At 42.9% G+C, this 115,343-nt stretch carries 128 protein-coding genes (2 of these 128 only partly in view); 58 read left to right on the top strand and 70 right to left on the bottom strand.

Going from position 1 to position 115,343, the window contains the following annotated elements; translation table 11 throughout:
* From A7D23_RS12545 to A7D23_RS12525, 5 genes are all read right to left on the bottom strand, one after another.
* Positions 1-695 carry the beginning of an NlpC/P60 family protein gene (locus A7D23_RS12545; RefSeq protein ID WP_021315933.1) on the bottom strand. It extends 1,237 nt beyond the left edge of the window, so the window shows 695 of its 1,932 coding nt (coding positions 1-695); it begins with the start codon at positions 693-695; the stop codon falls past the left edge of the window.
* A 46-nt stretch (positions 696-741) separates the two neighbouring features.
* Positions 742-1,149 carry a DUF6075 family protein gene (locus A7D23_RS12540; protein WP_021315956.1) on the bottom strand — a complete coding sequence of 136 codons (408 nt, stop codon included), beginning with the start codon at positions 1,147-1,149 and terminating at the stop codon, positions 742-744.
* 74 nt (positions 1,150-1,223) lie between these two features.
* A complete protein-coding gene (locus A7D23_RS12535; RefSeq protein ID WP_021315958.1) occupies positions 1,224-3,560 on the bottom strand; it encodes a VirB4-like conjugal transfer ATPase, CD1110 family in 2,337 nt (778 codons plus the stop codon).
* On the bottom strand, positions 3,553-3,918 hold the full coding sequence (locus tag A7D23_RS12530; RefSeq protein ID WP_021315932.1) for a PrgI family mobile element protein: 366 nt from the start codon (positions 3,916-3,918) through the stop codon (positions 3,553-3,555). Before A7D23_RS12530 ends, A7D23_RS12535 begins: the two co-directional genes overlap by 8 nt.
* A 55-nt stretch (positions 3,919-3,973) precedes the next feature.
* Entirely contained in the window at positions 3,974-4,171 is a 198-nt protein-coding gene (locus A7D23_RS12525) for a hypothetical protein (RefSeq protein WP_021315935.1), read from the bottom strand.
* A 91-nt stretch (positions 4,172-4,262) separates the two neighbouring features.
* Between A7D23_RS12525 and A7D23_RS12520 the strand changes: the two genes are divergently transcribed.
* On the top strand, positions 4,263-4,541 hold the full coding sequence (locus tag A7D23_RS12520; RefSeq protein WP_021315961.1) for a hypothetical protein: 279 nt from the start codon (positions 4,263-4,265) through the stop codon (positions 4,539-4,541).
* 5 nt (positions 4,542-4,546) lie between these two features.
* Here A7D23_RS12520 and A7D23_RS12515 read toward each other — a convergent pair whose 3' ends face one another.
* The 27 genes from A7D23_RS12515 to A7D23_RS12390 all read right to left on the bottom strand — a co-directional run bounded on the left by A7D23_RS12515 (position 4,547) and on the right by A7D23_RS12390 (position 33,609).
* On the bottom strand, positions 4,547-5,386 hold the full coding sequence (locus A7D23_RS12515) for a hypothetical protein (protein ID WP_021315944.1): 840 nt from the start codon (positions 5,384-5,386) through the stop codon (positions 4,547-4,549).
* Between the two features lie 74 nt (positions 5,387-5,460).
* Entirely contained in the window at positions 5,461-5,763 is a 303-nt protein-coding gene (locus tag A7D23_RS12510) for a hypothetical protein (RefSeq protein ID WP_052152885.1), read from the bottom strand.
* A 29-nt stretch (positions 5,764-5,792) separates the two neighbouring features.
* Entirely contained in the window at positions 5,793-7,556 is a 1,764-nt protein-coding gene (locus tag A7D23_RS12505; RefSeq protein ID WP_021315938.1) for a VirD4-like conjugal transfer protein, CD1115 family, read from the bottom strand.
* A complete protein-coding gene (locus A7D23_RS12500; RefSeq protein WP_021315959.1) occupies positions 7,543-7,734 on the bottom strand; it encodes a hypothetical protein in 192 nt (63 codons plus the stop codon). The genes A7D23_RS12505 and A7D23_RS12500 overlap by 14 nt, the downstream gene beginning before the upstream one ends.
* Positions 7,735-7,746: 12 nt before the next feature.
* Positions 7,747-8,646 carry a hypothetical protein gene (locus tag A7D23_RS12495; RefSeq protein WP_021315954.1) on the bottom strand — a complete coding sequence of 300 codons (900 nt, stop codon included), beginning with the start codon at positions 8,644-8,646 and terminating at the stop codon, positions 7,747-7,749.
* A gap of 6 nt (positions 8,647-8,652) precedes the next feature.
* Positions 8,653-9,453, bottom strand: a complete 801-nt coding sequence (locus A7D23_RS12490; RefSeq protein ID WP_068884085.1) for a PcfB family protein — start codon at positions 9,451-9,453, stop codon at positions 8,653-8,655.
* Positions 9,404-10,801, bottom strand: coding sequence for a relaxase/mobilization nuclease domain-containing protein (locus tag A7D23_RS12485; RefSeq protein WP_068884083.1), 1,398 nt, complete (start codon positions 10,799-10,801; stop codon positions 9,404-9,406). Before A7D23_RS12485 ends, A7D23_RS12490 begins: the two co-directional genes overlap by 50 nt.
* A 3-nt stretch (positions 10,802-10,804) precedes the next feature.
* Entirely contained in the window at positions 10,805-11,134 is a 330-nt protein-coding gene (gene mobC, locus A7D23_RS12480; RefSeq protein WP_068884080.1) for a plasmid mobilization relaxosome protein MobC, read from the bottom strand.
* Positions 11,131-11,538 (bottom strand): DUF3849 domain-containing protein, encoded by a 408-nt coding sequence (locus A7D23_RS12475; RefSeq protein WP_068884078.1) that lies wholly within the window; start codon positions 11,536-11,538, stop codon positions 11,131-11,133. The genes mobC (A7D23_RS12480) and A7D23_RS12475 overlap by 4 nt, the downstream gene beginning before the upstream one ends.
* Before the next feature lie 685 nt (positions 11,539-12,223).
* Positions 12,224-13,384, bottom strand: coding sequence for an XRE family transcriptional regulator (locus A7D23_RS12470; RefSeq protein ID WP_068884076.1), 1,161 nt, complete (start codon positions 13,382-13,384; stop codon positions 12,224-12,226).
* A gap of 34 nt (positions 13,385-13,418) precedes the next feature.
* Positions 13,419-14,174: a DUF5986 family protein gene (locus A7D23_RS12465; RefSeq protein ID WP_021315950.1), complete on the bottom strand. Its 756-nt coding sequence runs from the start codon at positions 14,172-14,174 to the stop codon at positions 13,419-13,421.
* Between the two features lie 160 nt (positions 14,175-14,334).
* Positions 14,335-14,601 (bottom strand): DUF6809 family protein, encoded by a 267-nt coding sequence (locus tag A7D23_RS12460; RefSeq protein ID WP_068884074.1) that lies wholly within the window; start codon positions 14,599-14,601, stop codon positions 14,335-14,337.
* Between the two features lie 150 nt (positions 14,602-14,751).
* A complete protein-coding gene (locus A7D23_RS12455) occupies positions 14,752-15,693 on the bottom strand; it encodes a nucleotidyl transferase AbiEii/AbiGii toxin family protein (RefSeq protein ID WP_068884072.1) in 942 nt (313 codons plus the stop codon).
* Entirely contained in the window at positions 15,686-16,417 is a 732-nt protein-coding gene (locus A7D23_RS12450; protein ID WP_141690676.1) for a transcriptional regulator, read from the bottom strand. Before A7D23_RS12450 ends, A7D23_RS12455 begins: the two co-directional genes overlap by 8 nt.
* 182 nt (positions 16,418-16,599) lie before the next feature.
* Positions 16,600-17,550 (bottom strand): DUF3991 and TOPRIM domain-containing protein, encoded by a 951-nt coding sequence (locus A7D23_RS12445; RefSeq protein WP_068884065.1) that lies wholly within the window; start codon positions 17,548-17,550, stop codon positions 16,600-16,602.
* 12 nt (positions 17,551-17,562) lie between these two features.
* A complete protein-coding gene (locus A7D23_RS12440) occupies positions 17,563-24,612 on the bottom strand; it encodes a DEAD/DEAH box helicase family protein (RefSeq protein WP_068884056.1) in 7,050 nt (2,349 codons plus the stop codon).
* Positions 24,613-24,641: 29 nt separating this feature from the next.
* A complete protein-coding gene (locus tag A7D23_RS12435) occupies positions 24,642-24,935 on the bottom strand; it encodes a hypothetical protein (RefSeq protein WP_068884054.1) in 294 nt (97 codons plus the stop codon).
* 12 nt (positions 24,936-24,947) lie between these two features.
* Positions 24,948-25,556, bottom strand: a complete 609-nt coding sequence (locus A7D23_RS12430; protein ID WP_068884052.1) for a hypothetical protein — start codon at positions 25,554-25,556, stop codon at positions 24,948-24,950.
* A gap of 221 nt (positions 25,557-25,777) precedes the next feature.
* Entirely contained in the window at positions 25,778-25,948 is a 171-nt protein-coding gene (locus A7D23_RS16150) for a hypothetical protein (RefSeq protein WP_176714424.1), read from the bottom strand.
* A 218-nt stretch (positions 25,949-26,166) separates the two neighbouring features.
* The gene (locus A7D23_RS12425; protein ID WP_068884120.1) at positions 26,167-27,081 is read right to left on the bottom strand and encodes a ParB/RepB/Spo0J family partition protein; all 915 of its coding nucleotides are present in this window, start codon (positions 27,079-27,081) and stop codon (positions 26,167-26,169) included.
* Positions 27,059-27,880, bottom strand: coding sequence for an AAA family ATPase (locus tag A7D23_RS12420; RefSeq protein WP_068884050.1), 822 nt, complete (start codon positions 27,878-27,880; stop codon positions 27,059-27,061). The genes A7D23_RS12425 and A7D23_RS12420 overlap by 23 nt, the downstream gene beginning before the upstream one ends.
* Positions 27,881-28,153: 273 nt before the next feature.
* Positions 28,154-28,876 carry a hypothetical protein gene (locus tag A7D23_RS12415; protein WP_068884048.1) on the bottom strand — a complete coding sequence of 241 codons (723 nt, stop codon included), beginning with the start codon at positions 28,874-28,876 and terminating at the stop codon, positions 28,154-28,156.
* 115 nt (positions 28,877-28,991) lie between these two features.
* Positions 28,992-29,591 (bottom strand): restriction endonuclease, encoded by a 600-nt coding sequence (locus A7D23_RS12410; RefSeq protein ID WP_068884046.1) that lies wholly within the window; start codon positions 29,589-29,591, stop codon positions 28,992-28,994.
* A gap of 153 nt (positions 29,592-29,744) precedes the next feature.
* Positions 29,745-30,185: a hypothetical protein gene (locus A7D23_RS12405; protein WP_068884044.1), complete on the bottom strand. Its 441-nt coding sequence runs from the start codon at positions 30,183-30,185 to the stop codon at positions 29,745-29,747.
* 4 nt (positions 30,186-30,189) lie between these two features.
* Positions 30,190-31,248 (bottom strand): hypothetical protein, encoded by a 1,059-nt coding sequence (locus tag A7D23_RS12400; RefSeq protein ID WP_068884040.1) that lies wholly within the window; start codon positions 31,246-31,248, stop codon positions 30,190-30,192.
* Between the two features lie 2 nt (positions 31,249-31,250).
* Positions 31,251-32,159, bottom strand: coding sequence for an MvdC/MvdD family ATP grasp protein (locus A7D23_RS12395; protein ID WP_068884039.1), 909 nt, complete (start codon positions 32,157-32,159; stop codon positions 31,251-31,253).
* A gap of 1,066 nt (positions 32,160-33,225) precedes the next feature.
* A complete protein-coding gene (locus A7D23_RS12390; protein WP_068884037.1) occupies positions 33,226-33,609 on the bottom strand; it encodes a hypothetical protein in 384 nt (127 codons plus the stop codon).
* Positions 33,610-34,188: 579 nt separating this feature from the next.
* Between A7D23_RS12390 and A7D23_RS12385 the strand changes: the two genes are divergently transcribed.
* The 27 genes from A7D23_RS12385 to A7D23_RS12265 all read left to right on the top strand — a co-directional run bounded on the left by A7D23_RS12385 (position 34,189) and on the right by A7D23_RS12265 (position 60,624).
* On the top strand, positions 34,189-34,767 hold the full coding sequence (locus tag A7D23_RS12385) for a hypothetical protein (RefSeq protein WP_141690675.1): 579 nt from the start codon (positions 34,189-34,191) through the stop codon (positions 34,765-34,767).
* Positions 34,760-35,344 carry a hypothetical protein gene (locus tag A7D23_RS12380; protein ID WP_068884034.1) on the top strand — a complete coding sequence of 195 codons (585 nt, stop codon included), beginning with the start codon at positions 34,760-34,762 and terminating at the stop codon, positions 35,342-35,344. Before A7D23_RS12385 ends, A7D23_RS12380 begins: the two co-directional genes overlap by 8 nt.
* A gap of 292 nt (positions 35,345-35,636) precedes the next feature.
* Positions 35,637-35,888: a helix-turn-helix transcriptional regulator gene (locus A7D23_RS12375; RefSeq protein WP_068884032.1), complete on the top strand. Its 252-nt coding sequence runs from the start codon at positions 35,637-35,639 to the stop codon at positions 35,886-35,888.
* Positions 35,888-36,940, top strand: a complete 1,053-nt coding sequence (dcm, locus tag A7D23_RS12370) for a DNA (cytosine-5-)-methyltransferase (RefSeq protein ID WP_068884030.1) — start codon at positions 35,888-35,890, stop codon at positions 36,938-36,940. The genes A7D23_RS12375 and dcm overlap by 1 nt, the downstream gene beginning before the upstream one ends.
* Positions 36,933-37,982, top strand: coding sequence for a DUF262 domain-containing protein (locus A7D23_RS12365; protein ID WP_068884029.1), 1,050 nt, complete (start codon positions 36,933-36,935; stop codon positions 37,980-37,982). The genes dcm and A7D23_RS12365 overlap by 8 nt, the downstream gene beginning before the upstream one ends.
* Before the next feature lie 4 nt (positions 37,983-37,986).
* Positions 37,987-38,661 (top strand): MAE_28990/MAE_18760 family HEPN-like nuclease, encoded by a 675-nt coding sequence (locus A7D23_RS12360; protein ID WP_068884025.1) that lies wholly within the window; start codon positions 37,987-37,989, stop codon positions 38,659-38,661.
* 41 nt (positions 38,662-38,702) lie between these two features.
* Positions 38,703-38,900 (top strand): hypothetical protein, encoded by a 198-nt coding sequence (locus A7D23_RS12355; protein ID WP_068884023.1) that lies wholly within the window; start codon positions 38,703-38,705, stop codon positions 38,898-38,900.
* A 207-nt stretch (positions 38,901-39,107) separates the two neighbouring features.
* Positions 39,108-39,932 (top strand): AAA family ATPase, encoded by an 825-nt coding sequence (locus A7D23_RS12350; RefSeq protein WP_068884021.1) that lies wholly within the window; start codon positions 39,108-39,110, stop codon positions 39,930-39,932.
* Positions 39,883-40,830, top strand: a complete 948-nt coding sequence (locus A7D23_RS12345) for a ParB/RepB/Spo0J family partition protein (protein ID WP_068884019.1) — start codon at positions 39,883-39,885, stop codon at positions 40,828-40,830. Before A7D23_RS12350 ends, A7D23_RS12345 begins: the two co-directional genes overlap by 50 nt.
* 92 nt (positions 40,831-40,922) lie before the next feature.
* Positions 40,923-41,102, top strand: coding sequence for a hypothetical protein (locus A7D23_RS12340; protein WP_068884017.1), 180 nt, complete (start codon positions 40,923-40,925; stop codon positions 41,100-41,102).
* Between the two features lie 175 nt (positions 41,103-41,277).
* Positions 41,278-41,427, top strand: a complete 150-nt coding sequence (locus tag A7D23_RS16145; RefSeq protein ID WP_176714423.1) for a hypothetical protein — start codon at positions 41,278-41,280, stop codon at positions 41,425-41,427.
* Positions 41,428-41,524: 97 nt separating this feature from the next.
* Positions 41,525-42,133 carry a hypothetical protein gene (locus A7D23_RS12335; RefSeq protein WP_068884015.1) on the top strand — a complete coding sequence of 203 codons (609 nt, stop codon included), beginning with the start codon at positions 41,525-41,527 and terminating at the stop codon, positions 42,131-42,133.
* A 12-nt stretch (positions 42,134-42,145) separates the two neighbouring features.
* The gene (locus A7D23_RS12330; RefSeq protein WP_068884014.1) at positions 42,146-42,445 is read left to right on the top strand and encodes a hypothetical protein; all 300 of its coding nucleotides are present in this window, start codon (positions 42,146-42,148) and stop codon (positions 42,443-42,445) included.
* A gap of 1,039 nt (positions 42,446-43,484) precedes the next feature.
* The gene (locus A7D23_RS16445; RefSeq protein ID WP_083221921.1) at positions 43,485-43,832 is read left to right on the top strand and encodes a TnpV protein; all 348 of its coding nucleotides are present in this window, start codon (positions 43,485-43,487) and stop codon (positions 43,830-43,832) included.
* 2,156 nt (positions 43,833-45,988) lie between these two features.
* On the top strand, positions 45,989-50,524 hold the full coding sequence (locus A7D23_RS16635; RefSeq protein WP_348981001.1) for a DEAD/DEAH box helicase family protein: 4,536 nt from the start codon (positions 45,989-45,991) through the stop codon (positions 50,522-50,524).
* A gap of 12 nt (positions 50,525-50,536) precedes the next feature.
* Positions 50,537-51,484 carry a DUF3991 and TOPRIM domain-containing protein gene (locus A7D23_RS12320; protein WP_068884010.1) on the top strand — a complete coding sequence of 316 codons (948 nt, stop codon included), beginning with the start codon at positions 50,537-50,539 and terminating at the stop codon, positions 51,482-51,484.
* Positions 51,485-51,634: 150 nt separating this feature from the next.
* Positions 51,635-52,855, top strand: a complete 1,221-nt coding sequence (locus A7D23_RS12315; RefSeq protein ID WP_068884008.1) for an ATP-binding protein — start codon at positions 51,635-51,637, stop codon at positions 52,853-52,855.
* A 520-nt stretch (positions 52,856-53,375) separates the two neighbouring features.
* Positions 53,376-53,786: a DUF3849 domain-containing protein gene (locus A7D23_RS12310; protein ID WP_068884006.1), complete on the top strand. Its 411-nt coding sequence runs from the start codon at positions 53,376-53,378 to the stop codon at positions 53,784-53,786.
* Entirely contained in the window at positions 53,783-54,154 is a 372-nt protein-coding gene (gene mobC / locus A7D23_RS12305) for a plasmid mobilization relaxosome protein MobC (protein WP_015042132.1), read from the top strand. The genes A7D23_RS12310 and mobC (A7D23_RS12305) overlap by 4 nt, the downstream gene beginning before the upstream one ends.
* Entirely contained in the window at positions 54,114-55,511 is a 1,398-nt protein-coding gene (locus tag A7D23_RS12300) for a relaxase/mobilization nuclease domain-containing protein (protein ID WP_068884004.1), read from the top strand. The genes mobC (A7D23_RS12305) and A7D23_RS12300 overlap by 41 nt, the downstream gene beginning before the upstream one ends.
* Positions 55,462-56,292 carry a PcfB family protein gene (locus A7D23_RS12295; protein ID WP_068884002.1) on the top strand — a complete coding sequence of 277 codons (831 nt, stop codon included), beginning with the start codon at positions 55,462-55,464 and terminating at the stop codon, positions 56,290-56,292. Before A7D23_RS12300 ends, A7D23_RS12295 begins: the two co-directional genes overlap by 50 nt.
* A gap of 6 nt (positions 56,293-56,298) precedes the next feature.
* On the top strand, positions 56,299-57,198 hold the full coding sequence (locus A7D23_RS12290) for an ArdC-like ssDNA-binding domain-containing protein (RefSeq protein ID WP_068884000.1): 900 nt from the start codon (positions 56,299-56,301) through the stop codon (positions 57,196-57,198).
* A 12-nt stretch (positions 57,199-57,210) separates the two neighbouring features.
* The gene (locus A7D23_RS12285; protein ID WP_025204915.1) at positions 57,211-57,402 is read left to right on the top strand and encodes a hypothetical protein; all 192 of its coding nucleotides are present in this window, start codon (positions 57,211-57,213) and stop codon (positions 57,400-57,402) included.
* On the top strand, positions 57,389-59,152 hold the full coding sequence (locus A7D23_RS12280) for a VirD4-like conjugal transfer protein, CD1115 family (RefSeq protein ID WP_068883998.1): 1,764 nt from the start codon (positions 57,389-57,391) through the stop codon (positions 59,150-59,152). The genes A7D23_RS12285 and A7D23_RS12280 overlap by 14 nt, the downstream gene beginning before the upstream one ends.
* 27 nt (positions 59,153-59,179) lie before the next feature.
* Positions 59,180-59,488, top strand: a complete 309-nt coding sequence (locus tag A7D23_RS12275; RefSeq protein WP_025204913.1) for a TrbC/VirB2 family protein — start codon at positions 59,180-59,182, stop codon at positions 59,486-59,488.
* Between the two features lie 5 nt (positions 59,489-59,493).
* Complete coding sequence (locus tag A7D23_RS12270) at positions 59,494-59,721, top strand: hypothetical protein (protein WP_068883996.1); 228 nt, start codon at positions 59,494-59,496, stop codon at positions 59,719-59,721.
* A 63-nt stretch (positions 59,722-59,784) separates the two neighbouring features.
* On the top strand, positions 59,785-60,624 hold the full coding sequence (locus A7D23_RS12265) for a hypothetical protein (RefSeq protein ID WP_068883994.1): 840 nt from the start codon (positions 59,785-59,787) through the stop codon (positions 60,622-60,624).
* An 11-nt stretch (positions 60,625-60,635) separates the two neighbouring features.
* Here A7D23_RS12265 and A7D23_RS12260 read toward each other — a convergent pair whose 3' ends face one another.
* The gene (locus tag A7D23_RS12260; RefSeq protein WP_015042123.1) at positions 60,636-60,914 is read right to left on the bottom strand and encodes a hypothetical protein; all 279 of its coding nucleotides are present in this window, start codon (positions 60,912-60,914) and stop codon (positions 60,636-60,638) included.
* 90 nt (positions 60,915-61,004) lie between these two features.
* The gene (locus tag A7D23_RS12255) at positions 61,005-61,259 is read right to left on the bottom strand and encodes a helix-turn-helix transcriptional regulator (protein ID WP_068884117.1); all 255 of its coding nucleotides are present in this window, start codon (positions 61,257-61,259) and stop codon (positions 61,005-61,007) included.
* 239 nt (positions 61,260-61,498) lie between these two features.
* Here A7D23_RS12255 and A7D23_RS12250 point away from each other — a divergent pair, with 239 nt between their 5' ends.
* From A7D23_RS12250 to A7D23_RS12150, 22 genes are all read left to right on the top strand, one after another.
* Positions 61,499-61,696, top strand: a complete 198-nt coding sequence (locus A7D23_RS12250) for a hypothetical protein (RefSeq protein ID WP_068883993.1) — start codon at positions 61,499-61,501, stop codon at positions 61,694-61,696.
* A 58-nt stretch (positions 61,697-61,754) separates the two neighbouring features.
* Positions 61,755-62,120 (top strand): PrgI family protein, encoded by a 366-nt coding sequence (locus A7D23_RS12245; protein ID WP_068883991.1) that lies wholly within the window; start codon positions 61,755-61,757, stop codon positions 62,118-62,120.
* Positions 62,113-64,449, top strand: a complete 2,337-nt coding sequence (locus tag A7D23_RS12240; RefSeq protein ID WP_068883989.1) for a VirB4-like conjugal transfer ATPase, CD1110 family — start codon at positions 62,113-62,115, stop codon at positions 64,447-64,449. Before A7D23_RS12245 ends, A7D23_RS12240 begins: the two co-directional genes overlap by 8 nt.
* A 70-nt stretch (positions 64,450-64,519) precedes the next feature.
* On the top strand, positions 64,520-64,927 hold the full coding sequence (locus A7D23_RS12235; RefSeq protein ID WP_068883987.1) for a DUF6075 family protein: 408 nt from the start codon (positions 64,520-64,522) through the stop codon (positions 64,925-64,927).
* A gap of 45 nt (positions 64,928-64,972) precedes the next feature.
* Positions 64,973-66,862 carry an NlpC/P60 family protein gene (locus A7D23_RS12230; RefSeq protein ID WP_068883985.1) on the top strand — a complete coding sequence of 630 codons (1,890 nt, stop codon included), beginning with the start codon at positions 64,973-64,975 and terminating at the stop codon, positions 66,860-66,862.
* 110 nt (positions 66,863-66,972) lie between these two features.
* Entirely contained in the window at positions 66,973-67,737 is a 765-nt protein-coding gene (locus tag A7D23_RS12225) for an SAF domain-containing protein (RefSeq protein WP_068883983.1), read from the top strand.
* An 11-nt stretch (positions 67,738-67,748) separates the two neighbouring features.
* Positions 67,749-68,603, top strand: a complete 855-nt coding sequence (locus A7D23_RS12220; RefSeq protein WP_068883981.1) for a hypothetical protein — start codon at positions 67,749-67,751, stop codon at positions 68,601-68,603.
* Positions 68,600-70,021, top strand: coding sequence for an ATPase, T2SS/T4P/T4SS family (locus A7D23_RS12215; RefSeq protein WP_068883979.1), 1,422 nt, complete (start codon positions 68,600-68,602; stop codon positions 70,019-70,021). Before A7D23_RS12220 ends, A7D23_RS12215 begins: the two co-directional genes overlap by 4 nt.
* 272 nt (positions 70,022-70,293) lie before the next feature.
* Positions 70,294-70,971: a type II secretion system F family protein gene (locus tag A7D23_RS12210; RefSeq protein ID WP_242871527.1), complete on the top strand. Its 678-nt coding sequence runs from the start codon at positions 70,294-70,296 to the stop codon at positions 70,969-70,971.
* Positions 70,972-70,983: 12 nt separating this feature from the next.
* Positions 70,984-71,877 (top strand): hypothetical protein, encoded by an 894-nt coding sequence (locus A7D23_RS12205; protein ID WP_242871526.1) that lies wholly within the window; start codon positions 70,984-70,986, stop codon positions 71,875-71,877.
* 15 nt (positions 71,878-71,892) lie between these two features.
* Positions 71,893-72,063, top strand: a complete 171-nt coding sequence (locus A7D23_RS16140; protein WP_176714422.1) for a hypothetical protein — start codon at positions 71,893-71,895, stop codon at positions 72,061-72,063.
* A gap of 16 nt (positions 72,064-72,079) precedes the next feature.
* Positions 72,080-72,256, top strand: coding sequence for a hypothetical protein (locus A7D23_RS16135; protein ID WP_176714421.1), 177 nt, complete (start codon positions 72,080-72,082; stop codon positions 72,254-72,256).
* Positions 72,257-72,272: 16 nt separating this feature from the next.
* Positions 72,273-72,761: a hypothetical protein gene (locus A7D23_RS16435; protein WP_242871525.1), complete on the top strand. Its 489-nt coding sequence runs from the start codon at positions 72,273-72,275 to the stop codon at positions 72,759-72,761.
* Between the two features lie 10 nt (positions 72,762-72,771).
* On the top strand, positions 72,772-73,296 hold the full coding sequence (locus A7D23_RS12195) for a hypothetical protein (RefSeq protein WP_068883973.1): 525 nt from the start codon (positions 72,772-72,774) through the stop codon (positions 73,294-73,296).
* 23 nt (positions 73,297-73,319) lie between these two features.
* A complete protein-coding gene (locus A7D23_RS15690; protein WP_141690674.1) occupies positions 73,320-73,847 on the top strand; it encodes an A24 family peptidase in 528 nt (175 codons plus the stop codon).
* A gap of 161 nt (positions 73,848-74,008) precedes the next feature.
* Positions 74,009-74,257, top strand: coding sequence for a hypothetical protein (locus A7D23_RS12185; RefSeq protein WP_068883971.1), 249 nt, complete (start codon positions 74,009-74,011; stop codon positions 74,255-74,257).
* Positions 74,257-75,084 carry a hypothetical protein gene (locus A7D23_RS12180; RefSeq protein WP_068883970.1) on the top strand — a complete coding sequence of 276 codons (828 nt, stop codon included), beginning with the start codon at positions 74,257-74,259 and terminating at the stop codon, positions 75,082-75,084. Before A7D23_RS12185 ends, A7D23_RS12180 begins: the two co-directional genes overlap by 1 nt.
* Before the next feature lie 14 nt (positions 75,085-75,098).
* Positions 75,099-76,553, top strand: a complete 1,455-nt coding sequence (locus A7D23_RS12175; protein WP_068883968.1) for a radical SAM protein — start codon at positions 75,099-75,101, stop codon at positions 76,551-76,553.
* A 28-nt stretch (positions 76,554-76,581) separates the two neighbouring features.
* Positions 76,582-77,775, top strand: coding sequence for a U32 family peptidase (locus A7D23_RS12170; protein WP_068883966.1), 1,194 nt, complete (start codon positions 76,582-76,584; stop codon positions 77,773-77,775).
* A complete protein-coding gene (locus tag A7D23_RS15685; RefSeq protein WP_083221920.1) occupies positions 77,772-78,536 on the top strand; it encodes a hypothetical protein in 765 nt (254 codons plus the stop codon). The genes A7D23_RS12170 and A7D23_RS15685 overlap by 4 nt, the downstream gene beginning before the upstream one ends.
* Before the next feature lie 82 nt (positions 78,537-78,618).
* Entirely contained in the window at positions 78,619-79,584 is a 966-nt protein-coding gene (locus A7D23_RS12155; protein ID WP_068883960.1) for a radical SAM protein, read from the top strand.
* A 171-nt stretch (positions 79,585-79,755) separates the two neighbouring features.
* Positions 79,756-80,283, top strand: a complete 528-nt coding sequence (locus A7D23_RS12150; RefSeq protein WP_068883958.1) for an HD domain-containing phosphohydrolase — start codon at positions 79,756-79,758, stop codon at positions 80,281-80,283.
* Positions 80,284-80,329: 46 nt separating this feature from the next.
* On the opposite strand, the gene A7D23_RS12145 is transcribed toward A7D23_RS12150, so the two are convergent.
* The 7 genes from A7D23_RS12145 to A7D23_RS12115 form a co-directional block, all read right to left on the bottom strand.
* Positions 80,330-80,866, bottom strand: coding sequence for a permease (locus A7D23_RS12145; RefSeq protein ID WP_068883956.1), 537 nt, complete (start codon positions 80,864-80,866; stop codon positions 80,330-80,332).
* On the bottom strand, positions 80,863-81,342 hold the full coding sequence (locus A7D23_RS12140) for a permease (RefSeq protein WP_068883954.1): 480 nt from the start codon (positions 81,340-81,342) through the stop codon (positions 80,863-80,865). Before A7D23_RS12140 ends, A7D23_RS12145 begins: the two co-directional genes overlap by 4 nt.
* A 2-nt stretch (positions 81,343-81,344) precedes the next feature.
* Positions 81,345-81,581: a thioredoxin family protein gene (locus A7D23_RS12135; protein WP_068883952.1), complete on the bottom strand. Its 237-nt coding sequence runs from the start codon at positions 81,579-81,581 to the stop codon at positions 81,345-81,347.
* A 64-nt stretch (positions 81,582-81,645) separates the two neighbouring features.
* Positions 81,646-82,665, bottom strand: a complete 1,020-nt coding sequence (locus A7D23_RS12130; RefSeq protein ID WP_083221918.1) for a permease — start codon at positions 82,663-82,665, stop codon at positions 81,646-81,648.
* Positions 82,666-82,719: 54 nt separating this feature from the next.
* Positions 82,720-83,886 (bottom strand): MFS transporter, encoded by a 1,167-nt coding sequence (locus A7D23_RS12125; protein ID WP_068883950.1) that lies wholly within the window; start codon positions 83,884-83,886, stop codon positions 82,720-82,722.
* Between the two features lie 51 nt (positions 83,887-83,937).
* The gene (locus tag A7D23_RS12120; protein WP_068883948.1) at positions 83,938-84,252 is read right to left on the bottom strand and encodes a metalloregulator ArsR/SmtB family transcription factor; all 315 of its coding nucleotides are present in this window, start codon (positions 84,250-84,252) and stop codon (positions 83,938-83,940) included.
* A gap of 169 nt (positions 84,253-84,421) precedes the next feature.
* Positions 84,422-84,829 carry an arsenate reductase ArsC gene (locus A7D23_RS12115; RefSeq protein ID WP_068883946.1) on the bottom strand — a complete coding sequence of 136 codons (408 nt, stop codon included), beginning with the start codon at positions 84,827-84,829 and terminating at the stop codon, positions 84,422-84,424.
* Between the two features lie 176 nt (positions 84,830-85,005).
* Between A7D23_RS12115 and A7D23_RS12110 the strand changes: the two genes are divergently transcribed.
* Positions 85,006-85,455 (top strand): hypothetical protein, encoded by a 450-nt coding sequence (locus A7D23_RS12110; RefSeq protein ID WP_068883944.1) that lies wholly within the window; start codon positions 85,006-85,008, stop codon positions 85,453-85,455.
* Between the two features lie 2 nt (positions 85,456-85,457).
* On the opposite strand, the gene A7D23_RS12105 is transcribed toward A7D23_RS12110, so the two are convergent.
* The 3 genes from A7D23_RS12105 to A7D23_RS12100 all read right to left on the bottom strand — a co-directional run bounded on the left by A7D23_RS12105 (position 85,458) and on the right by A7D23_RS12100 (position 86,692).
* Positions 85,458-85,898, bottom strand: coding sequence for an MOSC domain-containing protein (locus A7D23_RS12105; protein ID WP_242871524.1), 441 nt, complete (start codon positions 85,896-85,898; stop codon positions 85,458-85,460).
* Complete coding sequence (locus A7D23_RS15680) at positions 85,853-86,038, bottom strand: 4Fe-4S binding protein (RefSeq protein ID WP_083221917.1); 186 nt, start codon at positions 86,036-86,038, stop codon at positions 85,853-85,855. Before A7D23_RS15680 ends, A7D23_RS12105 begins: the two co-directional genes overlap by 46 nt.
* Before the next feature lie 261 nt (positions 86,039-86,299).
* On the bottom strand, positions 86,300-86,692 hold the full coding sequence (locus tag A7D23_RS12100; RefSeq protein WP_068883942.1) for a hypothetical protein: 393 nt from the start codon (positions 86,690-86,692) through the stop codon (positions 86,300-86,302).
* A gap of 174 nt (positions 86,693-86,866) precedes the next feature.
* Between A7D23_RS12100 and A7D23_RS12095 the strand changes: the two genes are divergently transcribed.
* The 3 genes from A7D23_RS12095 (at position 86,867) to A7D23_RS16130 (ending at position 89,170) form a co-directional block, all read left to right on the top strand.
* Positions 86,867-87,820, top strand: a complete 954-nt coding sequence (locus A7D23_RS12095; protein ID WP_068883940.1) for a DUF3231 family protein — start codon at positions 86,867-86,869, stop codon at positions 87,818-87,820.
* Between the two features lie 451 nt (positions 87,821-88,271).
* A complete protein-coding gene (locus A7D23_RS12085; protein ID WP_068883936.1) occupies positions 88,272-89,012 on the top strand; it encodes a hypothetical protein in 741 nt (246 codons plus the stop codon).
* Entirely contained in the window at positions 89,009-89,170 is a 162-nt protein-coding gene (locus tag A7D23_RS16130) for a hypothetical protein (RefSeq protein WP_176714420.1), read from the top strand. The genes A7D23_RS12085 and A7D23_RS16130 overlap by 4 nt, the downstream gene beginning before the upstream one ends.
* Before the next feature lie 9 nt (positions 89,171-89,179).
* On the opposite strand, the gene A7D23_RS12080 is transcribed toward A7D23_RS16130, so the two are convergent.
* Complete coding sequence (locus A7D23_RS12080; RefSeq protein ID WP_068883934.1) at positions 89,180-89,584, bottom strand: DUF134 domain-containing protein; 405 nt, start codon at positions 89,582-89,584, stop codon at positions 89,180-89,182.
* A gap of 250 nt (positions 89,585-89,834) precedes the next feature.
* Between A7D23_RS12080 and A7D23_RS12075 the strand changes: the two genes are divergently transcribed.
* On the top strand, positions 89,835-90,197 hold the full coding sequence (locus A7D23_RS12075) for a NifB/NifX family molybdenum-iron cluster-binding protein (RefSeq protein WP_068883932.1): 363 nt from the start codon (positions 89,835-89,837) through the stop codon (positions 90,195-90,197).
* Positions 90,198-90,314: 117 nt separating this feature from the next.
* Here A7D23_RS12075 and A7D23_RS12070 read toward each other — a convergent pair whose 3' ends face one another.
* The 3 genes from A7D23_RS12070 to A7D23_RS12055 all read right to left on the bottom strand — a co-directional run bounded on the left by A7D23_RS12070 (position 90,315) and on the right by A7D23_RS12055 (position 93,507).
* Positions 90,315-91,292, bottom strand: coding sequence for an SLAC1 anion channel family protein (locus A7D23_RS12070; RefSeq protein ID WP_068883930.1), 978 nt, complete (start codon positions 91,290-91,292; stop codon positions 90,315-90,317).
* A 77-nt stretch (positions 91,293-91,369) separates the two neighbouring features.
* Positions 91,370-92,134, bottom strand: a complete 765-nt coding sequence (locus tag A7D23_RS12065) for a DUF364 domain-containing protein (protein WP_068883928.1) — start codon at positions 92,132-92,134, stop codon at positions 91,370-91,372.
* 557 nt (positions 92,135-92,691) lie between these two features.
* Complete coding sequence (locus tag A7D23_RS12055) at positions 92,692-93,507, bottom strand: sulfite exporter TauE/SafE family protein (RefSeq protein ID WP_068884108.1); 816 nt, start codon at positions 93,505-93,507, stop codon at positions 92,692-92,694.
* A gap of 466 nt (positions 93,508-93,973) precedes the next feature.
* Between A7D23_RS12055 and lgt the strand changes: the two genes are divergently transcribed.
* Positions 93,974-94,771, top strand: coding sequence for a prolipoprotein diacylglyceryl transferase (lgt, locus tag A7D23_RS12050; protein ID WP_068883924.1), 798 nt, complete (start codon positions 93,974-93,976; stop codon positions 94,769-94,771).
* A gap of 100 nt (positions 94,772-94,871) precedes the next feature.
* Here the strand turns inward: lgt and A7D23_RS12045 are convergent, their stop codons facing one another.
* The 5 genes from A7D23_RS12045 to A7D23_RS12025 form a co-directional block, all read right to left on the bottom strand.
* The gene (locus A7D23_RS12045) at positions 94,872-96,236 is read right to left on the bottom strand and encodes an amino acid permease (RefSeq protein ID WP_068883922.1); all 1,365 of its coding nucleotides are present in this window, start codon (positions 96,234-96,236) and stop codon (positions 94,872-94,874) included.
* Positions 96,237-96,426: 190 nt separating this feature from the next.
* Positions 96,427-97,002: a hypothetical protein gene (locus A7D23_RS12040; protein ID WP_068883920.1), complete on the bottom strand. Its 576-nt coding sequence runs from the start codon at positions 97,000-97,002 to the stop codon at positions 96,427-96,429.
* A 13-nt stretch (positions 97,003-97,015) separates the two neighbouring features.
* A complete protein-coding gene (locus tag A7D23_RS12035; protein WP_068883918.1) occupies positions 97,016-97,366 on the bottom strand; it encodes a hypothetical protein in 351 nt (116 codons plus the stop codon).
* 130 nt (positions 97,367-97,496) lie between these two features.
* A complete protein-coding gene (locus A7D23_RS12030; protein ID WP_068883916.1) occupies positions 97,497-98,906 on the bottom strand; it encodes an ATP-binding protein in 1,410 nt (469 codons plus the stop codon).
* Entirely contained in the window at positions 98,899-99,594 is a 696-nt protein-coding gene (locus A7D23_RS12025) for a response regulator transcription factor (RefSeq protein WP_068883913.1), read from the bottom strand. The genes A7D23_RS12030 and A7D23_RS12025 overlap by 8 nt, the downstream gene beginning before the upstream one ends.
* 513 nt (positions 99,595-100,107) lie before the next feature.
* On the opposite strand from A7D23_RS12025, the gene A7D23_RS12020 reads away from it, so the two are divergent.
* A complete protein-coding gene (locus tag A7D23_RS12020; protein ID WP_068883911.1) occupies positions 100,108-101,286 on the top strand; it encodes a glycosyltransferase in 1,179 nt (392 codons plus the stop codon).
* A 19-nt stretch (positions 101,287-101,305) separates the two neighbouring features.
* Here the strand turns inward: A7D23_RS12020 and A7D23_RS12015 are convergent, their stop codons facing one another.
* From A7D23_RS12015 to A7D23_RS11945, 16 genes are all read right to left on the bottom strand, one after another.
* Positions 101,306-101,503 carry an aspartyl-phosphate phosphatase Spo0E family protein gene (locus A7D23_RS12015; RefSeq protein ID WP_068883909.1) on the bottom strand — a complete coding sequence of 66 codons (198 nt, stop codon included), beginning with the start codon at positions 101,501-101,503 and terminating at the stop codon, positions 101,306-101,308.
* 276 nt (positions 101,504-101,779) lie between these two features.
* Positions 101,780-102,238, bottom strand: a complete 459-nt coding sequence (locus A7D23_RS12010) for a PepSY domain-containing protein (protein WP_068883907.1) — start codon at positions 102,236-102,238, stop codon at positions 101,780-101,782.
* A 167-nt stretch (positions 102,239-102,405) separates the two neighbouring features.
* Positions 102,406-103,773 carry an ATP-binding protein gene (locus A7D23_RS12005; RefSeq protein ID WP_068883905.1) on the bottom strand — a complete coding sequence of 456 codons (1,368 nt, stop codon included), beginning with the start codon at positions 103,771-103,773 and terminating at the stop codon, positions 102,406-102,408.
* Entirely contained in the window at positions 103,770-104,456 is a 687-nt protein-coding gene (locus A7D23_RS12000; RefSeq protein WP_068883903.1) for a response regulator transcription factor, read from the bottom strand. The genes A7D23_RS12005 and A7D23_RS12000 overlap by 4 nt, the downstream gene beginning before the upstream one ends.
* A gap of 99 nt (positions 104,457-104,555) precedes the next feature.
* Positions 104,556-105,293, bottom strand: a complete 738-nt coding sequence (locus tag A7D23_RS11995) for a thrombospondin type 3 repeat-containing protein (RefSeq protein WP_068883901.1) — start codon at positions 105,291-105,293, stop codon at positions 104,556-104,558.
* A 47-nt stretch (positions 105,294-105,340) separates the two neighbouring features.
* Positions 105,341-106,315, bottom strand: a complete 975-nt coding sequence (locus A7D23_RS11990) for an ABC transporter permease subunit (protein WP_176714418.1) — start codon at positions 106,313-106,315, stop codon at positions 105,341-105,343.
* Position 106,316: 1 nt separating this feature from the next.
* On the bottom strand, positions 106,317-107,135 hold the full coding sequence (locus tag A7D23_RS11985; RefSeq protein ID WP_068883897.1) for a hypothetical protein: 819 nt from the start codon (positions 107,133-107,135) through the stop codon (positions 106,317-106,319).
* Positions 107,132-108,061 (bottom strand): ABC transporter permease subunit, encoded by a 930-nt coding sequence (locus A7D23_RS11980; RefSeq protein ID WP_068883895.1) that lies wholly within the window; start codon positions 108,059-108,061, stop codon positions 107,132-107,134. The genes A7D23_RS11985 and A7D23_RS11980 overlap by 4 nt, the downstream gene beginning before the upstream one ends.
* Positions 108,058-108,777, bottom strand: coding sequence for an ABC transporter ATP-binding protein (locus tag A7D23_RS11975; protein ID WP_068883893.1), 720 nt, complete (start codon positions 108,775-108,777; stop codon positions 108,058-108,060). The genes A7D23_RS11980 and A7D23_RS11975 overlap by 4 nt, the downstream gene beginning before the upstream one ends.
* A gap of 236 nt (positions 108,778-109,013) precedes the next feature.
* Entirely contained in the window at positions 109,014-109,814 is an 801-nt protein-coding gene (locus A7D23_RS11970) for a hypothetical protein (protein WP_068883892.1), read from the bottom strand.
* Positions 109,815-109,963: 149 nt separating this feature from the next.
* Positions 109,964-110,557, bottom strand: a complete 594-nt coding sequence (locus A7D23_RS11965; RefSeq protein ID WP_068883890.1) for a zinc dependent phospholipase C family protein — start codon at positions 110,555-110,557, stop codon at positions 109,964-109,966.
* 269 nt (positions 110,558-110,826) lie between these two features.
* A complete protein-coding gene (locus A7D23_RS11960) occupies positions 110,827-111,030 on the bottom strand; it encodes an SHOCT domain-containing protein (RefSeq protein ID WP_068883889.1) in 204 nt (67 codons plus the stop codon).
* Positions 111,027-111,203, bottom strand: coding sequence for a hypothetical protein (locus A7D23_RS16120; protein ID WP_176714417.1), 177 nt, complete (start codon positions 111,201-111,203; stop codon positions 111,027-111,029). The genes A7D23_RS11960 and A7D23_RS16120 overlap by 4 nt, the downstream gene beginning before the upstream one ends.
* A 97-nt stretch (positions 111,204-111,300) precedes the next feature.
* On the bottom strand, positions 111,301-112,674 hold the full coding sequence (locus A7D23_RS11955; RefSeq protein WP_068883887.1) for an ATP-binding protein: 1,374 nt from the start codon (positions 112,672-112,674) through the stop codon (positions 111,301-111,303).
* Entirely contained in the window at positions 112,664-113,350 is a 687-nt protein-coding gene (locus A7D23_RS11950) for a response regulator transcription factor (RefSeq protein WP_068883885.1), read from the bottom strand. Before A7D23_RS11950 ends, A7D23_RS11955 begins: the two co-directional genes overlap by 11 nt.
* A 1-nt stretch (position 113,351) precedes the next feature.
* Complete coding sequence (locus tag A7D23_RS11945) at positions 113,352-114,389, bottom strand: metallophosphoesterase (RefSeq protein ID WP_068883883.1); 1,038 nt, start codon at positions 114,387-114,389, stop codon at positions 113,352-113,354.
* A 144-nt stretch (positions 114,390-114,533) separates the two neighbouring features.
* Between A7D23_RS11945 and A7D23_RS11940 the strand changes: the two genes are divergently transcribed.
* Positions 114,534-115,160, top strand: coding sequence for a VTT domain-containing protein (locus tag A7D23_RS11940; RefSeq protein WP_068883881.1), 627 nt, complete (start codon positions 114,534-114,536; stop codon positions 115,158-115,160).
* Between the two features lie 19 nt (positions 115,161-115,179).
* On the opposite strand, the gene A7D23_RS11935 is transcribed toward A7D23_RS11940, so the two are convergent.
* Positions 115,180-115,343, bottom strand: the 3' portion of a protein-coding gene (locus A7D23_RS11935; protein ID WP_068883878.1) for an undecaprenyl-diphosphate phosphatase. 619 nt of this gene lie beyond the right edge of the window; only the last 164 of its 783 coding nucleotides appear in the window; the start codon falls outside the window, past its right edge; it ends in the stop codon at positions 115,180-115,182.

The following is a 115,343-nucleotide window of genomic DNA, read 5'->3' as shown; positions in this document are numbered from 1 at the left end:
CTTTTGGTGGCTTGTGCGGTTTTGGAGGCGCTTTTTGCCGCCGACTGTGAGGTCTTAATGGCAGTCTTAGCACTGTGCTCAGCGGTTTTGACCGTTCTTTGCACCGCTTTAATCGTACCTTTAGCTGCTTCCTTTACAGTTTTTTCACCGGCTTCGGCAGATCGCTTAATCGTACGCCCTGTTTGGCCGGAGGTATTGCCGATCTGCGCAGCTGCTTTTTCTACCCGTTGGAAAACAGGGTTTTGGACAGTCTGCGCAATTTTTCTTTCAGCCGCTTGTTTTGCCTGAGCTTGAGCGGCTTTTTGATTTGACGTCTGCATTGTTTTCCTCTGAACAAATTTCTGCTCTATCCTTGGACTGCTGGTTTCACTTTTAGAGATATGCCGCGCCTGATTCCCACTTAAAGCACCAGAATATGAAGCATCTGTATTCCCCATTTGGCGTTTTCTGATTTTTCGAACCGCATTTTTGCCGTAGTTTCCCGTAGCATATCCCGCTTTACGGGTAATGGTTTTCGTGCCATTTTGTACTCTATTCCCTGCATTGTCCACATAATTGCAATCATCGTTTTGCCCGTTCTGTTTCGCCTGATCTTTGGTGCGGATATAGGCATTTTTCATTCTGTGGGATACATCCGTGACTTTATCCAGCGCTTTAATGTCCTTGATAGTCGATTTGATTTTGATTTCTTTCAAAGCGCGTACCTCCTTCCGCAAGTGAACTCAAGTTTTTCCTGCAAAATTACCGTTCCTTTGTGGAAAAATGCGGCATTGGATGCTCTAGACTCCTGCAATATTCGGGATAACGCAGCCGGATTGCTTCAAAAAAGTACGGCGCAAAGCGACAGTCAAACAGTTCATAAGGTGTTGAGTATTTCTCTTTTTCGTCCTCCGTCCACCCGTTCCAAAGGTTAAAGGCCAGACGGCACAATCGGGTAGTGCCGCCTGTCTGCCAAGCCGCCACAAGGTTTTGTGGCCGGATACAATTCTCCTCAAAGTTAAACAAGGAACGGATATGGTTCCTTGTTTCCGCACTGATTCCCATCGTGTAAAAAAACGCCCTGTGGTACACGTCGGTATTGCCTGCCGCTGCGAGCATATTGAAATAAAAAGCCTCATGCTCTTTGTTGGCAAACCGAATATTTTCCATTGTCTTTTCCTCCTCAATAATGATGGAAAAAGCCGTCCGTTTATTTGCCCAGCCTTTCGCCTTAGCTTATAGGGTTAGACTTCCGCCTGTTCCCCCGGTTTTGTGGTCATCAAGCGGTAGAGCTTGGTGTTGCGCGGGAATTGATCGGCGAAGGGTACAAGGGAGCTTCCCACCTTAATCAGACCGTTCCCCGCATCCACGTTGGTGATGTAGCTTAACTGAAGGTCGGAAATATTTAAAAGCCTGGCAAGCTCCATTCTGTCTGTAGAAGCCTGATTGAGCATGACAATAAACTCAGAATTCGCAAGCATTGTTCTTGCCGTGTGGCTCTGCAAAAGATCGTCCACATTCTGCGTGATGCCAGTGCAAAACGCCCCGTATTTCCGGACGCGCTTCCACAGGGTAAAAAGAAAATTGGCGGAATACTCATGCTGGAACAGCAGATAGATTTCATCAATGATGATGAAGGTGTTTTTGCCTTTTGCCCGGTTCTGCGTAATACGGTTCAGGATACTGTCCAGCACCACCAGCATTCCTATGGGGAGCAGCTGCTTGCCGAGGTCAAGGATGTCGTAACAAATCAGGCGGTTGTTCACGTCCACATTGGTCGGTTTGGCGAAGGTATTCAGACTGCCGCTGGTGAACAACTCAATCGCCAGAGCAATTTCCTGTGCTTCCGATTCGTCCTGCTTTAAGAGTTCCGCGTGAAAATCTTGCAAGGTGGGCGCAATTCCCTGGAAATTGCTTTGCAGATACTTCCGGTACACGCTCGCGGTGCAACGGTCTATCAGGGATTTCTGCTTGGCACCCAGGTTTTGGCCGCCGATTAACTGCTCACACAGGGACAAGACAAATTCGGATTTCAGGATGACGGGGTTTGCTCCGTCACCGTAATCCCGGTTCATGTCCATAGCATTAATGTGGTTCGGGGAGGTCGCGGAAATATGGATGATCTCGCCGCCCATTGCTTTGACAAGGGAGGAATATTCGCGCTCCGGATCAATCAGGATAATGTCGTCGTCGCTGGACAGAATCTGATTGACAATCTCCCGCTTGGCAGTGAAGCTCTTGCCGGAGCCGGATACCCCCAGAATGAAGCTGTTGCCGTTTAAAAGCAGTTTGCGGTTGGCGATAATCATGTTTTTGCTAATAACGTTCTGCCCGTAGTAAATGCCCCCGTTATGGGAAATTTCCTGTGCCCGGAAAGGAATAAACACCGCCGTGCTTTCGGTGGTCAGCGTCCGGATGGCCTCGATTCTCCGTAGGCCGTAGGGCAGGGCCGTGTTCAACCCGTCCATCTGCTGGAAAGTCAGGGTGGAAAACTGGCAGAGGTGCTTCCGTACGGTGGTAAGCAGAGTTTCGGTGTCGCTGTCCAGTTGTTCCTTGCTGTCCGCAATGTGCACCATCGTCAGGACAGCAAACATCATCCTTTGATCACGGGTGGTGAGGTCGTCGAGGAATTCCTTGCTTTCTTTGCGCTGTTGCTCCATATCGTAGGGAACAACAGCGGAATAATTGTTGCTCTGATTCTGCCGCCTTTGCCAGTTGGTGATATTGGTTTCCACGCCGAGCAGCCTGTTTTCCACTTCTCGCACGGCTTCGTCCGTGGGAATGGGGATGATATCCAAAGACAGCATCATACTTCGGTTTAAGTCGCATAGCTCGGACACCATGCTATCCTTGATGTAGCTGGCATATTCCCGCAGGAAGATGACGCGCCCGTATTTATTTCCCATGCGGAAGTGGTCTTTTTCAAATTCAAAGGTGTCTGGGCAGATATAGTCCTTAAAGTCGTGCCCTTTTCTCATCATTTTGGAAAAGTCGAAATGAAAATCCGTTTCCTCACCGGAACGGAAAAAATCGTGCAGGATGCGCAGTCGGTCGATCGCATCCAATTCCACGCACTTAGAACCCAGATGGGAAAAATGGGTGATCAGGTCGATGCCGATGCGGGAAAAATAGTTCCGTGCTTCCTCAACGTTCTTTTTCAGCACCGATACAGTTACATATTTATCCTGCACAATACTGTTAGAACCTGTGGTTTTATCCAAAAGCATCTGGTTGTATTCCCTGCGGTATTCGTCCAGCCCATCCTCCATTAGCGGGATCAGGATGGAGCTTTCAAAGTCCGCTTTGTTTAAGCGGCGGTTGTTGATGGTAATTTTGGTGGTCGCTCCGCTGTCAAAGGAATTGAGAAGCTCCGAATAGGAGAGAAACATCGCTTCCTTGTCTTCTTTAGACGCCACCGCGTAGTTAATGTCCTCAAAGCGAAAGGATTTGGAAAACTTGTTGCCCACCCGAAATATCCCATCCGGCCAGATGGCACGGACAGGGATAGCCTGCTGGACGCCTTTGGGTACGACAAACCTTTCTTTATCCTGCTTCATGATTTTTTGCAAAGTCTTAATCATGGCGTTTCCATTCCTCCTTTTCGCGGTTTTGAATGTTCTGTTTCAATGATTCGTAATAAACATTCGTCGGATAAAAGGTCAGCTTTTTGGGTATGAGAAACTCCGATTTGATATACGCCCATAAAAACTGCTCCGCCGTCATGCCGTGGTATTTGATAAACCCCAATGCCGCAAAGGGAAACGCCCCCAAAATGCACACCCAGCTCACAGTTTCCGTGCCCAAGAAATTCCGCAGGCCGAAGTATATGCCAACGGCAACCGTGACAGCCAATACCGAAAAAACGAACTGCCGCATAGACAGTCCAAAAAACAAGCTTTCCGTGTAATCCCGGATTTCCCGGTTGATTTTGACTTCCAAAATTCAATCGCCTCCAAATAAAAAATAGCACCTAAATAAAGCGCTATCGGAATTTTTATCGTTCCTGCCGGTTTTCTTTGTGCTTTTCTTTCTCTTTTTGGATTTTAAATACCAATTCGTCAACCTTGCGGTTCTGAGACATAAAAGCCTCGTCCTCCCTGAGGGGGATACACTTTTTCATGGCTTCATCCCCAAGTTTATGGAGTTTTTCCTTTTCTTTTTCCAACTTTTCGTTTAAGCTTTCCTTTTTCATCCCGGTACCTCCTTTTGTCTTAATCAGCGCAACGCCCTTCCATTTTTTTCCTTACTGCGTCATAATGGAATCAGAAAAGGAGGGTTAATTGATGTTGTACGTATCGATCTGCATATTTTTGTTGATGTTCGTGTTAAATTTCCTGTTTAAAATTGCGTCGTTTTTCCGGTTGGGTATTCCCCTGCTTTATGCCTTTGTCGTGCCGCTTTTCTTCGCGGATTGGCTTCATAATAATGAAGCCCTCGCCATGGGCATCTGGTATGTGCTGATCGGTCTTGTCTTATTGAGCTGGATTGTAAGCATCCGCAAGAAAATCCGGCGCAGACGGGAGCTGAAGGAGAGCCGATATAATGAGGACATCAATACTTGACAGCCTTACAGTCCCATCATCTCCCGCACCACGCGGTCGGCCATTTTCACCGCGCCGACCAGCACCAGCATATTAAAAATCAGTTCCCCGACGTAGGACCATACCATAGTCACGGCGCTGGCGCTGGTATCCACCACCGGCGGGGAGGACGCAAAAACGGAAAAAATAATACAGGCTAGGACAATAATCGCCCCTTCCAGGCAGGTGGCGGCATAGCCTTTTAAAAAAGATACGCCAATGCTCTGGCTCGGCTCCCCTGCAAAAGAGGACAAAGGCACGGGGGCAATGGCGGTGTATAAATAGAGTTTAAAAAACCTGCCGTACACCGTCATGATCATAATGAAAGACAGCAACGTGATAAACAGGCCGCCGATCAGCGTCACGGCCCATAAGGGGATGCTCTCGAAAAATCCACAGTTTTGAATCGCTTGGACGATAGGTTCCGGCAGGACGGATTGGTCAGCCGTCCCGAAGCCGACACTGCTCATGATGGTAGAGATAATCCCCTGTACAATGTTGAAGAGCGCCATCATCAGATCCAGCCCGTAGGTTACGACGGCTTTGGCCAGGGCGAACCGGATGAAAAGCTTCAGGGCGTGTTCCGGCTTTTTGACTTCCGCAAAGCTACCGCAGGTCTTGGCCACGCCGATGACAAAAAACAGTACCAGCAGGGCAAGACCGATGGCCTGCAGCGCGCCGTGAATATTTACGATGACGTTCCAGATACCGCCGCCTTTAAATTCCGTGGGCGATTGGGAGATTATTTGGAAAATCTCCGCCAGCTTTTCGTTCCATGTTTGCAGGGCGATATTCAGATTGTCGATTACCCAGTTGCCGCTTGACACAGCGTAATCACCTCCTTAAGTACATTGGGGGAACAGGCTTTTTTTTCGTCTGTTCCCCTTAAACGTGTGACGCTTCATCCGCCTGTAATAAGAGCCAGAATCTCTTTGGCAAAGGTAATAATCACACCGCCCGCCAGGGTCAGAAAGCCGTTTGCCCTCTGGGACGGGTCATGAGATTTGAGGGAAAGGCCAATTTGCACAATGCCGAAGCCTAGCAGGATCATCCCGATGGCGCGGATCAATCCGAAGATAAAATCGGACAGGTTGTTGACGACGGTTAGCGGATCATTTGTCGCATAAACGGATAAGGGAAAGAGGGCAATTATCAGCACGAGTACGCTATAAACAGCAATCGTCCTTTTTGTTTTTTTAGACATTTTCAAAAGATAATACCTCCAGATATTTTTTAGGATTGCAACAGGGTTTCGAGTTCTTCCTCGGAGAGAAGCTCGTAATCGCCTTCTTCGTTTAAGGTTGCGGTTTTCCAGTCCAGAGCATTTTCCGTACCTCCATGCCGGTACGGCTCACCGCCGCCGTCAACCGTCAGCTTCAAATTGGGATGTTTGAGAATATTGTATTTGTCGTCCATAACTGCCTGTTCGCCCCGGATGAACAGCAGGGCATAGCGGTTGTCCAGCATCCGTACTTCGTCGGGAGTCAGAAGCTCGCGCCCCGACAACTGGTAATTGGTAGAGTAGCTGCCGTTCCTGCCCCGGCTCTGTCCGTAACTGTTTACGTCGATGGTTTCCTTTCCTAAAAGCTCGGACACATACTTGTGTGTAGATTGCTCGTTGCCACCTAAATATAAAAACTCGTCGCAGTTGCCGACAATGGACTCCCAGGTATCTTTGAACAGGGCTTTAAGCTGCGCCAGATTTTGCAGGATGATGGACACGCTAATCTCCCGAGAACGTACGGTGGAAAGCAGCTTGTCAAACTCGTCTGGCAGGGCGACATTGCTGAATTCATCCATCACAAAATGAACATGAACTGGAAGCCGCCCGTCGTACACGTGGTCGGCAAGGAAATAGAGCTGCTGGAATAGCTGCGTATAAAGCATTCCGACAATGAAATTAAAGGACGAATCGTTGTCGGGTATAACGGCAAAAAGCGCTGTTTTGCGCTCTCCGATGAACGGCAGCTCCAATTCGTCCGTGGCGGTAATCCCGGCTATGGAGGCAAGGTTAAACTTCTCTAAGCGGACACCTAGGCTGATCAGAATTGATTTTGCTGTTTTGCCTGCCGCCAGCTTGAAGATGTTGTACTGCTTGACCGCCAGGTGCTCCGGTTCGCGCATTTCCAGCCGTTCAAACAACTCGTCAAGCGGGCTTTGATATTCCTCGTCCTCCTCCCGGACTTCGGCAGCGGCGATCAATTCCATGACCATCGGGAAATTCTGTTCTTCCGGAGGCGCTTCGTACAGCAAGTACAGGATTAAAGCTTCCAGTAGCGCGGTTTCGGAGCGTTCCCAAAAGGGGTCGTTAGTATTGGAGCCTTTGGGCGTGGTATTGCGGATCAGGTTAGTCACCAGCTTGAGCACATCTTTGTCATCCTGCAAATAGGCAAAAGAATTGTAGCAATGCGAGAGGTGCAGGTTGATAAGATCAAGCACCTTGATTTCATAGCCCTTTGCTTTCAGTAAATTTCCCGAGTCCCGCAGGATTTCGCCCTTGGGGTCGAGCACGACAAAAGAGGTGTTGGCCTGCATAACGTTGGGCTTCGCGTAAAAGCGGGTCTTGCCTGAGCCTGAACCGCCTACCACCAGCACGTTTATATTTCTTTTGTGTTTTCTGCCGTCCAGACCGATGCGGACATTCTGTGTCAGGATTTTATTCCTGAGTCGGTCCTTATTCCTGTATTTTTTGTTGACAGCCGCCGCCCCTCCCCAACGGGCGCTACCGTGTTCCTCCCTTCGCCGGTAATTGCGTTTAGTGGAAAGGTAAATTCCGATGCCAAGACCATAGGCGGCGATAAATAGCAGGATGCATTTGGGCGTGTCCTTCACCCACTCAATGTCAAAAGGATTGTTCATTGCCGTAGTGAGCTTGGAAAGGATTTCAGGAAGCCCTCCCGACAAGGCTGGGGCAATCAGCAGGGCCGCCCACGCTACAGGAATTAAAAAAAACGCAAAGAGTATGAATTCACTCTTTACGGTCTCAGCGCGCCTCATCTTGTTTCCTTCTTTTAAGCTTTTTAGCCGGGGCGTCAATGGTTTTAAGCAGCAGCTCGTCCACAGCGTCGGTCGGACGTTCTTCTTTAATCAGGTCGTTCCTCAGTTCATTTAAGGCATTCACTACTATGCCGTGTTCATAAGTGTCAAGGGTGAGTGCCCGTTCCTCATCTTTCATGCCTCATTCCTCCTAACGTACCGGCTCCTGCCGGAAATGCTCTCTTTGCTGCGCCAGCATCCGGTTCATCCTGCCGGAAATTTCACCGGCAGCTTCCCTTATGACAGAAAGCTCGGCGCGGATCTCCTGTGCATTCATGCTCTCCAGCATTTCCGGAGCGCGGCCAAAGCGGTATTCGCCCGTATCCATGCCGTACTGCCTGCAGAGCATATAGGACACAGAGTAGGCGTGAAAGTCATGGTCAGTTCGGCTGTAATTTTCGTTTCCCGTATCCATTTCCGCATGGGCAAGCTCCTGGGATAAAGTTCGAAAAATATTGCCTGCATCCATTCCCCTCCTGATTTGAATTTCCCTTGCTTCAGGACGGTACAAGGCGTTAACGCCTTCCGGCAGGGCATCGCTGATTCGAATCGGCACGGGCGCGTGTTCCATCAGTGCCTTTAGGCGGGTGCGCTCATCTGGAACTAGCGCAGGGTCTAGCCTTTTGCGGTTCCCAGTCTGGGAAATGTCAAACATCTTTTTCGGATTGTAGCTGATGCCCACAGAACCGTCTTCGCGCTGATATTCATCGCCCGGCTCCAGGATATAAAAGCCGCTTTCCTTTTTGCGGATGAAAATGCCTTGCTCCTTCCATGTATCAAAATCCGCAATTCGAGTAGCATCCGGCTTCTGCGCAAGGATTAAAAGAACGTTGGCCACGCTGTAACGGTCAAAGCGGCTTTGCAAATCTAGATATTTTTGGTAAGCAACACCGTCCTGCGCTACGGTTCCCGCCGCATCGTCGATTATGGAATAAACCAATTCCCGCTGTTCCTGTTTCTGCTGCTTCCATGCCTCTTTGTCAAAAGGCAGGCCGTTTCCGGGGACAGGCTGTTCATTTTCCGGCCTGAACAGGTCGTCATAAGCACTCATCAAGACTTACCTCTCTTTCGGTTTTAATTTTGGAGATTTTGATTTTCGCCTCTTTGGCTTGGCATTCTGCTTCACGGCTAGGGGTTGTTCTTTGACCGGTTCGCGCTTAGGTCTTGCCGCCTGTTCCTTTTGAGCGTCCTTGATTTTCCGCAGTTCTCCGCGGACGGATTTTCTTGGCGGCTCAACACCCTCGGCGGCTTCCCCGCTGCGCTCGGAGATAGGCTCGGACGGACGGGATTTCTCCATCGTCGCCATCGTAGGGTTTGGGCTGGCAACCGGCTCTGCGGCTTTTTCCTGTTGAATGGGTTTTGACATCAGCTCATTTAAAAAATCTTCGGTACTTTTCTCGGCTGGGGTAACTTTGGCGTCAGGCTCAATACGCGACTCCCGAGCGGCTTTGGCTTTTTGGATTTCACTCTTGATGCTTGCCGTATCCACGGTTGCCAGCTTGAATCGTTCCACAATGCGGTTAATCTTGGACGCATCTTCCGCCCGCACCATGATATCGCACATCCCGTCTAGGTCTTTTTTGTCCCACAAGGCACAGTACAGAACGCCGTAGCGCTTAGCTTCCTGTGAAAACTTTTGCAGATCCTCGTTTTTGACCGCAAAGACTTTCAGCTCTTTGCCGCTCCGCAGAAGCCCTTCCAGCCTGGTTTTACCTTTGGTTTTTTTCTGGTCTTTCAAGACTGCATAAAGGTATGTCGCAAGGTTTTTTGCCCCCTCGCCTGATATTTTAGCCATTACCTCAATTCCTTTAAGGCTCATATTGACCATTTGGTCGGCTGCTTCGGCTCCGCTGTTCATAATCTTTTTCCTCCCTTCTTAGCTTATTTTCCTCATTTTTTATGTGGGATAGTTTTTCTTTCATCGCTTCAGAACGGGACAAAATACCCGTGCAAAGCTTCACCTCCTTCCGGAGCAGGGACAGGTTTTTGGTAAATCCAGCAATCTGCTGTTTATATTCGGCAATCCGCGCACCGTCTTGACAGCGGCGCAGACGGTGGTACAGAGATTTGCGGTCGGCTGATAAGGCAACTATTTCTTGCTGCAGCTTGGACTGGTAACTCAAAAGCTGCTCAATGTTTTCAATCCGATGCTTGCCGAGCAGCTTGGTTTGAGCAGTCAACTTTTCTAAATGCTGAATGTCCCCACGCAATAAAGAATGCGTCTGTTTCTTGGACGCGGTGTTATGGGGGAGAATACCCATCTTATAAAGGTAGTGAAAGTATAATGCCTGTAAGCCCTTAAGTTTTCTGGTCTTTTTCGGGTCAGGACTTCTTCCGGTGAAAGTGCGTTTTCGTTTAGGCTCCGCCAAAACTTCCTGCCTTTTTGGAATGCGGTTTTGAAGTATCCGCCCCTTGATGCCATCTTCGCTATAACTGTTTCCAAGGGTCTTTAATCGGACAAATCGTTCCTTGCACTGCGGTCGCACGGCGATATATTTCACGCCTGTTTTGACTTCATAACCCTGTTTTCGGAGAGTAGCAATAAATTGCGTGAAAGTCATGGATGCGGAAATTGCCTTGTCCACATCCTCTCGGATCAGTCCCCGCCAGGTGGGCTTGCCTTCTTGCCCGGCTTTCCATTCGGCATAATGTTCTGATTTGCCCTTTTGCGGGTCTTCAATGACAGAAAGGAAGTATTCCCTGCACAGCCGGTCGGAAGCCTGGCGCAGTTTAGCGTAAGTGGCTTTGTTGTCGTAATAGCGCTTTCCGTCCGCAAAAGATACGGAATTGATTACAAAATGGTTATGCAGGTGCTGTTTATCCAAATGGGTGGAAACAACAACCTCAAAACGCTCTCCCCAAAGTTCCTGCGCCAGCTTTACACCGATGGCATGGGCTGTTTCGGGAGTTGCTTCCCCCCGTGCAAAGGATTGGTACCCATGAAAGGCAAGGATACCGTCCTTTTTTTGAAACTGCAGCTTGGTCTGGGACATTTGCTTATAGGCGGCGGATGGATCGCAATTGATACCGGTTACATAATATTGCATTTCGGTTTTGTCCTCCCGCGCTGCATATTCCAGTACTTTCTGCAAACCCTGTAAATTCTGGCTTGAAAAGTCCTGATTTTCAGTCTTGCCGGGGTTGGCGGCATAGTTTATTACCCGGTCTAACCGGTCTTTGACATCCCATATCGCTGTGGTCGCCATCACTTACTCCAGCTTTTGCGGCGACGTGACCGCCGCCCGGATATCCAGCACGGACTTGCGAAGACGGTTAGCTTCATCCTGGAAAACAGACCGGTCGATATGTCCAGTGGCGTTGGCCTTGGCCGCAATTTGATTCAGGTTATTGCCGATGGCGTGAAGCTTCTTTATCAAGGCATGATAATCTGCCGGAGGAAGCTCTTTGGGTACAAAGCCGTTTATAAGGGTGCGCAGGTAGGTTTCTCTGGAAAACCCCGATTTTTTGGCACTGGCTTGTAGTTTTTCCCTTTCTTCCCGGTTCAGCCAAACTTGGACACGGATATTGCGTTTTCTCATCGTTCTTGCTCCTTTCCCTTAGGATGGGAAAGCTCTTTTTTTTGTATGGCAATCCGTGCCGCCTCGTTAATAATGTCAGGATGTTCATATAGGTTTAAAGCAAAAACTCGTATAGGCTCTTTTTGTTCGGCAGGTGCCGGCTGAATTTCCGGGTAGTGCTTCGCCCAGTCTTTGACCTCTTTGGCGTAGCGTCCGTCCCATGGAGCTTCCCTGATGGTGTTGGACAGCAAAAGAGACACACGTTCCAAACCATGCGTCCCGATAAGCTGTTCCATAAATCCGTTGAGATTGTGGCTGTTGTAAGCATGAGATAAGGCATCGTCTGCCATCATTGCTTTTTTGCAGTCCCGCAATTTTAAGTAATACTCATCTCGCCAACGCTCTACAGTGTCATAATTGTTCATTTGGATCATCATCCTTTCTGAATGGCGCATTGATTTGAAAAAGACACATAAAAATGACGGCAATTACACCGCCTGTCAATGTTCCCAATAGAAACATCATAATATTTTCTTCTCCTTTCAGTTGTATAATGTGCGTAATCAAAAAGCCGCGGTACGGGGAGTTCACTCAGCGTACTGCGGCCGATCCCCGCGAGCGCTTTGATGTGCCTTCATTCATGGTTCAGTGCACAGGCACTTGAAAGCGCTCGCTAGACGGAAAAGGAATACCCATGAGCAAGGTATTCTTTTTGGGGTTTTAGGGGGTATCCCCCTAACAAGCGAATTTGGGAGACCAAATTCAGTGCTTGCTGCAACACAAGACACCGGTCTTGTGTTGCCATCGCTGTTATGGTGGTTTCAGTTATTACCGGCCGAAAAGGAAATAGAATCCTGTCGTCCCTGACCGTAGTATCTTGTTTTCCTGCACTTGTTCTATTTCGATTTTACCTAAATTGGTTAATCAATAGAGATAGCCAGAAAACAGTGAAACCAATTTTTAATATAAAAAGCAAGGAAACTGACCGTTCATATGCCAGTCTCCTTGCTTTTTGTCTTTTTTAATACTATTCAAAAAAGATACCATTTAGGCTTATATTTTAGGTTTTTTTCTCATTATCTCTAGAAATTGAATAATGTCAATCCTATTCTAGCCATCTAAGACGCTTAAATCAGTTTTCAAAGAAACTATTTTACCCATGTCGGCTTGTCGTGGCTTTAATATATCTTCTGGTAGATCAAGTAACATCTCAACCTCACTACCGTTCATTGCTAAACCCTCTTTGGAAAGCTCCTTCATAAACTCAGACGGAGTAAATACATTGTTTACTAAAAGAACCTCTATAGCATCACTTAGTAAAGAGGGTTTCGCTGTTTTAAGAATATTGTCAAAAGGCTCATTCTTACGCCAGTTTTTCTTTTGCATAATTCTAATCATATACTGATACTGATTTTGTGTGATTAGCCCTAGATCACAACTCCTATATAACATGGCGGCAATAGATACTTTCCACTTCTTTTTCAGCTGAATATAGTATTCTAAGTTATTAGAATATACGGATACATCACGTCTAAAGGGAGTCTCTGGAAGTAAAAAAGCCGCAGCAAATTCATTTGCTTCCTTTTCTCTTTCCTTAAATTGCTCTCGTGTTAACGATTCTACATCCTCACTCCATTCGTGAAGCATAATATGTCCTAATTCATGTGCTACATCAAAGTGTGTTCTTACTGCCGTATCTTTATTCTTGGACAATGCAACAAGAAATATATCTCGCCCGTCAACTTCAATAAGCTGACTAAACGCATCAATATCATCTGTTGATGTTCGAAACATTGTTGCAATAATGCCGTTTTCTTCAAGAACTCGGATCATATCCGATATAGGTTCTTCTTCTAATCCCCAAAATTCACGTAGTATCTGTCCAGCTTCGGTAGGAGACGCATATTTTTCATTTTTTGGTAAGTTCAATTCCGGGAACTCAATATAGTCCTTTAAAAAGGAATAAATAACTGCCAAGTGTTCCATTTTAACAGATTGTTCTATTCTGTATTTTTTATTAGTTTTCAGCAATGACCTAAAATATGTCGATCCAGATTTTACTTTGAAAGAATCCGGTTGAATAAAATACTCATAAGGGAATTGTAGCTCCCCTGATAGAGATAGTATCTTTTCAAATGTTGGAGCAATTTTATCGTTTTCATATTGCGATACAGTTTGTTTGCTTACCTCAATCTTTTCGGCCAGTTCTTCAACAGTCAAACCTCTATATAATCGGGCATTTTTTAATCTGTTCCCATTAAACTGTTTCATAATGGTTCACTCTCTTTCTGAGGACAAAGTAAATCTATTCTTGTTTATCATTTTGCATAGATTTTAATGCCACTAATTCCTTTTGCTTTAACCGACGATTTGCTTTTTCTGTAAGTTTTGGCTGCTTATGTTTAACATCGCCCTTGGACACTTTATCAACTTCATTAGACATAATAGGTTTAGCCACATTTAACATATCTTTCTCAGAAACTATATCCAGATCTGAATCCAACATATATGCATTCAAAGACGTTAATTGATCATAGTTTGAGGAAAAAACAATTAGCGCATGATGTTTTATTTCACTAATAACAGGCTCCATAAAATTGGCACAAAGGGAATCCAATAGAGCATTTAGTTGATCATTATCACACTCCGGTTCAGTTATGTAGAACAATTTTTGCTGTTTAACTTTGGCCTGTAGGCTTTTATTAAGTAAAAGCAAAGCTTTAACATATTGCGGTTGACGTCCTCGCTTTGCTTTCCGAACATCTTTAAATCGTGTGTCTTTCATAAAGGATAATATCATTTTGCTTTCCTTATCATAAAGGAGTAAAACTTCCCACATGCCTCGCTTTTTAGTAGAGTATAATACGTTAGTCTGAAAAAAGCTTTTGATAAGATTTCGATTGATAAAATCCCAAATCATAAATGGCCTTGAAATATGAGTTTCTAATTCGAGATGACTTTCTGCTTCCTGATAATCTTCCCCAACAGCTTGAAAAAGACTTTGATAAATTTTTTGAATTACTTGTTCCGAAATTCTATCTAAATCATTTTGTTGTCCCATTATAGAACCCCCACAAAATTATTTCCTTTATAGTATTTTACTATATTTTTAAATTTTGTCAAGTGGAGTTTCTAAATAATTTAATATGTCAATTTGTGTTACTACCATTCAAGTTTATCATTGTTGTATCCCACACACAAAACACTCCAGTACTAATCAGCTATGACGATACAATTGATTCAATAATAAGCTTTATGGCATCCCTGAAACCCTTCTCATAGGAAATTTCAGAATGAATAGATCCTATGCAGCCGGTAGCACGTTCAATATTCTCGATTAAATCTTTTTGCTCTTGGCTAATACCCATTTTAACTAGCTCTTCCCAAGCTTTGCCAGCCTCATCCATATATTTATGGTATTCAACCTCGTTTTGAATCTTTTGATTTATATCTTCTTCATGATTTTTAATAAGATTTAAAATTGACATACATTTTTCCCCCGAAGAATTTATCAATTTACAATACATATATTACATGTTATAGAATCAGTCAATTCTACGATGTAACTCTCATTTGATAATGTTAATTGATAAAAATATGACTCGGGAAAACTTGTGAATTTTCTTATTTCTTTCTCACTATCTGATCTTCCACAGTGCCATTGGATGTGATTTAATACGATCTATAATATCAGCATCATCGAACAGCAGCTCAGGCTTATACTCTTTTACCTCAAACCGCTCTAAGAATTCCTGTTCTTGAGGTGTTACTGCCATTATTTCTGATATATACTCCTTTGCGGCTTTTTTAGCTGAATCCAAGTCGAATGGATCTTGTTTAGTCAACACCGGAACCAAATCCGTCCTGATTTTATATTTTGTAATGCGGTCAATTGCCTCTGTATCAAAGCTTTTATTTATTTCCCTAGCTGATATTGCAGCGTAGAACACCACACATTTTCTGAGAAGCTGTTCCTCACTTTCATCAAAAAGCCTAAATTTAATCATATTATAAACATCATATAAATCCCGAGCCGCAGCTCTGCTTATTAGTGCATTAATCTTGCTGCCGAAAATCTCAAGAGCATTTAGGCAATTCAAGTTATATTCACTTTCGAAGTGTTCTGTAACGATTCTCATTTCTTGAGCCGGGAAAACATGCGACCTTAAAGAATAGTTAATTTCTATCTTTATGTTATCTTTATTGCCGCCGCAATTAACATACTCATAAATCCAAGAATCGAGACTGTGAGGTGTTTTCGTTTTGGGACTGAGCTTGTAACCGCTAAACTCCATAAATTTGGCAAGAGCTGTATTTATTATCATCCTGTTTTGCAGCATTTCTTCTTTACTGTCATTGCTTAAATAATCAAAATCAATATCTACAGATAATCTAGGAAGATTAAACACGGTTAAATTTATTGCGGTTCCACCTTTTAAAGCTAATTTACCCTTCAATGTCGGATCACTGTTTATATGTTCTAAGATATCCGCCAAGCGATATACCTTCTCCAGTGTATCCCGGATAAATCCAAAGTTGGACGCTCTTTGAGCGATATAATTTTTATCATAGTTATACAAGGGGCATTCCTCCCTGCTCTACCATTTGAAACATACCGTCGGGAACAACCAATTTCCATTGATTATTGTACTTGGTACTATCTTTCGTTAAATATCTGGTGCTTTTTCCGATTTTGCTTTTACAGTAATCTATAAATTCACCGGAAAGATGCAGCTGATCTTTATAATGCTCCAGTATATATCCTGTTTTCTGATATAAAAACCGCATGTCATAGGCAGACAAGAAATTGATCAATTGATTCTCATCCAAATAAGGTATTGAAGCGATGCAATTCAAGAGTTCTTCCAGTCCTCCTATTTTTTCAAAATCCTTTATACTATCTACTACAGTACGTTCCTGCGAGGTAATCCGGATTCCCTTTGTGTTTTTGGGAAGGATTACTCCCTCATCAAATTGTGAAGGAACATACCTATAAGTTATGCCTTCGAATTCGAAATCCGTAAACCTTTTCGAAGATGATATATATATCTCGTAAAAAACCTGATTGGATATCCCCATATATTCGAAAGTGGAATGGTGCGATAGATACGCAGTCTCATTGATTGCACAAGCGATGTGATACTTGGAGGCTATTACTTGCCCATCAGCTACATTAACGCAAGTATATAAATTATTTCTTATTTTTTTCACAAACCTATTTTTTAAAAGTCTCTGCACAAGAGAAGAAGCCGTTTTTTTATTGCCTACAAGATTGCAGACATCATTTAAAGTAAAAGTATTCATTTTTGCAAGCTCCGCATAACCGACCATGTTAATCACCTTCTTTAAATCTGACGATATTTTCTTTATTTTTAAAGATTCTCAATCAAATATTAAATATATTATTTCTTTAAATATATCACGTTATTCTTTATATGCAAAGAAATTTTGTCAGATTTTAAAGTAACAACAGCAGATGACCTAGCCTATTCGCGTTCATGCATTTGCCGTGTCTTTAAGTTGATTTTTAAATAGTCGTTATAATCCTTCCCCCGTTCCGGCGGCTCATTGGAAACAGTGTAATTAGGCTGAAAAATGGTTTGAATAGTTTTTGCAGCCAGCCGTCCAGCTGCATCATTGTCCAAGTGCAAAGAAATATCATTGATCTGCGGAAAATCTTTTAAGTATTGCAACAACGCAGCTGGCGGGGTACTTTCACCGATGTCCTGTTTTGGCTTGTAAATACCGGCGAGGGACAGGCAGAAATCTTGCAGCCAGTCCCTTCCGGCAAGCAGTTCTAACGTGCAATAGGACATTAAATCAATGGCACTTTCAAACAGATGGAGCTTACTGCTTTTACTCCTTGCCGGGATGGAAAAGGAAAAGTGCTTATCGCTCCCGTTTGCCTCACCCATAAACCTTCTCCGAGATGTCCCTCGTAGCGATGCGTAGCGTAGAATGCCTTGACGGTCAAACCCGACAAAAACAGCGTTCTGGTAACGGCTGCTTTCATACAGCCGTTTGGTTTCGATGCAGTAGTCGATGATTTCTCTATTTATACCGCGCCCTGCCAGGTAGGCAATCACTCCGTCATTGTTTTCGTTTTTCTCCGGCAGAAGCAGCTTCTTTTGCTTGGATAATTCCTTATCTTTAGATTGGGGAGGCGGTGCTATCGTTATTTGTCCGTCGATCTGAATTACCGCATCAGGTAAAGATAATCCCCGTACTTTAACCAGATAATCCAGGGCGGAACGCCCGCCGATGCCCCGCGACCACCAGCACCATTTGCCGTTGCTAATCTTCAGGCTGTCATGGCTCCGGGTCGTATAGACAGTGCCTGAAAAGTGCACCAGCTCCTGCGGCTCGTAATGCTCCAGATATGTCAGTAGATCCATCTGCTTGGCGTGTTCAATTTGCTCCCGTGTTACATAAGGCATTATTTTTTCACCTCATCTTTCATAGCCCACGGCTTTCTTCTCCGGAAGCTCAGACTCTTCATCCGGCTCGTCGTCCAGCACCTCGTTTTCCCGTTTATCCATGTTGAGCAGGATATTCAGCTCAGCCAGCCGAGCAGACTTGGTTTGCAGTTCCTGTTCCTTCTCAAATGGAATATCAATCTGCTCCTTGGCTGTTTCCACCTGCTGGCGGAGTGTTTTCAATTGTTCCCGGCAGTATTCCAGCTTCTTCGGCATTTCAGCAAGCACGTTGTTAAGCCTCGCAATGTTGCCGTGGATGTCCGTTCCCAGCGTCACCGGATGACTCAGCGCACCCCGCAGGGTGATCTGATACTGTTTGCTGAATCCGTCAAAAGAAAACAGCATTGGAAAGCCCATGTAGCTGCCCAGTTCCTGCGGCTCCGGTGTGGTCATCAGTTTGCATACTTCGAGAATAGCTGAACCTGCTTTAGCCTTTTCTGTATAACGGATGCCTTTTATGGTCATGCCCGCAAATTTGGCTTCATCCTCACCTTCTCCGGCAGGCTCTAAAACGCTGTACTGCTCGAACTGAGCAAGATCCTTTTCATAGCCCGTAATGCGTTCTTCTGTAAATTTGATTTGTTGAGGGTAGTGCTTTAACAACCGATCTTCCAAAGCGTACCGCTGGCTTAAGTGGTTGGCTTTTATGAGTTTTAATTTAGACACTTGGATATCCAGGTCCATCTTTTCTCTAATATAGGGATTGCCCGTTGCCAGCGCCTTAACCTCAGCATAGGAAAGCGCCGTTTCGTCAATATCCTCGGCGGAGCGGACAGGAGATTTGCTGGTCATTATCTGGGAAATAAATCGCTGCTTGTTCTCCAATATCTGATACAGATAGGCGTCAAAAGTGTTTTCGGTGACATAACGGAAAATATGCACTTCACCGTTTTTATTACCCTGCCGTACGATACGTCCGGAACGCTGCTCCAAATCCCGCGGCCGCCATGGGCAATCCAGATCATGCAGGGCAATCAGCTTATCCTGCACGTTTGTTCCCGCTCCCATTTTAAAAGTGGAGCCTAGCAGGATTCGCACCTGTCCCTTGCGCACCTTGGTAAACAGCTCTTTTTTCTTGGTTTCCGTGTTGGCGTCATGAATAAATTGAACCTCCTCGCCGGTGACACCGCGTGCGGCAAGCTTTTGCCGCACATCCTCGTATACGTTGAAATTCCCGTCGCCCTTGGGCGTGGAAAGGTCGCAGAACACTAGCTGGGTTAGCTGCTTATCGCGGTTTTCCTGCCAGAAGCGGTATACATTTTCCACACAGGCGTTAACCTTGCTGTCCTCATTGTCAGGAAGCAGGGGATTAGCTAATCGCTGATCAAGGGCCAGCTTGCGCCCATCGTTGGTTATTTTCAGCATATTGTCCTCATTAGGCTCCACCATCCGGTTGCGCACCCTTTCGGCACGCTCGGCTAGTTCGCTCACCATGTCCTGCTGGAATTCACTCGGCTTAACCGCCACATTGCTGTAGTTGGCTTTTGGCACGGGCAGGTTAAGCATGTCCGCTGTCTTGATGTCCGCTACCTCCTTAAACATATTCATCAGTTCCGGCAGGTTGTAGAACCTGGCAAACCTCGTTTTGGCCCTGTAGCCCGTGCCTTCCGGCGCAAGCTCTATAGCCGTAACAGTTTCCCCGAAAGTGGAGGCCCAGCAGTCAAAATGCTGGAGTCCTTTTTGCCGCAGGACATTGTATTGCAAGTACCGCTGCATTGTGTACATCTCGGTGATGGAATTACTGATCGGTGTACCTGTAGCAAATATGACACCTCGCTCTTCTGTAAGCTCGTCCAGGTAGCGACACTTGGCAAACAGGTCGGAGGACTTCTGCGCCTCGGTCTGGGACAGGCCCGCCACATTGCGCATCTTGGTGTAAAGAAACAGGTTCTTGTAAAAGTCCGCCTCATCAATAAATAACCGGTCAACTCCGAGTTCCTCAAAGGTGACCACATCATCCTTGCGGCTTGTGTCGTTGAGCTTATCCAGTTTTAGCTTCAAGGTTTTCTTCGTCTTTTCCAGCTGTTTGATGGCATACCGCTCTCCCCGTTCCTCTTTGAGTTCCTGGATACCGCTAGTGATCTCTGATATCTGTTCCTCCAACTGCCGCTTTTGGCGTTCCTGGGAGATAGGAATCTTCTCAAACTGGCTGTGCCCGATAATCACCGCATCATAGTCGCCGGTGGCTATTCTAGCACAGAATTTTTTACGGTTTTGAGTTTCAAAGTCTTTTTTGGTAGCTACCAGAATGTTGGCTGATGGATAAAGCTGCAAAAACTCCCCGGCCCACTGCTCGGTCAGATGGTTGGGCACGACGAACAGGCTCTTATTGCAAAGCCCTAAATGTTTGCTTTCCATGGCAGCGGCTGTCATCTCGTAGGTTTTTCCTGCGCCCACACAGTGAGCTAGCAGAGTGTTGCCACCGTAGAGGATGTGCGCCACCGCATCCACCTGGTGTTTGCGCAGGCTTATTTCCGGGTTCATGCCGGTAAACCGGATATGGCTCCCGTCATATTCCCGGGGTCGGATAGAGTTGAAACGATCATTGTAAAGTCTGGTCAAAACTTCCCGGCGCTGGGGATCTTTCCAGATCCAGTTTTGGAATGCCTCCTTGATGGCTTCCTGTTTCTGCTGGGCAATGGCCGTTTCTTTTTTGTTCAGTACCCGTTTCTCAACCCCGTCCTCATAAACATTGTCAAAGATGCGCACATCCCGAAGGTTTAATGTTTCTTCGATAATTTTATAAGCATTGATGCGCTTGGTGCCGTAAGTGACGTTGGCCTTGATGTTATCACTGCGGTCGTCGTTTTTGCCTTTGACGTTCCAGTTGGCGGTATAGTTTGAGTACAGAACGTCAATATAGCGCCTGTACATGTAAGCGGTTTCTAAGAGCTCGAAGATGAAGTCCTTAACCACCTCAGATGGAAGCCAGGTTGCGCCGAGACGCACGTCGATTTCAGAGGCGCCCAAGTCTTTGGGCTGCACGGCTTCCAGTGCCGTGACGTTCACACTATAGAAGTTTGGATGCATTTCCGCAAACTGCCGGGCAGTTTTCAGCTTTTCCCGTACATTGCCGGAAAGATAAGCGTCCGCCGTTTCGTACCGAATCACGCCGTCAGCATCAGCATGAGTGGGATTGCTGAAAATAACGCCTTCCAGGTCTTTAACAAGCTTTTCCTCGGAAAGTCCTGTTAGGCTTTGCATGAAGCCCATGTCAACGCAGGCTTTTTCCGCAATGGAGATTGCCAAGGCTTCAGCGGCGGTATCGACATGGGTTACGATGCTGCGCTGCTTGATGGTGCGTTTGGTGAACATATCCGCCTTGTGCTCCAGCTCGCCGTTCTCATCAATAACTTCCAGAGAACAGAGCAGGCAGTAGGAACTGTCGTCGGAGAAGGCCAAGTCGTTGCCACGGCTGTTAAGAAGTCCGTATTTGGTGACAAAAGCTTCATACAGGCGGTTCAGTTTTCGCTGCTGTCCTTGGATGGTTTCATCGCTATAATCCTCGATCTGGTATTCTATTAAGTCCCGGACACAATCCCTGATGGCAATCATGCCTTTAATCCGGCCTTGTGCAGTGACAGAGGTTTCCACGCGGTTCATCCGGCTGTTTTCCCGGTAGTAGATCCCGCCGTCCACCATACAAAAACTGAAATTGCGCACATTGGGATCTGCCGGGATGGAGGTGTCTGCGTCATCGGATAGTTCGTCCATCTCGTATTCCGTGATTTCCGCATGGATGTTTTCCAATGCCTCGCGTAGAAGAAGCGCAAGATCGGCGTTCTCATAAGGGATGCAGGTTGTTTCGCTTTTGTTGCCGTACATTCGCTCGTCACAGGCCATCGTGCCCAACACCATGTCGGGGTTGTCGGTAAAGTAACGATTAACGGGGATTCCGTCCCCGGTTGCGGAAAGATGCACCCAATCCGGCTCAATGTCGATCACCCTGTCGCGCTTTTGCAGGAACAGGATGTCGGCGGTGACTTCGGTACCGGCGTTTGCAAGAAAGGCATTGTTAGGCAGCCGGACGGCCCCCAACAGCTCGGCCCGCTGCGCAATGTACTTGCGGACTTCGGAGTTCTGCTTGTCCATTGTTCCCTTGGAGGTTATAAAGGCGATGATACCACCGGGCCGCACCTTGTCCAATGTTTTGGCAAAAAAATAGTCATGGATGTAAAATTTGTACTTGTCGTACTTTTTGTCCGCCACGCCATAAGAACCAAAGGGCACATTGCCGACGGCCAAGTCAAAAAAGCTGTCGGGGAGGCTGGTTTCCTCATAACCCTGTACAGCGATGCTGGCGTTTTGATATAGCTGCTTGGCGATCCTGCCCGTGATACCGTCCAGCTCGATGCCGTATAGCTTGGAGTTTTTCATGCTGTCAGGGACAAGTCCAAAAAAGTTGCCGACACCGCAAGCCGGTTCCAAAATGTTGCCGGTCTTAAAGCCCATGTTTTCCAGACAGGAATAGATGGCTTTAATAACGGTGGGCGACGTATAATAGGCGTTTAAGGTAGACGCCCTTGCCGAAGTATATTCCTCATCAGTGAGCAGCTCCTTCAGTTCGGTGTATTCCTTGTCCCATTGGCTGTTTTTCTCGTCAAATACCTGTGGCAAGCCGCCCCAGCCCACATAGCGGGACAGGCTTTCCTGTTCCTCCGGCGTGGCCAATCTTTCTTGTTCTTCCAGTCGGTTTAAAAGCCTGATGGCGGCTGCGTTCCATCCATATTTGGCCTTTTGTCCGCCCGCTCCCAAATTGTCGTCGGTAATTCGAAAATTGACACGTGGCTGCACCGGTTTTTTCGGTTCATGGTCTGTAACGGCATTAACTGCTTCACCGATCTCTGTTTTTTGCCTTACAGCTTGATTGCTCTCTTCCAAAACGCTACGCACAAACGCAACGCTTTCCCTGCGAAAAATGGGAAAGCCCGTGCTACCCTGGAAGGTGATATCCCTTAGACTCACGGTTCCGGATTCTTGATTAATAGCATCGATTTCATAGTGCCGGTCCTCAATAGCAAGTTCCGTGCCCACTGCCATTTCTTTTTCGGCCGGTTGGTTTTCCGTTTTTTCGGCATTTTGTTCTGCCGTTTGTTCTGTTTCTTCCCCAATAACAAGAAGATGGTCATTCAACGGGTTTTCCCGCAGCATCTTCTCAAGTTCATCCCGATCCAGTTCTCTGCTAAACAGCGGAAAGTTAATGTCTCGCAGCATTACCTTTCCGCCTTCTATGGAAAAAATCTCATATTCGTCTGCACCCAGATACACCGTGTCATCTGGAGAAAAGGCATAATTGGTGGTATCCCTTGCCGGTGTCTCTTCTTTTTTTGAGGGAGCAGGTTCCCGGTTCAGGATTTCCTTAGCGTAAGCCTGCTCGGCAAGCTGTTGTCGGTGTACTTTCGCCATCTGCTCATAAATTGGGAGGTATTCTCTTTCCAGGTGTTCCCTTTCCCTGCCGTTCAAGTAGCGTCCGACGGCAATCAGGTCGCCAAGCCTCTTGGCGACCTGATTCCATGACAGTCGCAACTCCGGATCTGTTATAAAGCTGCCGCTTTTGCTTAAGGAGATCCCTTTACTGTCATGCCAATCGTTCCCCTGTGTCCCATCCAGAAAATAATACGTCCCGCCGCCGATTCCATACTCCTGTTTAAGAAAGGCAATGGTTTCCTTCGGGGTATGCTGTTCCTGGTAGTGCAGGTAAACACGGAACTTGCCGTTTTGAAAACCTGTACCCTTACATAGGACATGATCAATTTCTTCCTGAGAAATAGAAAATGCGGAGGATTTTTCGTCCTCCGCATTTTCTATAGCTTCAATTTGCTGTTCAACCGTCGGGAAAATACTTAGCTGTAAATGATCTCCACCAGTACCGTTTCCTCCGCCGAATGCCGCAGACTGTTCAGGTACCCCGTCCAGCCCAGCGGGTCGGTTGCTTTGTCCGGTGCCGGACTGCTCTGCAAGAGCTTGGCCGTGATCTGTTCGACGCGCTCCTTCGCTGTCCGGTCGGTCTCCTCCAAATGGCTGTTCAGCTTGCTCGACAGCATCAGGCTGGCGTACATCCCTTTCTTGTGTTTTTTCAGATATGTTAGGCGCAGCATCCCATACTTTCCGATCTGCGTCGCTTCCTCCGGCAGCGTCAGGTCGGGAATCAGGTAATCGCCCTCCAGCGTGTAGGTCATTTCCATCTTCACCATCCCTTTCATGACTTTGCTTTATGGTCTCATTGTCTCCCGCATCCTGAATTTTAGCAAATGTACGGCTTGGATTTTTCTCTTCATTTTGCAGCTCTTTGACCGTCTCTCTGATTTCCCGCAGAAGCATTTCGGAGATGTCGCTAGCGGCGGCTCCCAGACAGGAAACTGTATCTAGAGTATTAAAATTTAAAACACTCTGAAAATCCTCCAAGCTCAGATACTTGCCGGCATTGCAGCCGCACCGGATTAAAAGCATATAGGCTACCGAGTTTTTCAGCGCGTCTTTAAAGATTACCTCCACGTTCTGGACGTTCAGTTCCTCCAGAAAGCTGTTCTCCCTACAGTCCATCAGTTCGGAAAGATAGTCCGGGAAATTATCCTCAACGGCATTACGGGCGGCGGAGATTAAAGCATCTTCCAACTCCTGTTTTTCCTCTAGCCCTCCAAAGGCATTATCCAGTGTTTCGGTTACGTCCTTTGCGTACCCGTCCTTCATTTTCCAAAGTGCGACGGGGCGGTTATAGCGGCTATTGGTGTCCGTCACATCAAACACGTGACGCAAGTTTAACCGGCCTCCGCTGTCCTGTATGAGGGCAATGCCTTTTGCTCCCTTGTTTACCCACCGGCCCAATTTCTCATTCCATACCTCAATGGAAGCGCAGGCGGTCGCGTCGGGGCGCTGTGCGTAAATCAGCAGCTGGTCCTGAAAAGGGTATTTATAATTCCAGGCTGCCGTTTGCAAAAAGGAAGTCCAGTTAAGCGGGTTTTTCCGGACAGTAAGGGTAGTCCGTTCCGCTAGTTCCGTAATCAGTTGCAGCTTGGTCGCCAACGTTAATCCCTCCTTGCTCCTTTTGCCTCTTATCTCTCAGTCTCATGGCTTTTCTTTTCGGTCTGTCGTACCGGCTTTTCATCGACATCCTTTTGCAGGCTTCTCACATGATGGATTTCATCAAGCGAACGGTTGCACAGATCTTCAAGTGCCGTCAGCCGGTCATTGCTGTAGTGCCCCCAATGGTAATTCTTTTCACCCTTGTTGCATCTCCAGGTCACAAACTTGGCGGGCGCGTTTTCGCTCTGCCCGATGACAAATTCCATATTACCTACACTCAGCCGGTCAGTAATAACATACCCTGCGTTATTTTCTTTCTCCATTCAAGACACCTCCTACCGCACCTGTTCCTGTTTTTTCTGTTTGGTCTGTCTTTCTACCAAAATCTGTTGTAGCCGTTCTTTCGCCCAATCGGGCATGCATTCCGGTTTGATGACGCCTAAAATATCCTCGCGGTTCCAGCGGGATTCTTTGCCGCTATAGAGATAGAAAACATATACTGCCCTCCCTCTGGCCTTAGCCTGAGAACCAAAACCGCCAGTAACCAGCACAAGCTGCTTGGCGGCGGTGCGACATTCGGGGCGTAGCCGTTCCGCACGAATGACTGCGACCTTGTTTTCTATGCTCTCCCCGCGATCATCCGGAACACAGTGTTCCAAAGTAAAAGGCCCCAAGGGAACATCTATCCCTGCCCGCTCCGCTTTGACTGCTTCAATTTGTGCCGTCACACGGGCAGTAAATTCTGTCATCATTTCCAGATAGTCCGCGCTTACAACCGCCTCAAAATATTGCTCGATACTCAAAGGGTTATCCCAGTTGCAATTGCACACCATATACGGTCTGTCGGAATTTTCTTCGTCCTCCGTAAAGAGAATTTCCTTATCTCCCATACAGATGGCGTGTTTAACCTCATAGGTATCTACCGTTCGTTTTTCATTTTCCACTTTCCTCACGCTCCGATCCCAGGCCGATAAAAAAGGGCTACCGCCTTTTTTTGCCTGTTTCTATTTTCTTTTTCTCCGAATATGCAGAAAAGCTGCCCCGCCGATTATAACCAAGCAAAGCACAATCGCCAGCAACGTTTTCATTTTTTTTAAAATTTTCCTTTCCGTTATTTTTTTGCCGTAAACAAAAAAAGCTCCCTGCATTTTTACAAAGAGCCGCTTTACTGTCCGAAAAAAGAAGACGGTTGTTTTTTACGTTCTTTTCCGGCACTATCCACATTCTCCACTTTATTCACAGATTTATCTTCATCCGCCATCTTCTTGTTTCCGCTATGAGTTTGACGGATCAGGGTCCGAAATGTCTTTGGTTTCTTTTGCGCTGTCTGCTTCACAAAATGCTCCTTTCCGCAAGTAATCTTTGATATAACGTTTTTTAAGGTAAAGTTATTTTTTTTCGGCTGGTAAATTTAAGGGGGTGAGGTGTGGAGAGGGGGACAAAACACTAACGCTTCACGACACCTGCCGTTAAACGGATAGACTACCCCCTTGGTGTGGCATTCAGAAATTCATGCTCAAGATATATATGTGATTGTTTTTCCCACACCATATCTCACCGCTCCTGCTCTCTTTGCCGCTTTTTGTACCAGCTTTCCAGCAGCTGGATAATAAGGTCCTCCTTTTGTTTTTCGTTAAAGTTCTTCGGAAAATATTGATCAATACGGTCACGACGAATATTGAATTTTTCCTTTTGGTTCGGCTTTTCTTCGGTGAGAATGGAATAGATGACATCCGCACTCAGCCTGCCCTCCTGGCTGAACTTTTTCAGCCGCTGTGCTTGTGATAAAGACGGCGTATTTTCCTCCTGCTTCATCGTTGCCAGCAGTTCTGTCTGTTCATTTTCGGTCAGGTAGGAGATTTCCACAGCAGGATTAAAGGCAATCTGCTTCTCGTCCACCATTTCAAGGATGGGCGGTATGAGTTCGGTTAGACGAATGTAACGAAATATCTGCGGCCCACTTTCTCCAGATTGTTTTGCTAAATCTTCTCTTGATGTTGAACGTTCTGACTTCTGTTCAACTTGAACAGAAGTTAAATCCGTCCGTTGTCCTTGCCTGTTCATGGCTTCCAGCTTCATTTTATAGGCAAGCGCTTTTTCGCTTGGCAAAATGCTTTCCCTTTGCAGGTTACTGTCTACCATTGCCAAAATCGCTTCATCGTCATTTAACTCACGGACAATGCAGGGTATGGTTTCTTTGCCTGCCAGTTCGCTGGCTTTCTTGCGCCGGTGCCCGGCAAGCATTTCGTAGCCACCGTCCGCTCTAGTCCGAACAAGAGCGGGGACAAGGATACCGTACTGTTTTACGCTGTCCGCCATTTCCAGCATGGCTTCATCCGCCTTGACCTTAAAGGGATGGTTGGGAAAATCGCTTATTTCAGATAAGGCAATATCCAATACTTTTTCACGCTGTTTGTCCTCACGGCTCGCATCCGTTTCAAATAATTCATCTACCGAGGTCAGCTTCATGTCTTTGACGCTGCTTTTGGCCAATATCAAGCACCTCCTTTGTAAAGGCTTGATAGGCTTTCGCCGCTATCCCATGTGGGTCGTGTGCATAGATGCTTTTGCCCTCGGCACTTGTTTCGGCAGCCCGGATAGATAATGGAATTTCCGTCTGGAAAACGCACAGCTTATCGCCGTAGTCCCGCCGCAGAATAAAGGAAATGTCCTTAGCAAAGGTGGTGCGGTTATCTAGCATCGTAAGCAGAATACCGTCAACCTTTAGCTTTGGATTTATTTGCCTTCTTACCCTAGTGATGGTCTGCATTAACTGCGTCATCCCTTTAGCCGGCAGATAGTGGGCCTGAACGGGGATGATAACGCTGTCCGCGGCGGCTAGAGCGTTGATGGTCATCATACCGAGTGAAGGCATACAATCGATTAGGACATAATCGAACTTTTGCTTGACGGTATTAATATAACTGCGTAGAACCATTTCCCGGCTCATGGTGTTTACCAGTGACACCTCAATAGCCGACAGTTCAATGTTTCCCGGCATAAGGTCAACACCTTCCTCCTGGTGCAGGATGCCTTCTTCAGCTTCATACCGCTCCTCGGTCATGACTTTTGTAAGGAGCGTGGCCAGTGTGACAGGTAGGTTGTCCGGCTCATGGAAACCCAATGAATCTGTAAGGTTGCCCTGAGCGTCCGCGTCTACCAGTAGCACTTTTTTGCCTTGATTGGCAAGGCCGATACCAAGGTTCACCGTTGTTGTCGTTTTTCCGACGCCGCCCTTTTGGTTGGCGAGGGCGATTACTTTCGACATATTTTTTCCTCCTTTAATGCAAAAAAACCGCTTGCTCTATTGGACAACAAAGCAAACGGTTTTTTTCCTTATTTTATTTATAATAAAGAGAATGCCAGTTGGAAAACCAACATCTTCTTATGTTAAGCTAATAATTATATGGATAATCCTGCGTAGTACATAAATCCCACTCAGCTTCCTAGAATGCTTATAATGATGACTTCAAAATTGTATCGCAAACTGAATATCATATAGATAATGCTAACTTGCCATTCATGCACTGATTAGCAATAGCTATAATTTGATGTGCAAATTATGCCAAGTGTCAAGGGAAGTGAGTTCAATACACCCTGTATGTGTAAAGTCCTCGGAAAGTAAAACCATCTCATTATTTATCAATAAAGCATAATAAGTTTCATATCCAGGTGAAAGTTTTCTACGTGCTTTTGATACAATTAGTAAAGCTTCTTTAGCTCTATTACGAAGAACCTCTATTGGATTGTCATGAGAGTCTTGAATGACTAGTCTACTCGGATGAAAAAAAAGCAAATTCTTTTTAGTACAAACCATTTTGTTGAGGCTCTTTATAGTATCTTTCATATTTCTATCTGCTTTATCTGCTAATATGATCTCGTTATTTTTGTTTAGAGAAAAACTATGACTGACCAGAAATCCCCAAATATTTGGAAATGGCAAAGATGGTTCCCTGCGCATGGATGCTTTTGAAGGAGCACTCATCGTCACTCCTTTACATAGAGTTACCTTAGTGAGACTCGTTTCATTCACATTTTGTGCGCCTTCTTGGCTCAGTAAGAGCTTAAAATCTACGCTATAACAACCATTATTTCCAATTGCATCACATTGACCATTAGACTCAGATTTTGGCGCAGAAAAGCCCCCACCGCTCTTATTAATGAAAAAGGGAATGCGATTTAGACATTCCAACAATAAAGGCTCGTAATTTTTCTTATCGTAAAACTGTTTCTTTGGTATTTCTAATTTCGTACTTGATTCCATAAATACGCCTCAAATCATATTCGCATTATATAAATAATAAGAACTTCTTTTTGGTTCGCATTATTCGCCTAACCGGAATAATGGATATTGCGCTCTTAGTTTTAAAACATTTATATTATCTATAATCATTTATGTTATATTTTTCTAATATTATTTTCTTTAATGCTGCTACCATGGATTCTGACGGATAAATTTTTTTATCAGGAAAATCATTTAAGCTATAGTTCCATTGGTAAGCATAATATTTAGGCATTTGACTAATAAAATCTATGTAAAGGGGATTAAATTCAGATTGAATAGAATTTTGAATATGCATAATATATTTATCGAAGATTTGCACTAGCGCGATACCATGCTTATTTGCATATTCTGATGCGCCGCTCTGGAATCCAGAAGTTGAAATTAAAATACCTTTGTGTCCACCCAAACTTCGTATTTTATCTGCTAGGGCCACAACTTTTTCACGTTCAACTGGACGGGTATAACGTTTACATTCTACAATCACTTTGAAATGAACCGAAAGTGCAACAAATTCAGCATAAATATCAATTTGATAATCTCCATCATCGGTTTGAACTTTATGATTATGAATTATGGAAAAATCCACAAGAGATTCTTCTTCTGCATAAGCCTTTATAATTTCTAAACAATATTGCTCAAATTCTATTGAAGAAATACTTGCAACAAATTCACGATAAGGATTAAGTACCTCCATTATTTTCTTCATCCTCTATTTTTAAGAATTTGATACCAATTTAATCGATTTTTGATTTATCAGTAAAAGAAGATTTAACTAGTACCTTTTAATATGCCACACCTCTTTCTGTGTGTGGCTATGGCTGATTCTAATAGAATCTAAAATCACTTGCTACCTAAGATAAAATTCGTCCGGATCTGAACACTCATTTGAACGAGTCTCCCTAGAAGGACCGAGCAAATAGAACTCATCTGGATCAGACCCCTCATTAGAAAAGGTCTCTCTTGTCGGTCCAATAGCATAAAACTCGTCAGGATCAGCTGACTCATCCGTTGCTGTTTTTTGTGTAGGGCTGAGTGCAAAAAACTCATCGGGGTCTGAGTTCTCAATGGTTTCCGTCAGTCTTGTAGGTCCAATTGCTTGAAACTCGTCCGGGTCAGAACTCTCAGCAGCTTTTGTGATATATGTAGGCCCTACCAAACACCTATCAATTGCCCGAACTTTTTTTTCGGGGTCAACATAAGAAAGCTGAGTTCTACCATCATAGAAAAGTCGATTGTTGTGATCAAAGTCATGTTCTTCAACATAATTCGCTAAATACGGTTCTCTCACAGTTTTACCTCCCTATTATTATTATTGAAATCTGATTACTATCACTCTGATTTGTTTGCTCTACTTCTAGAATCTTAACATGCGAAATATTGTAAGTTTTTAATAACGACAATATCTTTTGGTATACGTCTATCTCTCTGCTTTTTAATGATGGGCTTTTAACAATGATAACTTGAGTAATCTTATCTGTTATTAACCCTTCTCTTACTCTATCAAATTGAGTTAAATTCTGAGGAGAAAAAATATCTCGCTCATCTAAAGAGAAATTTAAAATATAAGTACTTGCATTATTAGCTGGCACTGATGGGAGTTTATTTTCGTTATAGGCTAAAAAATTATAAATACATATAAATAAGACAAAATAAAAGAGAATAATCTTAATATATTTTTCAATATTTTTTACATAAGATACAAAAATTCTTGCTTCATCTTTTACGGCGTACCAGTCTAAATATAAGGAAGCAGCAAACTCATGTAAAGTATTTTGACTTTTCTTTAAATCTCCGAACGAAGATCTTAATATTGTATTAACCCTTAATATTTCTAAGATATGTGCTAGAATATTTGTGAAATTGTAGGCAAATATAAAAATAAAAAGTATGTAAAAAAATTGATGTTCTACGATCTTATATATATTAACTAAATATGGAATGGTTAACCCCACTGCCAATAGTGTTAATGTGTTATAGGCTACCATTTTATTAAAACTACCGTTTTTTATCGCTTCTTCTTTTTCGATTTTATATTGTAAATCCTTTATATGTATATTTATATCCGCATCTGTTTTAGATTCAATTGTTTTCCGATAATTATCTACTTTTTCTAATATTACTGATTCCTCTATTGCAAAATGCCTAAGATTAAGACACTCAAATAGTTTGAATCCATCACCCTTTTTATACGTAAATAGATAAAAACTCTGAACGCCAAAACATAAGTTTAGTAAGGATATTCTGAATAATTTAGTTTCTCTAGTAATATCGCCAAAATTATCATCATCTGTAACGCTTAAAATTGGAGATAGTGACAGCAAGTAGATAAACCAAAAATATTTCTTATTCATTTTTACCTCTCTAGGTATCTAATAACGGAATCTGAGATATTCAAGTTAAGTTCTTGTTCTAACCAAGCCCACTGACCATTAGCATTTAATTCTAGGAAAACATATCGTCCTTTGCTAACTATAAAATCAAATGCGGCATACTTAAGATTCAATAATCTCATCATTTGTAAACTAAGACTCTTAATATCATCAGGCAAGATATCTTTAGAGTACAATATATTACCATTCGTTGCTTTTCTCCAATCAACTTTTTCAGTTGTCTCTATCTTCACCGGAAAAAATTCATCATGAACTACCGTAACTCGTAGTTCGAAATCTTTATCTATGTATTCCTGAAAGTATGATGGAGCCAATTCTAACCCCTCGAAGCCAAAAGCGGGATCTACATAATTAGTTTGAATTATGCCAACTTTGTTTTCATACAGTAGTTTACCTACTGATATTGGCTTAACGATAGTTTTTTTATCAGAACAAAATATTTTTGCTGAATGATTTGAGTTAGTAATCAATGATAGTGGCATTTGTAAACCAATTTTTTCTGCTAATTGCAACTGAACAATTTTATTGTCAGCTCTTTTAAGTATTGAAGGTTTAGATAAACAATTTCCATCGAATTGCTCGATTATACCCTCTATTAAGGTTAAGATTTCCTTGTGCATGTAATTATGGTACTGGGGGTTGAATTGGTCTAGATGAGGTAATATAGGTTTTCTGTAATAAATAGATTTAATATCATTATTTGTTATAGACTTGAAACTGTCCGTAATTTCCCATTTTGACTTGTAAAAACTAATCTGATATTCATCGAGCCGGTCTGTATTAAGCCTAAAGAAATTAAGAGCTTGAAATTTATTGATTATATAATCAACAGTTAAATCGTAAGAACTTGTTATTACTAAAATTTGTTTCACAAATAATCTCCCATAAAATGACTTTACTTGAATTTCTAAATTCTATGCTTTTCCTGAAAATTCCTGTTTTTAATTAAATATATATAACTACCTCACATAATCAGAATTTTCTTTTGTATAAAGCTTCACATTATAGACCAGGCTGTTTGAAAACTGATTCTGAAAATATATTTTTTCCACTTGTAGGCGTTTTCCCTGTTTAAAGATTATGTAACGTGATAAATATGCACTATAAACAAAGGTATTGCTCCACTTTGACAACTTTTACTTTGCTGTTTTGTGGTTTTCACACAGCCTCAGACAATTCCTACATAAGAATAATTTTAAATACAATCTATCAGTTTCTTACAACGTATTTAACCAAGATTAAATATCTTTATTAAATTCCACAAGTTTCCTGTTATTCCTCCTTATACTTACCAATTATGAGATCTTCTGTATATAAAAGAACAATAAAATCTATAGTCTTCACAGAATATAATTATTAGGATGAAAACCGATAGAAATTAAAAAATCTAGATATCTGATCTAGACTGTTTTTGTGCAAGTATTTTAGCTGGATATTTATTTAATTTTTTATGTTTTTTTTGATAAATGCAATCATCCCCTATTTATCGAATGCTTGAGAATCTAGGTAAACACAGCCTTTTATCTATATTATCAGTTACATGCTTTTGTGAAACTGACACCAGTGACATGTTATTGATAAAAAAACTTAATCAAATTTTCTCTAAACATTTGTTAAAAACTCTAGACAGTTAAATCTAGAGTTTTTAATCTATTGACTACTTTAACTGGATTTTTACTTGATATTTAGAAATATTTATGGCTTTTTATAGATTTTTACTGAATATAGATTGAAATTGTCCAAGCACCCTATTTAATTAAAACCATACAAGGTCACTTATATCAACTTTTTTAGTTTATTACTCTAATAGCAACAAATTTGAAAATTGTTGAGTTTGAAGTGCCTCGAACCTCTAACCACCTAATTATCTCAGTAAACATCAGTCAAATCTTCGCTAAAAAAGCAGTTTTAAACTTCTCCCTTATTATTGATTATCGTCTATTCTCCTTTAACTTCGGAAATGAAGTCCTGCATACAGTCGTCCATATCCAGTAGAAAAGAGAACAAAAAGTATCGTTGGGCCTCTGGGTGGGTTGCCAGCAGATCCACATCCTCCGGAAATTCCATGCCTACAACATCATATAGGATTCTCAGGATGTCCAGCATTTCGCTTCCCCGGCTCGCGCTGTATAGCTGGGTAAGAATGTCCGAAATCCTGTTTATAGCTTCGATATTATTGCCGGAGAATGTCCAGATGGTTTCAATCAATGGGGCAGTCGTCGCTCCGGATATGAGGTTTATTTTGTCCTTGCTGATTAAGTTTTCAGAAATGAGGATACCCTTTTTAATAAGCGCATTGTAATTAGTGTTAATCTCACTCATTGTCTTTGCCTCCTTTGTATTCATATGTTTTTCTTTGTTTCTTCCCATAACCTTTTATAGCCGTCCGTACAGTTTGATAACATTTTTATAACAATTTTTGAAAATCGTTGTTTTTCGATTGGAAAATATATGTTAAATTTTGATAACATTTTTGATAACATTGATAACAATTTATTTATAAGTATATTTTCCCATCATGTGAAGGGTATAAAAAACCCGCCTAAACTCAGTGTTCATGCGGGTTTGTATAATCTTTATGGCGGAGAAGGTGGGATTCGAACCCACGTGCCCTTGCGGACAACCGCATTTCGAGTGCAACTATTAAAGTAGAAAATAGTGGAAGTTAGCGGTAAATGCATGTAGATAAGAACTCACGAAACCCTGATAGAATCATTGTTCCAAAGAATTTTTCCTTATTTACAAGGAAAGTAGAACATAGCAAAAAAATAACGAAAAAGTTGATCCAAAACCTGTTTTGGATAGAACTCGGATAGAACTAGAAAAAAACTATCATTTTTAACTCTTAGATTTGCTTTCACCACTTGCCGTTGACAAATTTGAGAAAAGTGAGTGAAGCAAATGAATTTTAATGAATATTGTTCTTCAGTAATTGATCGTTATCCTGAATATGTCACACAGAAAGAAATGTGTGTCATCTTGGGTGTTTGCACATCCACGGCCTACTCCATCCAGAAAAAAGGCATGATTTCATTTGAATATATAAACACATCAGAAGGAAGAAGACAACGGATAAAGATTACCGACATTCTGCGATACCAATACGAAACGATGTGCTTCACTGAATCAGAAAATGAGTTTATTGAAGGTTTGTACCGTTATTACAAAAAGCAATTGCGTAAATTCCCTAAACTGCTTTTAGTTTCTGATGTAATGCGTTTTACCGGATATTCAAAAACAACAGTAAACAATTGGATACTGCGCAATGAATTGAAGCCTCTGAGCTTTAAAAACAAGCGAATACAATCATTTCGTAGAGGTAAGGGGTCCGTTATAACAAAAGATACTTTCCTTGATTTTTTAACCGGCCCGTATTATAGGAACATAACAAGGAAATCAGACGTGCATAAAAAGCAAGCCAGACAATATGAGCAACTCTTTGACACTATCATGTCAAAGCGAGGTGCTGTGAGTGTCTGACTATAGCTTTCTAATAGATAGATATCCTGAGTTTATAACGAAAGATCAATTCTATAAGATATGCCATATTAGCAAAAATACCGCGCGTCATTATCTGGAAAATGGCTTTATTCCTTGCATTGATTCTGGTAAAAAGACACGCAGATATAAAATTGCGTTGAAAGATATTATTTTATTTTTAGAAGATAAAGACCAAAATCCTGAAAAATACTATCTGCCGAATCATTATAACAACCCGTTTTTGCCGAGCGGAATTAGACAGTATAAGCCCAAACCACGGCCTGATACTTATAAATATGCTTATAAGCTAAAAGGCTTAAAAGAGGTCAAAGATTATCAAAAATATCTTGAACAGCAGTTTACAGATTATCCGGATATGATGACCCGCGCCCAGGTACAACAAATAACCGGCCATTCGATAGATGCCATATTATTATGGTGTAAGTCCGGCAAGGTAAAGTACATTAGACATCATAATGCTTATCTTTTGCAAAAAAAGAGTGTTATCAGCTATCTGTTCAATCGTGAACTGCAACAACATAATTTGACCATTAAGGCCGTTTGCTTTATTCCATAGAAGGCAACGGCTCTCATGGCATGAACGGCTTACTATAACAAGCCATGTGGAGTGCGATACCCCCCCATATGGATATTTGATTAAGCGATCACTATACCGAATACTGTCAAAAGTTAAAAACGCGAATTTAAAACGGCTTGTTATTTATGATATTTCCGCTAAGTTGTCAGGAACACCCCCGTCCCAATTTTGGGAGGGGGTTCATTTATCAAGACTTTTTAATTTGTTACTTATTGTATGTTGACTTATTGTATTCGATTTTGCACAATAAGATATAATGAGGTGAAGTAGATTGAACACTTTGAAAGTATTTGCTTATAACTTGCGAAAATATAGAAATCACCTTGGACTTTCGCAAGAAAGCTTTGCTGAAAAGGCAGGCCTGCATAGAACATATATAAGCGCCATAGAGTGTGGCAAAAGAAGTATCTCACTAGATAATATTCAAAAAATTGCTGATGCATTAGAAATTGATGCATTTTTATTGTTTGTAGATGATGAATCTAAAGATTCAGAGTCCTTTGAGAAAGGAGGTATAAAATAATGCCTTGTGTTGTCGTGGATTTGTTTTGTGGCATAGGAGGGCTCACTAAAGGCCTAGAACTGTCTGGCATTAACGTTGCCGCTGGAATTGATATTAATGAAACATGTAAATATGCATATGAAAGAAATAATAATGCCCGATTTATTCACGCGGATATAACGAATTTGACTTCGGAAGAGGTATTAAACCTATATCCTGATGATTGCATTAGAGCATTAGTGGGATGTGCCCCTTGCCAACCCTTTTCAAAATATACAAAAAGATATCGTAAAGATGGACATACGGATGATAAATGGAGACTATTATATTCTTTTTCAAGGATTATAGAAGAAACAAATCCTCATATTGTTTCTATGGAGAATGTTCCCGAATTGTCTAAGGAAAAAGTTTTTCAGGACTTCATAGATATGTTAGTCAATTTAAATTATTATGTAAATTGGCAAATTGTATATTGTCCGGATTACGGAGTGCCACAAAGCCGAAATAGACTAGTTTTGCTAGCTTCTCAGATGGGAGAAATAAATCTCATCCCTCCCCTCTATACAATTGATAGGTATCGAACTGTTCGCCAATCCATTGGTGATCTGCCTCCAATAAAGGATGGGGAAACAAATGCGCAGGATTCACTACATTGCTCTTGCCGTTTATCTAAGATAAATAGATTAAGAATAAGGCAGTCAGTACAAGGGGGGACTTGGCGTGATTGGGATGAATCACTCCAATTAAAGTGCCATAAAAAGGATAGCGGTAAAACTTATCCTTCTGTATATGGGCGCATGCGTTGGGATGAGCCCGCTCCCACTATTACCACTCAATTTTATGGTTATGGAAATGGACGGTTTGGACACCCAGAGCAAAACCGAGCTTTATCTATAAGAGAAGGCGCGATACTTCAATCCTTTCCGAGGGACTACGCATTTCTTGAAGAGGGTTCTATCCTTAATAAAACAGCACTTGGAATACATATTGGAAATGCAGTTCCTGTTGAATTGGGCAGAGCGATTGGCATTAGCATAAATCAACATATTGAGGAGGTTGAAAACAATGGTTAGAAAATCAAAGAAGAACCGCGTAATAACAAGCGAAGAAAAGCAAGAAACCGATTTGCAAATTAAGGAAATGCAAAAACAAATTGATTATGATACCAAGGATTTTACAATAGAATTGTTGGTTGACAAATTTAACAAAGGCGACTTCTTTATTCCTCCATATCAAAGAGGCTTTGTTTGGTTGCCTAGAAATAAAACGTTATTTATTGAATCTATTTTTCTAGGCCTACCTATTCCCTTTATGTTCTTTGGCAATTGTGCGGATGGACGCATGGAAATAATTGATGGAGCACAGCGAATTCAGACAATTGTAGAATTTAAGAATAACAAGATGCAAATCTCTGGACTAAAAAAGTTAACAAAACTTAATGGACTTTACTTTAAAGACCTATCAGAGGCTCAACAGCGCAAATTTCTTAATAAATCGCTTAGAATTATTGTTCTAGAAGAAACCACTCCGATAAATGCAAGGCAAGACTTGTTCTATCGTATTAATACGTCTGGGTTAAAAGCAAACGATTCAGAAATTCGTAGAGGCTCCTATCCCGGGCGGTTAACTACATTTATTGAGAATTGTTCTGCAGATGAAGATTTTGTGAAATTATCACCTATGTCTGTAACAAGAGTGAAAAGACATGAACGCTTTGAATTTGTGTTAAGGTTTTTTGCTTATTTAAACGAGTATCAAGATTTTGATCACGAAGTAAATATTTTTTTGGACGATTATCTTATAAGAAATCTTGAGGATTTCAACGAAGAGCAGTTTAAGAAAGAATTTGAAACTATGGTAGCCTTTATAAAAAAACACTTCCCGTTTGGATTTGCAAAATCAGAGAATGCGAAAGCAACTCCACGTGTACGATTTGAAGCTATTTCGGTAGGAGTAGCGTTAGCCCTAAGAGAGAAACCCGATTTATCTCCTCAAAATATAAACTGGATTAATTCTGACGAATTTAAAGAGCACACAACGTCAGACGCTAGCAATAATGAAGGTAAGCTTAAAGCAAGAGTTGAATATGTTAGAGATCAGCTCCTTAAGGGGTGATGGCATGCAAAATACGCTTGGAATTTATGCAGACAGAAAAGAGGAGATAAATTTTTATTTCTCCATTATGGTCGACCTTGATAAAAATAGTCAAAATATAAAAACGATAAATAATAATAAGTTTTATAAAATCATCAAGTCTAATTTTCTACTTATGCTTTATAATTTGGTAGAAGCCTGTATTGTAAGTGGAATGATGGAAATCTATGAAAATCTAAAAAACGATGACTGCTCTTATAATTCGGTTATCAAAGAGATCCAGCTTTTATGGTCGAACTATAAGATAAACGAGATATATGGACCCGCCACCGGACGATCAGCATATGAAAATAGAGTTCAGCAGATTATAGACAGTATTATTAAAAATAGCCCACTTATTCTTACAAAAGATTCACTTGGCATCAATGGCAATTTAGATGCAAGAAAGATTAAATACATATGTGATAAGCATAAAATTCGTTATACGTTAAAAAATGATGGTGCTTCTCTTGAAATAGTTAAAAAACGCAGAAACGATTTAGCCCATGGTGACGTTTCATTTAGCGAATGCGCAAGAGATTTACCTATTGATGATTTAGAAAAAATCATGGATGAGGTATTAATATTTTCGGATGATATTCTTCAAGGAATGAAAAGGTATTATGACGGGAAAATGTATAGGATAAGTCAACCTAGCTAGTTCTATCCTGGTTAGTATAATAGCGTAATCAGGAGGACTTTATGACTGATATTTTCGATAAAGAAACACGTTCCAAAGTAATGAAAAAGGTTGGAACAAAAGGAATTAATTTAGACGATAAGCAGATGCATTATCTTGCTAGCGCACTTTATCATATTTCACAACATGCACAAAAATTCGATCAAACTGAGGAAACTATTTTTAATTTTATTAAGACTACAAAGCTATATAAAGGATAAATAATCTGTCCGACAAGTTGTTTTGTAACAACTTCTAGGCCAATATCACAGTGACATCTTTTTGGATTTTATTATTTATATTACAATTAAAAACTAATTGAATAAGGGAACATAAGTATCAAGCTTATGTTCTCTTTTCATATATATTGGGCCGTTTGCTTTATTCCATATAAGGCAGACGGCTTTTTGCATGAAAGGAGGATTTTAATGTCAAAAGTAATCGCCCTTGCGAATCAAAAAGGCGGCACAGGAAAAACCACGACAGCAGTCAATTTGGGCATCGGACTTGCTAGGCAAGGAAAAAAGGTATTACTTGTAGACGCGGACGCACAGGGGAACCTGACGGATTCTTTAGGCTATCAAGAGCCAGACAATCTTCCTGTTTCATTGGCCAGCGTCCTGACCAAAATCATGACGGAGGAACCGTATGAAGTCAACGAAGGAATTCTTCACCATGCGGAAGGCGTTGACCTGATGCCGGGAAACATTGAACTGTCTGCTATTGAGGTGTCGCTGGTCAACACCATGAGCCGGGAAACGATACTCCGCACATATATCAACACGGTCAAAGACAAGTATGATTATGTGCTAATAGATTGCATGCCCTCTCTTGGCATGCTGACCATCAACGCCCTTGCAGCCGCAGACACTGTGATCATTCCCGTCCAGGCACACTATTTGCCCGCTAAAGGAATGACTCAGCTTTTACAGACCATTGCCAGGGTGAGAAGACAAATCAATCCCAGGCTTACCATTGACGGTGTGCTGCTAACAATGGTGGATAACCGCACAAATTTCGCTAAGGATATTTCCTTTGTCCTGCGACGGGACTACGGCGACAAGCTTCGGGTTTTTCAAACGGAAATTCCCCTGTCTATACGTGCTGCTGAAACTAGCGCGCAGGGAAAAAGTATCTATGCATTCGATCCGCACGGAATAGCCGCTAAAGCCTATCAAGCCTTTACAAAGGAGGTGCAGGACATTGGCGAAAAACGACGTGCGAAACAGCATCAAGCTGACCTCAGTAGATGAATTATTTACCACGGAGGAAAACCGCGCAGATAGTCAGCGGGAAAAGGTTCTGGATATTCCCCTGTCGGAAATCAGTGATTTTCCAAATCATCCTTTTAAAGTAAAAGCGGATGAAGCTATGCTGGAAATGGCAGACAGTGTAACACAGTACGGCGTTTTAGTCCCCGGCCTTGTACGCCCTAAAGTAGACGGCGGCTATGAAATGGTGGCCGGACACCGCCGCAAAAAAGCAAGCGAGCTTGCGGGCAAGGAAACAATGCCCTGTATTGTCCGTGAATTGGACGACGATGCCGCTACAATTATCATGGTTGACAGCAACCTACAACGGGAAAGTATTCTGCCGAGTGAAAAAGCCCTTGCCTACAAAATGAAGCTAGAAGCTATGAACAGAAAGGCTGGAAGACCTACGAATGAAAATCGTTCCCAAGTTGGGAACAATTTTTCAAGTAAGAGAACTGGCGAGGTTTTAGCTGAACAAGTTGGTGAAAGCAAAAATCAGGTATTCCGTTACATTCGCCTTACCTCCCTGCTCCCCTCTATTCTTGAAATGGTAGACGAAAAACAGATTGCTTTTAATCCAGCGGTGGAAATCTCCTACCTGTCCGAAAATGAACAGCAGGACCTTTACAATACCATACAGTCGGAGGACTGCACCCCTTCCCTATCACAAGCACAGCGGATAAAGAAGTTCAGCCAGGAAGGCAGGCTGAACGCAGATGTCATCTATTCCATTCTCACGGAAGAAAAGCCCAATCAAAAAGAAAGATTCCATATTCAGCGTGACCGTATCGACTGCTATTTTCCTAAAAACTTTACCGAAAAACAAAAGGAGGAGTTAGTTGTCCAGCTTCTGGAAAGCTGGTACAAGAAGCGCCAGCGGGAGCAGCAGGAGCGATGAAACAGGTTACTACAGCTGCATAAAAATAATCATTTTGCTCTCAAACCAACAGGAGCATTTTTTATTGTCCTTTTTTAAAAGGAGGTGCCTCCATGTACTTTACAGAAGGACAGTTGCGCAAATACGAACGCATCATGCAGGAAAAACCGGAATTTGACCGCAAAAGTATTATTACTAAAACGGTAGAAGAACGGGATTGCATGCACTGTCTTTACTTTGTCAAGCATCACAGTAAATGCAGCAAGAAAAAGTGCGTTTTGTTTGAAGATTAACAACCTTATAGAAATTGTATGCCAAGGGGGTGGTATGTCCATTTGTTTGCAGTCATCGAATTGGGGACTTGCCGTTTCCCCCTCCCCACACCCCTCCCCTCAAAATTTACCAGCCGAAAAAAAAATACTCTTCGTCTGGTAAACCACTAAATTCATCCCAGAAAGGAATCTTTTTATGAAACAGACAGCAGAAAAGAAGCCGAAAGTCTTTCGTACCCTTATTCGCCATGTTCATACGGGTAATAAGGAGATACAGAAGGATAACAAAGTTCAGGCTGCTGAGAAGGAGCGAAAAAATCAACCGCCCTTCTTTTTCGGCCTGTAATGGTGCTCTCTATTTAAACGCAGGGAGCTTTTTTTATGAACGGGACGGCGATACCATCCCTATTCCGCCATCCCTTTGATTGGAGAGTGATAGCAAAATGGATGATTCTAAACGCATGGTTGATACCTATGAGGTAAAACACGTCATCCATGTCGGCGATAAAGAAATCCTCTTTCTGGTAGATGAAAAAATAACCTCCTGCCCGTATATTGTGTGCAACTGTTCCTGGGATAACCCTTTAGGCGTTGACCAATATAGTGATGCCATGGGAAGCGCGGACTATCTGGAAATAATGACGGAGTTTACCGAACGCGTAAGAAAACAGCTTGAAGCGGTTAATGCGGAACGGAACAAGATTACTGTGCCTTTACAGCCTTTTACTTTGAAGCATTGCATCCCAAGCGATTACAAAGAGAACATTGAAAACAAGGTGGTAATCATCCGCGCGGAATGCCTGCACCTCGAATACCGCATCACCGTTAAGCAACTTGTGCTGACCATAGGCGGTTTCGGCGCTCATGGCAATTCCAGGGGCCGGGCGGTCTATACCGTCAACCTCTATTCCGGCAAGGAATCACGCTGGAACCGGGAGGACATTTTGGGTACTCTCAAGCCGGAATATATGCCCAATTGGGCGAAAGAACGCCTGAAACAGATACAGGACGAGCGGCAGGCAAGGCATAAAAATCTGGAACAAGAGCGTTAGGGGGGTTGAGTTATGGAAAAAGAGATTAATGCCGGGTATACCATCACCGACCGGCTAAGCGTGGGCAATGCTGAATTTGTCATCGGGCAGAGCGAAAGTGCTCCCGCCAAATTTGTAACCTGGAAGGTCAAAAAGGATGAAAAGGATTATTATTGGGGCCATTACAGCAATGACCCCCTGACGCCTCTTGAAGATTTGTGCAACCGCGCACTGGATGAAGTCCATCATTTGAAAAGCCTCCGGCAGAAACAAAACGGCGGCGAGAACCCGGCGAGGCAGAACGGGAAGAAAAAGTCTGTCCCGGAGCGTTAGAGGGTTACAGCAGGGCGACTATAACTTCTATGCTTACTGCTATAAAAAGGCAAAAGAACGGCTCACGATAAAGGTAAGGGCAAACAAATACAGCCCGCTCTCAAAAAGGAAAAACGAAGTCCGAAACGATAAAGGGCCTTGTTATTCGGAGCAAACAGGAAAGCTATCCACAACCAATCCTCATTTAAGGAGGGATAAACGTTGGTAACGAAATCGCAGTTAATTACAGAGTTATCGCAGACAACAGCCTGCAGCATCACAAGAAACTATGTCAACTGGACCTCCTTTCTGAAAACGGCTGCTTGGAACTATAAATACCCGTTTCAGGACCAGCTTTTGATTTATGCTCAGCGACCCGAAGCTACAGCCTGCGCTCCCATCGAAATATGGAATCAAAAATTGGGCCGTTGGATCAACCGCGGGGCAAAGGGCATTGCCCTCATCAATGATAGCGGGGACCGGCTGAGCCTGCACCATGTGTTCGACGTGTCGGACACAAACAGCCACTACAACCGCCCTGTCATACTCTGGGAAATGAAGGAACGGTATGCCGAAACTGTAACGGAAACGCTGGAGAATTCCTTTGGCGACCTGGATGATAAAAGCAACTTGCCCCCTGCCTTGCTTTCAGCCGCTCATAATGCGGTGGAGGACAATTTTACGGATTATCTGCCCGACTTGCTTTCCTTTCGGGAGAACAGCTTTTTGGAGGAGCTGGACGACCTCAATGTCGAAATCTATTTCAGAAACGCTTTAAAAAGCTCCGCGGCCTACATGCTCTTAGTCCGCTGCGGCTACAATGCCGATCAATACCTGACTTTAGAGGATTTTCAGGACGTTGCCAATTTCAATACGCTGGATACCGTTTCCCGCCTGGGAACCGCCACCAGCGATATTTCTGAAATGCTCCTGCGGGAAATCGAGACGACGGTCAAGGAACTGCAAATCGAGGAGAAAAAACAAAACCGCACCTTTGCAAAAAATCAGGATGTTCCGCACAATGAAAGCGTAAAGCAAGCTCAAAAGTCTGAAAGGATTGATGAATATGGAACTGACTTACACGTTGCACGGCGATTATCTGATACCCGACCTGACACTGCCGGAGGAAGCAACGCCCATAGGCAAGTATGGGATGTTGCGCAAAACATATCTGAAGAACCACAGGAAAGGGATGTACGCCAGCCTGATGCTGTCTGGCAAGCTGAACAGCCACCTGGCGGAGATCGACCGGACGGCGAAGGAGCACATCGAACAAATCATGGCGAAGCTCTTGCAGAGCAGTCCCGTGCCGGACAAAGCAACCGACCCGCTGGGCTGGACGGGACACATGAACAGCCTGCGGCATTCGGCGGAGGAAACAGTCCTAGCGGAGCTGATTTACAATTAGCATGGTATGACAGGGAAACGGAGGATAAAAGTCTTCCGTTTTTCCATTCTATGCCGCTTATTAATCAAATACTTCGCTCCACACCTCACTTGAAAGCGACAAAACAGGAAATTGTGGCTTTTTATACTGTCCATGAGGACAATAGCGAGCGTACTCAATACATTAAAAGCATCTTTAATAACGACTATACAGAGTTGGTTATCGGTGAAGATCAGTGTGTCGGGTACAAGACCTATCAAAATGTTCTTCATCTTTGGGAAAACAGTTACGCCTCAAGAACATCCCAAGGGTATTATGACTGGGGCGTCATTGCCGGACACTTCGGCAGCATGATATTGCTAAACGAATTCCTTGATCAACCGGCATTGCCCTCGGTGCCGCAGCAAATGACTCTGATCGAACAGGCGGAGGAAGAAAAATCCTCCGCTTTTTCTATTCCCCAGGAAGTTATTGATACGGTCTTACAGCAAGGAAGCGGTATCCAGGACGGCAAATACCGGATTTGTCTGCACTTTCAGCAGAATGTTTCTGCGAAAGAAACAATTGACTTCTTGAAAAAAGAATACGGCATAGGCGGGCGCGCACCTGTTCTGATCGGTTCCGATATTGACGAATGGCACGACGCCAAGGGCATCACCTTTACCAAAGGGAAGCACACCGAACCTGACATAAAAATAATTCTACCCTGGGCAAAGGTGCAAAAACGCCTTGGCGAACTGATTGCCGCCGACCGCTACTTAAACAGCAAGGAAAAGGAATACCTGCCTGTTTATGAGCAGCAGATGGAGGAACGCCGGCAACAGCTTGCCGAGCAAGCCTACGCCCGTGAAATCCTGAACCGGGAACCAACCCCCTTCAAAAAACCGGAGCCTCCGTCAAGGGAAAATGCCCATTACTCCTTCTCTCTTGGCGACACTGTGTATCTTGGCGCGGATGAATATGAGATTTTTTCCTTTGACGGAGGCAAGGTCATTCTTCGGGACATAAGCTTTCCGCTGTTCAGCAAAGAGCTGGCACGGGATGACTTTGACCGGATGCTGCGGGAAAATCCCTTAAACGACCATCTTATTGCACACGAGAGGGCACCGGAGCAACCAGCCGAAGAAAAAACGGAATCCGCACCTCCCCGTGTGCTGTACCAGGCGTATCTGCCTCAAATCGTCAATAAGATACGAACTGACCAGATCTACCCATACCTCCGGGACAGGGATACCGACCCGGACAGCGCCGAACGGGAGTTAGGCGAGGCCATCGACCGCATTGTCCTTTCCATGCGGGAGGAACACCCGGCTTTTTATGAAGCCTATACCACCCTGCCCCAGTTTAAGGAATGGCTTGCCGAGGATGTATTCCAGCGAACTTATGAAGATTATCTAACAGAAAAAAGGGACAGCGTTACCCTTCATCATGCCGACGACCCCGACGCCCCTGCCTGGGTGCGGGCAACCGGCGATCCGGCCATTACCCACGAAGGCGGTACTGTCACCATTGACAGCGGCGGCGAGGGTGAAAAACTCAAGACGGGGTTGGATGAAGATCTTTCAGATGTTCAAGCCGGAGAAACGGAAAAGCAACCGCCCGAAAAAGAATTGACTGTGGGTACGGAATTTGCCATTGAGGACCGGCACTATGCCATAGACAGCATTAATGAGGGAGCCGGAACGGTCAGCCTGCGGGATATTACCTTCCAACAAAACACCGGCTTCCCCATTTTCCGCAGGGAGAGCATTGAGTTCGTCCGCGGCGTTTTGGAGCAGGCGAAAGAACCCGTGTGGCAAAAAACTCGGGATGGCCAAGTATCAAAAGTCGTCATTGACCTTAAGCAGAAAACGCCAAAACAACTACGCGTCGATTTCCGAATCATCGACGACAACCTGGGCGCTGGCGGCCAAAAAACCAAATATGGCTGGAATGTCGCCGCTATCCGGCTATTGAACGAACTGGAGGAACAAAACCGCCTTGCCACCCCGAAGGAACAGGAGATCCTTTCGAAATACGTCGGATGGGGCGGCATCCCGCAGGTGTTTGACGAGCAGAACAGCCAGTGGGCGAAGGAATACACCGAATTGAAGGAGCTGCTCACTGAGGAGGAATATACGTCCGCCCGGGCCTCCACCTTAAATGCCCATTATACCTCCCCCACCATCATCAAGGCCATGTATGCCTGTCTGGAAAACATGGGTTTTAAGACAGGCAATATTTTGGAGCCCGCCTGTGGTATCGGTAACTTTTTCGGCCTTGTACCGGAGAGCATGAAAAACTCCAAACTTTATGGCGTCGAACTGGACAGCATCACGGGGCGTATGGCCAAACAGCTTTACCAGCAAGCCAGTATCGCGGTGCAGGGCTTTGAGGAAACCAACCTGCCTGACAGCTTTTTCGACCTGGCTATAGGCAACGTGCCTTTCGGCAGCTACGGGGTGGCGGACAAAAAGTATGACAAGTACAAGTTTTACATCCACGATTATTTTTTTGCCAAAACTTTAGACAAGGTGCGGCCCGGAGGCATAATCGCCTTTATCTCTTCCAAAGGCACGATGGATAAGCAGAACCCCGAAGTGCGCAGGTACATCGCCCAGCGGGCCGAACTATTGGGAGCCGTCCGGCTTCCCAACAATGCTTTCCTTGCCAACGCCGGAACCGAGGTTACGACCGACATCCTTTTACTGCAAAAGCGCGACCGGGTTATCGACATTGAACCGGATTGGGTGCATCTTTCCATGACTGAGGATGGCGTGCCAATCAATCAGTATTTCGCCACCAACCTGGACATGGTGCTGGGCACGATGACCTTTAACGACCGGATGTACGGTAGCCAAAGCGAAACCACCTGTATCCCTTATGAGGGTGCCGACCTTACTGAGCTTTTGCGCGAGGGGCTGGAAAACATCCATGCGGAAATCACGGAATACGAACTTGATGATGTCACCGAACAAGCAGATACTTCCATCCCGGCAGATCCGAATGTGCGAAATTTCAGTTTTTGCCTGGTGGACGGCGAAATCTATTACCGCGAAAACAGCCGGATGAACAAAGTAGAAGTTTCCGTCACGGCGGCCAACCGAATGAAGGGCATGATCGTCATCCGGGACTGTGTCCGTGAACTCATCGAATACCAAACCGAGGATTACTCAGACGAAATTATCCGGGAACAGCAGCACAAGATGAACCGCCTGTATGACGACTTTGTCGTTAAGTATGGACTTTTGAACAGCCGCGGCAACAACATGGCCTTCTCCGACGACAGCTCCTACTGCCTGCTCTGCTCTCTGGAGATTCTGGACGAGAACGGCGAATTGGAGCGCAAGGCGGATATGTTCACCAGGCGCACCATCAAACAGCGCACCGTCGTCACTCATGTAGATACCGCCACCGAAGCCTTGGCCATTTCCATTGCGGAAAAAGCCTGCGTGGATATGGTTTTCATGCAAGGTCTCACAGGGCTTTCCGAGGAACAGCTTGTAAAAGACCTGAAAGGCGTCATCTTCCGCAGCCTTGGAGAACAAGACCCGGCGCATGTACCGAAAGATTTTTTTGATATATCCCGTTGCCCCTTTGTTACAGCCGACGAATATCTTTCCGGCAATGTCAGGAATAAGCTTCGCCTTACCAGAGGACTTGACCAGATACGGCCTGACCTTGCAGCGCAGATCGCCCCTAACATCACGGCGCTGGAAGCGGTACAGCCGAAAGATTTGGACGCCTCGGAAATTGATGTCCGGCTGGGCGCGACCTGGCTGCCTCCTGAGGTGGTCAAGGATTTCATTTTTGAACTTCTGGAAACCCCGCATATGTACAGACGCTATATCGACGTTTTTTATTCCTCCTATACCGCCAACTGGAATGTTAAGGGCAAAGGCGACGACCGCAGCGACAATATCAAAGCCAACGTCACCTACGGGACCAAACGCATCAATGCCTACAAAATTATTGAGGAAACCCTGAATCTCCGGGATGTGCGTATTTTCGACACGGTTTATGAGGACGGTGCTGAGAAGCGTGTACTGAACAAAAAAGAAACCGCCATCGCCCAGCAGAAACAGGAGGCTATCAAGGAAGCGTTCCAAAGCTGGATATGGAAAGACCCCCAGCGCCGAGAACAGCTGACAAGACTCTATAACGACCGTTTTAACTCCATCCGTCCCCGCGAGTATGACGGCAGCCATATCCGGTTTACCGGTATGAATCCGGAAATTGCTCTGCGTAAGCACCAGGTGGATGCGGTCGCTCACATCCTGTACGGCGGCAATACCTTGTTGGCACACTGTGTCGGCGCGGGCAAAACCTACGAGATGACGGCGGCTGCCATGGAAAGCAAGCATTTGGGGCTTTGCAACAAAAGCATGTTCGTCGTTCCCAACCACCTGACCGAGCAGTGGGCCGGGGAATTTTTACAGCTCTACCCGTCAGCCAACATCCTTGTAGCGACGAAAAAGGACTTTGAAACCAAAAACCGTAAGAAATTCTGCGCCAGAATCGCCACCGGCGACTACAACGCGGTAATTATCGGCCACAGCCAGTTTGAGAAAATTCCCATTTCCGCTGAGCGCCAAAAACGGCAGCTGCAGGAGCACATTGCGGAGATTACCAACGGGATCCAGGAACTTAAGGAGGAGCGGGGCGAGCGTTACGCCATCAAACAGCTTGAAAAGACAAAGAAAACCTTAAAGCTGAAGTTGGATAAACTCAATGACACCAGCCGCAAGGATGATGTCGTCACTTTTGAAGAATTAGGCGTTGACCGCTTATTTGTGGACGAGGCCGATTTTTACAAGAACCTGTTCTTATACACCAAAATGCGCAACGTGGCAGGCCTGTCCCAGACTGAGGCGCAGAAGTCCTCCGACATGTTTGCCAAGTGCCGTTACCTGGATGAGCTGACAGAGGGACGCGGCATCATCTTCGCCACAGGAACACCCATTTCCAACTCCATCGCCGAGATGTATACCATGCAGCGGTATCTCCAATACAAGGCTCTGCGCATAAACGGACTCCAGCATTTCGATTGTTGGGCATCTACCTTTGGGGAAACCGTTACCGCTATCGAACTTGCGCCGGAGGGAACGGCCTACCGGGCCAAAACTAGGTTCGCCCGCTTCTATAACCTGCCGGAACTGATGAACATGTTCAAGGAAATCGCTGACATCAAGACCGCGGATATGCTTAACCTTCCCACGCCGAAAGCCAACTACCATAATGTTGCGGTCAAGCCGAGCGAATTCCAGCAGGATATGGTAGCCGAGCTTGCGGAGCGCGCCGAACGGGTGCGCAATCGTATGGTAGAACCGAATGAGGACAACATGCTGAAAATAACCAACGATGGCCGCAAGCTGGCTCTTGACCAGCGGCTAGCCAACCCCATGCTTCCCGATCACGAGGACAGCAAGGTAAACGCCTGCGTTGAAAATGTGTTCCGTTTCTGGCGGGAAAACAGAGATAAGAAGCTCACTCAGCTTGTGTTCTGCGACCTTTCCACACCCAAAGGTGAAGGAAATTTCAACGTATACGATGATGTCAAGCAAAAGCTCGTTTCCCGCGGTGTTCCCGCCGATGAGCTTACTTTCATTCATAATGCCGACACGGAAACGAAGAAAAAAGAACTGTTTGCCAAGGTGCGCAAGGGACAGGTACGAATCCTGTTAGGCTCCACCTTTAAAATGGGGGCCGGGACCAATGTGCAGGATAAGCTCATTGCCCTTCATGACCTTGACTGCCCTTGGCGTCCCCGTGATCTGGAACAGCGAAGCGGCAGGATTGTCCGCCAGGGAAACAAAAACGATGAGGTGCATATCTTCCGCTATGTGACGGAAAACACTTTCGACGCCTATCTCTATCAGGTTTTGGAGAATAAACAGCGGTTTATTTCCCAGATTATGACCAGCAAATCCCCCGTGCGAAGCGCCGAGGATATTGATGAAACGGCCCTTTCCTATGCCGAAGTCAAGGCACTGGCGACAGGTAACCCATTTATAAAAGAGAAGATGGATTTAGACATTCAGGTTTCCAAGCTGAAATTACTGAAAGCCAACCACTTAAGCCAGCGTTATGCTTTGGAGGACAGGTTGTTAAAGCACTACCCTCAGCAAATCAAAACCACCGAGGAACGAATTGCGGGGTATGAAAAAGACCTTGCCCTGTACAAGCGGCATAACGCATTGGAACACACCGAAGACAACACAGAAGAAAGCAAATTTGCAGGTATGATTGTGAAAGGTGTTTCCTACACTGAAAAGGCTAAAGCGGGCGCGGCTATCCTGGAAGCCTGCAAGCTAATGACTTCTCCAGAACCGCAGGAGATGGGCAGCTACATGGGTTTTCCGATGCTGTTTTCCTTTGACAACTTCAATAAGCAATATCAAATCACCCTGCAGGGCGCTCTAAGTCATACAGTATCACTGGGTACGGACATTTACGGGAATATTACCCGACTTAACAATGCCCTTGCTGAAATGCCCAAAAAACTGGAGTATTGCCGGGAGCAATTAAACACTCTTCGCCAGCAGATGGAAACGGCTAAAGAACAGATTGACATCCCCTTTGAAAAGGAACAGGAGCTGCAAACCAAGTCTGCGCGACTGGCAGAGCTGAACATTTTGCTCAACATGGATAAACATGAAAACGAGGTGATCGACTGCGAGCCTGACGAGGATATAGATGTTCCGGAAAAGAAAGCTGTGGGCTATGAAAGGTGAGGTGATAAAGAAATGCCTTATGTAACACCAGAGCAGATTGAACGGGCCAAGCAAATGGATCTGCTGACTTATTTGCAATATTACGAGCCGCATGAGCTGGTGCACTTTTCCGGCAACGTCTATACCACCCGCACTCATGACAGCCTGAAAATCAGTAACGGAAAATGGTGCTGGTGGTCGCGCAGCATCGGCGGGCGCTCTGCATTGGACTATCTCATCAAGGTTCGAGGTATGATGCTCCCTGAAGCAGTCCTTCAGATAGACGGACGGGCGGCTATCATGCCGCCAGTCCCGTCAAAAGCACAAGAACCCACCAACCAGAGAAACTTGCTTTTGCCGGAAAAAAACAAAAACAATAACTGTGTGATGGCTTATCTCTCCGGGCGCGGCATCCACAGGACTTTAATTGAATACAGCATCCGGACCGGACGGCTATACGAAAGCCGCGAACATCATAATGCGGTATTTGTCGGTTTTGACCGCCAGGGTGTTCCCAAATATGCCACGTTTCGGGGAACAACAGACAAGCGGTTTTTAGGGGAAGCCGAAGGAAGCGACAAGCATTTTTCCTTTTCGATTCCGGCACGGCAGGAAAGCCGTAAGCTCCATCTTTTTGAAAGTGTCATTGACCTCCTTTCCTACGGTACGCTGAAGCTACTTTCCGGCAGGGACTGGAGGAACGAAAACTATCTGTCCCTTGCGGGAATTTACAAGCCGAAAAAGATTATCGAAGAAAGCACTCCACCCGCCGCGCTCATGCAATACTTAAAAGACTTTCCGCAGATCAAGAAAATTGCGTTACACCTGGATAACGACACGGCGGGACGGCTGGCGGCAAAGACCCTTCAATCCATCCTCCCCCCTGCTTACGCCATTTCCGACGAACCGCCGAAGCACGGGAAAGATATGAATGCTTATCTGAAAAATGTATTGGAAAAACGACATAGACAGGAGCGATAACTATTTTATTATTTGCCTGTTATCACTTATAAAACAACGATAACAAGCCAAAACAAATATATTTTTATAAATTCATATGGTTATAACCCTAAAAGATTCATGTATATTCGCCTTGTTTTGTGGTATAATACAAATAAGGCGGTGGTTATCATGATCCAACGAGATTTATATATGAAGCAAATCAGGCCGTTTATCGGCAAACCGTTTGTCAAGGTGCTTACAGGCATCAGGCGCTGCGGTAAATCCTCCATTCTGATGATGTTGCGGGATGAGATTCAGAGCAGCGGCGTTGCACCGGAAAACATCCTGTATATCAATTTTGAAAATCTTGATTTTTCCGACTTGAATACGGCGGAGAAACTGCACAATTATCTTAAAGAACGTATGACCGGTGAAGGCCGATATTATATCCTTTTAGATGAGATCCAAGAAGTCAAGCGCTGGGAGAAAGCGGTCAACTCTCTGCTGGCAGGCGCCAACTCCGACTTGTATATCACAGGCTCAAATTCGCGCCTACTGTCATCCGAACTTGCGACCTACATCGCAGGCCGTTATATCGAGATTAAAATCAACACTCTCTCTTTCAGGGAATATCTGCTGTTTAAAGAAGTACGTACGGGCGCGAAGCCGGTTAATATGCGGGTAGAAGTCAGGGACTATATCCGTCTTGGTGGGTTCCCTGCCGTCCACATCGGTGATTACGAAGAAGATACGGCTTACCGTATTGTAAACGACATCTATTCTTCGGCAATTCTCCGCGACACCGTACAGCGGCATAACATCCGCAATATCGAACTGTTGGAGCGGGTGGTCAAGTTTGTGTTTGACAACATCGGCAATACCTTTTCCGCAAAAAATGTAGCCGACTATTTTAAGAGCCAGCAACGCAAGATTGACTTAAATACCGTCTACAACTATTTAAGCGCCCTCGAAAGCGCCTATATAATCAGAAAGATTCCCCGTTATGACATCAAGGGCAAAGAGATTCTACAAACCAACGAAAAATATTATATCGGGGATCAGTCCTTGGCCTATGCAGTCATGGGCTACAAAGACAGGCTGATTGCCGGGATACTGGAAAACATTGTTATGCTGGAGCTTGAGCGAAGGGGCTACCGTGTTTTTGTAGGAAAGCTCGATACTAAAGAGGTTGATTTCATTGCCGAGAGAAAAAATGAAAAAGTTTACGTTCAAGTATCCTACACACCCGCTGTCGCCCAGGAAACCATTAACCGCGAGTTTGCGCCGCTGCTGGCCATCAAAGACCATTATCCGAAGTACGTCGTTACGATGGATGATTTTTGGAATGACAACGTGGAGGGCGTTAAGCACAAGCATCTTGCGGAATTCCTGTTGATGGACGTGTATTAAGTACACAAGCATAACCTTAAAAATAAGACAATTACGTTTACAAATACCTGATTGACAAATATGTTAACCAGGTTTTTATTTCCTTCTTATAATTAGTATTTGCAATAAATATTTTGGTTTTGCGAGTGCGAACGATGACTGGCAGACTTTTCTTTTCGGCAGGTATCTATTGAGACCAATCGTGACTTTTTTACAACACAAGACTGATGTCTTGTGTTGCAGCAAGCACTGAATTTGGCTAGCCAAATTCGCTTGTTAGGGGGATGCCCCCCTAAAACCCCAAAAAATACAGGTCTCATAGGTATTCCTATTCCGTCTTACTCCCGCTTTCATGTACCCATGCACTGAATCATGAATGATGTCACATCAAAGCGCTCGTGGGGACCGGTCCGCAGTACGCTGAGTGGTGACACTCCTCGTACCGCGGCCTTTTGATTATAAATGAATGCTTATTTTTAGGCGATGCCATTGGCTCCGCCTTTATGTATTTTTATAAGTAATAAGAAAGGGAGGAAAATGAATGGGAAATTATGACACTATAGACCAATGGCGTAATGAATACTACTACAAATTGCGGGACTGTAAAAAAGCCATGATGGAGGACTGCGCCTTATCGCAGGCGTACAACAGCAACACATTAAAGAAGTTTATGGAACAGCTTATTGGGACGCATGGCTTGGAGAATGTGTCCCTTTTGCTGTCCAACACTATCCGGGAAGCTCCTTGGGACAAACGTTACTCCAGTAAAGTCAAAGCTTGGGCGAACCGCTATCCGGAAATCCAACCGGCATCTGCGGAAGAAAAAGAGCCTCTGCGTATTTTCGCCCTAAACTTATATGAACATCCCGCCATCCTCAATCAGGCTGCGCGGATTGCCATGCAAAAGGAAAAGGAACTCTCCCAGTCTAAGCCTAAGGAGCAGGCGCGATGAGAAAACGCAATATTCCAATTCTTGTGCGACTGGACACCAAAGAACGGCAGAACCTTGCCAAGCAGGTAAAGAAATCGGGTCTGTCCCAGGAAACCTTTATCCGAACTCTCATTAACGGTTATGTACCCAAAGAACTTCCTCCACCCGATTACTACGCCATGATGCGCGAGCTTCGCGCCATTGGCGTCAACTTAAACCAAATCGCGGCCAAGGCCAATGCCACGGGGCACATTGACCGGACTCTATTCCAATATGAAGCCACCCGGCTGAGAAAGACCGTGCTGGACATCCAGGCGGCGGTCACGTCGCCGGAAAGGAGAAATGAAGATGGCGACCACAGCAATATGGGATGTAAAAGACCGCCTTGATCGGGTAATCAACTATGTCGTCAATCCCCAAAAAACAGAGAACCTCGATTTCTCAAATCCGGATTTCCAGGGGCTTCGCAACGTGCTGGAATATACCGTAAAGGACGATAAGACTGAAAAACAGTTTTACGTAACCGGCATCAATTGTGATCCGGTTATTGCCTGTGAGCAAATGACCCGGACAAAGCTGCAATTCCAGAAAACCGACAGCATCCTTGCCTTCCACGGCTATCAATCCTTTATGCCGGGAGAAGCCACTCCCGAAGCTGCCCATGACATCGGCTTAAAGCTGGCAAAAGAACTTTGGGGTGACCGCTTTGAGGTGGTGGTTTCCACCCATATTGACAAACATCACCTTCATAATCATTTTGTTCTCAACTCCGTATCCTTCGCGGACGGCAAGCGGTACTACGACAACAACGCTACCTATGCCCTCATGCGGGAGACTTCCGACCGGCTGTGTCGGGAATACGCCCTGTCCGTCATCGAAAACCCGCAGTGGGGCAAATCCAAGCACCACGCCGAGTGGCAGTCCGAACAGGAAGGAAAACCCACCTGGCGGGGCCTCATCCGCAAGGATGTGGACAAATCCGTTGCCGCATCCATTACCTTCACGCAATTTATTGTCACCCTGCGTCAACAGGGCTACGTGGTAAAAACGGGTGTAAAATATATTGCGGTGCGTCCCCCGGGAAAAGAACGTTTTGTTCGGTTGAAAACTTTGGGCGACGATTATGCCGAGGAAGCTATTAAGCAGCGGATTCTTCGAAACCGCGCTCCGAAACGGCCACATTCATTTCCGGAGCTAAAGCGAAAACGTTATGCCATCCGGGGTAGTAAGAACTTGAAAACCACAAAAAAGCTTACCGGTATGCAGGCACTTTACCTTCACTACCTCTATAAAATGGGCATTTTGCCAAAAAAATCCGCGTCCAGCAAAAGGACGCATTTTTTATTGCGCGAGGATCTCCGGCACATGAAGGAACTTACCGCCCAAACAAAGCTACTCTGCGCCCGCCATATTTCGAGCAAAGAGCAGCTTCTCACTTATAAGCAGGGATTACAGCAGGAAATGACTACTTTGTTTGACTCCCGCAAAGCTCTTTACAACCGGATACGCCGGTGCAAGAACGATAAGCAAGTTTCGGCATACAAGGGGCAGATTGCCGGGCTTTCCCAACAAATCAGCCTGCTCCGTAAGGAAGTAAAGCTCTGTGCGGACATCCTGTCCCGTTCTGGGGAGATGCAGAAAAAGCTTTCCCGGATTAAGCAGGAGGAAATCCAGCAAAGGAAGGAGGAAAAGACATATGAACAACGGAGCCGACGCAGCGGATCAGATCGTCAATATGACCTTTAAAGGAATTGAGGTACTAGCCAGAATCTCCGGCGAGGGCGCGAAAAACCTTGCCACCTACCTGTACGCTGTGTTGAAAGATCAGAAGAAAACCAGAGGTAAAACCCGTCTTGAAACGCTTTTGCGCAGCGGCAAGGAACTGAAAGTCTTTACAGTCAGAAACGAGGACTTGCAGAAATTTACCCAGGAAGCCAGACGCTACGGCATTTTATACTGCGCCCTGCGGGACAAAAAGAATCTGGACGAGATGTGCGACATCATGGTACGGGCCGAAGACGCCTCCAAAATCAACCGCATCGTGGAACGTTTCAAGCTGGCTACCGTGGACACCGCAAGCATCAAAAGCGAGATCGAAAAATCCAGGGCGGCCAAGCAAAAGGAAATTGCACCGGATAAAAAAGGCCCGGACGAAAAAGCGCCTCCCATAATGGGAACGCCCGCCGAAAAAAGCACGGATGCTTTCCTGGACGAACTCATGGCAAAACCCACACAGCCGGAGCCTGCCACCAAACAGCCTGACAACCAAAACCCTACGACGGCGACGGCGGAGAAACCCCTTCCGTCCGAGCCTACCTCAGAGCACAGCGGGAAAACCGCCGAGGGTACAGTTGAGCCGGAACGGAAATCCGTCCGTCAGGAATTGAAGGAAATCCGGGAGGCTCAAAGGGAGCAGGCGGAAGCCAAGCACGAGCCTGCTAAAGAAATGCAGAAAACTACAAAACAGACAGCTAAATCAAACAGTCAGAAATCAAAGTCCAAATCCAAAAAACCAAAAGAGAGGTAAAACGCTATGAGCAGTTTCGATGATCTTTTCCGGCAGGAAAAAGAAGCACCTGCCCCCCGAAACGACCGACCTTTTGACAAAGAGACATGGAAGCAGCAGAAGCAGGAGCAACGGGAAATGGTATACTCACTGATCGACGACACAGCGAAAGCAGTGGCGCGGGAAAGCAGCAAGTTTCAAAGCTATCTGGATGTACAAAGCCGCTTTGACCGTTACAGCGTTTCCAACGCCCTCTTAATCCTTGCCCAAAAACCGAATGCTACCCGTATTGCGGATTTCGATACTTGGAAAGAGCAAGGCATCTATATCCGCAAAAAGGAAAGCGGTTTTTACATCCTGGAACCGGGTGAGGAATACCAGCGTGACGACGGCACCAGCGGCATTAGCTATAACCCCAAAAAGATGTTCGACATTTCCCAGACCGGGAAAGCCCTAAAACACGAGACTTCGGCCTATCCCGACGACCGCACCCGTATCAAGGCGCTGATGGATCACGCCCCTGTTCCTATTCGTATCAGTGATACGCTGCCGGAAGGCACAAACGCGCTGTATCAGCCGGACACGCGGGAAATTCAAATCCGGCGCGGCATGGACGCGGAAAATATTTTCCGCGCCCTATCCCAGGAACTGGCCCATGCCGAAATGGACAAAAGCGATGGAGATTATAGCCGTTCCGAGAATGGCTTCCATGCCTACTGCGCGTCATATATGCTATGCAAGCAATACGGTGCGGATACAAGCGGCTACCGTTTCGACCACGCTCCGGAAATGCTGGAAAGCATGAATCCGCAGGAGATTCGCGCCGAGCTTTCAACCATTCGAGAAACTGCCGGTGAAATTTCCGGCAGGATGAACCGGATGCTTGCACAGCAGCGGCAGGAAAAGAGACCGGAACGGGAACGTTAGGAGGAATTGCCTATGAAGGAAGAAGAAAGGGTGCTTACCCTGGACGACTACGAATACGGCGTTATGGTAAACGCCTTGAACGAACTCAGAAACGGCCTGATTGAAGAACAACGCCCCACCGATGCCGTAGACGAGCTGCTTCTCAAAACCATCGACGCCCCGACCAAAAAGCAGAAGCGCAGGAGTCACGATGAAGCGCGCTGAAATCGCAAGGAGCAACCTGATACTCTTTGCGGTTTTTTTAATCCCTGTGGTATGGGCGGCCTTGCTGACCGCCCCTTCCCTTTCCGGGCGCCTTCCTGAAATCCTTGCCAATCTCACGGTAGCGATAAACAATCCTTTTGATATTCGGTGGGTAAACGATTCGCTCAAGTGCATCCTGCTCTTTGTTGCCGCCTACGGCATGGGCACAGGGATTTACCTCTCCACCAAGCGCAATTACCGTAGACGAGAGGAGCACGGCAGCGCGAGCTGGGGAGGCGCGGCGACTGTCTGCAAGAAATACCGGGACAAAGAGCCTCAAAAAAACAAAATCCTGACGCAAAACGTTCGTATCGGCCTGGACGGCCATAAGCACAAACGGAATCTGAATGTCATGGTGGTGGGCGGCTCCGGCTCCGGCAAGACGAGATTTTACGCCAAACCCAACATTATGCAGGCCAATACCTCCTTCGTCGTCCTCGATCCCAAGGGGGAAATTTTGCGGGACACAGGAAACCTGCTGAAAGCAAAAGGTTATGAAATCAAGGTTCTGGATTTAATCAACATGCACCTATCCCATTGCTACAATCCTTTCGCCTACCTCAAGGACGACAAAGACGTGTTAAAGCTCGTCACCAACCTGATCCGCAACACTACGCCCAAAGGTTCCAACACTAACGACCCCTTTTGGGAACGCGCTGAAACCGCTTTGCTGGAGGCGTTAATCCTCTATCTTCTTTATGAAGCGCCGAAGGAAGAGCAGAATTTTCCGATGGTCATGGAGATGATCGCCGCCGCCGAGGTGCATGAGGACGACGAAAGCTACCAAAGTCCACTGGACGAGTTGTTTGAACGGCTTGCCATGCGAGAGCCAGAACATCTGGCGGTGAAGCAATACAATATCTTCAAGCTGGCGGCGGGCAAAACCGCCAAATCTATTCTCATCGGTTTGGGTGTCCGGCTGGAAAAGTTCAACCTGTCCACCCTTGCGGGAATCACTACGGTGGATGAAATGGAGCTGTCCTCAGTCGGGGAGAAAAAGACAGCGCTCTTTGCCGTGATACCCGACAACGATTCATCCTTTAATTTTATAGTCGGGATGCTTTACACCCAGCTATTCCAAAGCCTCATGTACCTTGCCGACTATAAGTACGGAGGCAGGTTGCCCGTTCATGTCCATTTTGTCATGGATGAATTTGCCAATGTCGCTCTGCCTGATGAGTTTGACAAGCTACTGTCCACCATACGTTCCAGGGAAATATCCGTGTCCATCATCCTACAAAACCTGGCACAGCTCAAAGCCTTGTTTAAAGATACCTGGGAATCTATTGTCGGCAACTGCGACGAATTTTTGTATTTGGGCGGCAATGAGCAGTCAACCCATAAGTATGTATCCGAGCTTTTAGGCAAAGAAACCATTGACATGAACACCTACGGTCAGAGCAAGGGCCGTAATGGAAGCTACTCCGTCAATTATCAGTTGTCAGGGCGCGAGCTTCTGACCCCCGACGAGGTGCGGATGCTGGACAACCGCTATGCCTTGCTCTTTATCCGCGGTGAACGAGCCATTATGGACGACAAGTATGATATCTTTAAACACTCCAATCTGAAACTGACTGTTGACGGCAGCGGCCAACCTTTCCGGCACGGCGGTACGGAAACTGCCCTGGACTGGAAAGCTATGGTTCTAAACGAAAACAGCGATTATGAGCTTCTCTCCGAGGAAGAACTCGAAACCCAGATGCAATCCTGAAAAACAATACATTGGAGGCATGATTCTATGAAAATGTCCAGGAAAATCAAAAGGACTATTGCAGTTTACTGCACACTGGTACTAATGCTTTCCTTCTTGGCCGCCCCTGCTTACGCGGCAGGCGATCCCCTCCAGGTGGTCAACAATCTGTCCGACTTCATCTTTGGACTGATCCGCGCCATTGGGATGATTCTCTTAGGCTTCGGCATTGTGCAAATCGGCCTTTCCCTTAAATCCCACGACCCTTCCCAGCGGGCCAACGGCTTCCTGACGCTGGCGGGCGGAGTGATTATTACCTTTGCCAAAGAGATCCTTACTCTGATTACAGGAGGTTGATCGCCATGTTTAATACATTTCCGATCAATGAAGAAATGCACATTCATTCACTGAACGGCGAACTGCGGAAAGCTACCATCCTCAAGAGGCTGGGTGACAACGATTATCTTGCCGAATATAACGGAGTCAAGTGCCATGCAATCTATAACCCGTTTGTCAATAAATTCTACGTGGATGACAAATATGGCGTCATCAAGGACAAAATGCCCAGCAGGGATGAACCATGCCGGTAACGATTACAAAGATAAGCCCACGTTTCGTACGCGGGCTTTGTCTCGGAAATGAGGTGAGTTTATTTGTCAAACGGCAACTGGGTCATCGACAATCTCAATAACGCCCTGGCAACCTGGAATGCAAAACTGGCGGAGATTTTGCAAATTATTACCCAATCGCCAACTGAATTTAAAGGCGGCGGTATTTGGAATGTTATCGTTAATATTCATGGCGCATTGCAGGCCGTTGGCATGGCCCTGTTGGTGTTGTTTTTTGTCATTGGCGTAGTGAAAACCTGCGGCAGCTTCGCCGAAGTCAAAAAGCCGGAACACGCTTTAAAGCTGTTCATCCGTTTTGCCCTGGCCAAAGGCGTCGTGACTTATGGACTGGACTTAATGATGGCGCTGTTCAATATCGTGCAGGGGATTATCTCCAGCATCATGAGCGCTGCAGGCTTTGGGACGACCACCCCGACCGTATTGCCTGACACCATTGTGCAGGCCATTGAGAATTGCGGTTTCTGGGCGAGTATTCCACTGTGGGCGGTGACGCTCATCGGCGGTTTATTTATTACGGTTCTGTCTTTTATTATGATCCTTACGGTGTACGCCCGCTTTTTTAAAATATTTTTATACACCGCCATTGCCCCTGTGCCTCTGGCCTCCTTCGCCGGAGAGCCGAGCCAAAGCATCGGCAAAGCCTTTTTGAAAGGCTACGCCGCCGTGTGTCTGGAAGGAGCCATTATCGTCCTGGCCTGCGTAATTTTTTCCGTCTTTGCGTCTTCCCCACCGGTGGTGGACACCGGTGCCAGCGCCGTCACAATGGTATGGTCCTATATCGGGGAGTCGATTTTCAATATGCTGGTGCTGGTCGGGGCCGTAAAAATGGCTGACCGGGTGGTGCGGGAAATGATGGGGTTGTAAATTTTATACTCTCAGGTGTTTATGTCCTCATAATATTGGTTTTCCTTCTGCTCCCGTCTGTGCCGGATTTTTCGGCGGATGGCCGCAACCCAACTCAGTGCCACAAGGCCAAGCAGGGCTAAAAAGATTAGAGTTGTCAGCATTTCATGTTCCTGTACAAAGTTGGGGAACAAAGCACCCACCAAAAGAACATAAAGCAACGGCACACCCAAGCGAAAAACCGACGCAATCTTAAAGATGAAGTTTAGAGCCAGCATCAGTAAAAATAAGAAAATGGATGTATACAACATAAACAAACCCTCCTTTCCTATCCTTTATTATCACGTATCAAGGAAGGAAATGGAAGGCTGCGCACGGACTATTTTAGCAGCGTACCCTTATTAATCACTCCCTCTTATCCCCAACAAATCTTCAATAGAAATATCCAATGCTTTCGCAATCGCAACGATCTCATAATCCTGAACAAGACGGTATTGCCCTTCAAGACGTGAAAGACTTGTCGCACTGATATCCAAGCCCACGGTTTGCAGTTTCGCCAAAAAATCTCTCTGCTTTATTTTCTTTGCTTGCCGAAGGGCAACAACCTTGGCTCCAATCATGTTTTTATTGCCGGGCTGGTTCTGCCGTGGTTTCATACCTTTGCACCTCACTATTCTTCTCAATTTTATTTGAGCGGACAATGGTTTTGATGCGATAATCGCAGTAAAATAAAAAAATAAGTCGCTATTCGCATTAAAAACCGAAAGGAGCCCTTCTAAAAGATGAGACAAGAAATCTGTTGTTTCATGGTACGCAAACACATCAATCTGCAGTATGAGGATGATGAAGAACACCATTGTCATCCGGCTTAAAATCAGACAAAGGAGATTAGAGAATGAAAAAGGGGTCTCTCTATGACGAGTTTGAAAGAGAGAAGAAAAAACTCAACAGACTTGGTAATAAAGCCTTGAAAAACGGTATTCGCCTTATACAGGATGAGGAATTTATGGAACAGAACCGTAAGGTTGACGAATTGGTGGTCAAGATCCAAATCGAAAAAGAAAAGCATAAAAAAAACCGGCAGGAACGGTAAAAAATTCTTGATGGCGCTTCGTTGAGGGGCGCTGTTTTTTTACGGAGGTGGATGCACTTTGGAAGTTAAAATCAACCGGGAAATCCGGGATTACACAGAAAGCTTGTTCTTTGGACTGTCCATGCGGCAGTTTGTTTTTTCTCTCCTAGCTATTGGCGTTGCCGTCGGCATCTACTTCGGCCTGCGGAATGTCTTAGGCACGGAAACAGTGAGCTGGGTGTGCATTTTGGGTGCGTTCCCCTTAGCCGCCATGGGGTTTATCCGCTATCACGGCATGACAGCGGAACAGTTTTTCTGGGCGTATCTCAAATCGGAGTTTATCCTGCCCAAAAAACTGATGTTTTATCCGACAAACGTGTATTACGAAGCGTTGAAGCAGACCGTTCAAAACAAGGAAAGGGAGGAATCAAAACGCTATGATTAAGACCCTGCAAAAAATCATGAAGCAGGATAAGGAAAAGTTTATTATCCCCAAAGGCGTCCAGCAGGTTATCCCGATTAAGGCTATTTGGTCTGACGGGATTTTTAAGGTGGGCAACAAATTTTCCAAGTCCTTTCGTTTTACAGATATTAATTACGCGGTGGCCTCCAAAGAAGACAAGGAAGCAATGTTTTTATCCTATTCAGAACTGCTCAATTCTTTGGACAGCGGAGCGACCACCAAAATCACCATCAACAACCGCCGCTTGAACAAAACGGATTTTGAAAGCTCTATCCTCATTTCACTCAAGGGAGACGGGCTGGACGATTACCGCGGGGAATACAACCGGATGCTTTTGGACAAGGCCACCGGTGCTAACGGGATTGTCCAGGATAAATTTGTGACCGTAGCGGTGCTGAAAAGGAATATCGAGGAAGCGCGGAACTACTTCTCTCGCATCGGAGCCGACCTGATCACCCACTTCTCCCACCTTGGCTCCAAGTGTGTGGAACTGGATGCCATTGACCGCCTGCGCATCCTGCATGATTTTTTCCGTCCCGGCGAAGAAACGGATTTCCGGTTCGATCTATCCGAAACAATGCAAAAGGGGCACGACTTCAAGGATTATATTTCTCCAGACACTTTTGAATTTGCAAAAGACCACTTCCGCATGGGAAACAAGTACGGGCGCGTCATTTTCTTAAGGGAATACGCCAGCTATATCAAAGACAGCATGGTGTCCGAACTCTGCGATTTGAACCGCAGCATGATGCTCTCTTTGGATATTATCCCCATCCCCACGGATGAAGCGGTACGGGAGGTGGAAAACAGACTGCTTGGGGTGGAAACCAACATCACAAACTGGCAGAGACGGCAAAACCAGAACAATAACTTTTCCGCCGTTGTGCCCTACGACATGGAACAGCAACGCAAAGAAAGTAAGGAATTCCTCGACGACCTGACAACCCGCGACCAGCGGATGATGTTTGCGGTGCTGACCATGGTGCATGTTGCGGACAGCAAGGAGCAGCTGGACAGCGATACCGAAACCCTTCTGACTACCGCACGGAAGCATCTTTGTCAGTTTTCCACCCTGACATTCCAGCAGATGGACGGACTTAACACGGCACTGCCTTTGGGCTTAAGAAAAATCGAGGCTATCCGGACGTTAACCACCGAGAGCACGGCGGTGTTTATTCCTTTCCGGGCGCAGGAAATTTCCCACAGCGGGGGCATCTATTATGGTCAAAATGTCATATCTAAAAACATGATAATCGCCAACCGTAAGCAGCTCCTAAACGGCAACAGCTTCATCCTGGGCGTATCTGGTTCCGGCAAGAGCTTTACAGCCAAGCGGGAGATTGTCAACCAGATCCTGTCCAGCGATGACGACATAATACTGATCGACCCGGAGCGAGAATATTCTTCCCTTGTCAAAGCCTTGAGCGGTGAGATCATTCATATTTCCGCAACCTCCCCGAACCATATTAATGCCATGGACATGAACCGCGATTACGGCGACGGGGCTAATCCGGTCATCCTAAAATCCGAATTTGTCCTTTCCTTATGTGAGCAGCTGATCGGCGGCCAAAACCTGGGGGCCAAACAGAAGTCCCTGATCGACCGCTGTACCGCGAGCGTGTACTGGAAGTATCTGCAAAGCAACTTTCAGGGGATAACGCCCACCTTGCAGGATTTTCATGCGGAGCTTTTAAAACAGGATGAACCGGAAGCGCAGGAAATTGCCTTAGCTATTGAGCTGTTCACCAGCGGCAGCCTGAACACTTTCGCCAAACCGACCAATGTGGACGTCAACAACCGCCTGATTTGCTACGACATTCTGGACTTGGGCAAGCAGCTTTTGCCCATCGGTATGCTGGTGGTGCTGGACAGCATCCTGAACCGGATTACCCGGAACCGGGCCAAGGGTAAAAATACTTTCATAATTATTGATGAAATTTACCTGATGTTTCAGCATGAGTATTCGGCCAATTTCCTTTTTACCCTATGGAAGCGCGTCCGGAAGTACGGGGCATTCTGCACAGGCATTACCCAAAATGTTGATGATTTGCTGCAGAGTCACACAGCCAGGACCATGCTGGCCAACAGTGAATTTATCGTCATGCTCAATCAGGCCAGCACCGACAGAATGGAGCTGGCCAGGCTTTTAAACATTTCTGACCTTCAGCTCAGCTACATCACCAACGTGGACGCGGGGAACGGGTTGATTAAGGTGGGAAGCTCCCTTGTCCCCTTTGCCGATCAATTTCCGCGCAACACCAGGCTCTATCGCCTGATGACCACAAAACCTGGTGAACAGGCTGAAATCTAATCCTATATGTTTATTGGGGAAAGCCGGTACGTAATGACGACTTTTTCATCATATTGAAGGAGGAAATTCAATGGAAAATATCCGGTTTGCAGGCAAAGAGCATGAGGCCTTTTATTTCAATATGCTCGATGCGGCAGGTAATACTGACGTGTATCACAGGGCATTTTTCTACACGATGGGGATAAGTAAGGAAACAAGGGACCATATCCGTTCCTTGTTTGATTTTAAAGAGAAGTGCCTTAAGCCGCAAAACCTTGGAGCCGCCTGGCAGACGGGAGGAACCATCCGTCTGTGCCGCTTGGCTTTTAACCTTTGGAACGGGTGGACTGAGGAGGAAAAAGAGAGGTACTCCACGCCGTATGAATTATTTGACTGCCGTTTTGCGCCGTACTTTTTCGAAGCTATCCGGCTGCGTTATCCCGAGTATTGCCGGAGTCCGGAGCGTCCTGCCCTGCAGCTCTCTGCAAAGGAACTGTAAACCGTTCAGATAGATTGAGTCCAATCGGGGAAGGCGATGAGGGTAATGAAAGAAATAAGGACAAAATCAACTCTTAAAGATATTAAGGTGTTGGATAAGGCTTCGGATGTATCTCATAGGATGAAAAACGCCTATATCCGTACAAAAGAGCAAGCGGAACAAAACGGACATAACAAAGACAGTAACTATGTGGACAATGCCGTGAGCAGAGTAAAAGACGGTTCGAAAACAGTCGGACGAAAAGCGGTAACTGCAGGAGAGCACAGCAAAAGAGCGGTGTGGAAAATCCGGGAATGGCGGTCAGGTGGAACGAGTACTTTCAACACTATTACTCGCGGGGACCAGTCGGGGCATACCTCCGAAACCGGAGCCGGAGTTCCAAGATCAAAACAGAGATATGTTCAGGGCAAAGCAACTTTAACGGCGAAGCAAGCGGCTGAAAGAAAAGCTGCACAGACCTTCCAAGATTCAGTTTTTCAGTCCGCAGAAAAAGCAGCATTGCCGGGCGGCAAAATTCACGGCCAAACAGGACGCAGGATCAAACAATCTGCCAGAGAGAGTAGTATAACCGTAAAGCAAGCGGCTAAAGGCACGGTAAAAACGGCGCAAAGAAGAGTTAAGACCATCGAACGCAGTGCTAAGACAACCATTAAGACCTCACGGTCAGCAACCCAAAACACCGTCAAAACCGCCAAAAAAATAGCACAGACAGCACGGAACGCAACAAGAACGGCGGCTGTCTCAGCAAAAACGGCGACAAAAGCAATGCTGGCCACTATTAAAACGATAAGTGCAGCATTGAAGAGCCTGATTGCGCTGATTGCCGCCGGAGGTTGGGCAGCGGTTGTTATCATCTTACTGGTATGCCTGGTAGGGCTTATGTCAGGGTCAGTATTCGGAGTTTTCTTTTCCAATGAAGACACCGGTAAGAATACGCCGGTTATGACGGAGGCCGTCAGCCGGTTAAACGGGGAATTCACGGCAAAAATCGAGCAAATAGAGAATGAAAATCCCCATGACACGCTGGATTTCTCCAATAACGGCAGCAGTACTATGGTCAGCAACTGGCGGGACATTCTGGCGGTGTACGCGGTGAAAGTGGCCGCCGATCCGGAGAACGGCACGGAAGTTGCCACTCTTGACGACACAAAAGTGGAAATCCTTCGAAACATATTTTGGGAAATGAATAAGATCAATTATTGGCTGGACACGATTGAGCACACGGATGGGAAAACGACCAGTACCGAGATTATATTGCATATTCATGTGATCTCGAAATCTTATTCGGATATGATCGCCCAATACAATTTCAATCAGCAAGAAGCGGAGATGTTAAATGAGTTGATGCAGGACAAATACAAGCAGCTATTTTTAAGGCTTATAGGTAGTTATACGGATATAACCCTTTCTCCGAAGGAAATTGCAGCTATTATGAACAACCTGCCGCCGGATTTGGACGAAAAGCGGAAAAAGGTTGTACTAGCCGCCTATTCCCTTGTCGGTAATGTAAATTACTTTTGGGGAGGTAAATCCACTGTTATCGGTTGGGACAGCCGATGGGGAATACCTACAGAAGTAACTGACGAGGGCAGTTCCACAACTGGAACAATACGGCCTTTCGGTCTGGATTGTTCCGGCTATGTGGCGTGGGTATTCGTCAATGCGGCAGGTAATACAGATGCTGCGAAAATAATTGGAACCGGTACTGCTAACCAATATGCCGCATGTGCGCCGTTAAACTGGGTCAGTGCTCAGCCCGGAGATTTGGCATTTTATTCCGACCTAAGCCATGTAGGCATTGTTGTGGGCAAGGAAAACGGAAATCTGCTGATTGCCAACTGTAACGCTGGCCAGAACAATGTAGCGATAACCGCTATATCCGGGTCCAGCCCGTCAAGCTATTATCTGATCGGCAGACCTAAGTTTTTTGAATAGCTTTACCCTTTATATAAATACACAGAAGTTATCTATGCTGTATATAGATAACTCCAAAAAGAGTTTTTTCCCCGGTTTATCAAGTAAGAAATAATGAAGGAGTGTAAGTTTTGAGAAGAATTATATTTATTATCGGAGCTATCCTAGCTTTAGGGAGTGGAATTGGAATCTATTTGCAAATCGACTATTCAAAAGGTCTTATCCCAGTTGTCTTTGCTGCCTCAGATATTTCAGAAGACACCGTTGTCGATGACCAGCAGCTGATTATAAAAAAAGTGCCAAGGGATAGCGTCCCTGATAGCACTGCCACCGACAAAAATCAAGTTATCGGAAAAACATTGAATTGGCCGTTAAAGGAAGGAGATCCTGTCAGAACCGATAAAATAGAACAAAATCCCAAAGCTTCAGCAAATAACACCCGGCTGATTGCCTTCAAGACGGATTATAACGGTTCAATTGCCGGTTTAGTCCGATACGGGCAAACGGTTGATCTTGTTATGAGTGTTGACCCTAAAGTATCAGTAAGTACATCCATGACAGGATATATATTAACGGACTTATTTATCGAGGCCACAGCCGATGCAACCGGTAATATTCTCACTTCAGCAGATACGCCCTATATCCAGTCCAAAGCAGAAAGTGTTATAAGTCTTTCCAATGGAAACCAAACAAAGGGTATTCCGGTTGAAATCATTGCAAAAGTAACGCCCCGGCAATTTCTTATCATCAAACAGGCAGAGACAATGGGGACGCTCTCACTCGGTAAAAGAAGCAGAGACTCGGTAAACCTTTATAATATCAACCAAGTTGTTGAAAATTCTAACGTAAATGTGTCTAAAGATTTTATCCTTGCTTTATTAGCAATGCAGAAATAGGGGGCTCGAAAATGACAAATAATAACGAGCTACCGACATCAGAGAAGGACTATAAAAAAGTCATTGCCTTTTGGGGTGTAGGCAGTGTTGGAAAAACAACTATGGCGTTAACTTTCGCTCAAACCTTGGCCAGAATATCTGACTTAAAAGTTGGGCTATTGGATTTTGCGGTAATAACTCCCAGTATCCATTTATTCTTGGATACTGAAGATCAAGAAAGCATGATCGAATTCGTTTTGAAGTCCTGGCAAGATAATTTCTCGTATAAAGATATCTTAGAAGAAAATGCCTTCAGAACTAAGGATGTTCCTAACCTTCTCTACTGGACAGGCTTAACAAAGCACCCCGAACTGATAGAAAAACTTGGGCTGAACCAAGCAAAATCGATTATTTCCGAGCTCTCTGAGATAGTGGATATTCTTTTTATTGATGTCCAAAGCGATACACTCATCATTCCTACAGATATTTCTTTGAAAATGGCGACCGATGTGATTGCTATCGTAGACCAAAACAGAAATGTTATCGAAAATACAGCAAAGTGGCTTAACAATTTATATGTAAGACAGGTCGGAATCAATAAATTTCACTTACTAATCAATCAATATTCGGATAAGGCCATGTACACAAAAGAAAAAATCGAGAAAAATCTTGGAGTCCCCTTAATCGGAACCATACCGGCGATACCGAAGGTTAAATATGATAACCTTACCGTTACCTTGGATTCCCTATTGAAATATCGCGAAATTGCAGATCATGTAAAGGAAGCATTATTAAAGCTGCATAAAGAGATCCCATTAAAAAAGAAGGGGGCCAAAAGATTTAGGCTCTTTTCATTTAGTAATAAAAAGGACAGTGATAGTATATGAGAGTCAGTCTAGCCCAGGCTGCAAAAGAATACGTAAGTTCTGAAGACGATAAAAAATTACTATTTAAAGCAACAAGCATCATCCAAACAGAATTGGCGGAAAAACATGCTAAATTGCTAAGCGACGCCATCTATGGAAATTCTGGAGCTCAAGAAAAAATAAAAGAAGTAATGAAGGAAATTCTTTTTACCAACAAAGTTGAAATCCCGAATATGGGCATCGAACAAATTATCTGGGAAGTATATAAATACATCGTCGGTTACGATATTTTGCATGATCTAATCTACCTTAACCCCGATATTACTGAAATATGTGTAAACGGCATAGATAAAGTTACCTATAAGAAAAACGGTATTCGCTACCAAGCCATGAATATTCAATTTAAAGATTATCAGCATTTAGAAAAAATCGCAGAAAAAATACTGCTTACCTGCCACTCCGAAGCAAACGAGGGCAGCCCCATGGTAGATAATGCTTGGCTCCCTGACCGAAGCAGAGTTGTCATCAACAAAAGCTCAATCGTTCCCAGCCATGGGATAACCATCAATATCCGCAGGTTTCGGGATAAGAACTTTGCCATGGAGGAACTTGAGCGTATCGGCACATTAAAAACTGCTGAACCCGGAATTTCCTTAAGTGACCAGGATGATCTTTTCGAAGGGCGAAATGATGATACCTGCCATTCTTACAGACAGCTGGATTTTCTTTATGACACAGTAAAAGCCGGGGCGACTATCATCGTAAGCGGAGGAACGCATACGGGGAAAACAACTTTAATCAGGACGTTAGCCGGGATATTACAGGAATTGATCCCTGCATATAACGGTGTTGGTGATCCAGAAAGCGGTTTGCGGATTATTACAATTGAAAACGGGCCGGAACTCCAGCTGCTGAAGTATTATCCTAAACTTGAAGTTGTGGAGATGCTTGAAAGAGATACCAAATACAATCCGATCGGCGTTGAAGAAATCTATCCCCAAATTATGCGCATGGACCCGGATGTTATCCTGGTCGGAGAAATCCGGTATCCAATTGAAGCCATGTATACTTTAAGGGCCATGCGGTCAGGCCATGCCAACACCATGGCATCCATTCATACCTATGATGCCGAGTCTTGCTGCCAAGAGCTCAGGACAAAAGTGCAGGCCATATCCAATGTATCGGATAAGGTTATTAATAGCGAGATAGCGACAGCGGTCGATATCATCATACAATTAAGTAACATCGATAGAAAAATTGAAATTACCCAAATTGCCGAAATCGAATTAGATGATAACGATAACATCGTCATTAAAGACATTTTTAAACGCGACAGTAACGGAAACATGACTTTTAAGCCTATAACAAAAAAGCTGGCCAAAAGGTTAATCGCTAAAGGAAGGGGAAATGCTGACAAGATAAAGAGGTGGTTGAAGTGATTCTGGTTCTTTGTTATGGAATGAGTATTGGCTTACTCATTATTTTATTTACTTGGTTTTTCCAGGATAGAGAAAAGAGAAAGCTTGCAGGGTATATTAGAAAGAGCTTAACCTCTATCCAAGAAAGAGCCCTTAAAGAAACAGGTCTCATGAACAAAATACGAGTTCTATTTGATCAGCGTAAAGAAATCATCCAATTGAACATGAAGTTCAAAACATTCGTGGTTATAAGCATTATCTTTTTAATTATCACCTTTGCGGGATCGATATGTATGTTTAAAATTACAGTCCCCAGTATTCAAGGTTCGCAAGCATTGGTAATGAAATATAACGTCTTAGCTATCGTAATCGTTACATTTGTGGGCGGGATATTTCCATGGCTAGTATTGAATATCGCCTATTATTCCGTACGCAAATTGATCAATAAGCAGGCATTAAATACGTTTACCTTGATTCTTAATAACTATATCGTGCGGAATAACCTTGAAGCAGCCACTTGGGATTCAATCGAGGGGATGCCTTCTCAAATGAAATCGCTGATCAGCAGAATCCAAGCTGAAGTAAATGGCGGCGAAAGTTTTGATCAGACAGTGTTAAGGACTGCCAATATTCTCAAAATTCAAGCGTTCAGAGACTTTTACAACACAGTGTATTCCTCCGTTATTTCCGGGGGAAATACCGATGAGAATCTGCATCGGCTAATTGGTAAAATACGTTCGAAAAAGACCAGAGCCCAAACGATTAAAGAAGATTTAAGCCCATTGATATCAAAGGCAATCGTCTTTACCATAGTTATGGTTGTTGTCTATTTCGCAGTCGGGCTTTTCTGGCCAGATTCCATTATGCTGGTTAAACAGTCTTCTATAGGCGTTTATTACACAGATTCAATTATTATTGCCATACTTATTGAGGTCGGGCTTTTATTAAAATATTTATCGATGGAGGATTAAGGATGTAATATGATGACAATCTTATGCGCCCTGGGCGTTTCCATGGGCTTATTTGTGCTGTTCATAAGCTTCTTTATTAGGAATTCGAGAAAAGAGTTTAAAAGGATTAATTCAATAAGCAGCACGGTTATTACTTATAGGCAAACAAAAGATTCCTTTCTTACAAAAATTAAAAAGTATTTTCCAAAGCAAAGAGAAACTGAAAATAAATGTAAAAACAATAAAACAGACCTGATTCTTGAAATTCTCAAGCAACCGAGAAAACCGTTATCTTTAGGGTATAAGGACTTTAAGACACTTAAGGGCATCAGCCCTTTTTTGTTTACCGTTTTATTTGGCTTTGCCGGTTTGGCTTCCCAAAATATCCTCATCTTAGGTTTTTTAATTGCTGTAGGCTTTTTCACTGGAATCACGGCCCCGACAATTCTTCTCCTATACCTATATGCCAAATACAAGGAAGAATTAACGAATGAATTATCCGAAGCAATGACCTATATCGTTGACCTGCGAAAAGCCGGCCATTCCATTACCGATTCTATCAAAGGATCTTTTTTCGCAACGAATCGATTAAAGCCTCATTTAGAAAAACTTTTGCAAGAAATTTCATTACAAGGACCTAGAATCGCGCTTGCCAAGCTAAGTAAAGAGACCGATATCGAAGAATTTCGAAACTTCGCGGATATTTTGCTGCAGTCGATCACCATCGATAATACCCATATGGTAGCGTACATGGAAAGCAGATCCAAGGATATTGATTATATAGAAGGGTTAAAGGAAATGAGCAGATATAAAAAGCGGAAAATGATTGTCGAAGCTTTGACAACAATACCCTTTATTATGATCCCAATCATTATCCTTGTGCCATTACTGCTGCAAGCAAATCAAAATCTAAGTCAAGTAATGTGAGGGGTGGTCTATTTTGTGAAGAATGTTTTAAAGGAATTACTCAACGATGAAAGGGGGGATTTAACCCAAGAAATTATATTGTTAATTGGCGGTATCTTAGCAACCGTCGGCTTAGCAATGATTATCTTCGGCACAGTAAAAAGCAAGGTAACGAATGATTCAACCGGTATCAGTGTATTAAATTAAGAAAGGTGATGAAGACATGATCAATTTATTCAAAGCACTTTATAACGATGAGGGCGGGGATGTAATCCAGAATATCATCTGGATATTCGGCGGTGTTCTCGCTACGATCGGTGCTGTGGCAACCCTGTTTACGACCGTGAAGGGAAAGCTCACCAGTATGAATACAAGCATTAACGGAATAACGACCCCTTAATCAGAAGGAAAGGAGAATGGCAGATAGTATGTTTAAAGCGTACTATCTGCTTATTTTTATGAAAAACAAATTATTATTTTTTCTTAGAAACCGAAAAAGAAATCCTGATTATGAAAGAGGATCTTCATTAATCTCGTTCTTAATTGTTTTCGGTCTATGGATGATGATTTTCTTTGCCTTCTTCTCAATGTTTTTCTTGAATAATATGCAAGGATCAATGATTAATGCCGTAAACTTGGGACTTGAACGAGCTGCTATTGTGGGCGGGACAACAACGGAAGTTCAGACTTTGATAAGAGATCAGCTTGCCCATACCGGGGTGAATGTCAATTCGTTTACGATTACCGGATCGGGCAACGATACGAATCGCATTTCGTACGGTCAGTACATTACCATAACCGTTTCAGGACCACGCAATTTTACGGATTGGTCAAGCGGTCATCCGGTGTCTGCTTCCCAGACAATATCCGTAACGAAAACCATTATGAGCCAATATTTACCTTAAGGTGATGAACATGAAAATATTAAAAAATATTCGGGACAATGAACGGGGTTCATCTTTAGTTGAAGTCTTAATATACCTTGGCCTGTTTCTAGCTCTATTCGGATGGGCAACAGACTATTACCACGCCATAAACGTTAAACGCGGAATAATCGACAGCGTAAAGTTTGCAGCTCTGGCAGCAACGGAGCAAACGGATCAGGCTAAGCTTAATCAAGGAATTCTGGCTATAGACTCAGCAAAAGCGGACAGCGTATTTCTCGATATGCTGAAGAAAAATTTATCTTTAGACAATAACCTTGATCCGTTGCCGGGATCGCCGGTGATGGCAATCAACAAAGCAACGCTTTATTACCATGCGTATAATTCTGACGTATTACCAGCGGTAAGCTCTATCGATGGGCATGCGATTACTTACCCCAGTTATGTTGCTTATGTTGAGGTGAAAGTGTGGAGGGGTTTCACCCAGCTGGTTGATCCGACTCCCTACTGGACGATAAAGGTTGCCAAAGATGCATCACTCAGAATATCTCCTTAAAAAAATGAAAGGAAGGATAGTTTATGCCCGAACGATTTTTTTATATCATTCCAATCTTGATGTTGCTTATAAGCACGATAACTGATTGGCGGAGACGAAAAATATATAACTGGATCACTCTCCCTGGTATTTTACTGGGCATTTTTTTTATTGCCTGTTTTCATAAGTTCTCTATTACGTTTTTATTTTCGTACATTTTTATGTTCTTTATCTTAATGATAGTATATTCGCAGAAAGCCATGAGGGGCGGGGATGCAAAGTTATTACTGGCATTAAGTCTGTATTTACCCCCTGCAGGGGTATTCTTAAATTTAGCAATTTGTATGTTCTCTGCTTTTTTCTATTTTTTCATCAGAACGATTAAATTGAAAGGATTGGCCGGGACTTTTACGGATGTCAGAGCAGATACAATCTCTTTATTTGTTCTCGGGGAGAATACAAATTATTTTACTAATGAAAAGGCCGAATTTCCGGGCGGGGGTGCAGTTCTAATTGCCATTTCCTTTATTGTAACTCTGTTTTTAAGCCATTTATTCGGCAATTTAATATAAATTTTAGTATAATACCAAAAAATTCCTATATATGTTGTAATATGGTATAAAGGGGTGAGATTATGAATATCATTGGGCCAATTGTCCTTGGAATCGGCGTGATTGCTCTTGTCGCGGGAGTCGTAAGACATTTAAAGAATAAGTAAAAGGGGTGTTGGTAATTGGTTAAATGGGAACTTGATGTATCAGATAACTTAAATCAAAGAGCTGAAGGTTTCAGCCTTTCTATAGGGTTGGATAAGATTGAGTTTATTAAATTTGCAGTTCTTATGCAGTTGGAAAAAATGGAATCCCAAATGGATGGGAGGCGTAAATCGGATTCTGCAGGGGTGAATACACTATCCAAAGTTTACATTGAAATGGGTGATAAACAGGTTCCGGTTGGAGAAACGGGAAGGAGAAACCCATAATGTTTAATAAAAAAAGCAAACTGATATTCCCGATTATTTTTCTCATTTTATCCCTATTGTTATTTGGCTGCGGTTCAAAAAAAGCTGTTCCTCAACCTCAGACCACAAAACCTGCAATAAAAAATACGGAAACTCAAAATAATAATCAATCAGACAACCAAAAGACCGAGAAAGAATTGCAGCCTATTAAGGAACTCCCAAAAGAAGAGGAAGACAATAACTCACAGACCGAAAAAAAACCGCAAGTTAAAAATAGCCCGCAAATTAAGAACAATTCGCAAGAGGGGACTTCAGCAACTTCTGGAGCAGCACCAAAAGGATCGGAAACTACAAACAGCAAGCCTCAACCTGTAACAAATCCTGACCTGTCCTTATATAGTCTAGGGTATCCGATTGATTTAAGAAATGATGCCGCAAAGACGGATAAAGAAAAGGCAGCTTATGAAGTGGGTGCAAAATGGTTATCAGTATTCCGGACAACAGATTATAAACAGCTGCAATCGGCTGCCCAAATGCCGGGAAGCAGTTATACGACAGACCGTTTCCAGCAGGAATTGGATAATTACTTCCCTAGTTTTAAATCTGAAAGTATAAAGAATAAGGATACCAGACAGGTGAAATCAATTGAACTTGCGGATATCAGTTTTAATCAAATCCCTCAATTAAACAACCAAGAAGGCGCTTTTATAAAATTTGTAACCGTGATTAATGCCGCTAAAAACGGCGGCAACTATTGGGTAAGTAAATATGAAGAACGGGTTATATTACTTCAGGTAAACGGTGTTTGGAAAGTGGATTCCGAACAAGCAACCCAATTAGAGAATTAGAGGAGAAAAAAGTTATGAATTTAATTTCTAAAGATGAGTTGCATCAATTTCGTAAATATAACAATCGCTATGAAAGGCAACTCAGAAGCTGCAATTATCGTTTAATCATGCCGGGAATGAATGCTTCGGAGATTTTGGAAGTCATAGACGACAATAAACGGATGATGTTTTCATCATCGCTAAAACAGTTTGAACGTCATAAAGATCTATTTAAAAACGATATTGATTTTAGAAAGATGGATGCTATTGAGAATATTGGCTACCCCGATACGACAACGCTTATAGTCAAAACTACCCACGCTTGCAATTTGCACTGCCCGTATTGTTATGATGTCATGTTTCGTAAGGATTTGAATGCTGAAGGAAATATTATTTCTCTTGATCTTGTAAAGCAGCTTCTTAAGGTTTTTAAAGATGAGAATATTGGGTCTTGGATATGGCACGGGGGAGAGCCGTTACTGATTGACAAAGATTTTTATGAAACAGCCAATGATTTAATCAGGCGGCAATTTAAAAATGTGGATATCTGTATGCAATCAAATTTAACTTTAATCGATGATGATAATGCAGCTATGCTAAGTAAATTTAACATCCGTCCCGGCTTTAGTTTTGACGGGTTAACCAATCATTTAACCCGCAAGAATACCGGTCAATTAATGAAGTCGTTGGCCTTGGCAGATAAATACGGCGTTATGGGCGGGGCCATTATAATTCTTACCAAAGATAACATCCAGCACATGATCGAAGAGTACGAATATTTTAAACGGCTGGGAATCGGATGCAAAATGAACCTCATTTTCTCAGCCAGTAAAAATGAAAACACTTATACCTTGGAGGGTAAAGTGGTGGCAAAAGAACTTTGCAAATTCTTCGATTACTGGATTGAGGATACTTATAGACCAGCTGATTCCGATATATGCGAAAGGTATCTCAGGACAGCGTTAGAAGCCGGAGGCTCCTGCAATTTTGCTGATTGTGCCAGCAATTGGTTTTCAACTCAGCCCGATGGCACGATTTATCACTGCGGCCGCGACTGGCCCGAAAACGCATCAATGTCTTTCGGCAATATATTTGATATGGAGTCGGTCCAGGATATTCTTAACCATCCCAATCATCAACGTTGGATCGAGGGTACTCGCCGAATGCTTGAAAACTGCAGTGATTGTGATTTTTACTTTTCCTGTCACTGTGGCTGCTTTAATGATAACCTACAATATGATTTATCTATGAATAAGCCTGAACCTGAAAATTGTTATATCCATAGACAGGTCATCAGCCATATCATTCGGGTTATCAATGAAATTGATTTTGATGATATGCCAAAATATAACCCAAGATTTCTTAATTTCCTTTTCACGAATCAATTCCGGAGCGCTAAGATGATCCGCAAGATTTTAGATGAGTCAATTAAGCTTATTAATGCTCCGGTTAAGGCGGAAAATAAGCTTAAGGAGTTTTTAGTCGTTTAATAAATTTTAAGAAAAGAGTGTAATTTGTATGATCAATATATTTAAGAAAAAACAAACCATTTCTCTAAAGAGCCGGCCAAGAGAAATGGTTTTTTCTGTTCCCTTGTTATTTGATTTCGATTATATAAATCAGTTATCTGCTCTCAACAGCAAAGACACAAAGTATAAAATTCATGCTGTTTATAACAGCCTCCCTTACACTTCTTATGCCAAGTCAGGTTTTGAACATGGTCGGTCGGTTAATTTTCAGGAAAACAGCAAAATACTTACCCTGGAGGATTTAGGGCCGTATATTAAAGAGCTTGAAAAGAATAATATCGAATTCATTTATTTAATGAATAGCATTTCGACAATTTCGCTTTATGATTTCGAATCAAATATTTCTCAGTTCAAGCAGTTTGTGAGCCATCTTGCCGAGATAGGCGTTAGAAGTATAACCGTCGGCAGCCAGCTTCTGGCTGATTTTTTAAAGGAAGAATTCAATGGGTTATCTGTCAATGCATCAACGATGATGGATATCCGTTCGATCATCCAAGCAAAGTATGTTGTTGAAAACTTAGGAATTTCCAATATTATTCCTGCTTCTGATCTCAACAAAGATTTTGCTTTTATCGAGTCGTTTAAAAAATTTTTACCTGAAACCGGCTTAGAACTTATGGCAGATGAAGCTTGTATCTATGGCTGCCCTACAAAGAATATTCATTATGCTCTGTTCGGCAGACAGGAAAATATTCATAAATGCAGCCCGGTCTTCCGTGAATTTCCTAAGTTTATCTGTGACCGAATAACAGGCTGTAATCCACCGATCCAAATGGTTCTAAACAGAATTATTTATCCTTGGGAATTAACTGAATTTGAAAAAGCCGGTGTTAACAGTATTAAGCTGGTTGGCAGGGACCATCCAAAGCCCGAATTATTAAATAAGATTCGGGCTTACATGATTGGAGCAACGGACAAAGAATATGCGCTCAACGAGTTCTTCAATACTTATAACTCTCGTTTTATGAACACAGCGTTCAGTCAATATGGGACTTTAAGAATGAATGAAGTTATTGAATACATGCCTGATATTAACCACTTTATAAAAAATAAACCGCAGTGTTCTTCCCAGTGCGGCGCTGTATGCAATTATTGCTTTCAAAAAGCGGCTTTAATTGAAAAGTATGTGCAATCAAAAAATTCAACAGAAAATTTATCTTATGCCGTAGGTGATGAGAAATGACAAGAACATATACGCGATTAAAGAAATTGCTCTTTGCTTTTGTCTCACTTAGTATCCTTCATACCTCCATAACTCAAGATGTCGTTGAAAAAAATTATCCTGACCGGCCGCATTCTAAGGATGGAAAATATTCAACATCATGGGGATTGAAGATTTCTCTTGAGCCGGAGAAAGCCTTTGCCTGGGTTCAATGGACCTGGCCGCAATCAAGTTGGAGTAATTACACAAATTATGGGGCTTATACGAATGTTTATAATAATATTTACGGTAATTATGTCAATTGGAATGCCAATTATTCAAATGCCGGTGTTTGGGAAAATCATACCAACTGGCAAAACCATACCGAAACCTATTCCCAATACAGCCAATACTCTAATTACAGCAATTATAGCAACTACAGCAATTACGGTAATTACGGTAATTATAGCAATTACTATAATTGGGGCAATTGGGATAACTATGTACCACCCCCAGCAGTTACAGCCAGTGTTCAAGCTGTAGCATTCCCTGGGACTACAATTCAAATTACAGCAACGACTGCGGGTACTGTTACCCAGGTTACTGCAACAAATACTCTAAATTCAACGACTATAACGTTTGTCAATACATCCGGTAATACGTGGGTGGGTAGTTTTAACGTACCTGCTGGTACGGCGAGACAACCAATTACTTTTACCGTGACAGCAAGAAACAATACCGGATCTGCAAATGCCGTAACGGTAACAAATGTTAAGACATTCCAAAGTGTCATAACAAGATGATAAATATAACGCTTATTAAGCCGTGATTGCATTTTCAAAAGCGGCAAAAGTTAATCTCATGAATTAGAAAGGGTTTTTTAGAATGAATATAATGCTAAATAACTATTGCAACTTAAAGTGTTCCTATTGTTTTGCAAACTGTGACCCCAAAAACAAGGTTAATATCTCAGATGAAAATTATGCTTACATTCTTGACTTCTTCAAAAGATCCGGGCATTCGGAATTAAGGCTTCTAGGCGGGGAGCCAACCTTGCACCCGAAATTCGAGCAATGGGTTAATGATGGAATTAAAGATCCTTTCTTTCATAAGATTCAATTATTTTCTAATGCCCTTGCCCTAGATCAGGAGTTGAGTCATTCTATTGTCCACCCAAAAGTATCTTTCTTGATTAACCTTAATGGTCCAAAAGTAATCGGTGAAAAGTTATATAGAAAAACTATAAATAATGTAGAAAATCTGGTTTTCGAATATAGAAGAAGAAATATCGAGCCTCGTGTAACGCTCGGTATTAATATTTTTGAGCCTCATTTTGATTACAATTATATTATTGAAGAGAGCAAGAAGTTAAACTTGAAAACCATTCGTTATAGTATCTCGGTCCCATCTAATAATAATCAAGCCGGAACTCTTCAGCATTATGAAAGTTATGTCCCTCGTTTGGTCGAGTTCTTGGACTCATGTCATGAAAATGGAATTATTCCCCACATAGACTGTAACAACCCTCCAAAGTGTATCTTTTCAAATGAGGAACTTGTTAATTTCATTTATTCCGGTTTTGACCTTGTTCATAAAGAAATGTGCAGGCCGGTAATGGATATACGACCGGATTTAAGTGTCGCACGGTGTTTTGTCTTTGAGGATTATCTTTCCATAAATATTAAAGATTTCGATACCGTTGCGGAAATTCAAGAATTCTTTATTCGTGAGATCGATAGCAAACGTTTTTTTAATCCCGCCTTTAAAGAATGTGATGGGTGTAGATTCTGGCAGGAGAAGAAATGCCAGGGTGGATGTTTAGGTTATAATATTCAGAACAAATCAGCCTAATATGTAGTATTTGCTTGGTGGGGTGCAATGAAAAGCAAATTTACGAGGAAGAACTTTTTACTTTTTTAATATCTATTATATTTTCATGTTCTCAAACGCATTATGACCCCGGTCTCGTCACCGGGGTTTAACTTTGTCATCAATTCATATTTTTACGAGGAGGTAGCTATATTGGAAGCAATATATTTAAGGGATCTCCGACATGCTATTAGAGTAGCAAATATGAGTAAACGCCTAGCCGATTTTTTAAATTTATCTGAAGAAGAAAAAAACGAGCTTTATATAGCTTGTTTATTTCACGATGTCGGTAAATCTTTTTTGTCCCAGGATATTTTAAATAAGTCAGGCAATTTAATAGCTGAAGAAAAAAAGCATGTTGAGACTCATCCAATTTTAAGTTTCAAAGAAGTTATAAATATAGGCTATTCTGAAAAGGTTGCAGAGGATATTTTATACCATCATGAAAACTTTGATGGAAGCGGATACCCTTATGGGCTTAAAGGACAATCCATCCCTTTAGGAGCAAGAATTATTAGGATTACAGATACTTTCGATGCTTTAACAAGTGATAGACCTTACCGAAGGGCTATGAAAGCAGACACTGCATTTGAGATTATGGAAAGGCAAAAAGAATTGTATGATCCGGAGCTTTATAAACTTTTTTGCCTTTTATACACTAAGAATAAGTTATTATTTTAGCTTTATCTATAAAATTCCAGATCAACGTTTTAAGTTTAACTTACTTCTATATTTGATTCTTAGCCTTTTCAAATATAATATTGATTTCTTTTTCATGTAAAACCTTTTGTGTTATATAGGCAATCAAAGCGATTCCAGGAATATCGATGATAAACCTTGTCAGCATAAACTTCCAACCCATCGCTGATGTTTCGAAAAGCAGCATCGGTATTTTGGTTGTTGACCATGCCCCTATAAAGATAAGCACGTTGGAAAAGTTGCTTCCTTTTTTCAAAAGAACCCCTGCTATAGGAAACGCTGCATATAAGGGCCCTGCCGCTGCCGAGCCCAAAAAGAAGGCTAAGGCTACGCCAATAAATCCTGATTTTTCTCCCATAAGTTTGATCATTGTTTCTCTTTGGACCCAAACATCCAAAAGTCCAAGTAGAATAAAAATTGGAGGTATAACAGAAAGCATCTCCAGGGTATTACTCCAAGTTATGCTTAAAGATTTTTGGCCTATTGAAGGGAAAATAACAACAAGTCCTAAGTTAAGAACTACCAGAATAGCGAAAAATTTATAACGTTTTAAAACTTCCTTCACCCCAGCACCACCCCTATCACGATTGCCACAACGAATGAGAATATGAAAGCTAAAGAATTTCTTAAGATTGCAGCTTTTTTGCCAAAATATTTGATTTCCAAAGGAATGGTCACAATGCCAACCATCATCAAAGTTGAAATAAATACCGCTATCTGCATAAAACCTGCTCCGCTTTTTAGAAGCGCCGCAGCTAAAGGAAAGGCAACGAATCCCGGAATTAAAGTAATTGAACCGACAATAGCGGCAATAATCATTCCAACCCAACCGGATTGCTGACCAATTAATTTTGATATAGTATTAGGACTTAGCACCGCAAGCATAATACCAATGATAATAAGAATAGATAAAAACTGCGGCAGTATGTTTTCAAAGGACTTCCAAGCCTTCACCAGGGCCATCTTGGTCTTTTTTTTATCTTTAAGAAACGAAAGCAGAAGAAGTCCTATGGCCAGAACATAAAGGATAATTGTAAACATTCTTAAGCCTCTTTAATATATTTCTTAATTTCATCTTTAGTTGGAATTCTGCCTGCGACTTTTACTTTTTCATTAACTACCAAGGCAGGAGTTCTCATCACACCATACACCATTATCTTTTGAATATCCTCAACTTTTTCAATTGTAGCTTCAATCCCTGCATCTCTTACCACTTCCTCGGTAACTACCTGCAGTTTTTTGCAGTTGGCACATCCTGAACCCAAAATTTTGATATTCATTATTAATACCGTCCTTCCACTCTTTAATTATTTGATATTTCCTCACGGGATTATAGCTTATTTCCTACGGAATTATTAGATTGAACAAATAACCGATAATAATAATGGTTGCTGCCATGATTCCGATAAACACTGCCAGGAGTTTTGGTTTTAAAACTTTTCTCAGAATAATCATTTCCGGTAAGCTTAGCGCCGTTACCGACATCATGAAGGAAAGCGCGGTTCCCATAGGCATCCCCAGCCGGGTGAGTTCTTTTACAATCGGAATGGTTCCGGCTGCATTGGAATAGAGCGGTATCCCGATTAAAACCGCCACGAACACAGCAAAAGGATTTTCTTTCCCGGCATATTTGGCCAACCAGCCTGCCGGTGCCCAGCCGTGCATAACAGCGCCGATAGCTATACCTATGATCACGTAGGGCCAAATCTTCTTAAGAATTTCCGCGACATAATGCCCAGCGTCTCTAAAGCGTTGATTCCATGTGAGATTTTCGATTTTAGCTTCGCCCATTTTCATGCTGTAGACATATTCTTCAACGTACTTTTCCATTTTAAGTTTGCCGATAATAATTCCCGCGATTATTGCCACTATTACTCCTGTAGCAATATAAAGCAAGGCAATCTGCCAGCCAAATAACCCCCACAGCATGACAAGAGCAACTTCGTTAACCATGGGCGAAGAGATAAGAAAGGAAAATGTCACTCCAAGGGGAATGCCCGACTCGACAAATCCTATGAATACCGGTACTGCAGAACAGGAACAGAAAGGGGTTACAATCCCTAAAAGGGCGGCAAAAATATTACCTAAAAACCCGCGTGCTTTTCCTTCCCCTAAAAGTTTTTTGGTCCTTTCCGGGGGAAAGAAGCTCCTGATAATTGATACGATAAAGATGATTACAGATAACATTAAAAATATTTTCATCGTATCGTAAAAGAAAAAGTTGATTGCACCTTTATACTGGCTTGATTCCAAAATTAAAGGATTAGCGCCAAACAAGTCCAAAATCCAACGAATAAGCACCGTCAGACCATAGCTTAAATAGTAAGTTAACTCTTTTAAAACCCAATCTAATGCTGCAAACATCTATATCACTTCTTTCATTTTCCCTGAAGATATTTCCCCAATTACATCTTAAGTTTAAGCATTCTTGGCATGAAAACTGCTTTTGACAAGCAATGCAATAACTGTAAGCACGAAAAGCCCTGCGCCGTAAATGCCAAATAATGAATGAAAACTTGCAACTGCGACAATCTTGCCCCCAATGGCAGTCCCGATACCTCCGCCACCCATAAAACAGAAGGCAACCAGAGACATGGCAATACCCCTTGCTTTGGCGGCAAATTCCGTAGCAATCGTCAGGAAGGTGGAATGGGCCATCATAAAACCGGCCCCCATAAGTCCAACCGCAATAACTACGATAGGCAATACGCTTCCCATAGCCACAAGTAAGAGGTCAGCTATAAAGGCCAGGCTCAAGCCAAGGACAGCGGTTTTCTTGCGGCCTATTCTGGCGGCGATTTTACCCGCTCTTCTGCCGGCAAGCAGTGCCATTAGGCCGAACGCAGTCATTACTATGCCAATAGCAAAATTATTCAGGTTAAATACCGTTTTGATAAATCCGCCCAAAAATGAAAATGAGCCCAGAAGGAAAAGACCTTCAAAGATAACTAAAGCGTAAATGATTACACTCGAAGGATTTTTCAGAATATTGATATACGGCGTTAATGCCTTGGTATCTTTGTTTTTTGCAGAAGGTATCTTTCTGCCTATGGTAAACAACAAGAGTGCGGAAACAACAGCAAGCCCTGCGTAAACGCCAAACACGCCTCTCCAATTCAGGAAGTAGGCAATTGAACCACCGATGGCCATACTAAGCCCCTGGCCTAAGAAAAATAAACCCATGAAAGAACCTATGGCCGACTGTCTCTCTTCCATCGGAAACAAATCACCGATCAGGGCCAGGGAAACCGGCATAATCGCGGCAGCGAATAATCCCGTCAAAGCCCTGAACGCCGCCAAAACGGGAATTGCCCAGGCAAAAGCACAAAGTGCCGCGGCTATCGTAAACATCGAAATTGAAAAAGTGATAACCTGCCTTTTGCCGAAGCGTTCAGCAAGATAACCAAACAGCAGCTGAAATATGCCAAACGGCAACATGTAGGCCGTAATTACAATCGAAGCGGACGCAACATTCACATTCAAGTTTTGGGCAATTGAAGGCAGAATGGGCGAAACCACCCAGTTATCCGCCATTACTACAAATCCAGCGAAACCAAGTATCATGATTATTTTTTTCTTATCCATAAGACTCTGCCTCCGTTATTTCTATCTCGATTTATTATTTCCATTTCCTATTTATTTTGACAGCAAACTTTTGGTCTCTTCTATCTGGCGAAGAATTATTGCTTCAGCAAGTTCAATCATCTGGTATACCTCTTTGTTTTTAACTGAATAAATAACCTTTGTCCCTTCTTTTTTGCTTTCCACAATACCCTTGTTTTTTAGTACCGTAAGGTGTTGAGAGGTATTAGACTGTTCAGAGTCAAGATTAGGGAGAATCTCGCAAACACACAGCTCCCCTTCCCGCAAAAGCTTCACGATTTGAATTCTAGTCGGATGAGCCAAGGTTTTAAATACATTTGCAACAAGCTGGTCACTCATATTGGACATTATTATCACCTCGAATACCTCTATATATTAGTATCTTCTAATATTCTTATATTATAATATTGCGTTAAAAAGCTTTTGTCAACATCTGTTTTGACTATGATAAGAAACCGGCTAAATGATTTATCTATCATCTAACCGGTTCATTGGAAATATTTTATTGAAAATGATATTACACTAAACCATTCATTCTGGTTTTGAGGTCCAAAATTTTTTCTTCAATGATTTTAGCCGTTTTGATAAATTCCTGCTTATCTTTTCCTGTCGGATCTTCAAGGCCCCAATCTTCCCTGTGTTTGCAGGGAACGAAAGGACAATTCACGTTACATCCCATGGTGACAACAATATCAATCGGCGGAATGTCCGATATAAGTTTGGATTTTTGTGATATGTTCATATCCACATCATAAAGTTCCTTAATCACCACTACCGCATCCTGGTTAATACTATCTTTGATTTCCGTACCTGCCGAATACGCCTCGAAGCTGTCTTTTGCTATCATCTTGGATATTGCTTCCGCCATTTGGGAACGGCAGGAATTGTGAACACAAACAAAGGCTACTTTTATTTTTTCCGGCATGCTTTATAACCTACCTTTAGTGGAATACCCTTTTGAATATAAAAGAAATTTGGATTGCCCGGACGCCTTGAGATAGACTGTTTAGGCTAGTCCTGAAATTTATATTCTATACATAAAAAGCATTTAAACAGAGAAACATTAAATAACAAATTTTAATACTGTGGGGGTATCCAAAAATGAAAGACCCTATTGGAGCTGCTACCATTGCAGGTATTATTGGCACAATTATTATGGACTTCTTATCCTATATCCTTATCGTTTTGGGAATTCCGATGACATCTCCATGGAATATAGCCGCAGATGTTTTTCTAAGTTGGAGCCAGGTTAATTCCCCTATCGGGATATTCTTAGGAATCGTCGGAACAGCGGCTTTGGGCATTGGCACAGCAATTTTATTAGTTATCGTCATGAAAATGACCGGTAAGGATTTTACCGTTTTAAAAGGTATCATCGTAGCGACCGCAGTCGGATTTGCTTCTATGGGGTTGTTTATGCCTTTATTGAATATTGCCCCTCAAATACAATCCCAACCACTTACCAATCTGTTTGCTCTAATAATTTTAACGATCTTTGGCGTGATTGTATCTTTCATCCTTAAAAAATACGGAACATTTGTCAAAAACTAATATCAAAGCAATTCCACGGAATCGCCAACCCGGATGCGCCCTTCTTTCACAACACTGCCAAAACGTCCTTCACGGCTGACAATATACGGTCTTCCATGCTCTTTGTATTGTTCCTTACCAACATACAAGATCTGTACTTCCGCCTCGCCAAGTCGAACGATTCTTCCAATTAGCAGTTCCTCTATAGGAACGCCGGAAATTGTAACATTTTCCGTATAGCCATCCTCTAAGACTTCTATATGCTTCTCTACCGGCACCTTAGTCAAAGCTTCCACGGAAAAAATACTTACTTGCCGGTCCCAATCACCGCCATGGGCATCGCCCTCCAAGCCCCATCCTTTTACAACCAGAACTTCCTGTTGATGGGCAAAACAAATAGCTTTGCAGACCAACTTATTTATTTTAAGTTTTGAAGAGCACCCATCGGACAATAATTTACGCACTTATCACATTCAAGACAGGTTTCTGCATTTACTGTGGGCGCTTTATATCCTTTTTGACTTAAGGCATTTACCGGACATACTCTAACTGACGGACATGGATGGTTTTCTGGGCACCTGTTGCTGTTGATGGTTATTGCCATTGCAAGCACTCCTTTTATTGTTTTTTCACAAAAAGATAACATACCCCCATAGGGTATATTATCAAAGCTATGTTTTAATTTCAAGAGTTTCGTTAAAAAGATTTGGCTTTTAAAGAGATGTACAGTTGTCCAGCAGAGGTCAAACCGGCAAATATGACATCATCAATTTTCGTAATTCTAATTGATTTATCAATTAATTAATATCTTTGTTTTCCTTTAGAATATTAGAAAATAATAATTTGATATTTACGTCAGAAAAAACTAAATATTCTCTTTTAATCGTTTTTTATCACCAATTAAAACAATAAATATACCTATAAAAGAAATCCACATACCAATTGTTATATAATTATCAGGTATTAGGCTGCCAATAATCGGCTTTCTTGCTAATACTTTTTTTTCACGTTGAATTTGTTCGCCAGTAACAGCAATAGCTGCAATAAGATTAGCAATTGTCCATAATATTCTTCCATTAACCATAAGAATATAGGGGAAAATATTATTTGGTAAAATAAGACTATTTGTTTTCATAATAGATTTCTTAGATTCTATTACGGCAACTATTAATATTAAACTACCTATAATCCAAACAAAAGATCCTATATTCTCTAAATCTAATAATTTCAAAGCTGTATTATCGTCATTATTTATCAATACTCATTCCTCCAGTATAAGCAATATAACAATACAATTTATGAATTCAATTATGATATTGATAAATATTATAAAAGGAGAGCATTTTTTTCGATATTTTTAATAATTTCAGGTAATTAGTAAATAATATTTTCAGGACAAATTTGATGATTTAAGGAATGTGAGGAAAATGAAATGCTATTTAATAACAAAGAAACAAATCAAAATATTAGTGTAGCATCAGCCTATATTCTATGGAGGAGTTTAACCGACAGAAACATTACTGTTGAGACCTTTAATTTATTAAAAAATTTTGTGTTTGATGATAACTTCAAAAAATATATTGAAAAATTACTGGATGAATATAGCGTTGAAATTAATGAAATTAATAAACTACTAAATAAGTTTTCTCTTGTAAGCTCCGACCCTCCTGCCCATGACCAAACATTCGCTAGCAGAAAAGAATTAATTAATGATCAGATGATTGCCGCTACATTATATCGTTTTATGCGTTTAGACGTTAATCTGTTAATGTTAATTATGAAGGAAATGCCTTCAAATATAGAAGTATTTGACTTTATCAGAAAATTAACTGAAAAAGCAGTTAAAAGGGTTGATTATCTTATCAAATTAATGAAAAAAAATAACTGGCTGTATTTACCATCGAAGTATTTACATACCAAACCAGAAATCAAGGAAGAGGTTGCTATTAATGAAATATACATATTGTATGATCATTTAGTTTATCGTTATAACAATAAACGTTTGACTGAAATTCTATCAGTTTATGTTTCTGATCAAACATTTAATGTTTTGCTTACAGCTGGTGTCAAAATATTAGAAAGCCAAATTAAAAAGCTTGAGGATAAACTGACCTATTTTGGAGTAGTCCTGCCAAAGCGTTATTCATCTAATACTGCAATTCCCAAAGATAAAGAGATGTTTGAGGACAGGTTTATTTTTAATCAAATTTTAAGAGGAATGCAGGATGCCGTTGCATTACATGGCACCAGCATCCAGGAAATTGTCATGAATGATCATTTAAGACATTTTTTTATCGAACTTACTCTCAGCGAATTGGATATAATCGATAAAATGATTAAATATGGCAAAAGTCAGGGATGGACATTTGAAATCCCTTCATATTAAAACATGGTCCTAGAAATCTTAATTTTTACGATAAAGAAAAGACAACTTTCTCCGCCGTCCGCTAACCCATATAATGGATATAGAAGGACGGTGTTTCATTTATGAATTTTCCTTTACGCTTGATTCAATATTACTGGCTGATATGGCTGCTTTTTTCGTTTCTACTCTCTTCCGTTTTGGGATTCATAATATTTAGAAACTATCTGATCCTACCACCACAAAGGTAATGAAAATATGAAAGATACGGAATCGATAAACACCACAAAAATGACAACAAAATTCTGGGGTATATGGCTGCCTGTCCCAACTATAATAGCAATAATCAATTCAATATTTTGGACCTGGTTAATTCTCCGGACAGTTGGTTATCTCGAAGACCCCATTGAAAAATCAGCGCCTGACATCATTGATTTTTTCTAAATTCCCGGAAAATATGATTGGAGGGCCCCAAATGCAGCAAAAAAAAAGGCCGGAAAATTTACGATATGTGCTCCCAAATTGCTACTATTGTCTGAAACGATACTGGTTAGGTCAAATTTATCCAATGTTCTGTAATAAAATCCGAAAATACTCCAAAAACCGTTTGGATCCTTTTAACCTGTGTCCGAATACACTTATAGTCTGGTTTTTCATACCGCCCTACAGAGCGATCGGCATTGCCTTCCATGGCCTTCAGGATATATCAGTCTTTATACGCCAGCAAATGGAACCAAATCAGACTATTTTTCTAATGTTTAAGATCTTGGAATTAAGGCCCCCGTTCCCTTTAACCTTACTCACTATTTTTGTTTCCCTGGGGCTGGTCTTCACCGACGGAGCCAACAAAATCGTCCGTGCTGTCCGTTCAGAATATGAAAATATCAAACCCCGAGACGAAACGGTTATGCCCTATCCGGATCCCTTCAGTTTAACCCCGCGTATGTCCATCTATTATCCCGTCCTTGATGATCGCACTTCAATTGGCTTCTTAACAATCGATTTCCGTCACTTTGAACTAAGTATTAAACAAGCCTTGGAGCCAAATAATAATATTAGGAGTCTCATCCGCTTTGTGGATATATATTCGCCTTTCCCGCTTCAACTTGGGTTTATGCTTGTTTCCATAGGACTTTTTCTATGTGGTATAATTTATAGATTCTGCCAAAGTCAAAAACAGGAACTCCTTGAGGAAATAAAGGGGGCAATATCATGACTTTGTACGATTTATGGGTTCACGGCACAACTTTATATGCTCAACCCTTTGCCTATTTTGCTCCGCTTTTTGCGTTAGGTGCATTTATCTTTGTTGTCTACTTTATCACCGCCTTAAAGATGGTTTTAGAGCATAAGGAACAGCACATTCTCTGGTAATTTCTCCAATTATTTTTTTCCCCCCAAATTTCTAGGGAAATAGTGATTTTCACTTTCCCGAAACAATCCAGGGCATCTATGTCTGGGACACCCGCCACAACGGCAGGTCTTTTCCAACCCGTCGCACAGCTGGTAATCCCCGCCTTCAATCTTTAGCATTTTTTCGTTGACCAGGGAATCCGCTAGTTTATGGCGGGCATCATTGTAGATGCGCTGAACCGTTGTACGGGCTATGTGCATTTGGTTGGCGCATTCTTCCTGCGTAAACCCTTCTAGATCAATAAGCCGTATTGTTTCATATTCATCAACCGACATTACAGCTAGATCATCTCGGGTCACATCTGAGTTAAGCGGCCCATAAATGTTGCTTGCCGGCAAGCAACAAACCTTTCGCCATTTCCGGGGTCTCGGCATATTTTAACCTCATTTTGCCTTGAATTTTACGGGAGTGTCCTCCCTTAATCTATTATTAACATATGTCCTTTATGCTAAATTATATACCGTTTGCATATATGTCAACGAACTAACTTATGGTATTAAAACTTATAGAATGTCACCATTTGAGTTATTGACATATGCTATTTAAACGTTATAATAAAATATAAATGACATATGTCAATAACTCAATGTAAGCTTATAAAAATTATGGAGGTATAAAGTTAAAATGAAAATTGCCTTACCGTCTCGTCAAAACTTTGTTGATGAACATTTTGGCCACTGTGAGTATTATACTGTTTTCACAATCGATGATAATGACAAAGAGATACTTAATCAGGAAACCATTGCATCCCCTCAAGGATGCGGCTGCAAATCTAATATCGCTCAAACCCTTTCAGAAAAAGGTGTAAGCATTATGCTTGCAGGAAATATGGGTCAAGGTGCTGTTAATGTATTAAATTACTCAGGAATAGAAGTAGTACGTGGATGTTCAGGTGATGTTAAGGAAGTTGCTCTCAAATGGCTTAACGGATTTCTGTTTGATTCTGGTGATTCTTGTCATGCCCATGAGCATGAGTGCCATAACTAAATTTATAAATATGGCTATATAAAAACTTAAAGTGAAAAATCAAAATGGATGTAAATCATCTAAAAGAACACTCTCAATTCACGAAATAGTGGAATGAGGGTGTTTATTACAGTATAGCTACTCAGGAACGCATATCTGATTATGGAATAAAGCATAAATCGTCTTTGAAAATACCGTAACAACCACTAAAGTAGTTAATATTAATAGACCGATTGCAATCCCACCAAACAGCGGAACCTTCAGCAGATCAAAGGCGGTGATGCTGGCAATCGTAACGGCGCATAATGGAAACGTATAGGCCCACCAGGTCACGACAAAATCCAGCTTAAAAAAATACCCCGGCAGAGATAAAAGCAGTATTACGAAGAACCAGGCAATGTAAAGCAAGATCCGTGCAAAACTGTCCATATGGCCTGCCATTTTAACGTAGGCCATAAAAGCAACCGACGGCGGCGCAATGAATATGAAGAGGGTCGAAAATAACTGTTTGGGCAATGGGTCATGGAAAACAACCCGGTAAAAAATCAACGCAAATAAAATTACCCAGAAAAAAAGTCCTATACTAAAGAAGAACCAGCAGATTTCTATATTAACAAACTTTATGCCCGCAATCGGAATAATGATGTTTCCGACTACGGGAATAAACCACGCCGGATTGACTTGTAAGATTTGATATTTTTGGGTAATCCACCGTGATATGATGACAATGGTAAGGATAAAGTGAACTACTGTCCCTATTACCCAAAGGCCAAAGGCCAATTTTTCCTGATAGTTGATAGTCCCAGTACTCAATAACAGCAGGCTTATGGAAAAAGCCGGAAAAAAATTAGCTTTTAGCGGGTGATTAATCTCACTAACTACTGCTGGAAAATATCTAATAATTTTAAAGGAATAAGTAATTGCAACTAAAATACATGCCAGATACACGGCGATCAATAGTATTAAGCCTATTCTGCCACTTAATTTAAATACTTGTTCATACCGCTCAAAGGCCACGGCCAAACCGCTGATCCCCATAACACTGGCAAAAAAACTAATTGGGAAATACTGCAGTTTATTTTTGAGCACTGTCTCTTCAATGGCCTGTTTTTCCATCTCTTTTCATTCCCTTTTTTGTCTATCTCTTAGGTTCAGGTTCTAAATCAACGCAGATTTCTATGAGTGACGCGGTTCTACACCCGTACTGATATCTTTTGGGCATATCGAATTAATTGCCTTACTCCGGCACATTGGCTTATACCGGTAAGGATAGAATCTCGATATTCCGGCAACCATCTTGTACCGGAAAGCATCGTTACGCCGGTCCCGCGAAAAGCCTGAGGGTATAAAGGCGTGCTGGACCCGACCATTACCACATCCCGGGTACCATTACAATAACCCAATACGCTTTCCAATGTCCGGTTGATGAGAGATGTACTGCTGACAAAGACCACCTGGCACTCCGGCAGGAGCTCGGGTTCTTTGCTTTCCGGGTAAACCCCTCCGGGCAAGTTCTCTCCCCGTTCAAATACAAGCAGGTTTTGGACTTTATCTTTAAGGTTAAAAATGATCGGTCCGATATGACCAATAACCCCAACCGTATCGGTCGGTTTAATTTCTACGGAGAATGCAGCATCGGAGCCGTCGGCATTTTCAACCTGTTCCAATTTCTCAAATTCAGCAACCGAATTTAATACTGCCAACCCCATGGCCGAGCTGATAACATTATTGCCCTGCAATGCCCATTCGGCAATTTCCTGAGCAGGCATGCCAACAAGCTTTCCTCCCTGAGGGAGAAGTGAGCAGCCATCAACCGTTTCTTTCCTTAATACATAGGTGACGCCTAAGGAGCCGTCATCAAGCTCAACAGTCATCAACCCCAGTCCTACCCTGACTTCTCTGATCTTCTTCCCCTTGAGCCTCGGCAGGGCTAACTCATAAACACGCTCTAATATCATGTCAAGAACCTCCTACTCTATTTTTACTGTTGACTGCATATAATTTATAGACATATGCCCTTAATTAATTGTATAGTTGTTTTGAACATATGTCAATTAATGTGCAAAATGGCAGAAGGGAGTTCGCCATCCATGCTTTCATCCAATGAAAAAAACTTTATTATCAATATTTTTCTGTTCATTTTTGCCTTCACTTGCATTTTAACAGGAATCATTCAGCATTTGAGACTTAATTCGGTCATTCCCTTATTTTCTAATTTAAACGTGAGGCATCTTCACATTTGGACAGGGTATTTAACGGCAATCATAATTTTTTTCCATCTAATCCAGCACCAAAAATGGATAGCTAAGGTTTCAGCAAATATCTTGAAAAATAGAAGCACCCTGGCGGCTTTAATCTTTACCGTCATTATTTCTCTCGGCATTTGCTTTTTTATCAGCACATCTGCACCCGCTGAAAAAGGCAAAGGGGGATTTTACGGTCAGCAAAATAGCGGTTACAGCGGTGGTTTTCAAAATAGGGGACGCTAATCTACATATATTTTGAAAAGCAATTTTCAGAAAGCCATGATAAAAATCCGGATACCGACCAGTCCAAGAGCAACAGCCAAACAACGAATAATCCATACCCCGTGAAAACGTTTGGATAACCTGGCTCCTAATTGGGCACCGAACAATACACCGATGGCGAGGGCTATCGTCTGCCACATACCCTTTGAGAGTACGCCGGAAACAAGATGCTCAACGGAACCCGACAAGGACATAAAAGCTAAAATAAAGTGGGAAGTTGCCGTGGCAATATGGACAGGAAAATTTAGAAGATGAACCAGAGCGGGAACGTGAATAATTCCCCCTCCTATCCCGAGCAGGCTGGAAATATAGCCGACAATAAGGCTTAAGCTAATCCCAACAACGGGATTATAGGAAAAGAAATACGTATTCCCTTCCGTATCGGTGAGGGTGCGTCTCATATGGCCTTTAGGTACTTCTTTTGCTAAATCACCTTCTTTCTTAGAGCGAAGCAGCAAAAAGACCGAGGCCCCGAGGAGCATTACGCCAAATATCCCGTCAAAGATGTTGCGGGGAATATAAGACGTTGTGAACGCCCCTAAGATTGAGCCGGGTAAGGTCGCGGCAGAAAAAATCAGGCCCGACTTATAATCAATTCTTTTCATTTTCCGATAGGCAAAAGTACCGGACAAGGCGTTAAAGAAAACAACAACCAAAGAAATGCTGGTAATCGTCTCCGGGCTTTGTCCGGGGTACAGTAAGAGCAAAACAGGGACTAGAATAAAGCCTCCGCCTGCCCCAATCAGTGTTCCGAATGTCCCAACTATAAACCCTAAAGGGATTAGCCAAAAAAATTGCTCCATGACGTTCTCCTCTCCTGTATATTCTCCTCTCAATAATGAACCATATACTTTTTCTTCTTTCATCAATCTCTATAAACGTTTCTTGACAATTTCCTAAAGTGAATCGAAAATTATATCTAAACTATTATAGAACAGAATAGTTTATCTTTTCAGCGTTTAATTCAGCTTTCTGATAAAATAATACTAAAAGGAGATGGAAATCATGGCAAATCGAATGAAATGGAAGATTCCGAGCTCATGAAACAATTGGCAGTGCTAGAAGAAGAACTGGAAGATCTTCAAATAAAAAAATAATTTGTGTTAGGGCAAACCGGTTTGCATATCTCCAGTTCCAAGGTAGCCCAACAGGTCCACGAATATGAAGAAGAAATGATAAGGCTACAGGGACTTATTGCTGAAATAGAAACCGATGTTAAGCGGCGGGACTTGTGAGGTAAATATTATAACTTAAGAAAGGGAAAATCAAATGATACAACCAATAACATTTCCAGGTTTAGGCCTTAGCTTTACAATTAATCCTGTTGCCTTTAGTGTTTTTGGGATGGGAATTCATTGGTACGGCATTATCATCGCAACAGGCTTTCTGCTCGGTATTTTACTGGCTAATAAAGATTCCGATAAGTTCGGCATTAAGCAGAATGATATAAATGATTTTCTGCTGGTTGTAATTCCTTTGTCTATTATTGGCGCAAGGCTTTATTATGTGGTTTTCGAGTGGTCAAATTATAGGAATAATTTGCTTGAAGTATTTAACATCCACAATGGAGGCCTGGCAATTTACGGAGGCATTCTAACCGCCGTGTTGACAGCGTACTTTTTTACCAAAAAGAGAAAAATAAGCACCTTAAAATTCTTTGATTTTCTTATACCCTATGTGGCTTTAGGTCAAGCTATCGGCCGTTGGGGTAACTTTGTCAACCAGGAGGCTCATGGAGTTGGAACGACGCTCCCATGGCGAATGGAAATATTTGATCTCTCAAAAATGCAAAGAATAGCCGTTCACCCCACCTTCCTATACGAGTCTTTATGGAATTTAGGGTTATTCTTCTTTTTATTATGGTTCCGGAAGAAAAAGAAGTTTGAAGGCGAAGTATTTACGCTTTACCTGGCTTTATATGGTTTTGCACGTTTTTTTATCGAAGGATTACGGACGGATAGCTTGTATATCGGCACATTCAGAGTATCTCAAATACTGGCTGGCTTGTTTTTCATTGTATGCACGGCTTTATTCTTCATCAGACGGAATAAAAACAGAAGACCTTAAGTTGAATAGGTAATATATTGTAGGATGGTCTTCATAGTAACAGAAATATGTTTTTTTGCAATCATGTTAACGTTTCAAAAAGCCTCTGATTGACCCACTTTTATATTAAAAGCTTTTTCTTATTCTTTAGTAAAAAATATAAACTGGTGAAGATTATAAGGATTATTATAGCAATATAAAAGCCGATTCTGAAGTCTTCCACCCGCAAGCTTACAACGCTTAGCAGTATAATTGCACCAAGAGTTCCATATGCTCCGAAACGCCCCCATATTAAGGGAGAAACGTAATTTTCTTCATTACTTCGGTGTTTCAGCCATACAATAAATGTAATCAGATTAATAGACCAATTGAGAAATGAAAAGTAGGAAGAAGCAGATACCAAATAATTGAAAAGTTTGCTGCCTAAAATAAAGGACATTCCTAAAATTAGAAATGTAGAGATTGCCACAAGAATCCAGGCGTTTTTGTAAAACCCTTTCGGTGTAGCATTTTTGAATAAAGCAGGCGCTTGACCGGTTTTGGATAAGGATACAAGCATTCGGGAACAAGTATAATAGGTTGCAATCATTACCGAAACAGCGGCAACAAGAATGATTAAATTCATCATGACCGATGCCCATGAAATTCCCATTTTGCTGAAAGCAAGCACAAACGGTGATACATCGGTATTAATAGTATTCCATCGAACAAGTGACACAATCACCATCATGGAGGCAACATAAAGAAAAACGATCCCCAAAGTTGTCAAAACTGTCGCTTTGGGAATTTCTCTTCTTGGCTCTTTCACTTCCGGAGCTGCCATTGCAACAGCGCTAATCCCGCTGAAAGTAAAGATTACAATCAGCATGGACTGTAATAACCCTAATATCCCCTTAGGAAAAACGGTATTGAAACTTGAAAACAAATTTGGCGTCAATGGTATACCTTTCGTAAACAGAAATAAACCACCGAGTACGATAAATATAAGCAGTACCGCAATTTTTATCATAGCCATTGCGGTTTCGATATAGCCAAATCCGCTTTTCCCCAGTGCATTGATCCCTATTACGAAAAGCAGTATCAAAAGAGCAAAAACAGAAATTGACAGATTGGGGAACCAATATCGTAAAAAAGTTCCTGAAGCAAGGGCCTCCGAACTTAGGGTTAAAATCCCTGATACAAGTACCATCCATCCAATTAACGCGCCTGAGAAAGGACCTAAAAATTCCTCTATGTAAACACGAAAGGAGCGAGGAGAAGTACGATTTATGGTTATGCTGGTCATAGCCCCTAGTACTTGAGACATAATCATTCCTCCAAGTAGAAAGGCAATGATAACCGAAGGACCTGCTTGGTTAATTGCCAAACTAGAGCCCAGTAAAAAACCGGCTCCAATTACTCCGCCAATACCGATACCCGTAAGGCTGTAAGCATTTAATCTTTCATTATTAACATGACCGGATTTTTCCTCCGAATTAATGATCATATTTTTTATCAAACCTTTATTATTTTTTAAATATTATTTCCAGGATAGATTTGACTAACCATTTTAGATTTCAATTTATTTTATTTTAGAAGCTAATATCCAAACTCTTTTATAAATATCTTCTTAGACACAAAGAGAAGCCCCGCTTTTCTGGGCCTCTCTTTGTGTTTATTACTCAAATTTACTACTCTTAGCCAATATTCTCCAATAGTTTCTGGAAATCCTGTAAAACCTTGTTCAGTTCGGCTATCCTGGCTTGCTGTTCTGTTTGAATCATGTTCATTGCAGCATTGGCAGCTTCAATATCGCCCCGTGATTTAGCCTGATTCAGCAAAGCTACCTGCTCCTGAATCTTTCCCTGATGTTCAAGCATAATCTGCTGACGTTCTTTTTGAAAGGTTTGAATTGCTTCTTTGATTCGGGCCGTTTCTTCATTACTAATATTCGCTCCGTTTTGAAGCTTGTTTTGGATTAACGCTTTTAGCTCTTCAGAACAATCATTGAGTTGGGTCTTTACGCCTGAGGTCGCCCCGGCGTTTAATCTCACCTGCTGCCTGGTGCGCTCAAACTGAATCTTTCCTGCCTGGTAGGCTTCCGTGTTTCCTTTTCCCTGTAACGTTGTGCCGCTCTGATTCGCACCCTGTCCGGATGTTCCTCCCCCCGTTTGTCCTGATGCCTGACCGGATGTTTGGCCGGCTGCTAAAGCGGTACCGGCTGTTCCTAAAAGCAGAAGTCCGGCAATTACTATGCTGAAAATCTTTTTCATATCAAATCTCTCCTTATTCATCAAATGTTAATTGAGAATCCTGCGCTTCATCCAGGTTGTTTATACTCTCAATTAGTTTATCAATCTCCCCTGATAATTCTTTTAAGGTTTGCTGTTTTTGGGCGTCCGTATAAACATTGTCAGATTTGGTTAGTATTGTAACCCCGCTGTTCGTCCCACCTACATACTGTTCAGTTGCGTCAGATGTTGTCTGAGATGCGGTTATCCCAGTTTTATCTGAGTTAACCACCTGGCCCTCAGCTGTCTGTTTTACCGGCAAATCAGAAGAACTTTGAGCGCAGGCCGCACAGCCGAAAATGACCAAGGCTATAGCCATACTTAGTCCAATCATACTTTTCTTCATTGTCCACCCCTCTTTCGAAATGGGATATCAGCCAGCTGTTCTGTTTAACCTAAATATAAGTTTGAAATGTAAACTCCCAATGAGCAAAATGTAAACAATTTGTGAAAACTTGGTATTTTCCCCAAGCAAATTAATCTATAGAGGGAAGAGTAAACGTCAGGTAAGTCCCTTTTCCTTCCGTGCTTTCCGCCCAAATACTTCCCCCGTTTAACTCAACCAGATTTTTAGCAATGGCCAACCCTAGTCCCGTACTTTTATCCTCAGCGTTGCGTACCTTATCGGAACGATAGAACTTTTCAAATATATAAGGCAAATCAGCGGAAGCGATACCGACACCCGTATCTTGAACCGTCAAGCGAACTTCTTGGTTATTTAGTCCAGCTTCAATGACGATTTGTCCTTCTTCCGGCGTATATTTAATCGCGTTGCTGATAATATTGATCAACACTTGTTTTATGGAAGAAGGATCAGCAAGGGCATAAATCTCTGACAAGACCTTATTAATAACTGATAGCCGCTTATTTTCTGCAGAACTGCTTAACACAGACAGCACATTTTCAACTAAGGCGGCTATGTTGATGCGTTCTTTCTGCAGTTTTACGCCGCCGGACTGAATCTTTGCCAAGTCCAGGAGATCGGAGGTTAAGCGGATCAAACGCCTGGTTTCCCCCTGAATCAAGACCATATACTCCTGATAATCCTGCGGTTCAACGATGCCATCGACAATTCCTTTAACAAATCCGTTAATTGAAGTCAATGGTGTTCTCAGTTCATGGGAAATATCCGCAATCAAATCGTTTCTCATCTTTTCCGTCTTCTCAATCTGATCTTTCATATAATTGAAGGAGTTGGAAAGACTGCCGATTTCATCTTTGGATACAACCACCGTAGGTTCGGTTTTTTCCCCTTGAGCAATTTTCCTGGCCGTCTCATCCATTTCTTTGATCGGTTTGGAGATTCTTCTGGAGTTAAAATAAATGAACGGAATGCTTAAAATGATCATAGTAGCGGCAACTATCAGGATAATCAAGTCCATATGAGCGACTATTTTGTTGATGTTGCTGACAGGACAAAGAATAAGAATTGCACCCTCGATTTTTTCATTAATTGTTAAGGGGTACCCCGCAAATAAAACGTAAGCGGCAAAATCTGTAGAATACTCTTTTTGTTGAAAAACCTTCTGCCCTTCGAGCACCAGCTTGACATTGCTGGCAACAAACCCCTCATCTAAGCCGTTTAGGGCCATCCTCTGCTGCCTGGAAAATTGCGCACTGTCGATTTTCAATATGTAAATAACCGAAGATGTACTGTAAGCTAGACCATTCACTTCCGAATTTAGCTCTTGCTCGGAAATTTTATTCTGGTAAAAATCCTGGGTTAAGAGATTGGCTTTTTGGGCCACCAACTCCAGTGTTTCCTTTTTTTCAGAAAAAACCGCGTCTTTGTAAACAACTGCCAGGATCACTGTCATGGAAGCTATCACCAAGATAGTAATAAGGAGATAGGTGGTTAACAGGCGGGCAAATATACTTTTAAACATCCTGTTTAACCTCCAGTTTGTAGCCAACACCCCAGATTGTTTTGATCTCCCAGCCGGAAGAATGATTCTTCATTTTTTCCCTTAGGCATTTGATGTGGACATCAACCGTCCGGGTATCACCTAAATAAGAATAATCCCATATCTTTTCCAAAAGTTGTTCCCTTGTAAATACAATGTTCTTATTTTGTGCCAAAAAGCTGAGCAATTGGATCTCTTTCGGTTTTAAGTCTACATCTAGGTCATCTACACGTACTTGGTACTGATTCATATCAATAATCAGATTATGTATGGTTATTATATTGTTCTTTTTCTCTTGAGGCGGATTATGTGATTTAAGCCTGACCTTAACTCTGACCAGCAATTCTTCGGGTTCAAAGGGCTTCACCAAATAATCATCGGCTCCGGCATCGAAGCCGGTAACCTTGTCGGCAACCATATCCCTGGCGCTTACCATGATCACCGGAATATCCTGTTCCAGCTTGATCAGCTTGCATACTTCCCAACCGTTAATCAAAGGGATCATGATATCCAATAAAACCAGGTCAACTTTTGTTTTTTGGAGTATGTCAATTGCAGCACTGCCATCATGGCAGATAATAGTGTTATATCCCGTCTTTTTTAAATAGAGATCCATTAACTTACAGATATTTTTATCATCATCGACAATTAAAATTGTGCTTTTCTCCATTGCCCATACCCCTTTATCAATTTTTACTGCATGTCAAAAACATCTATCTTCCATTTATTTCTTTTATAATTCTAGCAATTCTTTAAAAATCTTTCTATTGAATAAAATTTATATAATATACTGGGACAGGTACTTTGCTCAAAGCTTTCACGGAGAAGATGACCCTAATGCCTTTTAATGGAAATGGGCAAATGTTTGAAAGAAGGCTTGAATAATTTTTATTGACAGAGTGCTTTAAAATTTCCTAACGCTTTGGAGACATTATGTCTGTTTTTAGCGAATATACATTTTGAGTTGTTAATAAGTTGCACGCTTAATGCAACTTATTTTTTCATTGGCCGTGTAATAATAAAGTCTAGTAATAACTGTAGATTCTAAATGGGGATAATATTAATTAATTTCAACCTAGAATATGATGAGTTTCAAAGTGAATTTAGAACTCTGGCAAAAAGCAAATAATGAAAAAAGCGAGCAGTTCTATATTAAATTACTTAAAACCGGAGGTTTGGTACAATGAAGCCATTACGATTCCTTATTTTTTCTGCAAGTTTCGGAGCAGGCCACGTAAAAGCTGCAGAAAGCCTGATTCATACGCTTAAAAATTCAGACCCTAATGTTGAAATCTTTCACGAGGATTATATGTCACTCTATAATAAGTTTCTTAACACAGTCCTTAAGAAATCATATATTAACATGATTAAACAGACACCAAAACTATGGGGGACGTTTTACTATTCAACGCAAAATCTTTCATATGATTCCTTTTTTCAGCGTTTTGTGAACAACATTGGCCGCAAGCAACTGATTGATTATATCCACGAATTAAAACCGGATATGATCATTTGTACTTATCCGACGGTAGCCGGCCTGCTGGCTCATCTTAGGACGACCGGATACCTACGTATTCCTTTAGCAACAGTTATTACCGACTATACAATCCATGCTCAATGGATTCACCCAGGTGTCGATTTATATGTTGTCGGCAATACGGAAGTACGCGACGGTTTGATCAACAGAGGAATCAGTCCTGATGCTATTCAGGTAACGGGTATTCCTGTCAGTCCTAAGTTTGACGGTACTATGAATAAAAAAGAAGCGCTTTTAAAACTCGGCCTTTCACCTGAACGCCAGACTTTTTTAATAATGGGGGGAGCTTATGGTGTTCTAGGCAATGCCAAATGGATGTACAAGCTGATGGCGACTGCTGACGCCCCCATTCAGGCAATTATCGTTTGCGGCAATGATCGGAAGTTATATAGGTCTTTGGATCCTGTCGCCAAAGAAGCTTACAATCCCATTGTTCGTTATGGTTTTGTTAATAACGTCGATGAATTAATGACAGCCGCCGACATTATTATTACAAAAGCCGGTGGGCTGACAGTATCCGAAGCCTTAACTAAACATCTCCCTATGATTATTTTTAAACCCATTCCCGGTCAGGAAGCAAATAACGCAAGTTACATCAAATCAATCGGTGCGGGCCTTATTACGGATACAAAGCAAGAGTTTCTTCATACTTTTTACGAACTCATTGAGAATAAAGATTTGATCAGACAAATGAGCCTTGCCGCGGCCCGTGAGTATCCGGGTAATTCATCTCAGCGGGCCGTTCAGTCTATCTTGAATCTGGCTTATGATTGGCGAACGAAAAAATCTATAGAAAACATTAGCATATCAGCAAACGTCAGCTGAGGAGTCCGAAGTATCTCTTTTATTGCCTATGATGATTTCTGTTCGCGCTGTTTTTTTTGTCTCGTACAATTAACTCTTGATATTTATTTAAAACTATATCTAACTCCTGACTGGCTTTTACCACTTCCGGATGGGTAAAAGCTTTTCCGTTCTTTACTTTAGCCATCTTCGACCGCAGTTTTTCAATTTTATTAATTATTTTTTTTGTTTCATTCATTCCTATTGCTCCACTTCAATCGCACCATATGACGAAGCACTAATTTAAAACCTTCTTAATTCCTCGACAGCTGATTCTTTTTGAATCTTTTAAAACAAACGCAGCAATTCTTGTCGATTCATTAAAATTTGTTAAATGAATTTATAACATAAAAGCCTGTCTGGCCTAAGACAGGCTTTTATGTTATAAAACTGACTATTTGCAACGAATCTGGATTTATGTGTATTTGTTATTCACGCAACTGCAAACGATGAAGTAAGTTTAGCATTTTGCTGTTTAATCTGCAGTTTCAGCATCTCCGCTGCTTTCCGGTGTATCTGCCTTTTCTTCAACTCCGTTTTGCTCATTTTGATCGTTATCCTGCTCTGATTTTATGATTGTACCTTTATTAGCGTCAACTTTTACATCATAGACATTTGTTCCGGCTTGAATTTTAACACCGTAGACAATTACACCGTTTTCATCCTCCAGTTCTATCGCCTTAAATGTCCCGCCCTGTATAGAGTTTAAGGCAATTTGCTTCGCTTGTCCTTCCGTAATTGCTGTTTTTGTATTGGCCGAAGTCAGCTCTTGATCCGCTGTTTCTTTTTGCTGGGCAACAACAGCAGTCGTTGCTTTATTCGCTGTTCCAGTCTGCCCTGAATTATTTGAAGAAGCATAGGCCGCCACAGTGCCTCCCAATGCAAATATGCCTACTAAAGCTAAGGTCGTAATCGCTGTAATTTTTTTATTCATGTTTGTCGTCTCCTTAAATCTTTTGTTTCTCGTTCTAATGTTCATTCTCTTCGCAATTTTGGTTGCATTTTTCTCACCTCCTGAATCTATTGTAGGATCTGGAGATGAGATTCCAATAAAATGAACCTGAGAATCATCTGAAAATCTTCTAAGAACCAGCCTCTGCTTTAAACGTCGGATGGCAGGTGGATCGTCATGGTTGTCCCATGTCCGATTTCACTTTGAGCTGTTATAGAACCGCCATGAATTTCTGCGATCCACTTGACGATAGACAAGCCCAATCCTGTCCCTCCGAACTCCCTAGACCTGGCTTTATCCACTCTATAGAAGCGGTCAAATATATGCGGCAAATCCTCCTTGGGTATGCCTACACCGTTATCTTTTACAGTAATGATTGCCTGTTTTTTTGTTTTTTCAAGATTTATCACGATTGTGCCTTCCTGGGACGTATATTTAATGCTGTTGTCCAGAACTGCGCGCAGCATCTGCTTTACTAACCTGCGATCCGCTTCGATCAGAAGAAACTCTCCGTTTAGAAAACTGATGTCACGCTCGGACGTAACCAGCTTACTTTCCTCAACAATTTCCGCCAGCAACTCGTTTAAACAAAACTTCGTCTTTTCTAGCTTTAACATTTCATGATCGCTTTTGCCGATAAATAGCAGCGTATCCAGAAGTTTAGTCATATTGGCAAGCTCGCCTTGGATAGACTGCAGCCCCTCGTTTAATACCTCCGGATCATTTTTCCCCCAGCGATTGATAACATCAACATAGCCTTTGATGACTGCCAGCGGTGTCGCCAGTTCATGGGAGGCGTCCAGGGTAAATTGATTCTGTTTCTCATATGACTGCTGTATTCGTATGATAAAGTCGTTGAACGTATCCGCCAGTCTTTTCAGCTCATCATCAGGGCCTTCGATCTGAATCCGCTTGCTTAAATCACTGGCACTGATCTGCTGTGCCTGCTGGGTAATTTTATTGATAGGATTCAATGCATTTTTACTGATGATATAGCCGACGATAAGGGAAACAAGCAAAATAAGCACATCTATGATAAGCATGCTGCCGGATAAGGCATGCAGGTAAGTTTGCTCATTATCCATATCCTTGATAATCTGTATACCCAAAACCGTTTTATCCATTAAAACAATTTTGTCGTTCAAATATAATACGGTTTTTTCTCCAGCTTCCGTTGTCCGGACGATCTTGGTATTGCTTGCAGGAAACGGAAGATTGTACGTCTCTCCGGTATTATAGACTGAGCGATTATTCATCGTGAGATTAATATCAACATTATCCGTCATCTGGGAGATATTCCTCAAATCAACCATGGGAATATCTGCGAGAGATGTAATCTCCTGTTTAACTGTTTCATTAATTAACTCCAGCTGCTGAATGGAGGTTTGCTTCATATAGTAGTTAAGGCTTATCAGTGTTGCCGCATTAACAACCACGAGCGCTACAAAAAAAAGCAGAGCGTAGACCATGGTCAGCCGGTGTGATATTTTGCGTAGTTTAAACGTAAAAAACTTCATGGCTGCTCCTTTAGCGTGTATCCAACGCCCCGGACGGTACGAATCAGTTTAGTGCCATACGGATAATCGATTTTGTTTCTCAGGTAACGGATATAGACATCCAAAACATTGGTATCCCCAGCAAAATTATAGCCCCACACCTGGTCGATGATCTGGTCTCTGGTAAGCACCAATCCTTTATTGGTCAGCAAATATTCCAGAAGGTCATATTCCGTCTTGGTTAGATCAATGATATCCCCTTGCTTTTTAACTTCCCGGGTCAGAAGGTTCAGGCTTAAATCGGCAATCTCCAATATTTTCGCGGCGTTTAGGGCCGCCTCACCTCTGCGCAGTCCGGCCCTGACTCTGGCTAATAATTCTTCCATTTCAAACGGTTTGGTCACATAGTCATCCGCTCCCAAATCGAGCCCAATAACCTTATCAGTAATCTCCCGCCTGGCGGTCAGCATAATGATGGGTACCTGAGAGACTTTGCGGATTTTGCGGCAAACCTCCATCCCGCTGACTTCCGGCAGCATTAAATCCAACAGAATTAATCCGTAATGACCGTTCTGGAATTTTTCCAGCCCCTCCCGGCCATCCGCTGCCATATCATAGGCATACCCTTCATGATTAAACTCCAACTCTAAGATTCTGAGAATAGCCTTGTCGTCTTCAATCACGAGAATATCCTTCTTTTTCAATGCTTCATCCTCCCGGCAAAGGGATTAGCGTCCTAAAGAACGCCAATCCCCGGATTCCTATACATCTACTATACACTTTCCCACATTTCTTTGAAAAGCTTAGTCGGCAACTTCAGCAGTCCCTTTGGCTTTCTCCACCTGGAACTTTAAGGGTTGGTACCCCTTGGCATGGAGCTGGATATCAAAGGTCAGACCATTTTTCGAAGTCCCGTACAAGCCGTTCATGTTTCCATTGTAATGCCCTGGCTGAGAAACCTGATTGTCAAAGTGGATGGTCTTGCTTTCTCCAGGGTTTAGCGACAATCCCTTCAGTACTGCATAATAGGATTCCTGCTGTTTTGTGACCTTATCGGTAATTGTATAATAGATGTCAAACGTATCCAAAACAGTTTTCCCGTTATTCACCATGGTTATTTCTAAATGATCAGCAGTTGCATTATCCTCAACTCTGGCATCTTTAATCGTAATAGGCAAGGGTGTTGTACTCGTTTCTTTTATTGGGTTTTCCGCTTGAAGCGGGGCTTGATCCGCTTTGTCATTAATACCGTCGCCGTCCGTATCAGCCGCATGGGGATTGGTGCCATAGGTTTTTTCCACAGCATCAGGGATACCGTCACCATCTGTATCCACCGCCTGCGATCCGGTCTGACCTGAAGCCGTTTGCTGGCTGACATTATCAGCCGCCGCTGATTGATTGCTTACCGGATTTGTCTGTTTGGCACTGCTGTTATTTGCTGTTGTGGCACACCCAACCAGAGCAAGACTTATCACAGCTAAAACCAGGAAACCAGCCGCAAGTTTCTTGAATGTTTTATTGTTATCGTGAGTTTTGAGCATTTTTTCCTACCTCCAATTGTTTTTTTCGTTAAACCATTTATTAATTTTTACACTGCCTGGTAAATATTTTCTCTCCTTAAAAAGCCGATGTAGGCCAGCAGCCACAGGACGCCGCTGGGAATTACCAGGCCGACCAGGTTGACCCATTTCAGCTTGACAACTTCCCAGGGCGTATTATTTTCAAACCCCGGCTTGACGTTTAAAAGTGCAAAGCTGATTCTTTCATAGTGCTTGGTCGGCGACAGTTCCTCAATACCGTTTCTTAACGTCTCATAAAATTTGAATTTCTGCAGTACCTGCTGCTCCTGGGCCCTGGTCATACCCATTTGGGCAAAGAAGCCTCCTGGAAGCTGATTATCCATATCCATGGTGTCGCCTATCTGGGGAAAGACAAATGAGAATACCAGCCAGACGATTACGGTAAGCAGCAAAGCACGGCTTCCCTTGGCGGAAATGGTAGCAATCCCCATGCTTAAAATCAGAAAAAATGTCATGTAAAGAAACGACATCAGAAAGAACAGTCCGAGCCGCAGACTTTCATCCCCGGTCAGTGTGATTCCGCCGATAATGGGCAACGAAACAAAGGTCAGCAGTCCGGTAAGGAGGGTGATTCCCGCCAGGATTACCAAATTTCCTGCCAGTTTACCGGTTAAATACATGTCCCGGAAAACGCCCCGGGATAAAATGAGTCTCAGCGTCCCGCTTTTTTGTTCTTTCGCGATTGCTGTATTGCCCAAAACAATCGCCAGTAGGGCACCAACCATGCCGATATAATTCACAAAGCCCTTGGATGCTGCCAGCGGGTTCAAATTGGGCATGGGCGGCAATTCGGTCTTCCCCAGAGATTTTAAAAAATCAATGGAATTATTATAGGTATCCAAGGAAATCCTGACCTGATAAGCTCCTAGAACAATAGAAACTACGGTCAAAACCAAAAGCATCAACAGGATGAATAAAAAAAGCTTATTGTGCAGCGCATCCCGAATTTCTTTTTTGGCAATTTCCACGAACGGTTTCATCATTTTACCTCCTTCCATGCCTTTTGAATTGCACAAACGTAAATATTCCGGCTGCCAGCAGCAACCCGATCAACCAATATGCCGTTTTAGAACCGGCTTTGACCGTAACCGGAATGCTGACAGGCTCACTTTTTGTCTCCATGCTTACAGCCGAAACAGCTGCTTGGAAATTTCCGGAGGTCTGCGAAACAGGCACTTCAATCTTGAGCTTCAGCGTTCCCGTTTCCCCCGGCTTCAAACTGATTTTCTCGCTGGTTCCCTGCGAGAACCACTTATACGGAAGTTTTGTTTCCAGGGTTATTCCTTGCAGCTCTTTATTTCCGTCATTTTTAACCGCAAACGAAAGCTCGGCAGCCTTGCCGTTCAGAATTTCCACTTGACTGGACAAACTTTTGATGCTTAGCTGATAATCCTGATTGACCTGAACCGTTATGCCGATAGCGCTTTCTTGGCCATCCTCCCGCGTGGCCTTGACGGTCACCGTATCCTGAAGGACGGAAGGATTTCCTTTCAGGGTCAGGTGCAAATCCACCTGTTTGCTCTCTCCTGCCGCTATTTTTACTGTCCTGGCCGCGGCACCCCCCGCTTCAAGATACATTTCATAAGTATTGGAGCCGCTTAAGGCCTGCAGGTCATAACGATGAGCCGCGGTATCCTCGTTTTTCAGGAAAAATGGCACCATGCCGCTTTCTCCTGTTGCCAAAATACAGCCCGGCGTAAGCCCCGCATCATTTGTCCCTGCGGCCAGAACCGGTGCGACGGTGACCTGCAGCATTACTGCCACCAAACCGAAAATGAGCAAAGCTCTCTTCAACTTTTTCATCGGACTTCCTCCTTTTGGGCTGTGCGGTAAGACATCAGCAACAGGATCAGTCCCGGTAGCAGGATTTCCAGCAAGGCCCCCGCTTGTCTCACAATTAGGCTTATAACATCCATGACGGCTGTCTCGGGAACGACTTGCAACAAGTCACGGCCGATATTTCTTAATTGCGCCGCCGGCGAAAACAGTTCAATGCTCTTGGAAATTGCGGTATCCGCCGGCACTTGGGTCACGGTCTGCGCTGTTGCACTCAGCGCATAAGCAAAGCTGCGCTGGCTGTCCGCCAACTGCGGCAGGACAAAGGTTACCGTAATCCAAATAATCATCAACAACAGAAAGCCGAAAGCACTGTCCCTGGCTTTGAGGGATACAAAAAGAGCAGTGATGTAGAAAACCATCATATAGATGAAGGCTACAATAAAAAACAAGACCAGTCTGCCCAGTTCATTGGCATTCGGACTTAGTCCAGAGACTGCAGCAAATAAAATCAGGTTGAATACCAAGATAACTCCCAATAAAAGACCAATCACGGAAGCGCCGCCCAACAGTTTTCCCGTCACCATCTGATCCCGGTAAAGAGGACGGGCGGCAATCAGGATTAGCGTACCATTGCCCCGTTCGCCGCTGAATACTTCATAACCCAGAAAGATAGCCACCACAGCGCCGATCATGCCAACATAACTGATAATATTCTGCAATACAGCCAAAGGAAAAATCGCCGGCGCAGGCGGCAAGGCTGACATTCCTTGGGCCTTCAGCAGCTGTACAATATCCTGATAGGCCTGTAATTCAGCATTTTTGGTGCTGGAACCGATGTACACAGAGATAATGGAAAGGAAAACAAACATCCCGGTGATAATGATAAAGATTTTATCCCGGAAAGCTGTCCGCACTTCTTTGCGGGCCAGGGTTAAAACCTTTTTATTCATTTTCCTCCCTCGATTCTGAAATAAATCTCTTCCAGGGATTTCTCCTCAGGAAATTTCTTTTCCAGCTGGGTCAGGGAATCCGCCATCAGCAGCTTTCCTTTGCTGATGATGCCAATATCGGTGCACAGCTTGGTTACTTCCGACAGCAAGTGCGTATTCATAAAAATTGTGGTGCCCCACTCCGCATTCAATTTGAGCAGAATATCGCGCATATCCTTGGTTCCCTGGGGATCAAGTCCCGAAGTCGGCTCATCAAGAAATAGAATCCTTGGCCTGTGCAAAATTGCCTGGGCGATCCCGATCCGCTGCCTCATCCCTTTAGAAAAAGTTTTCACCCTGTGTTTCTTCCATTCCGTAAAATCAAGGAGCTTTAAGACTTCGTCTATTCTGGCTTCCACCCGTTCAACTCCTGAAAGCCTGCCGAAAAACAGCAGGTTTTCCTGTGCCGTCAGATCCCCGTATAAAGATACATTCTCCGGAAGATAGCCCAGCAGATTTCTGACCTTCAGATTGTCTTTGACAATGTCATAGCCGCCGATAACGGCTCTTCCCGACGACGGCTCGATTAAGGTTGTCAGCATGGAAATGGTCGTCGTCTTACCGGCCCCATTATGCCCGAGGAAGCCGAAAATCGCCGACTCCTTTACTTCAAGGGATAAATCTTCCACTGCAGAAAAGTCTCCGTATTTTTTTCCTAACTTTTCAGCTGTCAGCATCGTTATCTCACCTCATTTCTTCATTAAAAACTATACAAATTTGTTTTTTACTTCATTTCCAATTTTAAAAGCACTGTCTGAGACAGATATAAACTGAATCTGAGAATTTTCTAATATTAGATCTGTTTTCAATAATAAAAAACCTATCTATGGCTAAGGGCTAAGACAGGTTTTTGTATGATAAACGCTGAATATTTGCAGCGGATTTGTTGTTTTATAATATAGCTTGCTTAAAATTAAAACCTTTTTGTTTTTTTCACCATGCCGATATTCTCTTTGATTTGAATTTGATCCATTTTGGTAATGCTCAATACAACTACAAGAATTAATATGATGGCCAGAAAAATGGCGCTCGTTGATACTGTACCTAAAGCCAGGCCCCCCTCATCACGCGCCTGGGACATAAAATCCCCAATCGAAGCACCAAGAGGCCGCGTCAAAATATAGGCAATCCAGAAGGCAACAACTGAATTCAATTTAAACCGGTAATAGGCAACGGCCACTGCCGCTATCAAAACGGCAAAAATAACCGCCGAATTGAAATAGCCAAGATTCAACCCCTCTGACGCAAGATCACCGGCAGCCGTACCCAAGGCAAATGTAAACAGGATGGCCAGCCAATAAAAGGCTTCTCTTTTGATAGTATAAATGGAATGAATGGAAAGTGTCCGCTCGCTCCTGAACCAAAGCAAAAAAGTCGCGATTAGGGCAACGGCGAAAATTACGGTGGTTGTTTCCAGCGGAACACCAAAATTATCTACAAGATTATCCGTTATCAATGTGCCGACTATACTGATCAAGACAACTGCCAGCCAATAAATTCTCGGTATGTATTTTTCTGCTTTAAACTGAAAATACAAAGTTACAGCCAAAAGGCCGGCCATGATAAAACTTGTAATTGTCAAGCCAAGGTTAAGGTTCACATTTAGAAAGTCAGCCGCAGTTTCTCCGACGGTAGTGGCCAAGACCTTAATTACCCAGAAAAAAATTGTGATTTCAGGAACTTTGCTTAGCAGTTTCCTGGTGTTTTGGTCCATGAAATAACTCCTCCTTGAATTCTTTTAAATTTAACAAAGCAATGATATGAATCTCGACTTAGAACCTGTTTAAAAAATGATTAAAATCAGATTAGAGTATTAATTTAGTTTCAGCATTTCTTGTCACTTCCAGAGAATAAAGGCCATTTCTACGCGATTTGCATGATTTTATTACTATGTTCCTTATTAATAGAGAGAACAACAGCTTCAATGATTTTAGCGCAAATATTTGAAGCGTAGATCATATCATTCCGATAATCTTCCTTAAGAGAGTATTCTTCGATATTTGTCTCAATGTATGATTTCAAAGTTTCACTTTCCATTTTATCAACAGACGCCAGGGATAACTCCGGTAAAGATTGGGTATTTTGCGCCATTTTGTTTAATTTGTTTTCATATTTAAGGTGTGACAGCATTTTAGACGAATTTAAAAACCACTGCTTATTGTGCGGCATGCAAAAGAAATCACTTAAAAAATGACAGATGACCCCAATTTTTTCACTGAAGGCATAATACGCTTTTAGATTTTGAAATACATCTGGTGTCTTAGACAATTTAAGAATTTCATTAATAACTAAATCCAGGCTTTCAGCTTTGTAGTGCGACTTGATCACCAAGTTTGGAATAACATCAGGTTTGATGTTTCCCCAAAGAAAATAATTGAATTCTAATCGGAAATTAAGATTCTCATATGTTTTATCATAAATAATTGTGGAAAGAACTCTGTGTGTGTTTATAACCATAAATAAAATCCGCCTCTTGATTCATTAAAACCTTATTAAGGATATCATCTTTCGCTGAAAGGCCTCTTAAAAATAGATTAGAATCAGATTAGAACCAGTATTTTTTTCTAGTAAAAGGCTGCCCATTATAGAACAGCCGTGCTCTATTACCCCTATTCAATCTTACAGAATGCAAAACCCGCCTGAATATAATGTCCAAACGGGCTGTGTATTCTGTAAGCTTTTTGAAATATTTACTTCAATTGGCTTTTTAGTCAAATATCTTAGGTTTAATTATTATTCTCTAGAACATTTTTCATAGCCTTATACTCTTCCCCTGAGATTTCACCACGGGCAAAACGTTCTCTTAGGATGCCCAAAGTCTTATCATCTTTGTTAAACAAACTCTTGGATAAGCTCTGTGAAACTTGACCTTTGCAATCAATAACCAGAAACAAACCTACCAAGAAAATTACAACTCCAATAAACATCATGATTTATCTCCTCCAATCCCGTCCTGCCGGTCATGCTGCTGAATCATCATATGTCCAAAATTGGTTTCACCGTATCTGTCATGCTCATAGTAATGAAAAACGACCGAGCCGACTGATATCCCGATGCCTAAAACCATCAAGATAATCCCTGCAATTAATTTTGATTTTTTCACTGCTGACTCTCCTCCTTGTTTTAATTTAAAATAATTCTGATTCCGATTGATTAGAATACCATTAGATTTTAGGGAATCTGAAGAAATATTTTTCGGATTATAACTGTATTGTGATTGTTGTTCCTTTCTCTACCGTGCTTTCAGCTGTAATCCGGCCATTATGGGCATCAACAATCCATTTGGCAATGGATAATCCCAGACCGCTGCCACCGAGCTCCCTTGTCCTTGCTTTATCCACCCTATAAAACCTATTGAAAATATTATTGATTTCGCCCTTGGGTATACCAATCCCGGTATCGGCTACAGCAATTTCGATCCGACCGGATATATATGCTGCGGATATGCTGATTTCACCGCCTTTGGGCGTGAATTTGATACTATTGTCGACCAGTGCTCTAAGCATCTGTTTTATCATTCTGCGATCTGCATCCAGTTCTATCTGTTCATTGATTTTACAATCCAGATAATGTTCCGGAGCAATCAATCTGCTCTCTTGAATGATCTCCGCAGCCAAGTCGTTGAGATTAATCTTTTCCTTATGAAGCTGCAGCCTGCCTATATCACCGCCAGCTAAAAAAAGAAGCTCTTCAATTAAATCTCCCATATTGGCTGTCTCATTTTTTATGGCATTAATAGCCTCCTGAAGAACAGCTTTATCTTCTTTTCCCCACCTGTCTATAAGAGATATATACCCCTGAATCACGGAAATCGGCGTCCTTAACTCATGGGAAGCATCAGACACAAATTGGTTTTGTTCCTCAAAGGAGTCTTTAAGCCTTTCCAGCATTTGATTAAACGTAACAGCCAGTCTGCTTAATTCGTCATCCGCATCTCCCGCTTCTATTCGCTTTCTTAAATCGCTGGCGCTGATTTCTTGGGCAGTTTTTGTTATTTTATCAATGGGCTTTAATATTCTTTTGCTGATCATAAACCCGGTAATAACCGCTAAAATTACGCCGAAGAAATCGGCAACGGCCATGAGGATGAATAAAAGCTTGATAAAGGAATACTCTTTATCCATACTCTTGGCAACCTGAAGATACGCCTTTATTCCACCTCCCGAATAGACTTCCGTATTTTCTAAAATAATATGCTTTTCACCTAGTTCAATAATTCGTATTGCATTGAATTGAGAAACAATACTCAATTGGCTGGTGTCAAAATTCTCAGAATCGTTAACGATGATGCCTTGGGGATCGGCAATTCTGATGTTCATATCCAAATTGGTTCCGCCTTGGCTCATAAGTTCTGGATCGGACAGATTCATATGTTCACCGTTCGTTCCAGCGATCATTTCCGAAGTCGTCCGGCTGACATTTTCAACCTGGCTTGCGGCCTGGTGAACAAGGAAATATTTTACGCCATAGAGTATTCCGGCATTCAGAAGGACTAAAACCAGAGAAAATACCAAAGCATAAATTGCTGTTAGCTTCCAGGATATTTTTCTGATCTTGATAAATTTAACCTTCACCGTTTTGCTCCTTTGCTGTATAGCCAAAGCCTCTTATGGTATGAATCAATTTTGTGTCATAAGCGTCATCAATCTTGCTGCGCAAATACCTGATGTAAACATCGACGACATTTGTATCGCCGATATAGTCATATCCCCAGACGTTATCCAGGATTTGTTCCCTGGAAAGAATAATCTCCTTGTTGCGAAGCAAATACTCCAATAAGTCATATTCCCGCTTTGTCAGATTGATCGAATCTTCTCCCCTGATTACGTGATGCTTGGACAAATCCATAATCAAATTACCTAGAATCAGATTCTTTTCCGGTCTCGAAGAGTTTTTCCTAAGGGCGGCTCTTATTCTTGCCAGCAATTCCTCACTGACAAAAGGTTTGGTTATATAGTCATTGGCGCCTGCATCAAGACCCGTCACCTTGTCTACTGTTTGCCCTTTTGCAGTCAGCATGATGACCGGCACCTCGGAAAATTGTCTTACCTTCCGGCAAACCGCCATCCCATCCAAACCGGGAAGCATGATATCCAATAGCACCAGATCCGGCTCTTTTTGTTTGACAGCGTTAAGGCCACCCCAGCCGTCATATTCCACCTGGACATTATATCCCTCATGCCGGAGTTCAAGTTCCAAAAACCTGGCTATCTGTTTTTCATCTTCAATGATAAGAATCTTGTTGTTCATATCAGCCTCCTGAAGTCTGAACAAAGCTATCTATAATTTCGAGGTTCAGATTATAGACTGTAACCTGAATTTTACTATTATCCACATCCACGACAGCAAAATGATATTCGGGAATTGGAGCGACATCGACATCTTTTTTATCTTTATACCCTGAATAAACGGGTGCTCCGAAAGTGCCCGCAGTAACTTGGAAAACAGAGTGGGAATATGTGAAAACCTGGTCGCCAATCGTTTCATTGAAATCGGAATTGATATGTCTCCGGCTGTAATCATGCTCATGGCCGCAAAACACCAGCGGATTTTTCGATTGGTCGATTATTTGCCACAATTTATCCCTTTGCAGTTTATTTGCATCTAAGGAGCTGCCTACATGGTCCCCGGTTGGAAAAGCGGGTTCATGAAAAAAATAAAAGTTGTATTTTTTCTGTGGATCTGTATTTAGTTTAAGCCATTCCAATTGCGTATTTGATACCATATGGTCTTCACCGGGATAATTGGAATTAAGCATATAAAACCTAGCGTCACCTTTATTTAAAAAATAGACCGTTTTCTGGTAGCTTTCCAAAAAATCAGCCTGGAATTCGGAGAAAACTTCACCGAATGCCCGAACACCTCCAAGTCCGGCAGTAGCCTCGTGGTTTCCAAAGCCAGGGTAAAAAAAGGAAATGGGATAGTATTGCGTAATCGTATCTTTAAAGTGCTGCAACTCAACCATTTCTTGCGAATAGCTACCGGCCCCTCCGATAAGATCACCGGGCATGACGGCAAAAGAAGGCTGAGGTATTAATTTTTTTATACAGGTAAACGTTTTCTTCACCGCTTCATCGCTAATTCCTTGATCCGGTCCGCGGCAATCAGCCATAACTACAAAACGAAACGAATCGTCTTTCCCGATTTGAGTATCCGTCTGGATCTGAGGAGAAGGAACTGACGGAGTTGGCATTATATTTTGGTTATTTTCGCTTCTGTTTATCACACTGCATGCAGCCAGCAATAAAAGGCCGGTAATTACTATAACTAATTTCAGGTATTTATTCACTAGCTTAAATCTCCCCGTTATTTTTTTAAGCAATCTTGAGAACAACAGCTTCCCTTGCAACTTTTATTGCTCTCTGCCGTGTAATAAACAATTATAGATATTGGGAACAAGATAAATATCTCTCCCTTTTATTAAGGAGCAGTCATGAAGAATAATAAATTTTTACCTGCCTTATTTTTAGTACTGACAACCATCTTTGTAGCAGCCTTTTTCTACTTTGACCGGGCAAATACCCTTTCTTTGGTTATTATGAACTTAGGCTGGCCGGGAACAATCATTGCCACCTTGTTGATGGCCTTGCTGTGCATGACCCCGCTTCCTTCCGAAGGCCTTCTTTTAATGTTTATGAAGGTTTACGGCGTGCTGCCGGGCATATTGCTGTCCTGGGCGGGATTAAACATCAGCACTTTGGTTATTTTTGTCATTGCCAGACGCTATGGGCAGGGTTGGGTCAAGAAAATACTGACTGCCGAACGTTTTACCCTTATCAATGACTGGATTGAACGAAAAGGAACGCCCGGTTTATTCGCCGTCCGTCTCTTGCCTGTCCCCGCGCTGGCGGTAAACTTTGCGGCAGGCGTGATACCCTCCATTAATTTCTGGCCCTATTTTTGGACCGCTGCGGTTTCTATTTTCCCCTATTATCTCGGAACCTCGCTCATGTTTATGGGAATCGCCAATCAATCCTGGTATTGGCTGCTCATTGGAGGCGTATCCATACTCATTATTGGCGTTATCGGTTATGTTCTGAAGAAAAGGAGCTACGCCTAACTAACCTTTAATTTATAATTCACCTGATAAAATAAATAGCGATAACCAAAGCTCCCAAAACAAACCTGTAAACTGCAAAAATAGCAAATCCCTTAGTTTTTAAATAATTCAAAAGGAATTTTATGCTTAAAGCCCCGACAACGGCTGCCGTAATCATCGCCGTTAAGAAAGGGGCTTTATCAA

It is taken from the genome of Dehalobacter sp. TeCB1, assembly GCF_001707455.1.
In the GTDB taxonomy this organism is placed as follows: domain Bacteria; phylum Bacillota; class Desulfitobacteriia; order Desulfitobacteriales; family Syntrophobotulaceae; genus Dehalobacter; species Dehalobacter restrictus.
This window is presented reverse-complemented; position numbering and strand designations above follow the sequence as displayed.

What these genes read in the sequence shown, in the direction of transcription:
- lgt (WP_068883924.1), top strand. Translation starts at nt 93,974, where the DNA reads ATGATACAACCAATAACATTTCCAGGTTTAGGCCTTAGCTTTACAATT.
- A7D23_RS12425 (WP_068884120.1), bottom strand. Translation starts at nt 27,081, where the DNA reads ATGAAGCTGACCTCGGTAGATGAATTATTTGAAACGGATGCGAGCCGT.
- A7D23_RS12500 (WP_021315959.1), bottom strand. Translation starts at nt 7,734, where the DNA reads ATGAAAGATGAGGAACGGGCACTCACCCTTGACACTTATGAACACGGC.
- dcm (WP_068884030.1), top strand. Translation starts at nt 35,888, where the DNA reads ATGCCTTGTGTTGTCGTGGATTTGTTTTGTGGCATAGGAGGGCTCACT.
- A7D23_RS11965 (WP_068883890.1), bottom strand. Translation starts at nt 110,557, where the DNA reads ATGGTTATAAACACACACAGAGTTCTTTCCACAATTATTTATGATAAA.
- A7D23_RS11975 (WP_068883893.1), bottom strand. Translation starts at nt 108,777, where the DNA reads ATGCTGACAGCTGAAAAGTTAGGAAAAAAATACGGAGACTTTTCTGCA.
- A7D23_RS12030 (WP_068883916.1), bottom strand. Translation starts at nt 98,906, where the DNA reads ATGTTTAAAAGTATATTTGCCCGCCTGTTAACCACCTATCTCCTTATT.
- A7D23_RS12315 (WP_068884008.1), top strand. Translation starts at nt 51,635, where the DNA reads ATGATCCAACGAGATTTATATATGAAGCAAATCAGGCCGTTTATCGGC.
- A7D23_RS12110 (WP_068883944.1), top strand. Translation starts at nt 85,006, where the DNA reads ATGAAAGACCCTATTGGAGCTGCTACCATTGCAGGTATTATTGGCACA.
- A7D23_RS12340 (WP_068884017.1), top strand. Translation starts at nt 40,923, where the DNA reads ATGTACTTTACAGAAGGACAGTTGCGCAAATACGAACGCATCATGCAG.
- A7D23_RS12230 (WP_068883985.1), top strand. Translation starts at nt 64,973, where the DNA reads ATGAAAGAAATAAGGACAAAATCAACTCTTAAAGATATTAAGGTGTTG.
- A7D23_RS12070 (WP_068883930.1), bottom strand. Translation starts at nt 91,292, where the DNA reads ATGGAAAAACAGGCCATTGAAGAGACAGTGCTCAAAAATAAACTGCAG.
- A7D23_RS12205 (WP_242871526.1), top strand. Translation starts at nt 70,984, where the DNA reads ATGACAATCTTATGCGCCCTGGGCGTTTCCATGGGCTTATTTGTGCTG.
- A7D23_RS12285 (WP_025204915.1), top strand. Translation starts at nt 57,211, where the DNA reads ATGAAGGAAGAAGAAAGGGTGCTTACCCTGGACGACTACGAATACGGC.
- A7D23_RS12275 (WP_025204913.1), top strand. Translation starts at nt 59,180, where the DNA reads ATGAAAATGTCCAGGAAAATCAAAAGGACTATTGCAGTTTACTGCACA.
- A7D23_RS16435 (WP_242871525.1), top strand. Translation starts at nt 72,273, where the DNA reads ATGGCAGATAGTATGTTTAAAGCGTACTATCTGCTTATTTTTATGAAA.
- A7D23_RS12390 (WP_068884037.1), bottom strand. Translation starts at nt 33,609, where the DNA reads ATGAGTGAGATTAACACTAATTACAATGCGCTTATTAAAAAGGGTATC.
- A7D23_RS12540 (WP_021315956.1), bottom strand. Translation starts at nt 1,149, where the DNA reads ATGGAAAATATTCGGTTTGCCAACAAAGAGCATGAGGCTTTTTATTTC.
- A7D23_RS12365 (WP_068884029.1), top strand. Translation starts at nt 36,933, where the DNA reads ATGGTTAGAAAATCAAAGAAGAACCGCGTAATAACAAGCGAAGAAAAG.
- A7D23_RS15690 (WP_141690674.1), top strand. Translation starts at nt 73,320, where the DNA reads ATGCCCGAACGATTTTTTTATATCATTCCAATCTTGATGTTGCTTATA.
- A7D23_RS12350 (WP_068884021.1), top strand. Translation starts at nt 39,108, where the DNA reads ATGTCAAAAGTAATCGCCCTTGCGAATCAAAAAGGCGGCACAGGAAAA.
- A7D23_RS12510 (WP_052152885.1), bottom strand. Translation starts at nt 5,763, where the DNA reads ATGTCTAAAAAAACAAAAAGGACGATTGCTGTTTATAGCGTACTCGTG.
- mobC (WP_015042132.1), top strand. Translation starts at nt 53,783, where the DNA reads ATGAGAAAACGCAATATTCCAATTCTTGTGCGACTGGACACCAAAGAA.
- A7D23_RS12240 (WP_068883989.1), top strand. Translation starts at nt 62,113, where the DNA reads ATGATTAAGACCCTGCAAAAAATCATGAAGCAGGATAAGGAAAAGTTT.
- A7D23_RS15680 (WP_083221917.1), bottom strand. Translation starts at nt 86,038, where the DNA reads ATGGCAATAACCATCAACAGCAACAGGTGCCCAGAAAACCATCCATGT.
- A7D23_RS12210 (WP_242871527.1), top strand. Translation starts at nt 70,294, where the DNA reads ATGTTTAAAATTACAGTCCCCAGTATTCAAGGTTCGCAAGCATTGGTA.
- A7D23_RS12410 (WP_068884046.1), bottom strand. Translation starts at nt 29,591, where the DNA reads ATGGAGGTACTTAATCCTTATCGTGAATTTGTTGCAAGTATTTCTTCA.
- A7D23_RS12135 (WP_068883952.1), bottom strand. Translation starts at nt 81,581, where the DNA reads ATGAATATCAAAATTTTGGGTTCAGGATGTGCCAACTGCAAAAAACTG.
- A7D23_RS12125 (WP_068883950.1), bottom strand. Translation starts at nt 83,886, where the DNA reads ATGGATAAGAAAAAAATAATCATGATACTTGGTTTCGCTGGATTTGTA.
- A7D23_RS12360 (WP_068884025.1), top strand. Translation starts at nt 37,987, where the DNA reads ATGCAAAATACGCTTGGAATTTATGCAGACAGAAAAGAGGAGATAAAT.
- A7D23_RS12495 (WP_021315954.1), bottom strand. Translation starts at nt 8,646, where the DNA reads ATGAGTGCTTATGACGACCTGTTCAGGCCGGAAAATGAACAGCCTGTC.
- A7D23_RS12095 (WP_068883940.1), top strand. Translation starts at nt 86,867, where the DNA reads ATGCTATTTAATAACAAAGAAACAAATCAAAATATTAGTGTAGCATCA.
- A7D23_RS12280 (WP_068883998.1), top strand. Translation starts at nt 57,389, where the DNA reads ATGAAGCGCGCTGAAATCGCAAGGAGCAACCTGATACTCTTTGCGGTT.
- A7D23_RS12235 (WP_068883987.1), top strand. Translation starts at nt 64,520, where the DNA reads ATGGAAAATATCCGGTTTGCAGGCAAAGAGCATGAGGCCTTTTATTTC.
- A7D23_RS12215 (WP_068883979.1), top strand. Translation starts at nt 68,600, where the DNA reads ATGAGAGTCAGTCTAGCCCAGGCTGCAAAAGAATACGTAAGTTCTGAA.
- A7D23_RS12330 (WP_068884014.1), top strand. Translation starts at nt 42,146, where the DNA reads ATGGAAAAAGAGATTAATGCCGGGTATACCATCACCGACCGGCTAAGC.
- A7D23_RS12035 (WP_068883918.1), bottom strand. Translation starts at nt 97,366, where the DNA reads ATGAAGAAAAGTATGATTGGACTAAGTATGGCTATAGCCTTGGTCATT.
- A7D23_RS12250 (WP_068883993.1), top strand. Translation starts at nt 61,499, where the DNA reads ATGAAAAAGGGGTCTCTCTATGACGAGTTTGAAAGAGAGAAGAAAAAA.
- A7D23_RS12175 (WP_068883968.1), top strand. Translation starts at nt 75,099, where the DNA reads ATGAATTTAATTTCTAAAGATGAGTTGCATCAATTTCGTAAATATAAC.
- A7D23_RS12010 (WP_068883907.1), bottom strand. Translation starts at nt 102,238, where the DNA reads ATGAATAAAAAAATTACAGCGATTACGACCTTAGCTTTAGTAGGCATA.
- A7D23_RS12320 (WP_068884010.1), top strand. Translation starts at nt 50,537, where the DNA reads ATGCCTTATGTAACACCAGAGCAGATTGAACGGGCCAAGCAAATGGAT.
- A7D23_RS12400 (WP_068884040.1), bottom strand. Translation starts at nt 31,248, where the DNA reads ATGAATAAGAAATATTTTTGGTTTATCTACTTGCTGTCACTATCTCCA.
- A7D23_RS11960 (WP_068883889.1), bottom strand. Translation starts at nt 111,030, where the DNA reads ATGATGTTTATTGGAGTTGTAATTTTCTTGGTAGGTTTGTTTCTGGTT.
- A7D23_RS12045 (WP_068883922.1), bottom strand. Translation starts at nt 96,236, where the DNA reads ATGATCATTAATTCGGAGGAAAAATCCGGTCATGTTAATAATGAAAGA.
- A7D23_RS12535 (WP_021315958.1), bottom strand. Translation starts at nt 3,560, where the DNA reads ATGATTAAGACTTTGCAAAAAATCATGAAGCAGGATAAAGAAAGGTTT.
- mobC (WP_068884080.1), bottom strand. Translation starts at nt 11,134, where the DNA reads ATGAGAAAACGCAATATCCGTGTCCAAGTTTGGCTGAACCGGGAAGAA.
- A7D23_RS12065 (WP_068883928.1), bottom strand. Translation starts at nt 92,134, where the DNA reads ATGATATTAGAGCGTGTTTATGAGTTAGCCCTGCCGAGGCTCAAGGGG.
- A7D23_RS12270 (WP_068883996.1), top strand. Translation starts at nt 59,494, where the DNA reads ATGTTTAATACATTTCCGATCAATGAAGAAATGCACATTCATTCACTG.
- A7D23_RS12170 (WP_068883966.1), top strand. Translation starts at nt 76,582, where the DNA reads ATGATCAATATATTTAAGAAAAAACAAACCATTTCTCTAAAGAGCCGG.
- A7D23_RS12475 (WP_068884078.1), bottom strand. Translation starts at nt 11,538, where the DNA reads ATGAACAATTATGACACTGTAGAGCGTTGGCGAGATGAGTATTACTTA.
- A7D23_RS12025 (WP_068883913.1), bottom strand. Translation starts at nt 99,594, where the DNA reads ATGGAGAAAAGCACAATTTTAATTGTCGATGATGATAAAAATATCTGT.
- A7D23_RS16130 (WP_176714420.1), top strand. Translation starts at nt 89,009, where the DNA reads ATGACTTTGTACGATTTATGGGTTCACGGCACAACTTTATATGCTCAA.
- A7D23_RS12195 (WP_068883973.1), top strand. Translation starts at nt 72,772, where the DNA reads ATGAAAATATTAAAAAATATTCGGGACAATGAACGGGGTTCATCTTTA.
- A7D23_RS12300 (WP_068884004.1), top strand. Translation starts at nt 54,114, where the DNA reads ATGGCGACCACAGCAATATGGGATGTAAAAGACCGCCTTGATCGGGTA.
- A7D23_RS12020 (WP_068883911.1), top strand. Translation starts at nt 100,108, where the DNA reads ATGAAGCCATTACGATTCCTTATTTTTTCTGCAAGTTTCGGAGCAGGC.
- A7D23_RS12310 (WP_068884006.1), top strand. Translation starts at nt 53,376, where the DNA reads ATGGGAAATTATGACACTATAGACCAATGGCGTAATGAATACTACTAC.
- A7D23_RS15685 (WP_083221920.1), top strand. Translation starts at nt 77,772, where the DNA reads ATGACAAGAACATATACGCGATTAAAGAAATTGCTCTTTGCTTTTGTC.
- A7D23_RS12290 (WP_068884000.1), top strand. Translation starts at nt 56,299, where the DNA reads ATGAGCAGTTTCGATGATCTTTTCCGGCAGGAAAAAGAAGCACCTGCC.
- A7D23_RS11990 (WP_176714418.1), bottom strand. Translation starts at nt 106,315, where the DNA reads ATGATGAAACCGTTCGTGGAAATTGCCAAAAAAGAAATTCGGGATGCG.
- A7D23_RS12180 (WP_068883970.1), top strand. Translation starts at nt 74,257, where the DNA reads ATGTTTAATAAAAAAAGCAAACTGATATTCCCGATTATTTTTCTCATT.
- A7D23_RS12005 (WP_068883905.1), bottom strand. Translation starts at nt 103,773, where the DNA reads ATGAAGTTTTTTACGTTTAAACTACGCAAAATATCACACCGGCTGACC.
- A7D23_RS12335 (WP_068884015.1), top strand. Translation starts at nt 41,525, where the DNA reads ATGGATGATTCTAAACGCATGGTTGATACCTATGAGGTAAAACACGTC.
- A7D23_RS12505 (WP_021315938.1), bottom strand. Translation starts at nt 7,556, where the DNA reads ATGAGGCGCGCTGAGACCGTAAAGAGTGAATTCATACTCTTTGCGTTT.
- A7D23_RS11980 (WP_068883895.1), bottom strand. Translation starts at nt 108,061, where the DNA reads ATGAATAAAAAGGTTTTAACCCTGGCCCGCAAAGAAGTGCGGACAGCT.
- A7D23_RS12220 (WP_068883981.1), top strand. Translation starts at nt 67,749, where the DNA reads ATGACAAATAATAACGAGCTACCGACATCAGAGAAGGACTATAAAAAA.
- A7D23_RS11985 (WP_068883897.1), bottom strand. Translation starts at nt 107,135, where the DNA reads ATGAAAAAGTTGAAGAGAGCTTTGCTCATTTTCGGTTTGGTGGCAGTA.
- A7D23_RS12120 (WP_068883948.1), bottom strand. Translation starts at nt 84,252, where the DNA reads ATGTCCAATATGAGTGACCAGCTTGTTGCAAATGTATTTAAAACCTTG.
- A7D23_RS16445 (WP_083221921.1), top strand. Translation starts at nt 43,485, where the DNA reads ATGAATATGGAACTGACTTACACGTTGCACGGCGATTATCTGATACCC.
- A7D23_RS12355 (WP_068884023.1), top strand. Translation starts at nt 38,703, where the DNA reads ATGACTGATATTTTCGATAAAGAAACACGTTCCAAAGTAATGAAAAAG.
- A7D23_RS12485 (WP_068884083.1), bottom strand. Translation starts at nt 10,801, where the DNA reads ATGGCGACCACAGCGATATGGGATGTCAAAGACCGGTTAGACCGGGTA.
- A7D23_RS12525 (WP_021315935.1), bottom strand. Translation starts at nt 4,171, where the DNA reads ATGAAAAAGGAAAGCTTAAACGAAAAGTTGGAAAAAGAAAAGGAAAAA.
- A7D23_RS12055 (WP_068884108.1), bottom strand. Translation starts at nt 93,507, where the DNA reads ATGGAGCAATTTTTTTGGCTAATCCCTTTAGGGTTTATAGTTGGGACA.
- A7D23_RS12415 (WP_068884048.1), bottom strand. Translation starts at nt 28,876, where the DNA reads ATGGAATCAAGTACGAAATTAGAAATACCAAAGAAACAGTTTTACGAT.
- A7D23_RS12465 (WP_021315950.1), bottom strand. Translation starts at nt 14,174, where the DNA reads ATGGGACAACAAAATGATTTAGATAGAATTTCGGAACAAGTAATTCAA.
- A7D23_RS12435 (WP_068884054.1), bottom strand. Translation starts at nt 24,935, where the DNA reads ATGGAGAAAGAAAATAACGCAGGGTATGTTATTACTGACCGGCTGAGT.
- A7D23_RS16145 (WP_176714423.1), top strand. Translation starts at nt 41,278, where the DNA reads ATGAAACAGACAGCAGAAAAGAAGCCGAAAGTCTTTCGTACCCTTATT.
- A7D23_RS12140 (WP_068883954.1), bottom strand. Translation starts at nt 81,342, where the DNA reads ATGTTTACAATTATCCTTTATGTTCTGGCCATAGGACTTCTTCTGCTT.
- A7D23_RS12450 (WP_141690676.1), bottom strand. Translation starts at nt 16,417, where the DNA reads ATGAATACTTTTACTTTAAATGATGTCTGCAATCTTGTAGGCAATAAA.
- A7D23_RS12260 (WP_015042123.1), bottom strand. Translation starts at nt 60,914, where the DNA reads ATGTTGTATACATCCATTTTCTTATTTTTACTGATGCTGGCTCTAAAC.
- A7D23_RS12015 (WP_068883909.1), bottom strand. Translation starts at nt 101,503, where the DNA reads ATGAATGAAACAAAAAAAATAATTAATAAAATTGAAAAACTGCGGTCG.
- A7D23_RS12385 (WP_141690675.1), top strand. Translation starts at nt 34,189, where the DNA reads ATGAATTTTAATGAATATTGTTCTTCAGTAATTGATCGTTATCCTGAA.
- A7D23_RS16135 (WP_176714421.1), top strand. Translation starts at nt 72,080, where the DNA reads ATGATCAATTTATTCAAAGCACTTTATAACGATGAGGGCGGGGATGTA.
- A7D23_RS11940 (WP_068883881.1), top strand. Translation starts at nt 114,534, where the DNA reads ATGAAGAATAATAAATTTTTACCTGCCTTATTTTTAGTACTGACAACC.
- A7D23_RS12115 (WP_068883946.1), bottom strand. Translation starts at nt 84,829, where the DNA reads ATGCCGGAAAAAATAAAAGTAGCCTTTGTTTGTGTTCACAATTCCTGC.
- A7D23_RS12040 (WP_068883920.1), bottom strand. Translation starts at nt 97,002, where the DNA reads ATGAAAAAGATTTTCAGCATAGTAATTGCCGGACTTCTGCTTTTAGGA.
- A7D23_RS12470 (WP_068884076.1), bottom strand. Translation starts at nt 13,384, where the DNA reads ATGAAACAGTTTAATGGGAACAGATTAAAAAATGCCCGATTATATAGA.
- A7D23_RS12255 (WP_068884117.1), bottom strand. Translation starts at nt 61,259, where the DNA reads ATGAAACCACGGCAGAACCAGCCCGGCAATAAAAACATGATTGGAGCC.
- A7D23_RS12085 (WP_068883936.1), top strand. Translation starts at nt 88,272, where the DNA reads ATGCAGCAAAAAAAAAGGCCGGAAAATTTACGATATGTGCTCCCAAAT.
- A7D23_RS12520 (WP_021315961.1), top strand. Translation starts at nt 4,263, where the DNA reads ATGTTGTACGTATCGATCTGCATATTTTTGTTGATGTTCGTGTTAAAT.
- A7D23_RS12445 (WP_068884065.1), bottom strand. Translation starts at nt 17,550, where the DNA reads ATGCCTTATGTAACACGGGAGCAAATTGAACACGCCAAGCAGATGGAT.
- A7D23_RS11970 (WP_068883892.1), bottom strand. Translation starts at nt 109,814, where the DNA reads ATGGACCAAAACACCAGGAAACTGCTAAGCAAAGTTCCTGAAATCACA.
- A7D23_RS12460 (WP_068884074.1), bottom strand. Translation starts at nt 14,601, where the DNA reads ATGTCAATTTTAAATCTTATTAAAAATCATGAAGAAGATATAAATCAA.
- A7D23_RS11950 (WP_068883885.1), bottom strand. Translation starts at nt 113,350, where the DNA reads ATGAACAACAAGATTCTTATCATTGAAGATGAAAAACAGATAGCCAGG.
- A7D23_RS12130 (WP_083221918.1), bottom strand. Translation starts at nt 82,665, where the DNA reads ATGTTTGCAGCATTAGATTGGGTTTTAAAAGAGTTAACTTACTATTTA.
- A7D23_RS11995 (WP_068883901.1), bottom strand. Translation starts at nt 105,293, where the DNA reads ATGCTCAAAACTCACGATAACAATAAAACATTCAAGAAACTTGCGGCT.
- A7D23_RS12155 (WP_068883960.1), top strand. Translation starts at nt 78,619, where the DNA reads ATGAATATAATGCTAAATAACTATTGCAACTTAAAGTGTTCCTATTGT.
- A7D23_RS12295 (WP_068884002.1), top strand. Translation starts at nt 55,462, where the DNA reads ATGAACAACGGAGCCGACGCAGCGGATCAGATCGTCAATATGACCTTT.
- A7D23_RS12490 (WP_068884085.1), bottom strand. Translation starts at nt 9,453, where the DNA reads ATGAACAGCGGAGCCGAAGCAGCCGACCAAATGGTCAATATGAGCCTT.
- A7D23_RS16635 (WP_348981001.1), top strand. Translation starts at nt 45,989, where the DNA reads ATGTATGCCTGTCTGGAAAACATGGGTTTTAAGACAGGCAATATTTTG.
- A7D23_RS12080 (WP_068883934.1), bottom strand. Translation starts at nt 89,584, where the DNA reads ATGCCGAGACCCCGGAAATGGCGAAAGGTTTGTTGCTTGCCGGCAAGC.
- A7D23_RS12420 (WP_068884050.1), bottom strand. Translation starts at nt 27,880, where the DNA reads ATGTCGAAAGTAATCGCCCTCGCCAACCAAAAGGGCGGCGTCGGAAAA.
- A7D23_RS12075 (WP_068883932.1), top strand. Translation starts at nt 89,835, where the DNA reads ATGAAAATTGCCTTACCGTCTCGTCAAAACTTTGTTGATGAACATTTT.